Origin of the sequence: Allosphingosinicella sp. (genome assembly GCF_036387615.1) — a bacterium.
GTDB lineage: Bacteria > Pseudomonadota > Alphaproteobacteria > Sphingomonadales > Sphingomonadaceae > Allosphingosinicella.
Genome location: NZ_DASVTH010000036.1, coordinates 1 through 111,936, shown reverse-complemented (window position 1 = coordinate 111,936; position 111,936 = coordinate 1). Strand labels below are relative to the sequence as shown.

Annotated in this window: 99 protein-coding genes, 1 tRNA gene and 2 pseudogenes; 44 read left to right on the top strand and 58 right to left on the bottom strand. The window is 63.9% G+C overall.

Annotated features, from left to right (window positions below; translation table 11 throughout):
• From VF631_RS07830 to VF631_RS07815, 4 genes and pseudogenes are all read right to left on the bottom strand, one after another.
• Positions 1 to 369: pseudogene (locus tag VF631_RS07830) on the bottom strand (hypothetical protein); the annotation flags it as partial.
• A 2-nt stretch (positions 370 to 371) separates the two neighbouring features.
• Entirely contained in the window at positions 372 to 1,532 is a 1,161-nt protein-coding gene (locus VF631_RS07825; RefSeq protein WP_431849729.1) for a toll/interleukin-1 receptor domain-containing protein, read from the bottom strand.
• A 7-nt stretch (positions 1,533 to 1,539) separates the two neighbouring features.
• Positions 1,540 to 2,028 carry a TIR domain-containing protein gene (locus VF631_RS07820; RefSeq protein ID WP_431849727.1) on the bottom strand — a complete coding sequence of 163 codons (489 nt, stop codon included), beginning with the start codon at positions 2,026 to 2,028 and terminating at the stop codon, positions 1,540 to 1,542.
• Between the two features lie 66 nt (positions 2,029 to 2,094).
• Positions 2,095 to 3,567, bottom strand: a complete 1,473-nt coding sequence (locus VF631_RS07815) for a hypothetical protein (RefSeq protein WP_431849726.1) — start codon at positions 3,565 to 3,567, stop codon at positions 2,095 to 2,097.
• A 461-nt stretch (positions 3,568 to 4,028) separates the two neighbouring features.
• Between VF631_RS07815 and VF631_RS07810 the strand changes: the two genes are divergently transcribed.
• The gene (locus VF631_RS07810) at positions 4,029 to 4,715 is read left to right on the top strand and encodes a hypothetical protein (protein ID WP_431849725.1); all 687 of its coding nucleotides are present in this window, start codon (positions 4,029 to 4,031) and stop codon (positions 4,713 to 4,715) included.
• 400 nt (positions 4,716 to 5,115) lie between these two features.
• Here VF631_RS07810 and VF631_RS07805 read toward each other — a convergent pair whose 3' ends face one another.
• From VF631_RS07805 to VF631_RS07790, 4 genes are all read right to left on the bottom strand, one after another.
• Positions 5,116 to 6,780, bottom strand: coding sequence for a hypothetical protein (locus VF631_RS07805; protein WP_431849724.1), 1,665 nt, complete (start codon positions 6,778 to 6,780; stop codon positions 5,116 to 5,118).
• Positions 6,781 to 8,233: 1,453 nt separating this feature from the next.
• Positions 8,234 to 8,941 (bottom strand): hypothetical protein, encoded by a 708-nt coding sequence (locus VF631_RS07800; protein WP_431849723.1) that lies wholly within the window; start codon positions 8,939 to 8,941, stop codon positions 8,234 to 8,236.
• A gap of 470 nt (positions 8,942 to 9,411) precedes the next feature.
• Positions 9,412 to 10,020 carry a hypothetical protein gene (locus VF631_RS07795; protein ID WP_431849722.1) on the bottom strand — a complete coding sequence of 203 codons (609 nt, stop codon included), beginning with the start codon at positions 10,018 to 10,020 and terminating at the stop codon, positions 9,412 to 9,414.
• 533 nt (positions 10,021 to 10,553) lie between these two features.
• Complete coding sequence (locus VF631_RS07790) at positions 10,554 to 11,714, bottom strand: YncE family protein (protein ID WP_431849721.1); 1,161 nt, start codon at positions 11,712 to 11,714, stop codon at positions 10,554 to 10,556.
• 496 nt (positions 11,715 to 12,210) lie between these two features.
• Between VF631_RS07790 and VF631_RS07785 the strand changes: the two genes are divergently transcribed.
• The 4 genes from VF631_RS07785 (at position 12,211) to VF631_RS07770 (ending at position 14,504) form a co-directional block, all read left to right on the top strand.
• A complete protein-coding gene (locus VF631_RS07785; RefSeq protein ID WP_431849720.1) occupies positions 12,211 to 12,624 on the top strand; it encodes a VOC family protein in 414 nt (137 codons plus the stop codon).
• Positions 12,621 to 13,223 carry a glutathione S-transferase family protein gene (locus VF631_RS07780; protein WP_431849719.1) on the top strand — a complete coding sequence of 201 codons (603 nt, stop codon included), beginning with the start codon at positions 12,621 to 12,623 and terminating at the stop codon, positions 13,221 to 13,223. Before VF631_RS07785 ends, VF631_RS07780 begins: the two co-directional genes overlap by 4 nt.
• Positions 13,223 to 13,780, top strand: coding sequence for a TetR/AcrR family transcriptional regulator (locus VF631_RS07775; RefSeq protein WP_431849718.1), 558 nt, complete (start codon positions 13,223 to 13,225; stop codon positions 13,778 to 13,780). The genes VF631_RS07780 and VF631_RS07775 overlap by 1 nt, the downstream gene beginning before the upstream one ends.
• Before the next feature lie 532 nt (positions 13,781 to 14,312).
• Positions 14,313 to 14,504, top strand: a complete 192-nt coding sequence (locus VF631_RS07770; RefSeq protein WP_431849717.1) for a hypothetical protein — start codon at positions 14,313 to 14,315, stop codon at positions 14,502 to 14,504.
• Between the two features lie 57 nt (positions 14,505 to 14,561).
• On the opposite strand, the gene VF631_RS07765 is transcribed toward VF631_RS07770, so the two are convergent.
• On the bottom strand, positions 14,562 to 15,692 hold the full coding sequence (locus VF631_RS07765) for a YaaC family protein (RefSeq protein ID WP_431849716.1): 1,131 nt from the start codon (positions 15,690 to 15,692) through the stop codon (positions 14,562 to 14,564).
• A gap of 221 nt (positions 15,693 to 15,913) precedes the next feature.
• On the opposite strand from VF631_RS07765, the gene VF631_RS07760 reads away from it, so the two are divergent.
• The 7 genes from VF631_RS07760 to VF631_RS07730 all read left to right on the top strand — a co-directional run bounded on the left by VF631_RS07760 (position 15,914) and on the right by VF631_RS07730 (position 24,474).
• The gene (locus tag VF631_RS07760) at positions 15,914 to 16,933 is read left to right on the top strand and encodes a ParB N-terminal domain-containing protein (protein WP_431849715.1); all 1,020 of its coding nucleotides are present in this window, start codon (positions 15,914 to 15,916) and stop codon (positions 16,931 to 16,933) included.
• Positions 16,934 to 16,937: 4 nt separating this feature from the next.
• The gene (locus VF631_RS07755; RefSeq protein WP_431849714.1) at positions 16,938 to 17,339 is read left to right on the top strand and encodes a hypothetical protein; all 402 of its coding nucleotides are present in this window, start codon (positions 16,938 to 16,940) and stop codon (positions 17,337 to 17,339) included.
• Positions 17,332 to 18,828 (top strand): DEAD/DEAH box helicase, encoded by a 1,497-nt coding sequence (locus tag VF631_RS07750; RefSeq protein ID WP_431849713.1) that lies wholly within the window; start codon positions 17,332 to 17,334, stop codon positions 18,826 to 18,828. The genes VF631_RS07755 and VF631_RS07750 overlap by 8 nt, the downstream gene beginning before the upstream one ends.
• The gene (locus VF631_RS07745) at positions 18,821 to 19,837 is read left to right on the top strand and encodes a ParB N-terminal domain-containing protein (protein ID WP_431849712.1); all 1,017 of its coding nucleotides are present in this window, start codon (positions 18,821 to 18,823) and stop codon (positions 19,835 to 19,837) included. The genes VF631_RS07750 and VF631_RS07745 overlap by 8 nt, the downstream gene beginning before the upstream one ends.
• Positions 19,838 to 20,262: 425 nt before the next feature.
• Positions 20,263 to 21,291, top strand: a complete 1,029-nt coding sequence (locus tag VF631_RS07740; RefSeq protein ID WP_431849711.1) for a DGQHR domain-containing protein — start codon at positions 20,263 to 20,265, stop codon at positions 21,289 to 21,291.
• Positions 21,284 to 22,897, top strand: coding sequence for a radical SAM protein (locus tag VF631_RS07735; RefSeq protein ID WP_431849710.1), 1,614 nt, complete (start codon positions 21,284 to 21,286; stop codon positions 22,895 to 22,897). The genes VF631_RS07740 and VF631_RS07735 overlap by 8 nt, the downstream gene beginning before the upstream one ends.
• Complete coding sequence (locus tag VF631_RS07730) at positions 22,894 to 24,474, top strand: ATP-binding protein (RefSeq protein ID WP_431849709.1); 1,581 nt, start codon at positions 22,894 to 22,896, stop codon at positions 24,472 to 24,474. Before VF631_RS07735 ends, VF631_RS07730 begins: the two co-directional genes overlap by 4 nt.
• 329 nt (positions 24,475 to 24,803) lie before the next feature.
• Here VF631_RS07730 and VF631_RS07725 read toward each other — a convergent pair whose 3' ends face one another.
• Genes VF631_RS07725 through VF631_RS07715 form a run of 3 tightly spaced genes read right to left on the bottom strand, consistent with a single transcriptional unit; the run spans position 24,804 to position 26,713 of the window.
• Entirely contained in the window at positions 24,804 to 25,460 is a 657-nt protein-coding gene (locus VF631_RS07725) for a hypothetical protein (protein WP_431849708.1), read from the bottom strand.
• Positions 25,461 to 25,496: 36 nt separating this feature from the next.
• Positions 25,497 to 26,381: an ImmA/IrrE family metallo-endopeptidase gene (locus tag VF631_RS07720; protein WP_431849707.1), complete on the bottom strand. Its 885-nt coding sequence runs from the start codon at positions 26,379 to 26,381 to the stop codon at positions 25,497 to 25,499.
• Positions 26,378 to 26,713 carry a helix-turn-helix domain-containing protein gene (locus VF631_RS07715; RefSeq protein ID WP_431849706.1) on the bottom strand — a complete coding sequence of 112 codons (336 nt, stop codon included), beginning with the start codon at positions 26,711 to 26,713 and terminating at the stop codon, positions 26,378 to 26,380. The genes VF631_RS07720 and VF631_RS07715 overlap by 4 nt, the downstream gene beginning before the upstream one ends.
• A 152-nt stretch (positions 26,714 to 26,865) precedes the next feature.
• Between VF631_RS07715 and VF631_RS07710 the strand changes: the two genes are divergently transcribed.
• Together VF631_RS07710 and VF631_RS07705 are read left to right on the top strand one after the other, a co-directional pair.
• Positions 26,866 to 27,009: a hypothetical protein gene (locus tag VF631_RS07710; RefSeq protein ID WP_431849705.1), complete on the top strand. Its 144-nt coding sequence runs from the start codon at positions 26,866 to 26,868 to the stop codon at positions 27,007 to 27,009.
• A 58-nt stretch (positions 27,010 to 27,067) separates the two neighbouring features.
• On the top strand, positions 27,068 to 27,331 hold the full coding sequence (locus tag VF631_RS07705) for a DUF3892 domain-containing protein (protein WP_431849704.1): 264 nt from the start codon (positions 27,068 to 27,070) through the stop codon (positions 27,329 to 27,331).
• A 293-nt stretch (positions 27,332 to 27,624) separates the two neighbouring features.
• Here VF631_RS07705 and VF631_RS07700 read toward each other — a convergent pair whose 3' ends face one another.
• The 3 genes from VF631_RS07700 to VF631_RS07690 form a co-directional block, all read right to left on the bottom strand.
• Positions 27,625 to 28,047 carry a hypothetical protein gene (locus tag VF631_RS07700; protein ID WP_431849703.1) on the bottom strand — a complete coding sequence of 141 codons (423 nt, stop codon included), beginning with the start codon at positions 28,045 to 28,047 and terminating at the stop codon, positions 27,625 to 27,627.
• A 94-nt stretch (positions 28,048 to 28,141) separates the two neighbouring features.
• On the bottom strand, positions 28,142 to 30,178 hold the full coding sequence (locus VF631_RS07695; RefSeq protein ID WP_431849702.1) for a DUF3363 domain-containing protein: 2,037 nt from the start codon (positions 30,176 to 30,178) through the stop codon (positions 28,142 to 28,144).
• A gap of 305 nt (positions 30,179 to 30,483) precedes the next feature.
• On the bottom strand, positions 30,484 to 30,834 hold the full coding sequence (locus VF631_RS07690; RefSeq protein ID WP_431849701.1) for a hypothetical protein: 351 nt from the start codon (positions 30,832 to 30,834) through the stop codon (positions 30,484 to 30,486).
• 334 nt (positions 30,835 to 31,168) lie between these two features.
• On the opposite strand from VF631_RS07690, the gene VF631_RS07685 reads away from it, so the two are divergent.
• Positions 31,169 to 31,495 (top strand): hypothetical protein, encoded by a 327-nt coding sequence (locus VF631_RS07685; protein WP_431849700.1) that lies wholly within the window; start codon positions 31,169 to 31,171, stop codon positions 31,493 to 31,495.
• A gap of 377 nt (positions 31,496 to 31,872) precedes the next feature.
• On the opposite strand, the gene VF631_RS07680 is transcribed toward VF631_RS07685, so the two are convergent.
• The 8 genes from VF631_RS07680 to VF631_RS07645 form a co-directional block, all read right to left on the bottom strand.
• The gene (locus tag VF631_RS07680; RefSeq protein WP_431849699.1) at positions 31,873 to 32,283 is read right to left on the bottom strand and encodes a single-stranded DNA-binding protein; all 411 of its coding nucleotides are present in this window, start codon (positions 32,281 to 32,283) and stop codon (positions 31,873 to 31,875) included.
• 412 nt (positions 32,284 to 32,695) lie between these two features.
• Complete coding sequence (locus tag VF631_RS07675; protein WP_431849698.1) at positions 32,696 to 33,634, bottom strand: DUF4238 domain-containing protein; 939 nt, start codon at positions 33,632 to 33,634, stop codon at positions 32,696 to 32,698.
• Positions 33,631 to 34,560, bottom strand: a complete 930-nt coding sequence (locus tag VF631_RS07670) for a HEPN domain-containing protein (protein ID WP_431849697.1) — start codon at positions 34,558 to 34,560, stop codon at positions 33,631 to 33,633. The genes VF631_RS07675 and VF631_RS07670 overlap by 4 nt, the downstream gene beginning before the upstream one ends.
• Before the next feature lie 226 nt (positions 34,561 to 34,786).
• Positions 34,787 to 35,752 (bottom strand): DUF2493 domain-containing protein, encoded by a 966-nt coding sequence (locus tag VF631_RS07665; RefSeq protein ID WP_431849696.1) that lies wholly within the window; start codon positions 35,750 to 35,752, stop codon positions 34,787 to 34,789.
• Positions 35,753 to 36,022: 270 nt separating this feature from the next.
• On the bottom strand, positions 36,023 to 36,952 hold the full coding sequence (locus VF631_RS07660; RefSeq protein ID WP_431849695.1) for an ArdC family protein: 930 nt from the start codon (positions 36,950 to 36,952) through the stop codon (positions 36,023 to 36,025).
• Between the two features lie 74 nt (positions 36,953 to 37,026).
• Positions 37,027 to 37,263: an RNA polymerase sigma factor gene (locus VF631_RS07655; RefSeq protein ID WP_431849694.1), complete on the bottom strand. Its 237-nt coding sequence runs from the start codon at positions 37,261 to 37,263 to the stop codon at positions 37,027 to 37,029.
• A gap of 331 nt (positions 37,264 to 37,594) precedes the next feature.
• Positions 37,595 to 39,622 carry a ParB/RepB/Spo0J family partition protein gene (locus VF631_RS07650; RefSeq protein WP_431849693.1) on the bottom strand — a complete coding sequence of 676 codons (2,028 nt, stop codon included), beginning with the start codon at positions 39,620 to 39,622 and terminating at the stop codon, positions 37,595 to 37,597.
• Positions 39,623 to 39,826: 204 nt separating this feature from the next.
• Positions 39,827 to 41,284 carry a PLP-dependent lyase/thiolase gene (locus VF631_RS07645; RefSeq protein WP_431849692.1) on the bottom strand — a complete coding sequence of 486 codons (1,458 nt, stop codon included), beginning with the start codon at positions 41,282 to 41,284 and terminating at the stop codon, positions 39,827 to 39,829.
• A 181-nt stretch (positions 41,285 to 41,465) separates the two neighbouring features.
• On the opposite strand from VF631_RS07645, the pseudogene VF631_RS07640 reads away from it, so the two are divergent.
• Both VF631_RS07640 and VF631_RS07635 read left to right on the top strand, forming a co-directional pair.
• Positions 41,466 to 42,314, top strand: a pseudogene (locus VF631_RS07640) (cysteine peptidase family C39 domain-containing protein); the annotation flags it as partial.
• 459 nt (positions 42,315 to 42,773) lie between these two features.
• Entirely contained in the window at positions 42,774 to 43,202 is a 429-nt protein-coding gene (locus tag VF631_RS07635) for a hypothetical protein (RefSeq protein WP_431849730.1), read from the top strand.
• Between the two features lie 65 nt (positions 43,203 to 43,267).
• On the opposite strand, the gene VF631_RS07630 is transcribed toward VF631_RS07635, so the two are convergent.
• The 11 genes from VF631_RS07630 to VF631_RS07580 all read right to left on the bottom strand — a co-directional run bounded on the left by VF631_RS07630 (position 43,268) and on the right by VF631_RS07580 (position 53,616).
• Complete coding sequence (locus tag VF631_RS07630; protein WP_431849691.1) at positions 43,268 to 47,518, bottom strand: strawberry notch-like NTP hydrolase domain-containing protein; 4,251 nt, start codon at positions 47,516 to 47,518, stop codon at positions 43,268 to 43,270.
• A 66-nt stretch (positions 47,519 to 47,584) separates the two neighbouring features.
• Positions 47,585 to 48,511 (bottom strand): DUF7146 domain-containing protein, encoded by a 927-nt coding sequence (locus tag VF631_RS07625; RefSeq protein ID WP_431849690.1) that lies wholly within the window; start codon positions 48,509 to 48,511, stop codon positions 47,585 to 47,587.
• A 22-nt stretch (positions 48,512 to 48,533) separates the two neighbouring features.
• Complete coding sequence (locus tag VF631_RS07620; protein WP_431849689.1) at positions 48,534 to 49,160, bottom strand: lytic transglycosylase domain-containing protein; 627 nt, start codon at positions 49,158 to 49,160, stop codon at positions 48,534 to 48,536.
• The gene (locus VF631_RS07615; RefSeq protein ID WP_431849688.1) at positions 49,148 to 49,723 is read right to left on the bottom strand and encodes a S26 family signal peptidase; all 576 of its coding nucleotides are present in this window, start codon (positions 49,721 to 49,723) and stop codon (positions 49,148 to 49,150) included. The genes VF631_RS07620 and VF631_RS07615 overlap by 13 nt, the downstream gene beginning before the upstream one ends.
• On the bottom strand, positions 49,716 to 49,937 hold the full coding sequence (locus VF631_RS07610) for a helix-turn-helix domain-containing protein (protein ID WP_431849687.1): 222 nt from the start codon (positions 49,935 to 49,937) through the stop codon (positions 49,716 to 49,718). The genes VF631_RS07615 and VF631_RS07610 overlap by 8 nt, the downstream gene beginning before the upstream one ends.
• Positions 49,938 to 50,067: 130 nt before the next feature.
• Positions 50,068 to 50,718 (bottom strand): hypothetical protein, encoded by a 651-nt coding sequence (locus VF631_RS07605; RefSeq protein WP_431849686.1) that lies wholly within the window; start codon positions 50,716 to 50,718, stop codon positions 50,068 to 50,070.
• On the bottom strand, positions 50,715 to 51,245 hold the full coding sequence (locus VF631_RS07600; RefSeq protein ID WP_431849685.1) for a hypothetical protein: 531 nt from the start codon (positions 51,243 to 51,245) through the stop codon (positions 50,715 to 50,717). The genes VF631_RS07605 and VF631_RS07600 overlap by 4 nt, the downstream gene beginning before the upstream one ends.
• Before the next feature lie 55 nt (positions 51,246 to 51,300).
• Positions 51,301 to 51,477 carry a hypothetical protein gene (locus tag VF631_RS07595; protein WP_431849684.1) on the bottom strand — a complete coding sequence of 59 codons (177 nt, stop codon included), beginning with the start codon at positions 51,475 to 51,477 and terminating at the stop codon, positions 51,301 to 51,303.
• 54 nt (positions 51,478 to 51,531) lie between these two features.
• Positions 51,532 to 52,335 (bottom strand): hypothetical protein, encoded by an 804-nt coding sequence (locus VF631_RS07590; RefSeq protein ID WP_431849683.1) that lies wholly within the window; start codon positions 52,333 to 52,335, stop codon positions 51,532 to 51,534.
• Positions 52,336 to 52,461: 126 nt separating this feature from the next.
• Positions 52,462 to 52,785 (bottom strand): hypothetical protein, encoded by a 324-nt coding sequence (locus VF631_RS07585; protein WP_431849682.1) that lies wholly within the window; start codon positions 52,783 to 52,785, stop codon positions 52,462 to 52,464.
• Positions 52,786 to 52,836: 51 nt separating this feature from the next.
• Entirely contained in the window at positions 52,837 to 53,616 is a 780-nt protein-coding gene (locus VF631_RS07580; RefSeq protein WP_431849681.1) for a transcriptional regulator domain-containing protein, read from the bottom strand.
• A 165-nt stretch (positions 53,617 to 53,781) separates the two neighbouring features.
• Between VF631_RS07580 and VF631_RS07575 the strand changes: the two genes are divergently transcribed.
• The 3 genes from VF631_RS07575 to VF631_RS07565 all read left to right on the top strand — a co-directional run bounded on the left by VF631_RS07575 (position 53,782) and on the right by VF631_RS07565 (position 56,941).
• Positions 53,782 to 54,978, top strand: coding sequence for a hypothetical protein (locus tag VF631_RS07575; RefSeq protein ID WP_431849680.1), 1,197 nt, complete (start codon positions 53,782 to 53,784; stop codon positions 54,976 to 54,978).
• Positions 54,979 to 55,179: 201 nt separating this feature from the next.
• The gene (locus VF631_RS07570; RefSeq protein ID WP_431849679.1) at positions 55,180 to 56,436 is read left to right on the top strand and encodes a hypothetical protein; all 1,257 of its coding nucleotides are present in this window, start codon (positions 55,180 to 55,182) and stop codon (positions 56,434 to 56,436) included.
• A gap of 187 nt (positions 56,437 to 56,623) precedes the next feature.
• Positions 56,624 to 56,941 (top strand): hypothetical protein, encoded by a 318-nt coding sequence (locus tag VF631_RS07565; protein WP_431849678.1) that lies wholly within the window; start codon positions 56,624 to 56,626, stop codon positions 56,939 to 56,941.
• Between the two features lie 104 nt (positions 56,942 to 57,045).
• On the opposite strand, the gene VF631_RS07560 is transcribed toward VF631_RS07565, so the two are convergent.
• Complete coding sequence (locus tag VF631_RS07560; protein WP_431849677.1) at positions 57,046 to 57,795, bottom strand: LuxR family transcriptional regulator; 750 nt, start codon at positions 57,793 to 57,795, stop codon at positions 57,046 to 57,048.
• Positions 57,796 to 58,044: 249 nt separating this feature from the next.
• On the opposite strand from VF631_RS07560, the gene VF631_RS07555 reads away from it, so the two are divergent.
• The 8 genes from VF631_RS07555 (at position 58,045) to VF631_RS07520 (ending at position 64,032) form a co-directional block, all read left to right on the top strand.
• On the top strand, positions 58,045 to 58,794 hold the full coding sequence (locus VF631_RS07555; protein ID WP_431849676.1) for a LuxR family transcriptional regulator: 750 nt from the start codon (positions 58,045 to 58,047) through the stop codon (positions 58,792 to 58,794).
• 76 nt (positions 58,795 to 58,870) lie between these two features.
• The gene (locus VF631_RS07550) at positions 58,871 to 59,491 is read left to right on the top strand and encodes an acyl-homoserine-lactone synthase (RefSeq protein WP_431849675.1); all 621 of its coding nucleotides are present in this window, start codon (positions 58,871 to 58,873) and stop codon (positions 59,489 to 59,491) included.
• Between the two features lie 17 nt (positions 59,492 to 59,508).
• Positions 59,509 to 60,396 (top strand): phytanoyl-CoA dioxygenase family protein, encoded by an 888-nt coding sequence (locus tag VF631_RS07545; RefSeq protein ID WP_431849674.1) that lies wholly within the window; start codon positions 59,509 to 59,511, stop codon positions 60,394 to 60,396.
• A gap of 28 nt (positions 60,397 to 60,424) precedes the next feature.
• A complete protein-coding gene (locus VF631_RS07540; RefSeq protein ID WP_431849673.1) occupies positions 60,425 to 61,033 on the top strand; it encodes a GntR family transcriptional regulator in 609 nt (202 codons plus the stop codon).
• 97 nt (positions 61,034 to 61,130) lie between these two features.
• Positions 61,131 to 61,265, top strand: a complete 135-nt coding sequence (locus VF631_RS07535; protein WP_431849672.1) for a hypothetical protein — start codon at positions 61,131 to 61,133, stop codon at positions 61,263 to 61,265.
• A 172-nt stretch (positions 61,266 to 61,437) separates the two neighbouring features.
• A complete protein-coding gene (locus VF631_RS07530; protein WP_431849671.1) occupies positions 61,438 to 61,569 on the top strand; it encodes a benenodin family lasso peptide in 132 nt (43 codons plus the stop codon).
• A gap of 37 nt (positions 61,570 to 61,606) precedes the next feature.
• Positions 61,607 to 62,287: a lasso peptide biosynthesis B2 protein gene (locus VF631_RS07525; protein WP_431849670.1), complete on the top strand. Its 681-nt coding sequence runs from the start codon at positions 61,607 to 61,609 to the stop codon at positions 62,285 to 62,287.
• Positions 62,284 to 64,032, top strand: coding sequence for an asparagine synthase-related protein (locus tag VF631_RS07520; protein WP_431849669.1), 1,749 nt, complete (start codon positions 62,284 to 62,286; stop codon positions 64,030 to 64,032). The genes VF631_RS07525 and VF631_RS07520 overlap by 4 nt, the downstream gene beginning before the upstream one ends.
• Here VF631_RS07520 and VF631_RS07515 read toward each other — a convergent pair.
• The 10 genes from VF631_RS07515 to VF631_RS07470 all read right to left on the bottom strand — a co-directional run bounded on the left by VF631_RS07515 (position 63,972) and on the right by VF631_RS07470 (position 80,700).
• Positions 63,972 to 66,071 carry an Atxe2 family lasso peptide isopeptidase gene (locus VF631_RS07515; protein WP_431849668.1) on the bottom strand — a complete coding sequence of 700 codons (2,100 nt, stop codon included), beginning with the start codon at positions 66,069 to 66,071 and terminating at the stop codon, positions 63,972 to 63,974. The two genes, VF631_RS07520 and VF631_RS07515, sit on opposite strands and share 61 nt — an antisense overlap.
• Before the next feature lie 31 nt (positions 66,072 to 66,102).
• Complete coding sequence (locus tag VF631_RS07510; protein ID WP_431849667.1) at positions 66,103 to 68,694, bottom strand: TonB-dependent receptor domain-containing protein; 2,592 nt, start codon at positions 68,692 to 68,694, stop codon at positions 66,103 to 66,105.
• A gap of 93 nt (positions 68,695 to 68,787) precedes the next feature.
• The gene (locus VF631_RS07505; RefSeq protein ID WP_431849666.1) at positions 68,788 to 69,819 is read right to left on the bottom strand and encodes a FecR family protein; all 1,032 of its coding nucleotides are present in this window, start codon (positions 69,817 to 69,819) and stop codon (positions 68,788 to 68,790) included.
• Between the two features lie 4 nt (positions 69,820 to 69,823).
• Positions 69,824 to 70,411: an RNA polymerase sigma factor gene (locus VF631_RS07500; RefSeq protein ID WP_431849665.1), complete on the bottom strand. Its 588-nt coding sequence runs from the start codon at positions 70,409 to 70,411 to the stop codon at positions 69,824 to 69,826.
• Positions 70,412 to 71,065: 654 nt separating this feature from the next.
• Complete coding sequence (locus tag VF631_RS07495; RefSeq protein WP_431849664.1) at positions 71,066 to 72,121, bottom strand: hypothetical protein; 1,056 nt, start codon at positions 72,119 to 72,121, stop codon at positions 71,066 to 71,068.
• Between the two features lie 37 nt (positions 72,122 to 72,158).
• Positions 72,159 to 73,343: a DUF2235 domain-containing protein gene (locus tag VF631_RS07490; RefSeq protein WP_431849663.1), complete on the bottom strand. Its 1,185-nt coding sequence runs from the start codon at positions 73,341 to 73,343 to the stop codon at positions 72,159 to 72,161.
• Positions 73,343 to 74,626 carry an MBL fold metallo-hydrolase gene (locus VF631_RS07485; protein ID WP_431849662.1) on the bottom strand — a complete coding sequence of 428 codons (1,284 nt, stop codon included), beginning with the start codon at positions 74,624 to 74,626 and terminating at the stop codon, positions 73,343 to 73,345. Before VF631_RS07485 ends, VF631_RS07490 begins: the two co-directional genes overlap by 1 nt.
• Before the next feature lie 154 nt (positions 74,627 to 74,780).
• Positions 74,781 to 76,718 carry a hypothetical protein gene (locus VF631_RS07480; protein ID WP_431849661.1) on the bottom strand — a complete coding sequence of 646 codons (1,938 nt, stop codon included), beginning with the start codon at positions 76,716 to 76,718 and terminating at the stop codon, positions 74,781 to 74,783.
• A gap of 10 nt (positions 76,719 to 76,728) precedes the next feature.
• A complete protein-coding gene (locus VF631_RS07475; protein WP_431849660.1) occupies positions 76,729 to 79,446 on the bottom strand; it encodes a caspase family protein in 2,718 nt (905 codons plus the stop codon).
• 54 nt (positions 79,447 to 79,500) lie between these two features.
• Positions 79,501 to 80,700 (bottom strand): patatin-like phospholipase family protein, encoded by a 1,200-nt coding sequence (locus tag VF631_RS07470; protein WP_431849659.1) that lies wholly within the window; start codon positions 80,698 to 80,700, stop codon positions 79,501 to 79,503.
• Positions 80,701 to 81,138: 438 nt separating this feature from the next.
• Between VF631_RS07470 and VF631_RS07465 the strand changes: the two genes are divergently transcribed.
• The 3 genes from VF631_RS07465 to VF631_RS07455 are packed head-to-tail and all read left to right on the top strand — an operon-like array spanning position 81,139 to position 84,901.
• Positions 81,139 to 82,761 carry a toll/interleukin-1 receptor domain-containing protein gene (locus tag VF631_RS07465; RefSeq protein ID WP_431849658.1) on the top strand — a complete coding sequence of 541 codons (1,623 nt, stop codon included), beginning with the start codon at positions 81,139 to 81,141 and terminating at the stop codon, positions 82,759 to 82,761.
• Entirely contained in the window at positions 82,730 to 83,386 is a 657-nt protein-coding gene (locus VF631_RS07460) for a hypothetical protein (protein WP_431849657.1), read from the top strand. Before VF631_RS07465 ends, VF631_RS07460 begins: the two co-directional genes overlap by 32 nt.
• Before the next feature lie 18 nt (positions 83,387 to 83,404).
• Positions 83,405 to 84,901, top strand: a complete 1,497-nt coding sequence (locus VF631_RS07455) for a DUF4071 domain-containing protein (RefSeq protein ID WP_431849656.1) — start codon at positions 83,405 to 83,407, stop codon at positions 84,899 to 84,901.
• On the opposite strand, the gene VF631_RS07450 is transcribed toward VF631_RS07455, so the two are convergent.
• Entirely contained in the window at positions 84,898 to 85,452 is a 555-nt protein-coding gene (locus VF631_RS07450; RefSeq protein ID WP_431849655.1) for a Crp/Fnr family transcriptional regulator, read from the bottom strand. The genes VF631_RS07455 and VF631_RS07450 overlap by 4 nt on opposite strands.
• Before the next feature lie 806 nt (positions 85,453 to 86,258).
• Between VF631_RS07450 and VF631_RS07445 the strand changes: the two genes are divergently transcribed.
• The 4 genes from VF631_RS07445 (at position 86,259) to VF631_RS07430 (ending at position 89,052) form a co-directional block, all read left to right on the top strand.
• Positions 86,259 to 86,504 (top strand): hypothetical protein, encoded by a 246-nt coding sequence (locus VF631_RS07445; RefSeq protein WP_431849654.1) that lies wholly within the window; start codon positions 86,259 to 86,261, stop codon positions 86,502 to 86,504.
• Positions 86,505 to 86,647: 143 nt separating this feature from the next.
• On the top strand, positions 86,648 to 87,106 hold the full coding sequence (locus tag VF631_RS07440; RefSeq protein WP_431849653.1) for a hypothetical protein: 459 nt from the start codon (positions 86,648 to 86,650) through the stop codon (positions 87,104 to 87,106).
• Between the two features lie 21 nt (positions 87,107 to 87,127).
• Positions 87,128 to 88,678, top strand: coding sequence for a hypothetical protein (locus tag VF631_RS07435; protein ID WP_431849652.1), 1,551 nt, complete (start codon positions 87,128 to 87,130; stop codon positions 88,676 to 88,678).
• A gap of 2 nt (positions 88,679 to 88,680) precedes the next feature.
• Positions 88,681 to 89,052: a hypothetical protein gene (locus VF631_RS07430; protein ID WP_431849651.1), complete on the top strand. Its 372-nt coding sequence runs from the start codon at positions 88,681 to 88,683 to the stop codon at positions 89,050 to 89,052.
• 244 nt (positions 89,053 to 89,296) lie between these two features.
• Here the strand turns inward: VF631_RS07430 and VF631_RS07425 are convergent, their stop codons facing one another.
• The 11 genes from VF631_RS07425 to dxs form a co-directional block, all read right to left on the bottom strand.
• Complete coding sequence (locus VF631_RS07425) at positions 89,297 to 90,574, bottom strand: tyrosine-type recombinase/integrase (protein ID WP_431849650.1); 1,278 nt, start codon at positions 90,572 to 90,574, stop codon at positions 89,297 to 89,299.
• 154 nt (positions 90,575 to 90,728) lie between these two features.
• A tRNA-Gln gene (locus tag VF631_RS07420) sits at positions 90,729 to 90,803 on the bottom strand.
• 72 nt (positions 90,804 to 90,875) lie between these two features.
• A complete protein-coding gene (locus tag VF631_RS07415) occupies positions 90,876 to 91,967 on the bottom strand; it encodes a branched-chain amino acid aminotransferase (RefSeq protein WP_431849649.1) in 1,092 nt (363 codons plus the stop codon).
• Positions 91,968 to 91,999: 32 nt separating this feature from the next.
• Positions 92,000 to 92,809 (bottom strand): pyrroline-5-carboxylate reductase, encoded by an 810-nt coding sequence (proC, locus tag VF631_RS07410; RefSeq protein WP_431849648.1) that lies wholly within the window; start codon positions 92,807 to 92,809, stop codon positions 92,000 to 92,002.
• A gap of 166 nt (positions 92,810 to 92,975) precedes the next feature.
• Positions 92,976 to 93,485, bottom strand: coding sequence for a YbjN domain-containing protein (locus tag VF631_RS07405; RefSeq protein ID WP_431849647.1), 510 nt, complete (start codon positions 93,483 to 93,485; stop codon positions 92,976 to 92,978).
• A gap of 117 nt (positions 93,486 to 93,602) precedes the next feature.
• Positions 93,603 to 93,857: an accessory factor UbiK family protein gene (locus VF631_RS07400; RefSeq protein ID WP_431849646.1), complete on the bottom strand. Its 255-nt coding sequence runs from the start codon at positions 93,855 to 93,857 to the stop codon at positions 93,603 to 93,605.
• A 19-nt stretch (positions 93,858 to 93,876) separates the two neighbouring features.
• The gene (locus VF631_RS07395) at positions 93,877 to 94,431 is read right to left on the bottom strand and encodes a TspO/MBR family protein (RefSeq protein ID WP_431849645.1); all 555 of its coding nucleotides are present in this window, start codon (positions 94,429 to 94,431) and stop codon (positions 93,877 to 93,879) included.
• A gap of 8 nt (positions 94,432 to 94,439) precedes the next feature.
• Positions 94,440 to 97,574 carry an efflux RND transporter permease subunit gene (locus VF631_RS07390; protein WP_431849644.1) on the bottom strand — a complete coding sequence of 1,045 codons (3,135 nt, stop codon included), beginning with the start codon at positions 97,572 to 97,574 and terminating at the stop codon, positions 94,440 to 94,442.
• Positions 97,575 to 97,767: 193 nt separating this feature from the next.
• The gene (locus VF631_RS07385; protein WP_431849643.1) at positions 97,768 to 98,850 is read right to left on the bottom strand and encodes an efflux RND transporter periplasmic adaptor subunit; all 1,083 of its coding nucleotides are present in this window, start codon (positions 98,848 to 98,850) and stop codon (positions 97,768 to 97,770) included.
• 24 nt (positions 98,851 to 98,874) lie between these two features.
• Positions 98,875 to 99,660, bottom strand: a complete 786-nt coding sequence (locus tag VF631_RS07380; protein WP_431849642.1) for a TlyA family RNA methyltransferase — start codon at positions 99,658 to 99,660, stop codon at positions 98,875 to 98,877.
• A gap of 320 nt (positions 99,661 to 99,980) precedes the next feature.
• On the bottom strand, positions 99,981 to 101,906 hold the full coding sequence (dxs, locus tag VF631_RS07375; RefSeq protein ID WP_431849641.1) for a 1-deoxy-D-xylulose-5-phosphate synthase: 1,926 nt from the start codon (positions 101,904 to 101,906) through the stop codon (positions 99,981 to 99,983).
• Between the two features lie 111 nt (positions 101,907 to 102,017).
• On the opposite strand from dxs, the gene VF631_RS07370 reads away from it, so the two are divergent.
• Positions 102,018 to 102,797 (top strand): enoyl-CoA hydratase-related protein, encoded by a 780-nt coding sequence (locus VF631_RS07370; RefSeq protein ID WP_431849640.1) that lies wholly within the window; start codon positions 102,018 to 102,020, stop codon positions 102,795 to 102,797.
• On the opposite strand, the gene VF631_RS07365 is transcribed toward VF631_RS07370, so the two are convergent.
• The gene (locus VF631_RS07365; protein WP_431849639.1) at positions 102,794 to 103,351 is read right to left on the bottom strand and encodes a Uma2 family endonuclease; all 558 of its coding nucleotides are present in this window, start codon (positions 103,349 to 103,351) and stop codon (positions 102,794 to 102,796) included. The two genes, VF631_RS07370 and VF631_RS07365, sit on opposite strands and share 4 nt — an antisense overlap.
• Before the next feature lie 92 nt (positions 103,352 to 103,443).
• On the opposite strand from VF631_RS07365, the gene VF631_RS07360 reads away from it, so the two are divergent.
• The 8 genes from VF631_RS07360 (at position 103,444) to VF631_RS07325 (ending at position 111,695) form a co-directional block, all read left to right on the top strand.
• The gene (locus VF631_RS07360) at positions 103,444 to 104,976 is read left to right on the top strand and encodes an acyl-CoA carboxylase subunit beta (protein ID WP_431849638.1); all 1,533 of its coding nucleotides are present in this window, start codon (positions 103,444 to 103,446) and stop codon (positions 104,974 to 104,976) included.
• The gene (locus tag VF631_RS07355) at positions 104,973 to 105,329 is read left to right on the top strand and encodes a contact-dependent growth inhibition system immunity protein (RefSeq protein WP_431849637.1); all 357 of its coding nucleotides are present in this window, start codon (positions 104,973 to 104,975) and stop codon (positions 105,327 to 105,329) included. The genes VF631_RS07360 and VF631_RS07355 overlap by 4 nt, the downstream gene beginning before the upstream one ends.
• Entirely contained in the window at positions 105,326 to 105,739 is a 414-nt protein-coding gene (gene mce / locus VF631_RS07350; RefSeq protein WP_431849636.1) for a methylmalonyl-CoA epimerase, read from the top strand. Before VF631_RS07355 ends, mce begins: the two co-directional genes overlap by 4 nt.
• A gap of 332 nt (positions 105,740 to 106,071) precedes the next feature.
• Entirely contained in the window at positions 106,072 to 107,943 is a 1,872-nt protein-coding gene (locus VF631_RS07345) for a ribonucleoside-diphosphate reductase subunit alpha (protein WP_431849635.1), read from the top strand.
• Between the two features lie 65 nt (positions 107,944 to 108,008).
• The gene (locus tag VF631_RS07340; protein ID WP_431849634.1) at positions 108,009 to 108,422 is read left to right on the top strand and encodes an endonuclease domain-containing protein; all 414 of its coding nucleotides are present in this window, start codon (positions 108,009 to 108,011) and stop codon (positions 108,420 to 108,422) included.
• A gap of 4 nt (positions 108,423 to 108,426) precedes the next feature.
• A complete protein-coding gene (locus VF631_RS07335) occupies positions 108,427 to 109,479 on the top strand; it encodes a ribonucleotide-diphosphate reductase subunit beta (RefSeq protein ID WP_431849633.1) in 1,053 nt (350 codons plus the stop codon).
• 3 nt (positions 109,480 to 109,482) lie between these two features.
• Positions 109,483 to 110,847 carry an AAA family ATPase gene (locus VF631_RS07330; protein WP_431849632.1) on the top strand — a complete coding sequence of 455 codons (1,365 nt, stop codon included), beginning with the start codon at positions 109,483 to 109,485 and terminating at the stop codon, positions 110,845 to 110,847.
• 2 nt (positions 110,848 to 110,849) lie between these two features.
• Positions 110,850 to 111,695 (top strand): DUF4435 domain-containing protein, encoded by an 846-nt coding sequence (locus tag VF631_RS07325; RefSeq protein ID WP_431849631.1) that lies wholly within the window; start codon positions 110,850 to 110,852, stop codon positions 111,693 to 111,695.
• Positions 111,696 to 111,936: the final 241 nt, after the last annotated feature.

Below are 111,936 nucleotides of genomic sequence, written 5' to 3'. Positions count from 1 at the left end.
CGCGAAGCGATGTTCTGAAAACATCCGCTGCCTCATCAACTTCAGACTCCCCTCGCGGTCCCCCTCAACGCTGGGGGTGAAAGTGACATTCTGGAAGCGTGCGTTGTCGTCTGGGAACTTATCCTCGAAATATTCGGACTGATACAAGCGCACCCAACGTCCGTAATCGACGTCGACATCTTGGGCGACTACCCACACCATTGGTGTGATGGCCGGATGCCCCCCCCAGATCAAAGGCCGCCGCCCTAAGATTACATACACCAAGGCGGATACCGCCGCGGTGATCGCCACTATGTCGGCCGTTGCCGCATATTGCGGTGCCCGCTTCGGATCGGGGGCGCTCGCCGAAAGGAATATCGCCTCGCCCATCGCTAGCCTGCAAGCCCGACGAGCTCCCAGCCGGCCTCCGAAACTTTGATCGCACGCACCGATTTAATCTGATCGTCGAGCCACTTGAGGTGCGCTGACCAAGTGTCTCGAATGCCGATATGGTCATATACGAGAATAGGCGCCTCGCCCTGGTCCGCTCGCTTGGCTTTGTCGGCCACATCGTTCAGCGTTTCAGCCGAGGGTATGCCGACGATCGGATAGGCCCAGACTGTTCGATCATCGAACAGTCTCACCGCAATCGCCCGATGCCTCCCGATGCCCTCTATCCTCCCGCCGATCTTCGCGACGTCGGCACGCAGCTTGCCGGTGATCGACATGTAGCGGGCTGCGATGCTCCGGCTCCGCAGCCGCTCAACCCGTGAGGCGATCGTCTCCGCGGTAGCGGCGACGATCGGGCCCGTCGGTCCCTGGAGCTCAGCGGCGTCGAGGTAGACGGTCTCTGCGAGATCGGTGAGCTTGGTCGGCTCGTGCTCCGGCCAGATAACCCGGAGCACCTGGATTTCCTTAGCTCGGGCCCGTCCGATCTCCTGGCGCGTCCAGCGGCTCTCAAAATAGCCGGGAGTGTCGAGCATCACCATAACGTCGCAATCGACGAGTCGGTGCCAGAGAACATCCTGGAATGGATCGCCAGGCCGAATGTCGTGCGTATCGAGAAAGACGTCGAACCCGCGGGAAATTAAGAGATCATGCAGCTGCAGGGCCGCCGCCGTGGATTCGACGCGCCGATAGCTGACGAAAACTCTTCGCTGTCGGCGCAGGAGACCGACAACCTCCAGGATCGCCGAGGCGAGCTCGTTCATCTCAGGATCATCATTGCGGCGGATAAGGCCGTTCGCTTCCCGAAGGATCTTCGGAATCTCAGCGCCAAAATTGGCGCCCGCCGCGATCGTGGGAATGATGGGCGCACTGGATATCACCAGGTCCAGCGCCACATCGGCGTCGACGATCGGGACCCCGCCAAAATAGACGGCCGCGAAGGCCGCACTTTTGTCACGCTCGGCCACGGTCACTGAATCGTGGATGAGAACGTCGTCCCCAAGGGCGAGTTCGAAATCCCCGACCATCCGGCGGATCGTCTCCGTCAGTATGGTCCGGTTCTGAGCGGACACAGCCCCGAGGATCGCAATCTCATAGAGGCTCATCGATGCCTCAGCGCCCCGCAGATTTCGCCGCCGCCTCGATCCATGCGGACAAGTTATTGTAGCCGTCGTTCAAAACCCAGTCGTAAGTGGGATAGATGCTGCTGAAGGGGACCTTCCTTCCACCCTGGGTCACGGACCAATAGTCCAACGGGTTCTCTCCCTGGATGTCCGCGCCATGCTGCGGGTCCTTTACCCGATGAATGTCGATCGCGAGCATGCCTTTCCCCAGTTCGTAACTCCGCTTGATTTCGTGCCGTACCCACGGCCGATCGTAGGTTTCGGTACCGAACAGGACTACCGTCACGGACGTCCCCGTCATCTGGTCCTCGATCCACTTTTCGATACCGCCGGCGCGACGTTTGGCTTCTTCGAACTCGGCCTTGTCATAGAACGGAGGCGCCTCACCCTTCGTACGCACCACCCACGAATTGCGGACCTGAACCACCCGTCTCACGTCGCGGTCGTAGTGGAAGCTGAAGAACACCTTGCGCGCCATGAAGCCCCCGAGAGTCGTTCGGTCCATTAACAGGGTGATGCAATTATGTCAGCGGCGACAGCCAGATCAGTCGAGCGGTAAGCCATGAGTCCGCGCTAAGGCTGTAAGCTCAGTCCGCTGGACCTCCGCTTCGTCCAGCTTTCCAGCCGCAGCCAGCGCATTCGCCAGCTTCAGCTTAGCCCTCTTGACGAAACCCGGCCTCAGATGGGGTCGGTCTGCCTCCATCAAAGCCACGCCCTCCCGAAGTTTGGCAAGACTCTGATTACGCAGCCACGGCAGGTGCCGTCCGACCATGAACTCGGCGTAAGCTAACTCAACAAGAGCCTCGCCGATCTCAGAGTCGGAAGCGTGAAGCTTCCGCCGAGTGCGCCACATGGCGCGATAATCGAGAAGCGCCTGCGGAACGAGCCATGGGCGTCCCAGCTGAGCCAGCTGCATGGTGGCGCTGGCACGAATGCCGAAGGCGCCTGAGGGATCCGCTGACTGCAGCTCGATCTGCTTCGTCGCCAAACGACGAGAGGCCTGAAAGCGCCGCCGTTGCCAGGAAGGTTGTTCAGAGTATTTCGCTATGGAGTAGGCCTCACTCGCGTAGGCACCATAGGGGAAATCGGACTCCACGATGAATCCGCGGTTCCTAAGGTCCACGCGAGTGTGGAAGGTCGCGAGCACCCCCAGCTCGAGCGGACCATGCAGCCTCAACCAGGCTGCCGAACTCGTCCACAGCTCGCACAGGCGTATCCACCTGACGGCTGTCGTCTGATCAACATCTTCCGCCGGCAATTGGGCAAGTTCCCGAAGCGCCAGCCACAGGCGCGAGAGCCGATCAACGAAAGTGCTCTCGCCTCCTTTGCCCGTTAGGTTGGCCTCTCGAAGAAGCAGATCGACGCGTGGAAGGGACAGAGGACCCTGCGCACCCGGCCTGTAGCCCGAAAGGAAGCTCAACCGGCTTGAGGCGACTTCCTCCTTCCAACGAAGGAACGAGCGATCATCCGACAGCCCGTCACGAAAGCCTCTCAAGTCGGGCGGTAGCTGCCCTTCCTTCGCTATATGCCGAAGCACCTCGATCACCCGACGTTCGACGTTTCTCTCGGACTCCGTGACCCATTGCCGGGGATCCGTAACTCGTTCGAGGAGGCGGAGCATCGCGCCAAGCTGATCGCTCGGGACGAAGTCGTCGGCTCGGAAGAAAATTACTGGAATGCGCCGCAAGCTGGCGTGGAAAAGCTCGATCTCGAGATATGTAACCGGGGAGGGACCGAGATCGTCGATCTCCACTTGCGAGCCAAGACGGCGAAAAAGGAGCACGATCATGAGGTCGGATTCGTGCAGCTCGCGAATGCACCGATCAATGATCGTGCGCCAGCCTTGAGAATCGAGACCGGGGCTCTTATACTCGGCGATCCACCGATCCAAATCATCCTCAAGCTGCAAAGCATTTATCTTTGCTCGAAGCTCAAGATAGCGTTCGTCACCCTCAGTGCGGCCTTCCTGGTTCACTGAAGCGATAAAGACCCGCTTGATCGGCTTATCGGTTCGCATCACCGTTCATCCCCAGTGGATAAGCACTTTACCGAGCTAGTCGCGGCGATAGCAAATCTTCCGGTAACCTTCGTCTGTTTGACAGGGCACTTCCGACGAGTCTTCTAAGCTTGGGGTCGCAGGTTCGAGTCCTGCCGGGCGCGCCAGATTTCCGCCATTTTCCTGTTACCTTTTTTGTCGCCAGGTAACGTATAGGTAACAAGGGAGCGGGATAAGGTGACATCTCCCGGCACCCCTCCGAACGAAAACGAAGCCTTGGCGGCGGGACGAATGGTCGGGAGCGGGTGCGCTCGAGCGCGCGAATGGGCTACTTTACGCCACCAGCTGGCACTCATGCAGCCCGAGGAAACTTCAGCGGCGGGAACCGGTCGCCGCTTGCAGCCGGCTGTGCGCATTGCCAAATCCCGCAAGCCGTCCCCTAAAGCTTCGTTCGAAAAGATTCTTACCAGCCGAGAACGCCGATGCATCTGCCCGTGGATTCGGGGTCACCCAATGAGCGCTGGCGCATCTCCTACGAGGATGAGGAGTCGCCGGACACCTACACATTCCGTGCGTTCGCTACGATTGGCTATCATCTGTGGCCGGCGATCGTAGCGACCGGGCTTGGCGGCAACACCTATTCACGGTGCATCCTGGCATCCAAGGCAATACTGACCTTCCTCCACTCGAAGGGGTATGAGGCGGAAATTTTGAAGGTGGTGTGTGATGTCTCGCGCCGTCGAGACGGTCGATTTGTCATCCCGAATACCGTTGCGCTTGGTCTGCCCGACGCCGATGCCGGCACTAACGGCCTGCACGTTGTCGTTCGCATGGCCGATCGGAACGGTAGGAAGTGGATCATAGACGGGAGCATCCGCCAAGCAGATCGACCCGCCTACTGGGAGAAGCCGCCGGAGATCATCATTGCGAGGGTCATCGACAGCCCGCCGGTGATGCACCCTGATGATTTTTACTTCCAGCAGGGCTATCATCCACTCGCCGCTGCGAGCACTGAGCAGACCGACGGCTCAATTCTCCTGTTCCAATGGGTCACGAAGGATGACGAAGCGGATAGCTGGACCGGCACGCCCGACGCTGCGGAGGACCGCGCGGAGAAACTGTCGAAGCGCCTGAATAGCGCTTGGCGCCGAACCCCACCCCCGCGCTGATGAAATGGCGGCAAAGCTTGTCGCCCTTGCCGCGCTTCACCATTAGCGGGTGCCGCGTCAGCGTGGCGCCGCCACCATTGGACCAAATTGGCTCCGCGGGAGGTCGCCACATTTTCCCGCTAAGTAGTTGCTATAAATGCAAGTTCCCGCTCGCTCCAGATGGCACTCCCCACACTTTACCCCACACGATCTGCAGCTCGCGCGTAACCTTCGTGAATAGGCGTGACGAGGCTATATGGCGCCGTCTCAGATTGTGGAGTTTACGAACGTGACGAGCACCTCCGCGGCATCTGGAGAGGGGGAGAGCGGGCTCAAGCTTCTGGACGTGCTTCGCGGGCCGGATAGGTCTGCAATGCTCTGTCCTCGATCCTGAGCCAGAGGTGCTCGTGACATAGCTGGCTCACAGTAACATTAGATCGTGATGCAGGTTGTACAAGTGATCGTTTATCCAGCGTGCTGCACCTGCCTGTTGAAAGGACGCCTCCGGGCTTGAGGCGGTCTGATACCACTCATCGCGTTGCGGTGCGATCGACGCCGAAGTGGGCTGCGCGCTCGATGCATAGTCGCTCAGCTGGAACAAGTCGACAATGCTATATCGAGATCCATCTGCAAATTGGAATAGGTCGAAGTGGTAGTAGATGTCCCTAGTTGATGCGTCCCCGTGCGTTCCCTTGTAGACGACATTGCTACTGTCGTACTCCTCCGCTGCGCCACCATCGTAAAATACTAACACCTCTGAGGCCGCCATGTCTCCAGGAACATGAATGTAGTAGAATATCTCCGCGTATAGTTCTCCAAAGGAGATCGTGTCGCCCGTCGCGTTGACCTTAATCGAAAATGCACCCGTTCGATACGCCCAGTTACCAATACCGGACTCCGTGTAGGTCCAGATCAGCGACACATCGGCAGGCATTAGATCAACGAACTTTATGGTGTCGTTCTGACGCGCTGCAATCCAAGCCTTGCCGGATGATTGCGGAATAAAGAGGCCATCCACGAAATCTTGGCCAAACCCGGATCTGAACTCAAGGGTAATTGCAGCGGTTCCGCTCAGAGTGAACCGGTCGTTCCCCGCAGCTCCGTCTACGATATACGCACCACCCGATATCGTAATGAGGTCGTCGCCCTCCGTGCCGTAAACACGCTCAATAAGTCTGAGCCCCAAGCTGCTCGGGTTGAATGTAGCACCGAGAGGCTTGCCGGTAGTCGCATCAACTCCGGCGGTTAGAACCGCCGTATCGAATCCCGCGCCGCCGTCCACCTTGGTATCGGACGTGTCGAAGACGAGGTAGTCGTTACCGCCATTGCCAAAAAGCTGATCCGCTCCTTTTCCTCCATACAGAAAGTCGACGCCGCCGCTGCCCTTAAGTACATCGTTGCCGGAGAGGCCGAACATCAATGAGGTTTTGAGGTCAGTACGACTACTGAGGTCCATGGTGTCCACAGCACCATTTTGGTCGCCTAGCCGTACGATGTCCACGTCCCGCTTATAGCTATAGCTATAGTTCTGCTTGAACTCGGAAAAGCCCGGATCCACACCGGAGATTAGTGTGGCGGCATAAGAAACCTGAAGGTTGCTAGTTGCTCCAATTTCCCTCGCGACTTGGTTCTGTATGCCGACTATGGGCCCATCGAAGTCGTACGATGCTCCATTCATCGCTGCCTGACCGCCGGCCGGATCAGCGAACGTAGGGTTCGACATGTGAGCCAGTTCATGCGCAATGGTCAGCTCAGCCTTTTCCGGAACCATCTCCCCCTTTTTATTGAAATAGTGAAACCTTGAAATCGCGTCATAGTTGAAGCCCATTTGCGGCAGCACGGTCGCGACGGCATAGCCCGGATTATTGGGGGCAGATTGAGATATTCTAATCAATCCTGACGCTGACAGCTGGTCCAGCATGCCTCGTGCTGTAGCTGATGTGGTGTAAAGCGACTCAAGATAGGTTTGGGTCTTGTCCTTGTCAGGCACCGAGAATGTAGGACTTGTCGCCTCTCCTGCGGGAAGGGTCCAAGTGTCTGGATAGCCATAGAAGCGAAGCTTTTGCGAGACATCCACCCACGCCATTATCTAATCCCCCCAATTTCGATTGGAACCAATATATTGGGCTGAGCATCCTCCACGAGAAAGAAGCGCTCCGCGCGAGCCGTAAGAATATGCGCGCATCTTGTACCTGCGTACGGCTCCATTAAGCAGAGCCTGTTCCCGCGTAGCTCGAAGGTGCCGCTCACTTGCCGGCGGTGCGCTGACAGCTGGTAATGTCCATTTGCCTCGAACGTCGTAGTGCTCTCAACATCGGCAAGGGTGCGCATGCGGATTTGCCTACCCTTGAACATTCGGCTGAGCTCGTCGGCAGATAAGTACGTGAGATCGGCCACGGCCGAGCGAGCTTCAGGACGGGCAAATGGGGAGACACGGAGTTCTGATACCGGTAGAGGAACTGATCCCGGCGCTGCCGCGGAGATCATCGGGCCGTCAGCAGGCGGGTACGAACACCCCAGGATCGCGATCGCTAGCAACGCAGTAGATCGCACACCCACCCCCCCCCTGACCGCGAGGATAGACGCCCTAAGCCGTTTCCCAAGCGTTACGATTGATGGAGCCCAGCCGGTAAACTGTCAACGAACGAGTTCTGCGGTCTTTACGTACACGCGACCCGGCCGGGGTAGCCGCTCAAGTTCTCCAGCCTCGCAAGATGCGCCCCGGAAGCGCGCCAAGCCCCTTCGTTGCGCCGGAAGTACCGACAATGGCGGGACAGCCGACCCGAGAGAAGTAGAGCACCGCTCCGAAGCGAAAGAGGCTCGCCCACCGGCAATCGAACGGACTTGCCTCATACGCAGCGCGGGAACGATCAGGATGTCACCCCCTATCAGCCCCCATCCCGAACCGCTCTCCGGCATTGAACGAGCCGTGCCAGCTCACAAGCTTGTGGATCGGAATAGCCGCCTGGACATGGGTCCGGGTGGTGTCCAGGCTCGAGATGACGATCAGGACGCGCCCCCTTCGGGTTCCCTCTCGATAAGCGCCCGGAGACACTTGATGAGCAGCGGTAAATAGACATGTGCGCGGGCAGGATCTGGACGACGCGCTCCAGCTCGCGCTGCTTGGCGGGCGGCAGATGGTCGAATCCGTACGCATCGGGTCCGATCCTAAGCATTAGCCGCTGCTCTGGCGAGAGTGGCCCGTGGGCGGCTTGCCCGCCCGCCGGCAGTGAACTTGGCTGGTTCAGAACCAACGTTCCCACCAGCGCAGCTTCCGGCCATTTATTTGGCGGCCGATTTTGTAGAGCGCCTCGGCGATGTGTCGCTCAAGTTGACGAGGGGTCAGGCGGATGCGCTCGGCGATCTCCGATAGGACAAGCCGTTAACTCGGCAGGCGAGGGATATCGAGCGCTGGCGCCTCGGCAGGCTCAGAATGGCTAGATCAAGTCGCCGCAGCAGCTCGGGTTCGTAAATGTCGGTCATGGCGACGATCCTCTCGGGAGCCGGCAACGCTCCCCCGCCGCCGGTGCTCTTCGGGGTCAGGCGGCTTGGGCCAGGTCGGCGGGAAGCGCGGCCGTGTCCGGCGCTGCGGCCGTCATCAGGCCCGCAATCTGCTCGGCGGCTGACCGTGCCGACGCCGCCGCGCAGGGTGTACGCGGCTGGCGGGAACGCCATCCATCTCGGCACCTATCCGTCCACCTTGGCCCTGTCATTCTCTCCGCTGAGGCAGTCGCGGATGATGCGCCGCTTCCCCCTGCCATTCGCCGCCGCATTGGCCTGCGCCGCCGTCTCCCCCGCAACTTCGGCAGGATGCGGTCCAGCACCTCGCGGTCCTTGATCAGGGCCAGCAACGCCTCGTCAGGTTGCCAGACGTTCGCCATGTCGATGCTGAGCTGCCCGAGCGCCTCGACGATGACGCTGCCGGCCTCCAGCGCCTCGGCCATGACAACGGCCAAGATGTCGAGCGACGCCTGGTCGGACAGGGTCAGCAGGCGCGTGAACAGGCCAGCTAGGCCGTGCTCACCTTCATAGCCGCCGATCACGGTCGGCACCTCGGGGCGGAGGCCGATCAGGTTGAGCGCGGCCCGGCACCGGACATCAAACACCGCCTCGCTCGGGCAGGTCTCGACGCTCTCCCCGATTGCATCGCTGTGCGCCCGCTGCGGCTCCGGGCTGACCCGGAAGAGAGTTGAGCCGACGATCGCATGCGCCACCATCAAGCGCAGCGCCACTGCTGGACGCGCCACCACCTCGGACCGCACTGCCGCATGCCGGTGGAAACATTTTCAGGGACCGGTACGATGGCAGAGGCGATCATCTTAGCTTTGGGATTGGTGCTCAGCCGAGCCGTACCCCACCTTCCTGCGATCATCTGGACCCTGCGGTGTCCCGCCGACAGCCCTCACTACAGGCACCCGCCGCCGCGCCTCTTCAGGCGCTGAGCAGGCCGCGCGCCCTCCCGACACCATCAGAAGGGGTGAGCAGCCGCATCCCGATTGAACCGCTCGCGTAGGGAGCGGACGGTGTCGCATATTCGCAACCAGCGCGCGAGCCCGTTGCGCCAGCCGGGCGGTCGCTCAGCTACGAAGGCGGCTAAATTCGCCTCCTTCGACGAGGAGGATACGAGCTAACCGCCCCTGGCGGCCAATTGGTGCACTGCGCTATGCAGGAGCTGACCCTGAAGCTGGGTTATCGGCCAGAGGAAAATCCCGTTAACTCAGCCCCCACCGCTTAGCCTCCGGGCGATCTCCGACGCCTTGTCGGAATTCGCTCGCCGCCGCTTGATCGCCACCCTCGCCGTGCCAGGGACTGCCGCGTTATGCTGCGCGAGAGCTTCAGCCTGCCAGCCGATATATTTCTGAATGTCCGCCACCTGTTCATTGATGTAACCCTCGGCATCCGCCGTGGCGCTCCCCCGCACTTCCATGCCGACGATCACCCGGTTGCCTCGCACTTCACCGCGCGGCGGGCTCATATCGAACTGGTTCGGCTGCAACTCGAACAGCACGGCGTCGCCCTCGAAGGGAATCGCCTTTGTGATGCGGAACCCATCCACCGTGGCGCGATCGCCGAACACGTCTTGGACATCAAGACGGGTCGGCTGAGCATCGCCCTTGGCGGCATCAAGATTCAGCTCCAGCGGCGTCGCCTTGCAGCGCTCCACGATCATGGCGACCAGCTCTTCGTCGGATTTCGACGCGAATTCGGAGTCGCGAAGCTTGTCGACCTCAGCCGAGACATTCGTCTCGAGATTATGCCGGAGCGCGTCCGACAGCGTTGCGCGGCGAAAGCCGGAATAGAACAGCAACTCACCCAAAACGGCCACTCGCCCCTCCCTCGATTAGGGCCGATCACATGGGGATCGGCACCACCCATTTCGAGCACCTCGGCAGGTGAAATTTACAGCAGTAGCCCTCACCGGGAGCGTGACGGGGCGCGCCACGGGGAACTGCAGGGAGCAGGCCGGAGCATCTCCTCTCGAATCTTCCCGATCATCAATGGCTGATTGCTGGCCCCCGGCACGGCGCCGATCAACCCGGCTCGCTTCCGTGTGGCGCGTGTGCAACTCCGCCCTATCGGGTGCCAGCTGGGTGACGGCCGCCCCATTGACCCTCGCCATGCTCTCCTCACTAGCCACAGAAGCCCTACTCCATCGACGGAGAGGGAAGCCGAAAATCAGGTATTCACAAATCTCATTGAACGCTGTCGCGCCCTCCTCGGACTAGGCGCGGGCCTGGGTGCCGCTCGTGGCTTCCGGCGGGCCGTCTGTTTGGGGGCCGTCAATACCGAAGATGCGGAACCTGGCATTTCGCTCCGTCGATAGACAGGTATTCGCGCAATAAGCGTCAAGCGAGATCGTCAGTCACGCCAAACGAAGTCGCCCTGGATCGGGTATCCACCGACGTCTATGTAGTCCGCGTCACTGATGTCCAGCCGATCGAGGTCGATCCGTAGCACGCGACCGTCGATGCTGGCGGTGTGGTAATAATAGCGTTCCTGCGGGTCCACGCCAGACGTGTGCCCCTGCTGCTTCTTCTGAGGCTTCGTAGTTCCCGACGTGATTTGGATGGTTTTCACTACCTTGCGGGCTGCAATGTCAAAAACGGTAAGAAAACTGTCGTCATGATTCGTGATAATCCCCAGGCCGCGGCCCCGTGCCACGCGCGTATGGCCGCACCCCTTGCCGGCATCGAGCCGATCGACGACCTCCATCCGGTGTCGGTTGATCACGTACAGGCTACCCTCGGCTGAACCGAAATAGACGTGTGCGTCATCGGGCGCCCGATCCGAGTGGTGGCCGCCGGCATTCGGCAGCGCCTGGAGGGGGACGGGCAGGAAGAGCTGGCTCGTCACGGCGAAGCGGCCCGCTTGTTCCTCAAGTCGGAGGAGCGAGGGGGGAGTGCGCGAGAACTGATTGCCCTCGCAGACGGCGTACCAGCGCCCATTTTCGCCCGGATATCGAAGAATGTGGTGGATCGAAGTTGGCACGTTCACCGACCACAAGGGCTGGCTCGCGCCGACGTCGTAGACCTGTAGACGACGGGTGATTCGATTTAGCTGAAAGAAGCGCGTTCCTTCGTCGAGCCAGGCCGGGTGACCGGTGGCAAGTTGCCCGCCAAAGTCGATGCTCGGATTCTCTGCAGGCGATAGTGCCTCGCCGCTGCCGACCACTTCGAGCACTTTTGGTGGGCCCGAAACGTCGATGACCGAAGTAAGTGCTCTGTTGCCGCCACTTACCAGAGCTAGGGGACGGCTCGGGTGGGGTGTGGTGGAGCGGGGCGTATGGCGAAGCTCCAGTGTATGCTCCACGGTGAGGCTCGCCAGCTTGATGACGCTCATCGCTTCGTCACGCCGGGTGCTCGCGAAGAGAAGATCGGGTCCAACCCTGTCGACGGGATAAGGGCCACTGCCCGTCCCGATATCGTGAAGTTGCTTCCATGACGTCAGGTCGACGACGACAACGCGACCGCCGTCGTTATCGCCAAAAAAGGCGAGCGAGGGTTCAGAAGGCGCATTCATGAGCGGTATCCTCGAAGAGTAACTCCAGCAGCGGAGCGAGAAGGACGGCTGCTTGCTCTGAGCAGCATCCTTGGTTTGGCTCGCCGATGCGAGTCGTAATTATGTGCTCACTTGGCCCGTTCCGGTCCTGCACAGGCCCGCCGGAGAAGCCCGTTCAGGCGGCAAGTGGAAGCGGCAGCCGCGTCTCGATGCAGGGTCGGCTCAGAGACGTAGCGAGATCGCCGGAAACGACAGACTTAGCGCAAGCGGCCACTGTGCAGCAGCGTGCGCGGCTCGTCACCGGCCCTGACGGGCCTGAACTTGGCTACGGGGCTGGTCCGCTTCTGAAACCCGGACCTCTAGAACGGCCGCTGGTGGAGCGTTTCAATTATGTCGACTTCGTCGCCGGCCTCTGCACGAGGAGCAACAGCGCGGCACCTGATTCCGCCACAGACGCTGACCTTTATCTTGACTCTTTACCGAACGTTCGTTCTAGTGACTGCGAAGGGAAGCGGCCATGTTCCACATACGAAGTTACGACCATATCGGGGTGCGCGTCACCGATCGTGAGCGCGCCGCAGCTTTCTACGCGAGGCTAGGCTTCCGGCCTGAGCCGAACGAGGACTCGCCTCACTACAGCGCGCTGGGTCTCATCAACGATGCGGGCGTACGCATCAACCTAGTCTATAACGGCACGCCGCATCCTGAACGCAACGTGCTCATGGACACGTCCGCAAAATGGCCAGGCTACACGCATTACGCCGTTCTCGTAGACAGCCTGGAAGCCGTCTTGGACTGGGCTGAGCGCGAAGGAATCGCCATCACCGAAGGTCCGGTGGTCATTGGTGATCGCAGAACCGTCGCATTCATCCGCGACCCGGACGGCAACGTTATCGAGTTCGATGAACTTCTACCGGAGGCTGGGGCATGACGCGGACGTTGCACGGTCATCCACTTTCGGGGAACACGCACAAGGTCCGGCTGCTCCTCGGCTTCCTGAACCTTGGCTATGATGAGGTCGCGATCGACATACCCCGGGGTGAGCAGCGGCAGCCCGAGTTTCTCGCCATCAATCCGATGGGACAGGTGCCTGTGCTCACCGATGAGGACGGCACGCGTATTCACGACAGCCAAGCCATTCTGCTCTACCTCGGTTCCCGTTACGCGTCAGGGAATTGGTGGCCTCAGGCCGCTGTCGAGCAGGGAAAGGTGGCGCAGTGGCTCTCCTTCGCTGCGAACGAGGTTCAAAACGGGCTCAATATGGCGCGCCTTCACTTCCTTCTTGGTGCGCCCGTCGATCTCGAAGCTGCTCAGGCTATCGGGCGTCGATCACTCGCCTTGCTGGACCACCAACTTTCGGGGCGAGAGTGGCTGGAGACCCCACACCCTACCGTGGCGGACTGCGCACTTTTCCCCTATGTCGCGCTCGCACCCGAAGGAAAGGTCATGGTGGACGACTATCCTGCCGTTTCCCGCTGGATGCGGCGTATCCGAGAGCTGCCTGGCTTCTCGACCATGCCTGGTATCTGATGCCGGCCACGCTCCAGCCGAAGTCGCAGATCTTGAACAGCCTCGTCAGGGCCTTCCGCAGGAATGGCTATGATGGTGCGAGCTTGTCTCGCCTCTCGGACGAGACGGGGCTCAAGCGGGCGAGTCTCTACCATCACTTTCCCGGAGGCAAGGAAGAGATGGCCCGCGCGGTGCTGATTTCCGCCAACACCAATTTCCAAGAAGCCGTGTTGGGAGCATTGGACCAGCCGGGAACACCGAAACAGCGGCTAGTCGCCATGGCGGCAGCGCTCTCGAATTTCTACGACGGCGGTAAGGAAACCTGCCTACTCGCGCTGATGACGACCGGAGAGGGGCGCGAGGTGCTCGCTCCCCAGGTGCGGGAGGGGTTGACAGGATGGATCAACACTTTGGCATCGGTGCTCGAGCAAGCGGGGCAGCCCCAAGCATCGGCTCGTGAGCGAGCGCAGGACGCTGTCGCCCGTGTCCAGGGAGCTCTCGTTCTTTCGCGCGGGCTTGGAGATACCAAGGCGTTCGAGCGCCTCGTCGCGCGCCTTCCGCACGATCTTCTGGCGTGAGGTGGTCGGAAATCCGGCAAGAAGTGCCTCGAAGCGAGTGTCCGCCCCTAGTGCCCTGGACAGCCTCCTCCAACGGCCGCTACTGGCGAGAAGCGGAGCCGGCGGCTGTCTCGACTGCTTAGTTGCGAGGTACGTCCCTGAACTTCCATTCCTGATTTCCTCAGACATACCCTCGAGGGTGACGGAGGCAGCGCCCGCAAGCGATGCGGAGCGAAAGGTTCGTGATGCAGCCCTCGCCGGCACCTTGGGACCGGGATGGACCCCTTGGGCCCACAATGCGATGCCCAGGGACGGAATCGAAGCACTCAGCTAAACCGCTTTCTAGGCCGGAAGTTTCGGAAGCGGCATAAGTCGGTGCCCCCAGAAGTACCCCCAGATCGAAATCTGACAGCGGTTGGATTCCTGATTGCGATGAAGCGAAATCTGGCTGCGGCAGAGCGACGATCACCGCCGACCCTCGTTGCCGGTGAAGTCAGAGCGATGCGAAACAACGATGGCGGTGGAGGACGCCACGATGAGGCCTGCGAGCAGAATGGCCGCTGGCCGAGCTTCAGACCAGAGTATGACGGGCATCGAGATAACCGCCACCCTGCTCGTCAAGTTGGACTATAACATCGACGCCGCTCACCATCTCGACGCCTGGGCGGGCCACGACCTGAAGTACAGCCTGATCGCCGAGGCCATGGGCGGGCTGGTAGCACAGGGATGCCGTCCGCTAGCCTGATCAATCGCTGAATTGCGTGGGCTCGGGAGTTCGAGGTCGTGACGCACCCACCTCGAGTCAGAGGATGCTTGGGCGCGCAACATCGCGTCGGACCATCTCGGATGCCAACTGGTATAGGAACTGCCGCGGCTGGCCGGTGATGAAGTCACGTACGCGGGGTCCGAACGGTCCGCGTAGGAGATCGTCGAATTTATCCGGCCGATACCTGGTGATCGACCCGAAAAAGTAGGTGGCAGCGTACATCGAGAGTAGCTGTGGCAGACTTGGTGCCTCCGCAGGCGGGCAAAGGTACAGGTAATATCTCCGATACGGAGGTATCAGCATGACTGTCATCCAGAGATGGTGGCGGACACGCTGAACGAGCAGGTCGAGTTCGGCGAGCGGCGCGGGGGCGATATAGTGCAGCGGTGTACGCTCGCGCAGGATCACGCGAGCTGGATCGCCGCCGGTCAGCAGTTCGAAGTCCACCAGCCCAGAATGGTCCAGCACGTCCTGTGCCGAGATCCCGAAGCGCGCGATATCGTCGGCCAACATCTCGATTTCCAGCCACATCGTCTTGGACGCCGGGTCGTGCCGGAAGTTTGCGGACCGCAGCTCGAAGAAGCGCTCCTCCTCGCCGCTTGCCTCGACCCACAGGCGGTGCCCAGACAGGATCTGGGGCGCGATGGCCGACATCGGGTAGGTGGTGCCTGTGCTGACCGGGGATCCTGTGAGGACGGCGGTCATCTCGTCGAAGATCTGTGGTTTGAAGGCGCCGGCCGAGCTGGTGTGACTGGACTTGGTCTCTAGGAACGCGTCGGCGAAGTCATAAACGTTGTTGGGGCTGTGAGCCACTAGGCCGTGGCTGCCGCCGGCTAGCGTTTCGTGGGGTCCGCGGGTGAGGCAGTAGGTCTTCGCCGCGTTGAGGCAGCTGTAGTAGAGCGCGACCGGCCGCGCCGCCTCGTTCCCTGATCCTGTGCCGACCTCGAAGAACGCCTGCGCCTGGGTCAGGCAGGCCAGCGCCTCGGTTCGGCGGGTGGCCGGGCACTCGTTCTCCACCACCTGCCGGATAATGCCCCAGGGATCGATGGCGAACAGACGCGTCTGCGGGACCACGCCATGCGCCGACGAGCGCGATGGCCAGAAGGAGAAGTCCACGGCCCGGCCGTTGAAGGTGACGGGGTGGCCACGCGGATCTGGGGACGACATCGATGATCCTCGGTTGCTCGGGTGACCTTCGAGACAAGTGCCACGAGGCGCTCGGCTGCCAGCGAGATTCATGCTTGTTTAGCGAGCGATGAAGATGTGGTGACGTCGTAGGCCTTCTGCGTCCATCCTGAAAGTGGACCGTTTCCGGAAGAGCGCGGTCACCTCGACGCGGTTGCGCGGCGGGCGTCAGATCGTAGAACGTGTTCAAAGAGGGGAGCAAGATGGCAGGCAAGCATGAGGACCTTCCGGTCGGCGACGTGGAGTTGGATCGTGAGAATCCGCGGATCCGGCGTTCGCTGGAGGTCTGGGAGGGTGAGGTCTCCGACGACGTCATCGCGCTTGCCCTCGACGTTGCCGGTAGCGGCGACGACGCGATCAACGCGGGGACGACCTCGCCGGAGAAGCTGCGCAACTCGATCCTAGCCAACGGGCGCATCTCCCAGCCGATCATCGTGAACCGGCGGCCGGATGGAAGCCTGGTCTGCATAGAGGGCAACACCCGCCTCTGGATCTACCGCACCTTCCTCGCCGAGAATGTGGAAGGCGACTGGTCGACAATCCCCGCTATCGTCCACGACGCGCTTGAGGGTTTCGCGATCGACGCGATCCGTCTGCAGGCGCATCTGGTCGGGCCGCGGCCATGGGACGCCTACTCGAAGGCCAAGTACCAGTGGGAGCTGCACTACAAACATATGATGCCGATCGACCGTCTGGTGGATCTATGTGGTGGAGACAGACGCGACGTTCAGAAGTCGATCAACGCCTACGCCGACATGGAGAACCACTTTCGGCCGTTGCACGAGCCGGGCGAGGACTACGACGTCCAGCGCTTCAGCGGCTTCGTTGAGCTCCAGAACAACAAGGTGAAGACGTCCGTCCTCAAGGCCGGCTTCACGTTGAGCGACTTCGCGGGTTGGTTGAAGGGCGGCGTCAAGGCCAAGATCCCTAACCTCGCCGGCGTCAGGCAGCTGCCCCGGGTTCTTGACGACAGACGCGCGCGCGACGTCTTCAAAAAGAAGAACATCCGAGCCGCTCTCGACATCCTCGAGAAGCCGGAGATCAATTCGGACCTGCGGGACGCCACCATAGGGCAGCTCGCAAGGACGCTCACGGAGAAAATCGGCAACATCTCACTGAACGAGATACAGCGTCTGCGCGCCGACCCGGATGACGATATGGTGCGCTACGTACTGGATGCACTGGAGGCGCTGGAGAACTTCAGCAAGGAACTGAACGTCTAGCGCGATGTCGGGGGAGTCAGTTCAACACATCCGGCTGGTCGAGGCGCTTGAGCGGCATGTCCGCCGCGTGCACGCGCCGCCGCGCGGCCTCTTCCTGCTGCTCGACCACGACACCTTCGGAAGCGACCGCCCGCATCGATGCGGCGGCTACCACCCGGACCTGTTCGCAAGCGACCTGCCGGCGACCTTCGAGGTGATCGGGGAGGCCAAGACGCCGGCCGACGTGGCGCGGCCGCACTCGCAGCTTCAGCTCAGAGGATTCCTAAACCACCTGGCGCTGCAGTCGGTGGGCCATCTGTACCTGTGCGTCCCGAGGTTCAGTCTTCCGCGGGCACGCTCAGTCATACAGCTCGTGCGCGGTCCCGAGCATGCAGGTGTGCGCGTGGAGGTGATCGCGGGTGACTGACGTGGCGCCTCGGCTCAAGCGGGACGGACGGCTCGACCTCTCGGCTGTCCACCGCGGTTTCGCCTACCAGCTGCAGGCGGTCGAGGCCGTCAGGCGCCTTCCCCACGCCGCCCTGTTCCATGAACAGGGGTTGGGGAAGACTAAGATCGGCATCGATCTCGCTCTCGAATGGCTGCGCGAGGACCTCGTCGACACCGTGCTCTTCGTAACGAAGCGCAGCCTCGTGACCAACTGGGACGAGGAGATGCGCGCCCACTCGCACCTGAAGCCAAGGGTCCTCGATCAGAACCACAGGTCCAATTACTACGCCTTCAACGCGGCCCTGCCTGCGCTCTTGACGCACTACGAGGTGATCCTCAGCGAGAGCCGGCGTCTCGAACTGTTCCTGAAGACCCGTCGCGTCGCCATCGTCCTGGACGAGGCGCAGAAGATCAAGAACCCCGAGACGGAGGTCGCGAAGGCGCTGCACAGGTTGGCGCCCCTTTTCGTCCGTCGCGTCATCATGACCGGGACACCGGTCGCGAACCGCCCCTTCGACATCTGGTCCCAGATCTTCTTCCTCGATCAGGGTGCGGCGCTCGGCTCCGACTTCGACGAGTTCAAGGCGGATCTCGACCTGACCAACGACATGTGGCGCGACGAGGACAAGCGCCGTTCCTTCGAGGCGGCCCTGGGGGGTGTCTTCGATCGCATCCGCTCCTTCACCGTGCGCGAGACCAAGTCCACGGCGGGAATTGACCTGCCGGAGAAGCGGATCGAGAACGTCGCCGTTACGCTCGCCCCCCGTCAGCGCGAACTTTACGACGAGGTCTGCCGCCACCTGAGCGCGGAGGTGGTGAAGGGCGGCGAGCTGGTGGAGGACGACTCCGAGGCCGTCCTGAAGCGCCTCTTGCGCCTCGTGCAGGTCGCATCCAATCCGGGCCTCGTCGACGAGTCCTACGACGAGGTGCCCGCGAAGGCGGTTGTACTGGATGACCTGCTCGACCGCGCGGTCGCCGACGGGTCGAAGGCCATCGTCTGGACCAGCTTCATTGCCAACGCCGATTGGCTGACCAAGCGCCTCGCACGCTTCAACCCGGTCACCGTGCATGGGCGCCTCGACATCGATGTGCGCAACGGTGCGATCGCCGCCTTCAAGAACGATCCGGATTGCAAGGTGCTGGTCGCAACGCCCGGCGCGGCGAAGGAGGGCCTGACCCTCACGGTGGCGAACCACGCCGTGTTCTACGACCGCGTCTTCAGCCTCGACGACTATCTGCAAGCGCAGGACCGGATCCACCGCATTTCGCAGGAGCGCACCTGCTACGTGTGGAACCTGATCGGTGAGAACACGGTCGACGAGTGGGTTGACGCCCTGCTCGGCGCCAAGCGGCTCGCCGCGCAGTTTGTGCAGGCCGACGTCGACGCGGCGGAGTATGCGCGCGTGGCGGACTACGATTTCGGACGCATCGTCCAGGAGATACTCGGGGGAGGTCGCGAGGATGAGTGACGATAAGGGGATCGCGGCATCGATGCTGATCAGGGGCACCACCGTGCCGACGGTGACGCGCCAGGTTCCGATCAAGGAGCTCAAGTTCTATCCGGACAATCCCCGCATCTACTCGATCGTCGTCGTCGATGGCGCTAAGCCGACGCAGGAGGACATCCTCGAGCGGCTGCAGGCGATGGAGCACGTCCGCCAACTCGTGCAGGACATTAAGGCGAATGGCGGCCTGATCGATCCGCTGATCGTGCGCGACGGGGACATGGTCGTGCTGGAGGGCAACAGTCGGCTCGCGGCCTATCGGCACCTCGCCGCCGGCGGCGATGTCCGCTGGGCAGCCGCGACCTGCACGATCCTCCCTGCCGACATCGACGACAAGCTCGTGTTCGCCCTGTTGGCCCAGTACCATGTGAAGGGGAAGAAGGACTGGGCACCTTACGAGAAGGCCGGCTTCATCTACCGTCGCTTCAAGGAGCAGCACGTCGACCTGCAGCAGGCGGCGCCAGAGCTCGGATTAACCAAGGACGAGGCCAGGCACCTCGTCAACGTCTACCAATTCATGATCGACCATGGCGACCGCGACCCCGCGCACTGGAGCTATTACGACGAGTTTTTGAAGTCGCGGAAGATCAAGAAGGCGCGCGACGAGGTCGCTGGCTTTGAGGACTTCATCGTCGCTGAGGTGAAGTCTGGCACGCTGGGCAAGGCGATGGACCTGCGGGACAAGCTACCGGTGATCTGCGCTGGCAATGCCAAGATTCTGAGGCGGTATATGACCGGTGTCTACACCTTCGCCGAGGCCCATGAGGATGCCGTGGTGGCAGGTGGCGAGCACCCCACCCTCAACAGGCTTAAGCGCTTCCGCAAGTGGGTGACCGAGATCACGACCGAGGACGATCTCGTGGATGCGCCGAAGGCGATCCGAGACGTGATGCAGTACGAGCTTAAGCTCATCGAGGCGAAGGCGCGCAAGCTGAAGGATTTACTAGAAAAGAAGAAATCGCAGATCGGTTGATGGCGGTCGTCGGCCCACACCGGCTAGGTCGCCGCAGCCGTCAGCCTCGGCGGATACAATTGTCCCGCCGGTCGGCTGTGGACGGATCATCGATCATGAAGGCGAAGAGCCGGCAGAACTTCGTCTGCTCAAGTAGCGACACTAGATGAGAGAGGTCGCTCACTTTTCCCGTCTGCCGTGCGGTGGCGCCCAACGCTAGCGGCCGGGGGGAGCGCCGGCACCTGTGCCATCGGCTGCTGATCAACAATTCGCAGCGTAGCGATGCAGCTTACTTGATTGGCGGCGGCCGGGGCGCGCGAAGCGACGATCCTCGGCGATGCGATCAACCGTGTTGCGTATCCGACGGAATGTGTGAAGGGGACTGCCCATCGCCACCCGACGAGTGCAAAGTGCATCCGTGCAGTGCGGATTTGGGGGGATGCGCCATGGGTGACGGGCTTACTATCGAGTGCATCGACGGCGTGTCGGCCAGCCGCCCCGTACTGCTGGGCTTCGCTCGCGCCTGCGACCTCCACCGGCTGAGCTACGCGGACGTGCTCGATGAGGAGACGGGTCGCGGCTACCAGCGCCGCTTCAACTCCCAGCACAGCCTAGACTTCCGGCGCTACATCCAGCGGCCGACGGGCACCACCATCCCTCTCACCTTCAATCTCCGCCCCGAGGCTGCTGCGTCGTGGACGGTCGTGCGGTCGGATTGCGGCCGTGCGGTCGTCGAGATCGCCGCCGGCGCTTCGCGCGTCATGACGCAGGTCGACTGCCAGCACCGCCTCGGTCATCTCGACGATCTTGATGTCACCCTGCCATTCATGGCGTTCGTTGGCCTCGACGAGCGCGAGGAGATGGAGATCTTCAGCGTCATCAACGGGAAGGCCAAGGGGCTGAGCGCGAGCCTGCTGGACTTCCACGACGGCAGGCTCGCCGCCGATCTCGCCGGCGATCGGCCCGAGCTATTCATAGCCCTGCACCTCAACAACGAGGCGGGGTCGCCCTGGCACCGCCAGCTCGACCTCGGCGGCGCGTCGACGTCGGGCATGTCGCGCAAGGCGTCGCTGCGCACCATCCAGAAGGCCGTGAAGCGCTTCCTGGCGCGCTCCCGGATCCTGCAGTCGGAATCAGTCGAGACCGCGGCGCGAATCGTGCTCGACTACTGGTCGGCGATCGCGGCGGTGCTGCAGCCGGCCTGGACCAAGCCGCGCAAGCATCTCGTGACCAAAGGCATCGGCGTGTATGCACTGATGGACGTCGCGGCCGACTTGTGGCTCGAGCGGCGCGAGGGCGCACCAGTCGACAAGCGCTTTTTCACCCAGAAGCTGAACGACTTCGCCGCCGAGATCGACTGGGGCTCCGGCGGCGACTTCGCCGGCCTCGGGGGGGAGGTCGGCGCCAAGGCCGCTGCCGCACACATCCGCGCCGTTCGCCGGCGCCTGACGTTGAAGGCCGTCGCCAATGGCTAACCGCAACATCCTGCTCATCGAGCCCGGCTACAAGAACAAGTACCCACCGCTCGGGCTGATGAAGATCGCGCAGTACCACGGCGAGCACGGCAAGCGCGACCGCGTGAGGTTCATCAAGGGCGAGGACCGCAGCGTCCTTGGCGAGGCCTGGGACCGCATCTACGTCACGACCCTGTTCTCGTTCGAGTACGTGAAGATCGCGCGGACGATCGACTTCGCGCTCGAGATCGCGAACGGCCATGCCGACAAGGTCTTCGTCGGCGGCATCGCGGCCTCGCTTATGCACGAGCGCTTTCTCGAGGAGCCGAAATGGGCTGGCGTCCGCTTCATCAAGGGCCTGCTGACGGGCCCGCCGGCGACCGCGCTCGAACTCGACGACTTCTCGGAGGAGCTTTACGCCGACGACCTCACCGGCACCCCGATCGAGGACCTCGTCCCCGACTACTCGATCCTCGACCAGATCGACTACGAGTATCCGGTCCGCGACGCCTACTTTGCCTACTGCTCGCGCGGCTGCATCCGGAAGTGCCACTTCTGTGGCGTGCCCAAGCTCGAGGGCGCCATGCGCGACACGGACTCGCTGACAGCGATCGTCCGGGCGATTGAGGAGCGCTACGGTTCGAAGAAGGATCTGATCCTGATGGACAACAACGTGGTGGCTTCGCCGCGCTTCAAGGACATCATGGCCGAGATCCGCGACCTCGGCTTCACGCCGGGTGCGAAGCTGCACCGGCCCGGCCGTCCGCCCGTCCAGCGACGCGTCGACTTCAACCAGGGCGTCGATGCCCGCATCCTCTGCAAGGATCCGATGTACCTGCGCGAGCTGGCGTCGATCTGCCTGCGTCCGCTGCGAATCGCATTCGACCACCTCGGTGTGCGCAAGCCCTACGAGCAGGCGGTCCGCTACGCCGCCGAGCACGGCCTGACCGAGCTGTCGAACTACATGCTCTACAACTTCCACGACGGGCCCGAGGACCTGTTCGAGCGCATGCGCCTGAACGTCACGCTCAACGAGGAGCTGGGCATCCGCGTCTGGTCCTTCCCGATGCGCTACCAGCCAACCGACCGGCCAGACCGGGGGCACGTCGGCGAGAAGTGGACCCGCTACCAGCTGCGCTCGATGCAGATCATCCTCCAGGCGACGCACGGCATCGTCAGCGGCGAACCAACCTTCTTCCGCCGCGCCTACGGCGACACCTTCGCGGACTACGCGGACATCCTCGCCATGCCGCACGACCTCATCTTCAACCGGGACTGGTATGACTTCCATGACGACGCTGGCCTGCTCGGCACGTTCAAGGCCGAGTATGCGCGCCTCGACGGCTACGAACGGCGCGAGCTGATGGAGCTGCTGTCCTCGGTCGATCCGCGGCTGTTCCCGACCCTGCCGGCCCGCGCAACGACCCGCGCCGTCGCGGACATCCTCCGCTTCTACGTGCCGATCGCAAAGGCGGACCTCTTCCAGATCTGGAAGCGTCAGCGCGACCTGACCAAGGTGTCGCCATCCGACATCGGCGTGCCGGACGATGAGCGCGTGGAGGATGCGGGTCTCGACGGCGACGACGCCATTGTCCCGGATAGCGTTCCGGAAAGGGCGGCGGCGTGACCGTCGCCCTCCGCAAGCCGACCAGGCCGCCCGCCGGCGCGGCGCCCGCGATCGACGACATCGTGATCGGCAAGGACGTGCTCGAGCTGGTCTCGAGCTCGATGTACGTCGATCCAATGACCGTGTACCGCGAGTACGTCCAGAACGCGGCAGACGCGATCGACGAGGCGCGGTCGCAGGGCATCCTGTCCAATGACGAGCCGGGCGTCGTTGGGATTTCCTTCGACGGCCCTACCCGCACGGTCCGTATCCAAGACAACGGCGCCGGTGTCCCATGGGACCGGTTCGCCCGCACGTTGACCGGTCTTGGCGGAAGCGCGAAGCGCGGCACGGACGCGCGCGGCTTCCGAGGCGTCGGCCGGCTGGCCGGTCTCGGCTATGCGCAGGAGCTGATTTTCCGTTCGCGGGTTCAGGGTGAGACCGAGGTGTCGGAGCTCCGTTGGGACTGCCGCAAGCTCAAGACCCTGCTGCGCTCGACCGAGTTCTCGGGGGGTGTGGCCGACCTCATCAGTCAAGTGGCGACGGTCGCCCGGGTGCCGGCGGAGGGTACGCCCGAGCGCTTCTTCGAGGTCGAGCTGTGCGGCGTCGTCCGTCTGCGGTCCGACCGGCTGATGACTCCTGCGGCCGTGTCGCAGTACCTGTCGCAGGTCGCGCCGGTTCCCTTCTCCCCCGACTTTTCCTTCGGGGCCGAGATCGCGGCTGCGATGCGGACCGTGATGCGGCCCGCCGACCTGCACATCCACGTGGCGGGCTCGGACACGCCGCTCTACCGGCCTCATCGCGACACCTTCGACGCTGGCAATGGTCGTATGCTTGCGTACGAGAGCGTCGACATTTGGCAGGTACCAGACATGGACGGCGGTCCGGCCGCGCTGGCCTGGGTGCTCCACCACCCCTACGAGGGCGCCATTCCCGTCGCGAACCTGGTCAAGGGTCTGCGCCTGCGGGCGGGCGACGTGCAGGTCGGCGCCGGCACGGGTCTCGAGGAGCTGTTCGCGGAGCAGCGTTTCAATGCGTGGTCGGTCGGCGAGGTGCATGTCCTCGACCGGCGCATCGTGCCGAACGGCCGGCGCGACGACTTCGAGCAGAACGCGCACCTCGGCAACCTGCTGAACCAGCTCACACCGATCGCCCGCGAGATTTCCAGGCGATGCCGCTCGAACTCGATCCGCCGAAACTGGATTCGCCGCTTTGAACTGGCGGGGGGCGCAGTGCGCGAGACGGTGGAGGCGCTACGCCAGGGCTCGATCTCGGTGGCTGACCGGTTGCCCGCCACCGGCGAGGCAGCGCGGTCGCTCGCCGAGATGGATCGGATCGCCGCCATGCCGGTGCTGTCCGATGACGCGGATTTGTTGAAGGAGGCCGCAGCCGACCTCCGCGTCGCGCTCGAGGCGGCCGCGGGCCCGCAACCGTCCGACAGCTCGCCGCTTTCGAGCATGCCTCTGGCGGAGCGCGCGAACTACGAGTGGATGTTCGAGCTGATCTACGAGTGCTCGGTCAACCGCGTGGCCGCCCGTAAGCTGATCGAGCGCATCACGGCGAGGGTCAGCGATGGGGCGCAGGACGCAGGGGATTGACAGAGAGCCCTGGAGAGCGGGTCTCGAATGAGGTCGGATGGCAAGACGTGCAGGACGGAAACGCTTGTCGCTGACCCGACGCCAGCGTCTACAGGAGCTTCGCTATGGCTGAGGGTGGTGGAAGGGAGGCACGCAGTTGCCGACCTAATCCAGCTGAACAAACGTCTGCTCACGCAGCGTAGAGTTCGGGAGCGGCCGTTCCGCTTTCCACCAGGTCCGGAAAAGTGGGCTGTCGACAGCCGACAGCAGAGATGGGCGCTTATTCGCCGTACCGTTTCCCCCGCCAGCCAAACTCGGGCACCCCGCGCTTGTCACGCCTTAGGCGCCGGTCATCTCCAAGATTGGCCCCATGCCGCGAAGCGGACCTTGATCCTTTCGATCGTAGCACGTTGGGCCTTTGTCATGGCCGGCTCGACCCGGCGGTAAGCGGCCTCAGGCATGCTTCGTAGCTGCGCCTTCTCCCGATCGCGCCGGATGGTCAGCCTGAAGTCTGATGGTCGATAAGGAACGGCGCTACCCTGAAGGCGCCAGAAAATCATCGCGAGCTGCTTTGGAGTGAAGGCTCCGCGATCATCAACATATCCCAAGAACGAGCCCGCGTCGAAATCAGGCGTCGCCTGGCCGAGTTTGAGCAAGGCTGTCATGACGCGCTGACGCCTCGCATCCTCCACGAGCCCACGCCTATGACGATCAACCAGCCGCGCGGTGTCGGCGGCGTCAATCTCTCGCCCCTCTTCATCGAGACCGCTTAGATCAAACCGTTTGATGCATTCGGAGCCAACTAGAAGCTCACCACGCGTGCCGCGATCCGCGATCTCAAAGTGGTAGCGCAGGTCTCTCTGGCTGCAGAGTTCGCATGTGCCGTCCGTGTTCTCGAGGTCAAAGAAACGTCCTGTGTAGCGCCACTCGCGCAGCGCAACCCAGAAGGTGGGCGATCTACTGAGCGGTAGCAACGAAGCTGCCGCTCGTTCTTCCCAGCCGCTCATGCAACCGCGCCGGTGGCGTCGAAGCCTGAGTTAGCTTTAACGGCCATAGGCGAACCGCGGCGTATAGCTTTCTCGCAGCGCCTCGTTCTCATCCTCCGCCTCGTCTGGCTCATCGGGCAGTTCCTCGCTGGAGAAAACGGTTAGCGTGTAGCCGTAACTGCCGAGGCCGATTATCTCCTCGTCGAGCTTGATCCCTGGCGCGCCGCCGAACCATTCAGCCAAGTTCGTCTCAGATGTTGCCCGGCGGCCGTGTTCAACGTTCGAGGCGTCAGAGTTGAATTCGCGGGTCGCGGTCTCCGGAAGCAAGTCGCCCTTCCGGGGGAAGGCTCTCGGGCTCAGCTGCTTGAAACCATCTGACAGAAAGCCGTAGCAGACGCGATCCTGCCGGCTAACGACGACCGCCATTGGATAGGGGCTGCATTCCGCGGCGCGGATCGCTGAAGCGGTTAGGGAGCATTCTGATGCCGTGGCCAGATCCTCAATGCCGGCCAGCCCCACACGGCCGCGCTTTAGCGACTGCTGAACCAGGCGCGTGGGCAGAAGCAGGCCGGAGGCGAAGTGATCAGCTTCGAGCTCAATAGAGCTGCTACCCTGGGTAAAGCCCGCCCTCGACACGTGCAGCGGCGCCGTCTTCTGGATCTCCTCTGGATGGCCTTCAAGGAAGTAATGCCCCAGTTCGTGAGCAACAGTGAACCGCTGGAACCCTCTGCTCGCGATGTTCGTGGCATAGAAGATGGAGGTTCCGACGGGCAGGAAGATGATTCCGCCGCTGACCCCCGGTTGATCCGGTGGCTTTGGCATCACCTCAATATCCTCAGCTTCGGCGATCGCAATCGGGTCAACAGGGAATGCGGTAAAGCCGAACTCCTTCGCCTTGCGCTCACCGCACTGCCGGGCCCACGCGAGGCGGAACTTGCTCATCTGTCAGCCTTGGCTCGCCGCTGGTTCATGAGCTCGATCATCATCTGGATGTGTTCCCGGTCGGCGTCGGATAGCTGCTCCTCGCCCCGGAAGGCAGTCGTGGCCCCCTGCATTTCGGCTGTCCGGCCTAAAAGATAATCGGAACTCACATTCAGCGCCTTTGCGAGCGCTCTGACATTCGCGAACGACGGTTTCCGCCTGCTGCGCTCGAAATGGCCGATGGCGGCCGGTTGCAGCCCCGCCTTTTGAGCGAGCTCCGTCTGGCTGAGCTCGCGAGCTTCGCGAGCAGCGACCAGCCGCTCTCCAAACTGATCTTCTGCCCCCGCCATCATTGACCTACGAACATAAACTAACTATGTCTACGAAATCGTAGGTGAGGCGCACTACCCCTGGGTGGTGCTCTTTTTTGCCCACGTGTCCTACGTTTTCGTAGGTGGAAGTAGAACGAATCAGGCTCAGGGTCAATGGGGAGGAGGTGAAAGCGATGGCGGGCAAGAAGAATTCTGAGGTGACGAGCAAGAAGGCGGCTTCTGCAGCGGCGAAGGTCCTGCGGGACCCCAGGTCGAGCAAGGCCGCCAAGTCGGCCGCGGCGTCGGCGCTGACGCAGCGTCCGAACAAGCGGAGGTAAGGGTCGGCGGGGCGGCTCGCGTCCCGCCGATAGCCACGACATCTGAAGGAGCAGGATAATGGCAAAGCGTTACGTGCGGCAGACCGGCAAGAACAGCCAGGGCGACATCACCCGGCTTTGCAACAGCGGTCAGTCCTGGTCGCCCCGGTCGAAGTCAGATGCGATCAACGACATCGAGTCCGGCTCTCACGAGTACTGGGTGAACTGGGCGAACAACCCGGAGACGAAGATTCAGGTCGTGAACGGCACCACCGGCAAGTACCTTCGCACCGACCGCGATGGGACCACGCGCAACAACCTCGATGACTTGCCCGACTGCTAAAGCGGGCGGCCTCCTGGAGGATAGAGGCGATGTTCAAGAAGCTGAGACTGCCCAGGCCACCCCGACCACCAAAGCCGCCTGACCGCCTGCAGAACATGAAAACTCTGCGGCCGCTGGGGAAAACCAAGTGGGTCAAGGGGCACTGGCGGTGGGACTATGACCGCCGTCAGTGGGAATGGGTTCTCGGCCACTGGTCTAAATGAGCATCGCATCTCTTAAGCGGGAGCAGTTTGCCGCGGTGATGACGGCTGCCGTAAAGTTGCAGACACTGCTGCATGCGCCACATCGCGCTTTCAGTGAAAGCTTCTCACCTTCGCTAACGCGGGATCGGTGGTCACCGAAGGATCCTTCCCCGCCAGTCGATCCGCAATCTCGTCGATCACTGCCTCGAAGGACTTCATCGCAGTGGCCTGCATGGCAGCATCGGGCGGCGGTAACGCGGATGCCGTCAGCAGCTGATGCCGCAGCATGCGCGCAAGCACTTCCCATTGAAGTCCCTGCTGCCGCCGCACCGCCTCCAGGTGGCGCTCAAAACGGGTCAGTCTCGCGCCGAGCGCTTCCTCGGCCGCTGCCGGATTCCTGCGATTGAGCCATGCCTCAAGCGCCTCGACGAGCAGCTCCGATCGCGCCCGACCGGTACCGGCAGCGATCCGGTTGATCCTTCCGCTGAGCTCCTTGGACAGGAACAACTGACACCGAACTTTCTCAGCCTTCATCCGGCACCTCCACAGGAGGTTTTCTGTAGCTCGCGGTGCGCCAAGATCGACAGTCGCTTCGACGCAGCAAGCGACTCCTCGCCGCCAGCCCGGCTCACATCCCGATCTCCGGCCCCTCGCGCCCACGGCCGATCGTCCAGCTGATCGAGCCCTTGTCGCGCATGATGCCCGACACTTCCCGGCCGAGCTGGCGCTCCAGCACCGGCCGCCACGGCACGAGCGAGAACTCGCGACCATTCTCGACGACCGCGAAGCTGCCGGACGACAGGTTCACCCGCCGCCTCACCGTTCCTGAGATGCGCTCGCCCGCGATCGGCTCCACAAAGTCCAGCTTCAGTTCGCTGCTGAGCTGAGCGGCGGCGGCCCGCAGCTCCCGCTGACGCAGGCGCTGGTCCATGTCTCCACGAAACTGGACTTGGTCGCCCTGTTGTTCCGCAAAGCCCTGCTCGACCAGCCACTGCAATCGCCTGGCCAGTCCGCGCCTTACGTCGGCTCCGTAGCCATGCTTCGCCGCCTCGACCTCGTCCTCACCGCGCAGCTGCCGGTCCAGCCAGCTCGGCGCCTGCGCGATCGCCTCCTGTTCTAGTGGCTGCGACGCCAGCAGCTGGATGCGCACCGGTGCCGCACGAGCTGCGTTCCGCTCATGCTCCAGCGCCTCGTCCAGATAATTGGTCGGGACAGTCCAGCGGCCATCTTCCCGCCGCTCCACGTTGCGCCCGGCATGGCGCAGCGCCTCCAGCCGTCGCACATGGGCCTGCACGAACTCGTCGCTCGCCGATGGGTCGTGGCGGTGGTGAAGGTCGGCGCTGTACCGCCCCCTATTTGCGCGTGCGACTTCGTCGACCGCACGGTCCGCCGACCTCACCTCCGGACGCGCTGTCTCGATCCGAACGACGTTCCCGACCGGCGCCGGCTGATTGCTCGATCCGAGTTCGACATAGTGGGTGCGCCCGTCGAGCCCGTCCACGATGAGGAAGCGCCGGTCGTGGTAATCGTCGGCCGCGCCGCGATGCACGACCCTCCCGACGATCGGTGCAGCGCCTGCCTCCCCAGGATCGATCGCGTACAGCTCGGGACGGCGATCGAGCTTCGCCTCCGTCAGCGCCCGATGCATGGTGCGAATGATGTCGCCGCGCCTGCCAAGATCGCGAAGCGTCGTCTCGAAGTCAGGCGCAAGCCGCCAGGAAAGCCGCCCCTCCCGCTCGGCAAGGCCCATCCGCTCAAGCTGACGCGCACGGCCGACGAGCAGCTGCTGGTATGAGCCATCGCCATCCCAGCCGGCCGGCTGCCGCAGGTCGACAAGGCCGTCCTCGGCACGCCCGAGAAGGTCACGGTCTAATTTGGTCAGCCGCTCGGCGTTCAGCTCGCGCGAGAGCTGATCACGCACCTCAAGCTCGCTCTGCGGCCCAGTCCAGCGCGTCATGATCTCCGAGGCGCGGCCGCGGATGCCGTGGCCGATATAATTGCCCGCGATGTTGAGCGTCTTGCCGTCTTCGGTGGCGCCGCGGACCAGCACGTGCGTGTGCGGGTGCCCGGTGTCGAAGTGATCCACCGCCACCCAGTCGAGCGTGGTCCCGAGGTCCTGCTCCATCCGCGCCATCAGCTCGCGCGTAAACGGGCGCAACTTATCAAAGGCGGCCCCATCCTCGGGCGAGACGATGAATCTGAACTGGTGGCGATCGCCCGCGCCGCGCTCCAGAAACGCCTTGCCGTCGGCCTCGTCGCTGAAGGTCGAGTAGAAGCGCCCCTGCTCGCCCTCGCGGGTAACGCCGTCGCGCTGGAGGTAACGCAGGTGCGCGGCCGCGCCGCCGGCAGCCTTGGCCCCTGTGAGCTTCACGACGCGGGCCTTCACCATCACGCGCCGCGCCCGGACCCGCTGCCTCGATATCGGATCGACCGACCAGCCCGACGAGTCGCTGAAGCCCGACGCCAGCCTGGCGCCGCGCCCTCGCGCGTTGAAGCGGCCGGATGGCTTGGCAGGAGCGGCCTTGCCGCCGACGCGGCGAACGTCGCCTCCGGCTCGACCGACCCGGGCGATAATCTGCGACTGGAGCGAACGGGTGGAGCTGCGCGCTTTGCTGCTCCGCATGCGGCCGAGCTTCAGCTCGAACTGGTCGTCATCGTGCGCCATGCCGAGGATATGCGCCCCGGTCGCAACCGGCTACAGTGTCTCTCCGACGAACGGCGCGCGTCCGCAGTTTTGTCCGTGTAATTGCCGGGCGAGTCTCTGCGCTCGACTTTCGGAGAGCCTGCCGGTCTCCCGACAAAAAGATGTGCAGACAAATACTTAGCGGCATGTCTGCGACGAGCTGAAATCCGCTTTATCTTGCCATCCCCTGCCCCTTTACGCCCCAGCCCTGCCAAATCGACTTCCCCCACCCCTGATCGAAAAAAGGGAGCGAACGCTTTCGCGCTGCTCCCTTCCTTGATCGCCGTTCAGGCTGCGCGGTTGAACGCCGCCTCCGCTGCCTCGAGTGTATCGAAGCCTTCCTTCCAGAGAAGGTCAGCCACGGCACCTTCTCCGTCGAGCAGGCACGCGCCCACCTGCCAACGAGTGCCGAGGAAGCTCAGAACGGCGATCCGCGCCAACTCTGTCTCGTCCTCATCAAGGTCAAAGCAAACGTCGATATGCTGGCCCAGATAGCGCTCCTTCACGCGTGCTTCCCAGAGAAAGTCGGCCGCTTCGGCCTCCAGGATACGCTCCGCCATCATGGCCCCGAACTCCGCACGCAGCGCCTCTACAGCCGCCTCGCCATGGCCTTTCATCGTCGCAAAAACCGTCGTCATCGCCGTCTCCTCTTCATCGTCTTCCGATCGAAGACGGCGCTTCAGGAGCGGGCGGCGGAGTGGCTGTCAGGGACGCCGAAGGCGCCGCGCAGCGGGGCGTGGGGGAGCCGATTTGCGAAGCAAATTGGGGGAACCGCGCATCCTTGAGAGCCGCTCCGCCGCCCGCCAAACTAGGCAGATTCGAGCAGAGTCCCCCTCCGCCATCGTTGCCCGGGACACATCGCCAGAGAGGAAATTGTGCCGCCGCTGGCGGCATTGGCGAGTATCGCCTGCCTTGCTTCCCGCGGCGCCAGAGCGTCCGCTAAGCTCGAGGTTCGAAGAGGAGGACCGCGGTTTGAGGAATGCGGGCGAAAAGAACTGCGACGGTTCGGCGGTGCAGAACCTTGTCCAGGAGCCGAATCCGGTCGGCGCAGATACCCCCCTTCTCGAAGACCGGGTACTCACCCGCTCGTGGGAGCTGGACCTGTCGGCGGCCGGCAAAGTTCGGCCATCGGCGACAAAGCCGTCCAGGAGAAAACAACAGCAGATCGCACGGTTCGAAAAGCGCGAAGGAACGATCGAACGGTTCTCATTTCGCCAAACCATTCCGCATCCGCAGCACGAGGCATTCTCACCTCCCAGTCAATTGCAATATGGCGCGGTTTCGGATTTTTTCGGGTAGGTATGCGAGACCCGCTCGCAGGCGGCGACGCTGCTCAGCGCGAGAGATTACGCCGAGATCGTCGCGAAAAGCTTCACATTCACCACGCCCCGGAGGAGGTTCATCTGGGTTTGCACGACAGCCTACATCCTGCCCACGAGGGAGTTGAGGTCCCGGGTGCGAGCCTGGGACATCCGCTGCTGGCGCGAAGGCCCGTCGGGGATCTCGGCGGGAATAGCGCGCCACAAACCGTTCAAGCAGGTGAAGAAATATGCCGAAAAGCCGATCGATGACATGCGCGCGCAAGGAGCCGAGATCTTCGGCTGAGGCTTCGCCGCGCAAGCCACGAGAAAACGAATTGAGCCCCGGCGGCTGATGCCGCCGGGGCCGCAAGCCCCTCAGAAGGGCACGTCCTCGTCGAGATCCGCGCCGCCGCCGGCGGCACCGGAACCGCCGCTCTGGCGCGGACGGCTGAGGAACTGGACGTCGTCGGCGATGATCTCGCAGCCGTAGCGCTCAATGCCGTCGCGATCGGTCCAGCGCGTGTAGTGGAGCCGCCCCCGGACCGAGACCAGCATGCCCTTCGAGGCGTGCTGCGCGATGATGCGTCCGAGCCCGTTGAAGCAGGTCACCCGGTGCCACTCGGTATCTTTTGCCGTGAAGCCGCTGGCATCCTTGTAGGTCTTGCCCTCGCTGTCGCGCTTCGGGCGGCTGGTGCCGAGGCTGAAGGTCGCGATATCGGTGTTACCGGTGGAACGGCTTTCCGGATCGGCGCCGAGATTGCCGACGAGAAGGACGGTGTTTGTCATGTTCTGTCTCCTGCTTTGCCGCCGGGACCACCCCGTCGACAGCCCCAGGAAGGCGAGGCCAAGCGGGAGGCGCGCACCGCAGGCGGGCACGCCAAGGGGAACCCCGGAGCAAGGCTGGCGCGGGCAGCCCGGAGGGCAACACGGGCCGCAGCGACGCGGGTTGCGGGCCGAAGCTGCCGAGCCAGAAGGGCTGACGAAGGAGATGGGGAGCGTCCCGGGCGAGCGCCTGGACGAACGTGAGATGCACCCTGTCGAACGTCTGTTCGGAGATCAGAAATTGGTCCGACAGCTCTGCGAACGAGCCTGAAAGTCCCCGGAATTACTGGGCTCCGAAGCAGCACGTCGAGCGGCGACTATCACCGGGGCAGCTCTGGACAACCGAAGTCGGTGCCCGTGCTGCATCTCCGCGGGTTTAAGACGGAATTGCCGGAGGCTCACGTGACGGCAGAGGTTCGCCGTTCACCTGCGACTTGACCACGTCCAGGGCGCTCTTCGCTCCGACCACCCACCGGCGGCTTCTGGCAGCCGATTCATAGTTCATCGCACTCGGCTCATACGGCCGCGCGGCACGCTTGCCGATGCCTGACGACGGCGCGTTTCCTGGCGGCGAAAGGATCAAGGCTGTTGAGCTGTCGAGAGGGGCGCGCAGCCCTCGTCTGAGCTGCCCGGGGTCGAAGAGGATGCCCTGATCACCCAGCACAAAGCTGTACGGGGTTGCGGTTATCAACGTCCATTCGAGCGTAAGGAGAACATCCCGCAGCTTTTCGCGTCCCTCCGGTTCGCGGATAAGATCGGTGAAGGGCAGCTCGGCCATCCAGTTATCAACCTCAAGGCGGAGCTGGATCCTGGCTATCTCCAGCGCCGCCTGCTTCGGGCCGAGACCCATCAAATGGTCATATTCATCCTCTGACACCAGTTCGCCGAAATAGGTCTGGAAGTCCGCGAAATCCGCAGCCGTGAAAGCCTCGACGAAGAGACGTGACAAGAAACGCTGGGCACCGCGGGAATAATCAAACAGCCGCTGCGGATCGCGCATGATCTGGACCGACAGAAACTCAGCGAGCCTCGCCTTCGCAGCATCGGAAAGGTCGCCCGCGAGAAGGGCGGACATCACCTTGGCTCCATCGTCGTCGACCTTTTGCAGGTCGCGCGTCTCGATCGTGGTATCGTCAGCTCCGCCAGGATCCTGCGTGTAGAGGTCCCTGATGTTCATGATCTTCTTCGAGGAGCGAAACTTCACTTCGCCGGAATCGTGATCGTAGGAATAGAGCTGTCCGTCCGCGTCGACGAAGCGTTTGATCCACGATTGCGTGACAAAGTGATGCTCGCGCGGCGGGTTGCCGACGGTCATGCCGAAGCTCCTTCAATGGTACGGCGGAGGCCCTCGATCGTCTCCCGAGAGACCTCCTCGACGAGGTCCCGAAGCCGTCGGGCGCAGTACGTCAGCGCCTCGAGATCATCGCGGCTGACCTCGAAGCTGGCAGAATAACGCGCCTCCACATAGGCCCGCTTCAGCAACTCGAAGCGGCGGCGGTCCAGCTTCGTGGCACGCGGCCAGGCCTCGATCAGCCGCGGCTCGCTGTCCTCGGCCAAGGACCGCAGGAATTTGATGTTGTGGGAACGCGGGAAGTAGAGGGTTCGCACGAGCAGAAAACATGCATAAGCCGCTTCAGTCGCTTGATGCAGATTAAATGCAGCGTGGCGACGGTAGCGATCCGCGTCGTCTTCCTTCCTCGATTGATCGGAGGCAGTCTGAAGCCAGACGTTCACATCGCCCAGCTTCGCGGCGATATATCCCTCGGCCATCTGCAGCGCATCCTTGGGCAGGGCCGGCATGGGGGTCGCAAGCTCGTGCTGCGGCAGGTGGTAGAGCGCGATCCCGTCGCGGGCGATGTCCACCCAGAAATACTCGCCGCGCTTCAGCGCCTGGTTCACCTCGTCGATCGAATGGACGATGATGTTGACGGGCCGGGCGATCTCCGGATCGCGCAGGATTTTGTCCTCTGCGACGTACCAATAGTCCGCGATGTCTGTCAGGTCGCGGTGGCTGACCACGATCAGCAGGTCGAAGTCGGACTGATAGCCGTTCTCCGGCTCGTCGACCCAATCATCGCGCGCATAGCTTCCGAACAGGATGATCTTGTAGATCCTGCCGTTCCGCCGCCAGGGCTGGGTGGCACGCGAGGTGATCTCGTCGAACTCTTCCATGAGAATGCGCACGGCGCGGGCAAGCTCGCGCTGCTGCGCTTGCGGAAGATGATCGACGTTCATGCGCATGAGCGCGTGGTCCCCCTTTCTCGGCAGTGATGCAAGCCGCCGACTGTAACGCGGCGCCCTGGTCGGAGGTGAGAACATGCTTATGTACATGCGCCAGGCCTTACGACGATGGCCTTCCGGGTCCCGGCGCCGCGACCGCGCAATGGCGGCGCGAGCAGAGTAAGCTCCGGTTCCGAGCGAGCGCAAGAGTGGCTGAACCGGGCGAAGCCGGTTCAGCCACGGGCGGCTATGCCGCCGCTGCGATGCGCCGGGCTTCGCCCTTCGGATGCGTCCCGAGGGATCCGCGACGGTCGACAACGGCGACACCCTGCTCCTTCGCTTGAATGACGAGACGCTCCAGGACGCCGTTGCCGGCGAAGGCCACAACATAGCGGGGCTTGAGCGAAAGCATCTGCTCGTTGCGCTTGAATCCGGCCCGCGGGCCGAGGCGGCTGTCGAGCCCGAAGGCAATCTGAGCGACCTTGCGGCGCTCGGCCCAGGAGGCTGCCAGCCGGTCGGCGCCTCTGCCGTCACCGCCGTGGACAAGGACCATGTCGGCGACGTGCTCGCGAACCTTGTCGAGCGTAGCCCAAACGTTCGAAGCGTATGTCGTTGCGTCCTCTCCGCTCGCGAAGGATAGGCGGCCGCCGGCGAAAACGACCGCCGTCCCCTGCGGCATCGCGGCCGTTCGGCGGCTCTCGGAACGCGCTCTCAGGAACTCGCGGCCATCGACAACGGCGGAGGTCAGGTTCGCCGAATGGTTCAGCCGAGATCCGCCAGCGGGCCTCCACGAGGAACCGGTCTCGCTCATATAGAGGGCGGCCGCGGCCTCACGGAAGCTCTCGAGGCCCAGCATCGCGACCTCGGCGGCCCGAGCTCTCGCGATCTGCGTCTCGAGCTCGGTCGTGTGGATTTCCGAACCGTCGGCGGACGCTAGCAGGCAGCGGATTTCATCGGTGGCGCGATCGATCTGGCCGCCGCGTTTGGTCGCCGCGCGATGGAACAGATTGACGATGCCCCAGGCGAGCTCCTCGGCATCGTCCTCAAGAGCCGTGTCGGGAAATAGTGCAAAAAGCTCTGACCAGATCGCGCCGAGCGTTTGGTCCACGGCATCAGGGTCTGGCAGTTCCGAGGCGGCCGCGGACCCAATCCGCTCGATGTGAAGATATCCGAGCTCGAGCTGCGCGAGCTGGGCGGCAAGGCTTGTGTGCATGATGCGTCTCCCGTCATGGCGACGCCGGCGATCCGGCGACGGGAGCCCGTGAGACCCGGCACAGGCGCACGGCCGCACCGCGCGGCGCGCGGGACACCCCCGGACGAGGCTGGCGCGGGCAGCCCCGCAAGGCGGGGCAACACGGGCTGAAGGCCGGCGGGTTGCGGACCGGCGGCGACGGGTCAGGGCCGCTCTCGCGCCGGACCGGGGACGCCGGGGGGAAGCTTATCGTAAGGCAAAGCGCGCCGCTCCCCGATCAGCAGGCCGCGGTCAGGCAGCAAGGCGCTGCGCCTCCTCCCGCCCCTCAGCCGCTTCGTCGGCTCTGCGCCCAAGGCGCAGCAGCAGCTTGCAGGCCTCCTCGGCTCTGGCGGCCGCGGTCAGGATAGCGCGGCTATCCGCCTTCAGCACCTTCAGCCAGGATGCGAGGTAGCTCGCATGATGGTCGAGATGGGCAACCGGAAGCCCGAGCTCCGCACCCAGCATGGCCGCGGCGAGCTCGGCGATCAGCTCCTCGACCGCATAGGCATCGCTGCCGAAGCGTCCGCCGAGGCTCCGCGCGAGCCGGCTGTCGTGCCCGGTCCAATGGGAGAGCTCATGCGCCAGGGTGGCGCGGTAATGGTCGAGATCCTCGAACACTGTCGGATCCGGCATGGTGATCCGGTCCCCCGCAGGCTCGTAATAGGCCTCGCTTCCCTGGTGACGCAGCTGTGCCGGGATGCTCGCGAAGAACATGTCCAGGGCAAGGTCCCGCGCCGCCGGCTCGGGCAAGGGCCGGGGGGCTGGAAAGTAGCGCTCCGGGAGGCCGTCGATCTGACAGGCGTTGAAGACGGTGAAGCTCTTGAGGACGCGCCTTGCCTCGTCCTGGACGAGGCCCGTCTCGCGATCCTCAACCTCTTTCGAATAGGCTTTGTAGAAGATGGCGTTCGTGCCGCGCTCGCCCTTCCTCACCTGCCCGCCCAGAAGCTGGGCCTGGTGGTAGGTGAGCCAAAAGGAGGACGCATGACCCGCGGCCTCGGCGGCCATCCAGAGCCAGAGGGTGTTAATGCCCTGATACGGCGTTCCGCAAGCGCGAAGCGGCCGCGACGAGCCGGCGGCGTTCCAAGGTCGGATCCAGGGGCGGGTCCCCGCCTCGAGACGCTCGATGATTGCCAGCGTGATCGTGTCGGCGGGGCTTCGCGGAGGGGGTGAGGATTTGCGCATTTCTGGTCTCCCGGGTGCGTTCATTCGCGACCACCCAGGGCACCGCCCTCTTTCCTCTCGAAAAGGGCGCGAGCTCACCAGAATCTCCACCAGGGGCGCGCCTCGCGCTCGAGCTCGCGGTCGAGGCGATAGAGCGCGTCGGCGAGGTGGCCTCTCGCCTCCTCGCTGGAGATGCCGAGCCGCTCGGCGATCTCGTCGTAGGACAAGCCCTCTCGCGCACTAAGGAAGAGCACGTCCCGCTCCGTCGGCCGGAGCCTCGAAGCCCCCTTTTCGATCTGGTCGAGCCCCGGCGTTCCGGGAGTTTTCGGCATGGAACGTCTCCTGATGCTCGGCAGGGGTTGAGGGCGGCGGGGAACCCGGGCGGCAATCCGTTCCGACCTGTGCGCCATCTCTGCCAATCTCCTGTGAGGCGTCGCCGCCCTTCCGGATGGGTGATGGTCGACTGGTCAGTGAGGCACCTCAGCTAGGCGCGTCGGTCGGGGTCGAATGCGGCGGATAGTGGGGAGTGCCTGCATTTCCCGTTGGGCAATCCCTGTGGCCACTTTTTGACTAATTCCGGTCGCCGCCCTCAGCGGTTGCCGAGGGTGACCGGGCGGCCCCCCGTTCAGGAGGGACCGCCCGGAAAGAACTGCCCGGGAGACGTCAGGCGGCTTCTTCGATCTCGTGATTGGCGTCTGCGCTCGAGGGCTCGCCCACGGCGCCTTTGGCTCCGGGAGCATTTTCCGCCTCGGGTTCGTCGAACGGCTTGACGGGCTCGGACTGCGCGGGTGCGAAGCGCATCGCCTCCGGAACCCAGGCGAGCGCGGCCTCCTTCACCTCGACCTCCGCGATGAAGTCGCCGGAGAAAATCCGCTCGCACGACTGGGCAAGCTCCGCCTTCTTCGCCTTGGCGTAGCGGCCCGCCAGGGGCTCTCCTCCGATCTCCTCCAACGCTTCAAGCGTGACGCTCTTGGGCACCCGATCGAAGTAATTGGCGCCGGTCGGCCGCCACCAGCCGGCGACGTCGATGCCCAACATGCGGCCGAGATGGTCGTGGAACCCGCAGGCGCGTTCGCCCGCGAGGTTGAGGGTCGGCTCCAGCGTCCTCGCCACGGCATGGCCGAGCCAGGCCGCCCGCGCCTCGTCCGGCAGTGAGCGGAACGCGTCGAAGCGCGCCGCCCGCGTCTCGCCTCCGGTCCAGCTGCGGTCGAGTGCTTCCGTCGCCTGCTCACGGGCGATCGTCGCCGCCGCGCCGGGAGTCTTGAAGTCGAAGAGGCGATTGGAGGGCGGGAGAGCGGTGAGCGAGAAGCCGCTCTTCTCACCCGAATAGCCGGCCTCCCGGTCGATCATCAGGAAGATGGCGAGGTCGAGCGCCAGGCCCGGATCGGCCGCCACGTGGACGGCAAGGATGTCCCGCCGCTGCATCGCAAGCTCGTCCACGAGCCTTTGCGACAAGCCCGCAGTGCGGGGGGGCTTGATTTGCCCGCCCGAGCCGTCGTGATCTCGCCCGCCTCCATCCTCGTTCGGTACGCCGCCGAGTCCCGCTTCGGCGTAGAAGCTTGTGTCGAGCCTTGGGCGCCCTTGCTCGTCGAGTATGAGAAAGGCGCCGACCTGCGGCTTGAGCGCCTCGTCAATCAGCGGAAGCTTGTTGACGATCGCGTTGATCGCGTCGCTGAGTTCCCGAACCTTAGCTTCCGCCTGCTCGCGCTCCGCCCCCGAAGTCTCCTCGTCCTGGAGGATGTCGACGAGATCTTCGACCTCGCCTTCCAACGCATCGACTCGTGCGGTTTCCTCGTGGCTGAGCGGCGGCGTCTCGACCGGCACGCGGCGCAGCCCCTCAACCTGTGAATGACAGACCCAGCTGTCGAGCGTCGGGCGCACGAAGGCCAGGCCGTTCTCGGCGGCCGCCTCGGCAGCGAGCACTTCCATCTTCTCCACCGCGAGCCGCTCAAGCAATGCGACGTCCAGCCAGCGTGAGTTACCCTCGTCGGAAAAGAGATCGCGCTCGATCCGGCCTCCGGCGACGACATAGGCTTCCTCCCCGACGAGGCGCGCACGCCGATCGCTGGCGCTGGCGGTCGCCTGCGTCATCATGCGCCGGATGCTGTCGGGATGGTTGGCGGCGTAGCTGCGTCCGACCTGCTCGAACACCCAGGCCTGCCGCTCCCGGTCAGGGGTCGCCGCATAAGCCTTGGCAACGTCGAGGCTGAGCTCGCCGGCGCCGAGGGCGTCGAACACCACCGGCGCGAGATTCGCCAGCCGCAATCGGCCCTCGACGAAGCGAACGGTGAGGCCGAAACGCCGAGCGATGCCCTCGACGTCGGCTCCCTGCTCGATGAGCTGCTGGAAAGCGAGGCACTCGTCGGCGGGGTTCATCGACAGGCGCTGGAAGTTCTCGGCGAGGCTGGCCTCGCGGCCCGCCGATGCGCCTTCGACCACGAGGCAGCACACCTCGAAGTCTTTCGGGAGCTTACCCTCCTCCGCAAGGCTCTGGAGCGCCCGGCGGCGCCTCTCTCCGGCTTCGACCGCAAAGGGGCCCCTGGGCTTGCCGGCGCTGGTAACCACGAGATTTTGAAGCAGGCCGCGGGCCTCGATGTCGGCCTTGAGCTCGAGATCTGCCCTTTCATCCGTCCGCCGCCGCACATTGCGTGGAGACGACACAAGCTTGTTGAGAGGAATGGTCCTGATCATGGATGGTCTCCGGATGAGAGCCGGCGCGGCCTCTCCGCACCCGTCGCTCACCCCGTCGCCACGCTCCCTTTCCTCTCTTTTCACCTGGGACGAAGGTAGTGGGACTCGACCTGGTGCGCTTTCTGCTGACGCTCTTTGCGTCAGTGCCAGGGTTTGACGGGGAACCTGCGCCACGCGCGCAAGACTTAGCCACGGTGAGCATGCTCAGAGGGACGGAGAGAAGATGCACCCCGTGTTTACAACCAGCGGCTCGTCGGTTCGGATGCTACTTGCTAGCCGAAGAAAAAGGGCTAGCCCGGCGGCCCCTGACGTTCCCGTACGAATGCCCTCTGCTCGCGCTTTTGCCATCGCGCGCTCGGCTTCAACATCCTCAAGATCATTGTAGACCTTCGACCTCGGACCGATACTCCCTGCTTTGATGCACTCAGCAATCAGCGCCTCTACTCCTGGCAGCGTCGGACGGTACTTTGCGTACAGCATATCCAGACGAGTCCGGGGGTTATCCGTAGTTGCCCCATAAACGGTGATGCCCATGAGATCCTTTTGACTCTGCAATCTGGGGTCTCGCTTTCCGTTCACTTCAGCGTGGATGATCGACACTATGTTCGAGAATAAACCACCAGATCCGAATGGTACGAAAATGTGTCGTGGCTCTTTGTTAATTATTTCATACGATAGCCAATCATAGTAGCTATATGCTGATGCAGCTGCAGCGTCACGAGGAGTGACATCAATTCCATCACCGTTATCAGTCGCAGTTAGAACCATTTCATCAGTGTAAAACTTTGTCTCTAAGTCGCCGTGGAAAACGCGGGCACCGATAGATCTGAGCCTGTCCTCTACAGCTGGCTGTCTGCGAGCATCGTTCATAAGCACATGCAGATCAGGAAGCTGCCTAACCCGAAGCATCGATTGCAGCGCAATGGCCGCGCTACCCGTCGAGATCATTGAATAGCGCTGTATGGCCAAAGAATTTGCTTCGTGCATCAGTGCTTGATCAATTCTTTTTTTATATGCTGTAATCATCTCCCAAGCCCATCGATCTTTGTGGCTTGCGCTTGGATTGTAACTTTCGTCTTTGATCAGAATGGTCCGCCCTTCTATCGTTATCTGTACGGTGTGCGTCGCGGGAAACCGGGGGCAACTAGGAGGAAACTCAGGATTTTCCGGATGATCGAAAGGAGGGACGAATATGTGAGCTGAAATGTTTTCCAACACCTGTCGCTCATACCAGACCGGCCGATGACCCACACCCGCTCGTGTCTTTAGTTCTAGACCCTCCACGTTAAATGGGCGTCTAAACTCCTGTGCCAATTCGACTAGCGCGCGTACTTTGTACGGAGTTTCCACAGGGTTTCGCCCGGCTCGCTCAATCATAGCCTCGCAGGTAAGGAGCAGACCAGATAGGTTGCGTTTGCTGTTGAATAGCGTAAGTTTATCTCGGTGTGCGCGGAAGCGGCGCAATGTCATGTCTGAGGCCGGGATGGCTCTTGCGTCTCGTGGGACCAGCCTCTTCATCTCAGAATGAATGAATTGCGGCGTCCAGCCGTAGGCCTTACATATTTCCCGAAACCCTTCCCGGACAGCCCCATACCGCTCCGGTGTCCAAAAACTGCCGGATGCCGCTAACGCGGCTTTGAAGTTTTCGCTTGCATCCTTCATGCCGCTCCTCGAAGTCGGCCACTGTCAGGGCCAGTAGTCAGGTTTTACAGGGGCTAGGGGACGCGGTCAGAACAAACCTGACTATCTGTCCATCAACTGTTCACCCGTTGCAACGGGTTAGCCCAACATACTGCTAATTCTCACCCCTGGGCGGAGGATTGTCCAGCTTCTGGGGAATTGCATGTTCAGGCCTAGCCGCGCGATCCTTGATCTGCATCGCACCAGTCATTCCGTTTCGGACCGACGTGCGGTGCACGGCAGAGGAGCGACACATGAAAACGAGCATCAGGGCACCGGCAATCGCGGTCTTGACGATTGCTATGATCGCTGCGGGTCCGGCGCGCGCGCAGCAACTCGGGGAACTTCAGAACGCCCCTGCGGAAGCACAATCGCCAGCCGAGACAGCGTCGGATGCCGATCTGGAAGGTGCCCGCGGCGGTTGGGTGTGGGTCGTGATCGGCGCTGGGGCAACCGGGAGCTTATTCGTCGTTCGGCAGTGCGCCTCGCGCATCGGTGCCTGCGCCAGCGGGGCTCGAGCAGTGTTCACCAGTTCCCGCCAAGCGCGTCAGTGGGTGTGTCGCAGGACGGGCAGGCTGTGCTGACTGAGGCACCAGTAATCGTTGTGGCAGCTGCTTCGGCAGTTGCCACAACCACCCGACCGATAGTGGAGCGGCAACGACGCGACGACGATTGTGGCGCGGCTGTGCTCGCCATGCTGCTGCAAGCCGCCGGTATTGAGACATCGGTGAGGAAGCTGGAGCACTTCGCAACTCAGCGGTCAAACAACGGTGCCGAGGGTTTAACCATGGGTGACCTAAGGCGGATGGTAGCGGCCACTAAATCCGGCCTCTTCCTAGAAGCCAAATGGCCGACCGAACAGGCTCTGATTGAGCAGGTCCGATCAACCCCCTCGATTGTTCTGGTTTATGAACAGGGCGGACGGCGTGGAGGAGAAACAGCGGCTCTTGGCCACTATCTTCTAGTTGAGGGTTGGTCCTCGACCAGGGGTTTCCTGGTGTCCGACCCGGCCGTTGGGCGGCGAGGGTTCATTCAAGGCCGAGATCTCCTAACATCGGCGCATCAGCGGAGGCGAAACGGCAGTCTCCAAATTCTTGCACTACACCTCAGTCAACGGGGTAGTCCCATTCCAGCAAGCTCCGCGGTCACGGGTCAAGAGGAACGGAGTTTGCGCGACATAACAGAACTTCGACGGCTGCAGTCTGGACTATCGCCTGGGCAGACAGTGGTCACACTAGCGCTCCGCCACGGAAGGATGCGCGAGACTAGCCGAGGTGAGGAACCCGTCTCATTGCGAAGCAGGTCTACGTCGGCTGGAATGACGATTCAGTACGGGCTCGACCACCAACAGACGCTGAGTCTGTCTGCAGGCTGGGCCCAAGCGGGCGGCACAATCCGGATCCCGGGCTCGGGGACTCTGTCATTTCGCGATGCAGCAATAGGGCCGGTACAGGTCGGATATACCCGACAAGTGAATCTCTTCGATCTAGAGAACGCTTCGACATCGTTCTCGGCCGGAGCTGCTTTTTCGCGGCACGCCAAACCCTTAGGCGCTTCACTAGGACTTGGAACGCAGGTTCAACAGGGAATGACCGGCTTTATCGGCGGTCTCGACTTCTCGATCGCACCAGTCGGGCCAGATCTGAACGCAGCGGCGACCCTCTCGGGTGGTGTGGCTCAGGCTCTCGGTCGCCGAACAAATATCGGGCTGGCTCTGTCGTTCACTGTTGCAAGCGATAGACCGGCAGAGAGCAGTCTGCTGCTCTTTGGTTCGGTCCACATCAGTGGCTCCATGGAACTGGGAATGTATGCATCTCAAGGCATCGGGCGACCAGATGGCTCGCGATCACGTGAAGTAGGGCTAACGCTCACACGTGCGCTGCCGAACCTGTTTCGTTGAGGCGTCGCAGTGCCCCCGTCAGAAAAAAGCACAGCGTCTGCAAAGCCTCGTGCCCTGCTTAGATTCTAAGGCTGCACCAAGCCATCCAACACTGCAAGCACGTTGTTGACGGGCACAAAAAGCCGCGTCTTGTAACGGATAATCTCGGTGAAGCAGCCCTGCGCCTTGTACCAGGGCAGTCGCGCCGCGCTGAACCCTGCGATCTCCAGGCGCTGGCTTCCATTCACCAAGGAACGCTTCAGCGTCAGCGGCTCCGGGCCCTGCAGTGGCAGAGGTCGGCCTGTTCGAAGCACCGTTCTTGCAAGCTCTTCGAGGGGAAGCTTAGCGCCAACCTCGATCCCAAGCTTGTTGCCGAGGTCCGCCAGCGCAGCCGTCGGAATTTCTCGCCCGAGCAGCGAACGCCCTTCTGCCGAGGCGATGCGGATCACCTGAACGTGATCCTCCGGCAGCTTGTCCCAGACCGGGAGCAGAAGCCCCGTGGCGAGGTGGATGGTCTCGCGCCGAAGGGTCGCTTCCGCTTCCCGCACCTCAGCCTTCCAGGCGGCCTCGAACGCCGCCCGCGACACTTCGCTCCAACTGGTCTCCTCCAGCAGATCGCAAGCCACATACTCGCGTTTGAGCGGCCGGATCAATTCGTAACGCGGGATCGGCAGGCCCTCCTCGGACATCAAGCTGCGTGCGCGAGTCCGCAGCGCCGCCTTCCCGGAGCGGCTGTTCAGCATCGGCACCGCGTCGCGACGAGTGCCGCGGAGCGCCTGAAGCCGTTCCAGGCGCATCGGGCGCAGCCGCCGCGCGATTTCGATTTTTAGGAGATGGGTCGTCGCGCCAGAGCGCCGATCGGTTCGCACAATGCGGTCCTCGATGATGTCGAAGGTGTCGACCGGGATAGTCTCAACTCCGACGTCGAGCGTCCCTGCTTCGCGCGCCGCCGCGACCCGCGTCTCGATCAGCCCCACAAACTCGTCGAAAATGGCATTCTGAAGATTGATGCGAAGCGCGAGCAGGCGGTTGAGCCAACGCTGGATCGGCGGCAGATCATCTCGCAGACCGCCGCCGTCGCCCTCCAGCTTCAGCCCCGTCAGCTCTTGGAAGCGGTCGAAGGTCGTCGAGCGCAGCTTCCCATCGAACAACAGGCGATACCAGCCGATCAGCGCATCCTTGGCATAGCGGCTTTCGAGATTGTCGGCCGGGTCGAACAGGTTCTGGCCGCCGGTCTGGCGCTGCCCGCGGGTGAGGGCGCCGAGCGCATCAAGTCGGCGCGCGATCGTCGAGATGAACCGCCGCTCGCCGCGAACGTCAGTCGTCACCGGCCGGAACAGCGGCGCCGACGCCTGGCGGGTGCGATGCGTGCGGCCGAGCCCCTGGATCGCGGCGTCGGCGCGCCAGCCCGGCTCGAGCAGATAGTGGATGCGGCGAGCCTGGTTTCTGACGTTGAGGCAGGCATGGTAGGAGCGCCCAGTTCCGCCGGCGTCGGAGAAGACCAGAATCTTCTTCTCGCCGCGCATGAAGGCGTCCGCCTCCACCAGGTTCGAACGCGCAGTCCGCGTCTCCAGCTTCTGCCGGCCGTCCTCACCGACAACGAGCCGCCGCGTGCGTCCTGTTACTTCGGCAACAGCGCTGGTGCCGAACTGATCGAGCAAGGCGTTGAGCGCAGTGCCGATCGGAGGGAGCGCGCAGAGCTGTTCGATGAGGTCGTCGCGCGCCTGCTGCGCCGATTGCGAGTGGACGGGTCGTCCGTCCTCGTCGGACATTGGCTCCGAACGCGTGTTGCCCTCGGCGTCGGTAAACACCCGCATGTGACGTGTGGGAAAGGCGACAGTGAGATAGTCGATCACATATTCGCGCGGGCTGAGGTCGATCTCGAGCGCCTCCCGCTCCTCCGGAGAGAGGTCAGCGAGCCGACGGTCGAGCATGGCCTCGGCGGTCGAGACCAACTGCACCACGACCGCCTGCCCCGCCTCCACATCCGCCTCAATCGCGGGCATAAGGCTCGGCAGCTTCATTGAGAGCAGAAGTTGGCCGAAGAAACGTTGCTTCGTGCCCTCGAACCGCGACAAAGCGGCGGACTTGGCGTTTGCGTTAAGAGTGGTCCCGGTCGCGGCGTCGACGACGCGGGTCGACTCCAAAGCCGCCTCGAGATTAGCATGGATGAATGCCCAGGCGTCGGCATAGGCGTCGTAGACACTGACCTGCTCCGGGGTCAGCGCGTGCTCGAGCAGCTCATATTCGACGCCGGCGAAGGAGAGCGCGCGGGCGGCGTAGAGGCCGAGCGCCTTGAGATCGCGGGCGACGAGCTCCATCGCCGCGATCCCCCCCTCGCGAATTGCGGCGACAAACTGCCCTCGGTCCGCGAACGCTGTCTCGGGGCCCCAGAGGCCGAGCCGCATCGCATAGGCAAGGTTGTTGACGTCCGAAGCGCCGGTCGCCGACGCATACAGGACGCGCGCCCGCGGCAGCAGGTTCTGCAGCCTCACTCCGGCGATGCCTTGCTCGGAACCCTTTACCTTGCCGCGGCTGCCCTCGCCTCCCGCGGCGTTCGCCATCGCGTGCGCTTCGTCGAAAGCGACGATTCCGTCGAACTCGCTAGTCGCCCATTCCAGGATCTGCCGAAGCCGCGTCGCGTCGGCCCGGCCCGACCGCAAGGTCGGATAGGTTACGAACAGGATCCCGTGGTCCATCCCGATCGGCGCGCCGAGTTTCCACTGCGAAAGCGGCTGAATGTCGAGCGGCAGGCCGCCGAGCGCCGTCCAGTCGCGACGCGCATCGTCCAGGAGGACCTCGTTCTTGCTGATCCAGATATGCCGTCGGTTCCCACGCAGCCATTGGTCGAGGATGGTTCCTGCGATCTGCCGGCCCTTGCCGGCGCCAGTGCCGTCGCCGAGGAAATACCCACAACGATATGCGGCGCCCTCGTCGGCCATGTCGGACGGCTTCAAATCGCAGCCCTCGTCGACGGGGGTGAAGCGGCCTGGCAGGTCGCGCTCGAACGCCGAGCCGGCATAGATCAAGGTTTCGAGCTGGGCTTCGGAGAGCAGCCCCTCCCTGACCAGCTTTGCAGGCAGCAAAGGCGCTCGTTCAGGCTTCGGCGCGGCGATCGAGCCCATTGCGAGCGACTCCACAAGCGGCGTCGGATGCGCGCAGGCGCCCGCGATCGAGATCCGGCTGGGCCGATACGGCAAATAGATCCCGACCGGGTCCGCAGCCGGGGCGGGCTGGTCGTGAATTTCGAACGACAGGAGCGCCGGCTCCAACGCCCGCGACGCACTCGGCGGGCGACGTAATGGAGCCGCAGGCGGCTGGGCTCGCCTCGCGAACAAGAAAGGCGGCCGTGGCAATCGGGCCTGGGTGTCCGCTCGGTCATCGATACGGTGCGGAATGGCCTCGATCAGGGGCAGAGCCTCGTCGAGCTGCTCCACCTTGGCGAAAATCGGTGCACCGCCGGTTTTGGCCTTGTCGTAGACGACAAGCCTCACCGCCACGCCGGTGCCGTGTCGCGCGAATGCTCCGGGCGCGATCAGAAGGTCGAGGCGCAACGAGGCGCGGCCCTCGATCCGCGTCCTCAGCTCGTGGCCCGAACCAGCGGAACTGAAGCTTTCCGGCATGATCGCAGTCAGACGCCCGCCGGTCGCGAGGCGGTTTAGCGCTGCGCCAAGGTGCCGGGCCGCCGCGTAGCGGTCAGCGCCCCGACCGGCGCTTCGACCGAACGGAGGGTTCATCAACACGAGCGATGGCCGACAGGCGGGATCGAGGAGGTCGTCGATCAGCTCGCCGTCATAGCCGGAGAGCCAAGCCCCCGGAAACGCCTCGGCAAGACTCGAGCGTCGATCGGCATCGATTTCGTTGAGAAACAGGCGGCACCCGGCACGGGCTGCGGGCCAGGAGAGGAGGCCATTGCCGGCGGAGGGCTCGAGCAGGACCTCGCCCTCGCGCGGCCGCGCCGTCAGTCCGGCGAGCCACGCAAGCGGCAGCGGTGTCGAGAATTGCTGGAGCTCGACCTGTGCCTCGGACCTGTAGCTCTGCACCGGGAAGCGCCCGACGAACGCCTCAAGCGCGGCGAGCGCTTCGGGACCCGAGCCTGCCAGGAGGGGACAGTCCGGCGCGGAGAGGAAAAGCGTTTGGGCAAGCTCCAGAGCATCATAAGCCTGGCGCATCGACCAGGCGCCGGAAGCGTCGGACGCACCGGTTTCCCGTTCGAAAAGGCAACGCAGCAACGAACGGTCGATCGTCTCGCCGGCGCGGAAGCGGGCAAGGAGCTCGCGCGCGACAGCAACATGGGAAAGGGGAGCGTCATCGCGCTTCAGGGGAAGGGTGGCCATGGTGAGTCTCCGGCCTGGAGCCACATAGTCGCTGCTCCGGGGCGTGCCCCGCCCGCCACCTTTCCTCTATCGATCGGGTGAGAATCTCATCGCGCGGATCACATCGTTCCAGTCGGCACCGGCCTGCCTGGGGCAATGCACTTCGATCTCGAGGTGCGCGAAGGCTCCGCGCGCAAGAACTTCGGCCCTGCGCCCGCCTGCATCATTGTCGAGAAACAGGACGAGCTCAGCCACGTCGGGCGGCAAGGCGACCAGTCCGAACCGCTCCGTGCCGAGCGTCGCCCAACAGGGGAGACGGAAGAGCAGCGACGCCGACAGCGCTGTCTCGATGCCTTCGGCAAGGCCGAGCCTGGGAGCGATGCCTCCCAGACGCACGGCGCCAGTGCCGAAGCGTCCAAGGCCGCAGCGAGGCTCGTCGATCGTCGCGAGGCCGCCGGAGCGGGCATCCAGGAATGTCCGGTGCACCGCGACGAGGCCGGTATCGTCGCGAACGGCGGCTATCATTGCCGGGCGGAAGCGGGTGAGCGGGTAAGGTCCGTGCGGCGTACGCCGATAATAGCGAAGCTCCGGCGAGGCAGCGGCGAGGCCCCGACCCTTCAGGTAGCGCTCTGCCAACGTCCCGGCGAGCGGGCTGGAGCCGCTCCAGAGGCGACGAGCTGCCCCGAGGGTGCGATTTCCCTGCCGGTCGGACGCCGACCCAGCCAAGGCTGATCTGTCGACCGCTGCGCTTTGGAGCGGCTGCCCTGCGGCGCGAAGCGCCTTGAGGATATCCGCAGCCGGGCAGCCGCCAAAGCAATGTAGGAGCAGGCTCGTTCGCCCAAGGCGCACACTCAGCGACGGGCGCCGGTCATCATGAGCGGGACAGCGACAAAGGCCGGCAGTTCCCGTCCAGCGCCCGCCGAGGCGCTCGACGATCATGCGACCTTGCTCTTCCAGGGTGTCGAGGGCCCGCCTCGCCATCAGCGTCTCCTCCAGCGCGCTCGCGAAGCGCACCCTCTCCTTCCGGTCACCTGCTTCAGCGGCGCACGGCCGCGGACAGAGGCACAAACAGGGTCGCGCCGTCGCCAGATCGCGGCCTGTTATCGCGCTGGGCCGGCGGGTCCTGCATGGTCGAACGATAGGCGAACAAAGGAGGGGGCTGGGCGGGTTCTGGCGGCGCCGAATCCGCCCGCGCGCTGGTGCCGGCGACAGCGGAGACATAGGAAATCGTCTCCGTCGGAAGCCGCCGGCCCGAGGCGAGATGCTCCGCATAGCGCCGAGGGCCCGCATTGTAGGCCGCGAACAGGCCCGGATAGCCGAAGCGGTCGTACATCGCGCGCAGATAGGCGGTCCCGGCAAGGATGTTATCGCGAGGATCGTGCGGATCGGCGCCGAGGCCGAGCAAGGCTCGCATCTCGCGCCATGTCCCTGGCATGAGCTGCATCAGGCCCATCGCTCCGGCATGGCTAACGATCGGGCGGCCTTTCAAGCTGGTCCGTCCTCCGCTCTCGGCTCGCATCACTCTTCGGATCCACACCTCGGGAACGGCAAACCGCGCCGACGCCTCGGCGATCTGGCCGCCCCAAGCGTCGATCGGGTCGGCAGCAGCGGGCGTTGAAAGCGCGGCGCTCCCGGCCAGCAGAGCGAGCTTCAGCGGGCCCATAGCAGCCTCGCCTCACCCACGAGCTCCCTCCGGTCCGTAAGTCCGAAATAGCGGCCGTCGAAAGATCCGGCGCTGCCTGGCGTGAGGAGGAGGAACTGACCGTCCATCAGATCGACGCAGCCGGTCCATGAAGGCAGCGCGCGGCCGCGCGGATCCGCGATCCGCCGCAGCACTTCCAACCGTCCGTTGACGAACAAGGCGCTGCCCGCTGCACAGACGCGGTCGCCGCCGGCCGCAGCCACCCGCTTCACCAGCGGGACATTGCCCGGAAGGTAGCCGCGCTCAGCCGCCAGGGCTCTGGCCGTCGCCGGTGGCCACGCGATCGCCGTCTCACCGCGCCGAACGCGATCGGCGGCGGACACTGTATAGAGGCCGATTGGAGCGCTTGCGCTTGCATTCCACACGAGCACCGGTCGGGGCGGCCAAAGCAGGGTGCCGAGGGCAGCGGCAGCCGCAGCCGCAGCCGCAGCGAGAATCCGGAGCCGCCGGTTCCGGCGGGCCAGCTTGTCGCGCCGAAGCGCTCCACTCCGGTGCACCAGCGGAAGCTGGGGAAGCTCAGGCACATGCCTGCTCCCGTGTTTCGCGGGACCAGCTGTCCAGGTCGTCGATATGATAGCGTACATAGCGGCTGTGCCGCCTGAAGCGCGGCCCGGTTCCCGCAGCTCGCATCGCCTGAAGCTTGCGGGCGCTAAGCCCGAGGTAAAAGGCGGCCTGATCGGTCGAGAGGAAGGGGCTCCCCTTCTTGGCTCGTGCCGCTCGACCGATATCGTCTTCCACTGGTGGCTCCCTGCATCGGACGCCGCGCAGTTGCGCGTCCGGTGCCGCCATCGGTGCCGCGGTTCGGCGAGCGCGCAGAGGCTCGAAAAAAGCCGGAGGCGAATTCGAGCCCCTGTCTCAGGCGCGGCATTCAGCCCGCGACCCGAGCGCGGACCTCTGCTCCAACTCGCTCGCGAAGCTCGCCGTGGAGCATCACGCCGCTTCGGGTGAAGTCCGGACAAAGAAGCGCCTCGCCCTCCACCGTGCCCGTCCGCAGCCCCCAGCGTGCAGCCGCGCGGAGGCAGATCACGGCCCGATCACCCGCTATGGCCTGGGGAAAAATGACCTCCTGCGCCCAGTCCACCGCTCGCCGGCATGAAGGCAAGGCGCTGAGCAGGTCGCCATCGCTGAAGCTGGCCGAATGATAAGGTGCCAGATCGAGGATCGCTATTCGCGACCGGGCGGCGTCGGCGTCGACCCCGAACTGCCGCACGATGCGGGTCCACCAGCGATGATGGGTCGGATGCTCCGCGACGGAAGGCAGCGGCGCAATCCCGCTACGCTGGTGAGAATACCAAGACTGCCCAGCCGCTGACTTGGCGTGGCCGACATCAAACTTGTCGAAGCCGGGAGCGATGAAAAGAAGGACGACGGGCGCAAGCTTGAGCTGACCGGTATAGGGAGCGGGCAGGCACCTCAGGTCGAAGCCATGCTCGACGCGGGAGAGGACCGCCTCGTCATCGGGATGAACACGAGCGGACGGAGCGCATCGCGACCAGAACTCGAAGAGATCCTCGCTCAACGCCGGGCCGAGCACAAATCGGCAAAGGCGGCTTCCGCCTCCGCCAAATGCCTCCGCCAGAAGTCAATTGCATCCCTCAGTCGGTCGAGCAGCCTCGAGCCGTCGGCCGCAAGAAGTTGGCCGACATCCAGGGCCACCCTCAACGACGCTCCGCTTGGCGCGAAAGGATCGGCGACCGCTCCAGTCGTGATTATGGCGGGATTGCCGCTCTCGATACCGCCCCGAAATTCTTTGAGGAGGCGATTGCGCTCAAGCTCAATGAACTCGCTGAAGATCGGCTCGCTCGTCCAGCGGGGCCAGCTGTCCGCGAGCCATGCCTTCTTCTGCGACGTGTCGGCGTCGACCTTCTGAAGAACGTGGCCGACCGAACGAAGCATGGCCAGGATTGCAAGGTGGTGCGCCTGATAGAAGGCAAGCGGTCGCATCTCGCTTTGGGGCCGACTGAACTCCGCCAGCAGCTCCTCGATCCGGTCGAGTTGAACCCGGGCGATCAGCATCGAGAACGCCCCAGCGGCGGCGGCAGGCAACGTGAAGTCCTCAGCATGGCTGCACCACCTTTTTTTCGGGGCCGCCTCCGGCTCCTCAGGCCTCCACCGCTTCGGGGTAGCTGGGTTTCAGCGTGAACCGCCACAGGGGCAAGGCGTCCGAGACATGTTCGGGCCGGATGAGCGGCGCGAACCAGCCCGGGCGAAGCGGCGCCCGTAGCTGAACAAGTGCCTCGTCCGCCACCGTATGCACGGCGAAATAGCGCGCAAACATCCGGCTGAGGCTGCCGACGAACTCGAACCCCTGATCGGACGGCTCCTCCGGCTCTCACCTGAATTCCACCGCCGTCAGCCGGCCGTCCTCGAGAAGGGCGAACGGTCCGTCGCACTGCCATCCGCCATGCTCCATGAAAATCGAGGCGATTTCCTTCTTGATCGGGTCGGTGATCACGTCATCTCCGCACAGCAATTGCGAACCGTCGAAGGTGATCGTCACCTGCCCGTCCTCGCCGATCGCGCTTGTGCGCTCCGGGTCGGCCGTCAATCGCAGCCGCAGCGGCGCGCGGGTACCGATGCTTCGGTCGCCAAGCCGCCCCAGCTCGTTGGCTATCATCGCCTGGGTCATCTCGAGCACCAGGTCGCCGCCGGCATCGACGAGGCGGTCGGGTGAGATAAGCGTCCAGGTGGACCAGCGCGCCCAGTAAACCGCCAGCTTGAGCTTTGCTCCCGTCGCGCCCGCATAGGCCTCGAGCGCCTCCCGATACGCCCGCTTCATGACCAGCCGCCGCTGGTCGGACGGGTCCTTGGCGTAGACATTCTTGACTTCGATCAGCCAATGCTCGCCGTCCGGCAACACGACCCGGAAGTCGGGAACCTTGAAGCGCTCGGCGCAATGAACCTGCGAGCCGTCTTCCGCTTTGAGAATAGCATACTCGCCCAAAGCGACGACCAATGCCTCGAACATTGCCTCCGCCCGCTGACCGTGGAGCAGGATCGGGTTGGACAGGGCCTCATCTATGTTGGAGTTGATCTCCGAGCCGAAAGCGTCCCTGAGGGCCGGATCCAGCAGCGACAGCCGCCGCTCGATCCCGAATTGAGCAAGCTCGGCAAGGATCTTGAACGGCTCCGGCATTGCTGGTTTCCCGGTTTTCGTGTCACCTGTAGATGGGCGCTGCACCATGCCGGCAAAAGGACCGGAGTTCAGGCAATCGCGCTCCGCTGGGCGCGTCACGTCAGCAAGCAGGGCGCCGCCCCGGGATCATAGCTGGACGGTGATGGAGGCCATGACGCGAGGAATATCCTTCACCACGATGCCGCCGCCTGTCTCGAAGGTCCAGGTATAGACGCCCTTTCCATGATCGGCGTCCAGCTGGTCGCCTCGGGCGCGGGAATAATCGAGCGCAACGGCCAGGCCCTTCGTCGCCAGATAAGCGGCAATCTCCGGATAGCGGCCGATATAGGCTCCAGTCCCGCCTTGTGGGAGATCGATCGCGAATCCTGTCGCATCGTCGATGGCCACCCAGCCATGTCGGTTTGCTCCCGGCATCTGCCGCTGCTCGACCGTAAATGTATGCGCGCTCATGGGGTAGGAGATGGGAGGGTCTCGGCCGCGCGCAATATGCGATCGGGCGGTTCAAGCCAGAAACTCAAGGTGTCCGTTTCTGCTCATCGCGCGCGCCGCTCGCACGAGGCGCTGTGCCTGCGCACGAAGGCTCGGCGTTTGGCTTCGCCATCGTGGCTCGCGGGCTGCCCGGCCCACCAGCGCCGCTGCGATCTCGCGTTGATCGGCGCCGGACGCGAGCGCGTCTCGGGCGCGGAGGACCAATATCCACCTCCTCGCCCGGCTTTCGGGAGCATGAAGCGACCGGCTGAGGCGGCCCGTTCGGTGAAGCGCGAGCAGGCGCCGCAAGGTCATCAGCGGCGCATCCGCCGACGCGAAGCCGCCGAGCAGATATTGCAGCCGCGACGGACCGCTGCCCACCGTCCCGGCGAGGACGTCGAGGCGGAGAGTTCGAAAGCCGTCCGACAGCAGAAGATGCTCGCGGCCGCTGCGGTCCTTCACGATGGTCCTCATCGAGGCGAAGCGATCCGGGTCGAACAAATCGACTGCGCCACCCCCGGGGACCGCAAGGACCGGAAGCACGGCTGCGTGAACGTCGGCGGTCCAGACCGGGCGGGCACCTGGCGCCGACCGAGAGGGATTCTCGAAAGCATGAAGTCCCCATCGCTCCGGCGTCACGGGCGGGCCGGCGCCCCTCCGTGCCTGCCCGCTCATCGCCTGCTCCGCAGCCGAGCGATAGTCGGCGTCCCGCCGGAGCCATTCCCATGCGAAGACGGAGCGGTCCGCCTCGAGCAGCGGGGCATAGGCCGCCGCATCTCTCCAATCTGCATGAAACTGCCGGTCGGAACACACCCGGCGAGGAAAGCGGCTCTCTTGGCGCTAAGCCATTCACCCATATGGGGGAATTGCGGAGCGGCCACCCGGGACGCTGGTCGGATCGACGGCAGGACATTCGCGATTTGCGACACCGCTTTGAAACGGCTCGGGACGGCTTATCTAGCCGAGAGGAGGATCAGGATGGCTCCCGAACGTGCCGGCACGCTAGGCGACCATAACCCGACACTCGCGGCGCTGCGGCAGCACATCCAGCTTGGCGAGCTGATGCCGCCCGGATCCGAGCCGCATCGGCTCGCGCGCGAACTGGGAAATCTGCCCACCCTCCCGGACCGCTTCAACGCCGCCTTCATTCCATCGGGCTGGGTCTTCGTTGAGTTCGCCTGCAGCGTTGAGATTGCCGAGCGGGCGCTGCAGCTGAAGGCTGCCGGCACTTGTGACGACCAGATCGATCGAAACCTCGCCGGCGGCTTCCTCGGCCTTGAACCGATCCGCTGCCAGGCGTTGAAGTTGCTGGGCGGGGGCTTGGTCGAGCCCAGATTCCCGGTTCGGGCAGAGGTCACCGAGAGAGCGTTCAAGGCCTATGAGGCCGGAGATTATCTGGTGGCGGTGCCCTTGATGCTGATGCTGATCGACGGGTTCGGCGTCTCGGCGACGGGGACCAAGAGCATCTTCTCCGATCTTGAGAAGCTCGACGAGATGTTCCAGTCGACCGAGAGCATGGCCGGCCATCCGAGTGCGCTCAAGGCGCTGCTCGCGCAATTAGGGCGTAGCAAGCGCGGCTATTCGGAAGAAGTGCTCACGCTTCCGCTGCGCAACGGCATCCTTCACGGGACCCGCCTCAATTATGCCAATGAGGTCGTCGCGGCCAAGACCCTGAACCTGCTCGCCGCCGTGATCGAATGGGCGCGGGACATCGCTCCCGAGCCCAAGAGCGAAACAGCGCGCCGCGAATGGAACGAGCGGTTCCTGCGCGCCAATCTCGAACGACTGAAGCCAGAATCACCGGAACGCGCCCTCGACCTGCTCGTCGCTGCCTTGGCGGAGCAGCGCGCCTCCGACATCGTCAGCCTCATCGATTATCTGCCTCTGCTCACCAACTTTCCGGAGAAGATGGCGGAGTGGCGCGAACTGCACGACCTCGCGATTGTCATCGAGCCCCTCTCGGCTTGGGAGACATTCGGAGACGGGCGCCCGGGGACGACGGCGCGATGCCAGGTCAGGCTGACGCTCTCCCGGGCTGACGGGAGCCGGATCGTGACCGAGGCTCGGATCTTCGCTGAGCGATCGGTTGCGCTCGCCGAGGCGGGCCTGCCCTCCTCTTGGCAGATCAGCCTCACGCTGCTCGGGCTCATTCGCGCGCTGCTTCGGGATGGCTGACCGCACCAGTCGCCGACGCGGGAGCGCCGGGCGTTGAAGCTTCGCCTCATTCCGCCGAGCTGGCGCGCTCTCGGCGCACGCCTGCGACGCGAGCTTCGCTCGCGAAAGCGTCTCACCGGCCACATCGACCGAGATCCCCGGACTCTAGAGCATTGGCGGCGCCAGTTCGCTGGCGAGGAGCGGACGATCGAATGCAGCTCCATGCAGTTGATCGGGCACGACCATGAGGGCAAGATCTTCACGGGCCCCGGCCGGATCCTCATCGATCAGCGGGGGATCAAATTCTTCCTCTACGGAAGCGCCGAAAACGGCTCTGCTGCCTTCAAGAAGTTTCTCTCCGCGCGCGCCAACCGCTACGAAACGCTGGAGCAGTTCAGACTCATTGCCACTGACTATCGAGGTACGACCTGGAGGGGCGGGTATACCGAGGTCGACTTCTTCACCGACCATGATCGCGGCTGGCCGCTGACCGGCGAACTGCAGGGTCTGTCGACCCGCGTCTCCGACTTCTGGGTGGCGCGCAGCCCCGGCGTCGAGATGCTGCTGATGCCGGCCATTGACCTGCCCATGGACGAGGCGCTGGAAACGAGCGCCACGATCGGCGGCGAGCCGGTCCGATGGAGCCGTGGAGCGGGCCGGCAGCGGCTCACTGCGCTCGGCTCGCAGATCAGCTTCGAGCTCGATCCGTCCGAGAAGGCGCTGTGGATCACCGCAACCATGAGCCCGGACCTGCAGCCAGTCTGTGCCGAGCGCTGGCTGACCGAGCCGCTCCGGATCATGCTCGGCGCGCTCGTCTACCCGAGGCTCATCGCCCGCAATTTCGGCGATGGCAGCGCAGACGTGACGTTTCTTCCAGCCCCCACCGAACGACGGCCTTCCGCGTTCGGCTTGATGCAGCCGTTTAGCGTCGGCAGCTATCCCGGCCGATCTGCGGAATTCTGGAGGCTTTACTCCAGCCTCCTCACGATGATCGGGAATGCGCGGGACGAGCATGGCCATCCCAGCCTCGAAAGCCACGAGGTAACCCGCCTCTACGAGGAGCTGATCCAGACCCAGAATGCCTCCCGCTGGATCATCACCATGACGCTGGCCGGCACGATCGAAGCGCTGGCGGGATCGCTCATGTCGGACGAGGACAGGCGGTCCGAATATGCGCCGGACGCGATCGACTCGCTGCGTGAACACATTCGCGCTTGGGCTGGCGACGCCAACCTGCGCTCGCGCATTCTCGGCAATCTCGCGCGCGCCGACGAGCGCAGCGTCTACGCCTTCATGCGGGGCCTGGCGCGGGCGAACGCGCTCGAGCCCACTCATGTCGAAACCTGGCGGCGAGTGCGAAATTCGGTGATGCATGGCGAGCTGACCGAGCCTTGGTCGACAGAGGAAGGCGACCGCCATCTCGCGGAATTGATCGCCCTTACCCATGCGCTGACCCGTCTACGCGTCGCCAAGGGCTAGGCCTCGCCGGGAATTCAACCGCACCGTCGAAATTGGCACCGCCGCGTCCGCACAAACGTCAGCCGATGCCGTGACCGACGCCACGTGAATAATGCGCTCCGGCCCGGCGCCACGGTAATTTCAACGCGAAACTAATTTGTTTCCGCGCCGCATTCCCGCTGCGCGTCCAAATGAAAGAAAATTGCCCATGGAAAAGTTGAAAATCATCAAGGCCACGAAGGCCTACCAGGTGTCGTATCGCATCAAGGGCGAGACCACGGCCAAGGGCAAGAGCCAGGAGCGCTACGACGATCTCGTCGGGCGGCTGGAGAGGTTCAAGGCCGTGCTGCGGTCCCGCCATTTCGACGACGAGGCGCATACCGCGACCTCGTCCTGGATCATCCGCAGTTCGGAACCGACGGCCGAGGCGCTCGCCCGGAAGCTGGGCCGGAACCTGACGCCGGGCGTCGATCTCCTCGAGGTGATCGAAGTCGTGCCGACGAACTGGTACCAACTGACCAGGTAGGAAGTCGGACAGCGCCTCGCGACGCGTCGACGCTCCGCGCCATGTCCGTATCACGACCGTCAGCCGGTTGCGGTGCGGGCATGGTCCGGCAGTTGCGTGGCTGGTCATCTTGTCGGCGGGATAGCTTCGTCGAAGCTGACCAGCGCGTCGCGCAGCACGCAGGCGACCAGCTGGGCTCGGCTCACCACGTCATAGGCCGCCCGCGCGCGCTTCACATATTGATGGGCGGTTTCGACGCTGATCCCGAGGATGCCGGCGATCTCCCAGTCGGTCTTTCCGGCCGCGAGCAACCTTACGCATTCCCGCTCCCGCCGGCTGAGGTGCGGGGAGCGACCAAGGCCTGTATAATGATGAAGCCGTCTCGCGGCGCGGAAGGCATGGGCGCCGAGCTGCTCAGCGCAGAGCAGCCGCTGGACCGGCAGGTCGCGGCCGGCTCTCATTGCGAACGAGCAGGACCCGGCGGGCTCCCCGGGTATGTTGACCGGTATCGTGAAGCCGTTGCCGATGTCGAAGCGCTTGGCCCGCTCCAGCACCTCCAGTTCGCGCCGGCCCAGCGCGACCAGCTCCGGCAGCTCCGACCAGGCAAAGCCGATGTTCGTGCGAAGGCTGGCGTGATGAACAGGGTCGGCGCCGATCAACGCGCGCGCCGCAAGTTCTTCTTCCCAACCCGGTGGGTAGGTATCGAGCCGGATCAGCCGCTGCGTCGCCGATCCCAGGCTGGCATGATGGAGAAGGGCGAAATAGTCGAACCCGAGCTCGCGCGAAGCATGGTCGAGCAGGACCTTCAGGTCCCGGTCGTTGCAGCAGAGTCCCGCCTTCGCCTCGAAAACATCGATGAGGCGAGCGAAGGGCACCGGCGCATCTCAATCCTGCCGCTCCCGAACCGCGGGGGGCGGGCATATGATCCAGATCAGCAAGTTCCCCGGAAATAATCCTGTTATAACTTGGGGATGTGTTGGAAACTTTCGGAAAACAGCTAAGATTGTCGGATTCGCAAGTGCCGCAGCGCCCGCTTGAGAACGGGGTCGAGGGGGCAGAAGAACGAGATCGGGGACATTGACGGCTTGGCGGCGTCTCTCCGGTTCCGACACGGACGGAGCCGCATGGGGACGTTTGAGCGGGCGGAGGCGTTTCTTCGCGACGTCAGTGCGACCAGCACCGAAGTCGAGCTCGCGGGCGCGCTCAGCACCGTCGCCTGTGAACTCGGCTTCACCTTTTTCGCGCTCACCCATCATGTCGACATCAGGCGAGCGGCGCAGCCGGCGATCCGCCTCCACAATTACCCTGACGAGTGGGTTGCTTATTACGACGACAACAGGCTCGGTGTCTCGGATCCGGTCCACCGCGCCAGTCATGTAACCAGCGTCGGCTTTGCCTGGTCCGACATCCCGCAGATGATCGCTCTTACCGCCCGTGACCATGAGATACTGGCCCACGGGGAGGCGCAAGGGATCGGCGACGGCTTCACCATCCCCGCAAATGTGCCGGGCGAGACGCACGGCTCCTGCTCGTTCGCCAACCCCGCCGGCCGGCGCATGAGAGAAGAGGAATTGCCGATAGCCCAACTCGTCGGCGCTTTCGCCTTTGAAGCCGCGCGGCGCCTCTGGCGGGTGCGAACGCTGGACTCTGCGGAACAGCCGAAAATGACCGAGCGGCAGCGCGAATGTATCCTGTGGGTCGCGCGCGGCAAGTCCGACTGGGAGATCAGCCGGATTCTCGGGGTCCAGCACGAGACGGTCATCCGCCATCTCAAGCTGGCCCGGCAGCGTTATGGAGTAGGGAAAAGGACAATGCTGGCCGTCCATGCTCTGTTCGAGGGGTCGATCAGCTTCACAGACGTGATGAAGCGCTGACAATGCCCATTTCTGGGAATGGCGCCCGGCCTGCCGCCGGCGCCAGTCTGACCATGTCATCCAGCCGGAGAAGGACATGGTCACTGTCGCCGAACAAATTTCCGATCCCGTGCGTCACCCGCCGCTCCGCAGCATGTTCGAGGCGCGCAAGCGAGTGTTCGTCGACCTCCTCCGCTGGGACATCCCGGTCATCGAGAACCGCTACGAGGTCGACCAGTTCGACGACGAGCATGCCGCTTATGTGATCGTCGCCTGCGCCGACGGCGGGCACGCCGGTTCGGCCAGACTGCTGCCGACGCTACGGCCGCACATCCTCGACACCTTGTTCCCGCAACTCTGCGCCGACGCGGCGCCGCGCGGCGTGGGGACAATGGAGATCACCCGCTTCTGCCTCGATCGGGGCAAGGGCGGACGAGAGCGCCTCGAGACGCGCAACCGGCTGGTTTCGGCGCTGGTCCGCTACGCGCTCGATAACGAGGTCACGACCTACACCGGTGTTGCGGAGATGGGCTGGCTTCAGCAGATCCTCGCCTTCGGATGGCGCTGCCGACCGCTCGGCCTCCCCAATCTGGTTGGAGGCAGGATGCTCGGCGCACTACGCATCGACATCGATGCGGATACGCCCGCCCTGCTCGCGGCCAACGGCATCTATCGCCACGCGCCGCTCGAGCCGATCGAAATCCTCCAGGCCGCCTGACGGTGAAAGGAACATCCATGTCCCCCAAGTTCGAGCTTGACGCCGCCATCGACCGCTGGACCGAGCGCCTGCTCGTCGACGGCTTCTGCGTCATCCCGCATCTTCTGCCGGTCGAGGCGGTCGCGGCACTCGACGCCGACCTTGCAGAGGATTTCGTCGAGACACCTTTCTGCGAGGGCCGCTTCTACGGCGAGCGAACCAAGAGGTTCGGGCGCGTTCTCGCCCGCTCGCCGCGCGCGGCCGCCCTCGTCCAGCACGAGCTCGTCCTCGGCGTCGTTGATCGTGTGCTCTCGCCTTGGTGCGAAACGTTTCAGCTCAATCTCACGCAGGCGGTCGCGATCCATCCCGGAGCGCTCCCCCAGATGCCGCACCGCGACCAGGACATGTGGCGCGGCGCGATCGGCGAGGTCGAGTATCTCGTCAACGTGATGTGGCCGTTCACGCCCTATACCCGGGAGAATGGCGCCACCCGCGTCTGGCCGGAAAGCCACGGCCATCACGCGCTCCAGCCTGTTCCGGAAGCCTCGGAGCAGGTCCCGGAATATGGCCCCGGCTCCGCGCTGGTGATGCTCGGTTCGACCCTCCACGCGGCCGGCGAGAATTGCAGCGGCGAGACCCGCAGAGGCATGATCGTCGGCTACAGCCTCGGCTGGCTCAAATCCTACGAGAACCAGTTTCTCGCCTACCCGCCGGACATTGCCCGGAGCTTTTCGCCGGAGCTTGCGGCGCTGGTCGGCTATCGCCAGCACCGGCCCAATCTCGGCAATTTCGAGGGCTGCTGCCCCTCGGTCCTTCTCGGCGGCAAGAGGCACCAGCGCCTCGGCGCCGTCGATGCCCTGCGCCCGGATCAGAAGCAGGCGGTCGACGCTCATGCCGATGAACAGCGGCGCTCGCTGGCGGCATAGCTCGCGAGACCTGATCGGGAGGCAGGCGATGAGCCCAGGCCCAACCTTTGACCGCGTCTACCTTGCGCTGAAGGAACAGGTCGCCAGCGGACGCTTCGTGCCGGGCGATCATCTGGAGCCCGCTTCGCTCGGTGAGGAGCTCAACGCCAGCATCACGCCGGTCCGTGACGCGCTTCACCGCCTGGTGGGAGAGCGGATCATCGAGGCGCCGCGGAACGACGGTTTCCGCGTGCCCGCGCCGCTCGAAGCGGAGGTTCGGGATTTGTACGGATGGAACTGCCAGTTGCTCGAGCTCGCCCTGCGTTCCGGCGGCGCCCGCGCGGCGGCGGCGCCGGGCGGAGCAGAGGAGTTCAGCGGCGGCGACGCGGCCGACCTGTTCCGACGGATTTCAAGAATGGCCGCGAACGGCGAGCATCAGGCGGCGATCGAGAATCTCAACGATCGCCTCGCGCCGCTTCGAACGGCTGAGGGTCGGCTCTTCGACGACATCGAGGAGGAGCTTTCGGGAATGGCGGGCACGCTTGCGGCGCGGGACCTAGCCGGTCTTCGCCGCAAGGTGGTCGCTTATCACCGGCGTCGTCAGCGCTCGGTGCCGGAGCTCCTCGCTCTGGCTCGCCGGTTGCGGGAGCCGCGCTGAAACAACCGCCAAATAGCCCGCATATTCATTTCGTATAAGATCGGGCGAGACCTAGCCTTGCGGCGCCGCGACATACCGCGGCTTGAGGAGCAAGACGATGACATCCAATGACGATGATGATGCGACCGGCCTGGTGGAACTGGGCACGATCAGCGGCGACACCAAGGGGCCGTTCGGGCTCCAATGGGAGAGGGTTGGAATGAGCCTGAACCCCGGTCTCACCGACGAATGAACGGGACGGTGGCGGGCCGTCGGGGCGACCGGCAGCTCGCCGCCTCCAGCCGCGACACATGCGCAGGCAGCACCAAACAACCTCGATATAATCCGAGTATAAAATTCCTATCAGCCAAGGATCGGCACAAACTGCTTTCGCTGCAGCAGGCTGCAGACGAAGGAGAAGTGCCATGCAGAAGAACGACGAACGCAAGCTGGAGCTGATCGAGCTCGGATCCGTCAGCGCGGACACGCAAGGGTCCGGCGGCCCCGCTATCGAGGGCTTCACTTACCAGCCCAAGGTTGGGATCAGCGCCGACTGATCCCGTGCGGGCGCGCGGTGACAGCCGCGCGCCCGTCATGGCAACCAAGATGGTCCACCTTCAGATACCCGAGCATGTCCGCTTCTGCGAAATCGGCGAGCCGCCGGCGCAGCGGATTTTCCTCGACCTCAGGGCCGATCGATATTTCAGCCTGCCGCCTGCCGCCGATGCCGCATTTTCCGCGGTGCAGAAAGGATACGTCGGAGACCTTTCTCCGGAGGCAGGCGTGCTGGTCGAGGCGGGGCTGCTGGTCGCAACTGCGGCGGGACGGCCGATCATTCCAACGCGCCATCCCGAACCCAGGATCAGCCTCATCGAGCAGACCCCGCTCACCCGCGGCGCAAACCTGCGGCATGTGGCCGAGGTCCTTTGGCTCGTCCTTCGCGCCAGAAGGGCCGTGCAGACCAGGCAGCTGCAGTCTCTGCTTTCGCGTAAGCCGGATCGATCGGCGCCGACCGATTCTCCGCCCACCGAGAGCAGGGACTTGGCGGTACTAGGATTCATGCGCGCGAGGCGCATGGCCCCGGTTGCCCCAAATTGTCTGTACGATTCACTCGCGCTGCGCCATTTCCTCCTGCGCCGCTCGGTGTCCGTCGACCTCGTGATCGGCACGAAGCTTCATCCTTTCGCGGCGCATTGCTGGCTCCAGGACGGCACGCTGGTTCTCAACGACACCCTCTCCGCCGCACGCGGATTCACGCCCATCCTGGTCGCATGACCGCAGCCTGCTATCTTGCCCTGGCGGGTGAAGCGCACGTACTCGGCGAGCGGCTCAGCACTCTCGTCCCGCCGCGTGGAACTCAATGGCGCCTTAATCTCATCTTCGAGTCCAGCAACCTCGTCATATTCGCCTCCCCTGAAACCCCCCACTGTCCGCTCCAGGAACAGCGAGGCATGGTGATCGGCAGGCTGTTCCGCGGTGGCGGAGGCCGCTGCGATCCCGTCGACACGCTCAGCCTGTCCGAGAGCCGCCACGCCGGCTGGAGCCGGGGCCAGTCGCTGCTTGAAACCTTGTGGGGTGGTTACGCAGCCTTCCTGCGCGACGACGACGGGATCGCCGTGCTGCGCGACCCGTCGGGCGGCATGCCGGTGCATCACTGTGAAGACGGGCGCATCCAGCTATATTTCTCCGATTTCGGGCTTCTCGAGGATCTGGATCTCGGACCGCCGACGCTCGACGACGAATTCCTGCGGCAATGGCTTACCTATCCATTCCTTCGGACCGCGCGGACGGGAGTCGCGGGGCAATGCGAGCTTCTGCCCGGGATGTGCCGGCGCTCTGGCGAAGCCGGCGCTGCAGTGGAAATGGCATGGACCCCGTGGCGGGCTGCTGCCGACGAGAGCCGCATCGAGGAGTTCGACGAGGCGGCCCGCCGCCTTCGCGAAGTCGCCATGGCGACGGTGCCGAGGCAGCTCGCCGGCGTCGACGCGCCCGTTCTTGAGCTCTCCGGCGGCCTCGATTCCTCGATCGTGGCGGCATGCCTGACGCAAGGCGGAATAGACTTTCGGGCCGTCAATTTCGTCACGGCCGCTCCGGACGGCGACGAGCGGAATTATGCGCGGCTGGTCGCGGAGCATCTCGGCATCGAACTCGCCGAGCTGCGCGAGGACGAGCTCCCGCTCGATCTCTCACCGCCCCCGGCCCGCACACTCCGCCCGCCGCTCAATCCGGTGCTCCAGCCACTTAATCGCGCCTTGTCCACCCATGCCCGTCAGGCAGGCACCGCCGACTTCGTCACCGGCGCTGGCGGCGACAACCTGTTTGGCTACATTACTACGGCGGCGCCCATCCTGGACGCCGCGCGGGACGGAGGGTGGCGGGGTGCCTGGGAGACGCTGCAGGATGTCGCGACGCTCGGCGACTGCACCATCTGGAAAGCAGCGCATTATGCGCTGCGCAAGCATCTTCGCCGAAGCAGCCGTCCGCTCTGGAAGCGCGACGAGAGGTTCCTCGCCCCGGCGGGGCTCGCCGCAGAGCCCGATCCGCATCCTTGGCTCGACGCGCCCGAGGGCAGTCATGCCGGCAAGATCGAGCATGTGCAGTCACTCGTGCTCGTTCACCACTTCGTCGATGCCCGTTACCATTCGGGCGAGGCACTTCATCATCCGCTGCTGAACCAGCCGCTGATCGAGCTTTGCCTGGCCGTCCCGACCTGGCTTTGGCTGCGCGGCGGCCTCAATCGCGCAGTTGCTCGGGCGGCCTTCGCCGATCTGCTTCCTGTCGATATCATCCAGCGGCGAACCAAGGGTCGCCTGGAAAGCATGTGCTCCCGCGCTTTTGCGACGAACCGCGAGCGCATCGCCGATCTGCTGCTCTTCGGGTATTTGGCGCAGCGAGGGTTGATCGACCGAGCAGAAGTCGAGGCCTATCTCCACGCCGCGGGCCCGCCGCCCGACGATGCCTATTTCCGGATGTTCGACCTCGTATCGCTCGAGCTCTGGCTACGCTCATGGCGCAGCTGACCGGCGGCCCTGAATCGCGCCTCAAGGTCCCGCCAGCGACGATATTGCCTGGCCTTGGCAGGATCGGGATCGACATAGCCCTGCAACCAAAACCTGAACCAGTCGAGATTGCGGCTGTAGACCGCCAACCGGTGGCGAGGCTGCACCTTGATGTGCGGTTCATCGGGAAAGACATAGAGTTCGGTCGGCGTCGTCGAGTTGGTGAGACGGGCGTAGAGCTCGATGGCATAGCGGGACTCCTGCTCCGGCAATTGGAGCAGGAGTGGCGCGCGGATCCGATCGACATTGAGCGCGGGCGACAGCAGCCGCCATCGTTCCGGTGTCTCTTCGGGTGAGCCGAGGCCCCACACTTCGCGCAGCAGGCGGTCATGACCACGGCCCCGGACCGCGTTGAACCAGTAATTGGATGGCTCGAACTGAGGTGAGGCGATCGACGCCGCCGAGATGAGATCGGAGTGCATCACGGCCCACATCGTCACCTCGCTGCCAAAGCTGAGGCCACCCATTCCGACACGTCGCCGATCGATCAGGCCGCGTGTCTCGAGCAGATCGACTAGTGTCTCGATCCCCCCGAGCGCCGCGCGATAGGTGTCCAGCGCGTGCTGGGGTCCGCTGATGCGCGTGGCGTTGACGCAAACCGAGGCAATGCCGCTCATGGCGAGCAACGCGAACGGCCACTCGTCGCCCAGTCCGCCACGGATGAAGCCCTCGCAGCGATAATAGTTGATGAATAATGGGAGCGGCCGGCCAGGCATGGCTTTCGGGAGGAAAAGCATGCCGGTGAACTCGCGCCCATCCGCGCTTCGCCAGTTGAGCCGCTCGGTCCAGGGCCACCGACGACCCCGCATTGGCAGGTTGGGATCGAACAGGGGCCGGCTCGCTCCCGTCTCCAGGTTCACCTCCTCGAGGCGGGGCGGCGAATGCGCCTCAGCCAGCACGCAGATTGCCGCGGCAGGGCTGAATGCGCAGGGCGCGTATTCTTGGCGCCCGCCGCTGAGCATTCCGTTCATCCGGGCGATCGTCCGGACCCGGCGGGTCGGCAAATCCCAGAGATGGAGCGTGTAGGCGAAGCCCCGGTCGGACGTCGCGAAGACAATCTGATCGCGGCCGGGACGCCAGGCAAGCCACGCCGTTCTGTCAATTTGGCACTCAGGCGCTGCGCAGGTGATGCGGGCGCCGCCCGCTCCGGCCCGGACAACAGTGAGGGACCCTTCGCTTCCGTCCCACAGCGCGCTTGCGACGTCCCCATTGCCCGAGGTCCCTGTCGCAACTGGCGCCGCGCCAGCAGCGGCGGGCGGCGCGACCTGTTCGCGAGGCGCGGGGGAGGTCGCCAGGGTGTCGAAGTCGAGCCGTCGCTCCACCGGCGGCCGCGACCAGAGCACCCCGCCCCGACTGAACCAGTTGCCGGTCAGACGCTGGGATGCTCTCCGGCCATGAATGAGCGCGCCCCTGAACAGGTTCTGCCCAAGCTCGACATGTTGATCGACGAGGATGCCGGAATCATATTCCGCAAGTTCGGCTCGCTCGATCTCGGCCCGGGGTGGATCGGTACGGTAGATGAGGCTCCGCCCATCCGGTGCGCGCTCGATGGAGATGACGTCGCCCGCGTCCGCGGTTACCGCCTGGGAGCCGCTGCCATCGGCTGCCGAACGCCAGACCTGCACGGCGCCCGAACGCAGAGCCCGATAGTAGAACCACCGGCTGTCGGGCGACCAGACGGGCGGTTCGGAGGCGAGAAGTCCGGGGTCGTTGAGGATCGGCTCGCCGGCCGCGGCTATGATCCGGCGGCGGCCGCTGTCGGTATCGAACAGGTGCCAGGCGAGATCGTAGCTGTTGCGCCCAATAGACGGCCGATCCGTCCTGAAGGCGACCAGGCGACCATCCGGCGATGGCGACAGCGCCGAGAGATCCACGACCTCCACAAGCTGCCGCAGCTGAAGCGGCGGCGACTCGGCCGGAGCGGGCTGAGCCGTGAGGCCGGCGAGCGCGACCGCTAGCCAGCGCTGCGCGGGACGGCCGAAGGCGCGAAGCCTGGGCATGCTGGGCGACCCCCTGCTGATGGCGCACACTTCACCACCTCCTGCGCAGCTGTAGCGACACGAACCGGCCTCGCCCGCTGGCATTCACCGGATCGTAGCCCAGACCCGTGGCCGAGCCGGGATCCGGGAGCAGTCGTGGCGGGTCGACGTCGAAGAGATTGTCGATCGCCAGTGCGATCCGGGTGCCACGAAGCCAGGCCGGCGCGGATGGCGAGGCCGCTTCATAGGCAAGGCCGATGTCCATCGTCGTCCAGGACGAGATCGGTATCGAGCGATCGCCCCGATCGTCGAGATAGCTGTCGGCATAGTTGAGGAAGAGGTTCGCCGACCACCCCCCGCGATTCCAGCCAAGCTGGGTCCGGGCCCGGATGTTGAGCGGGCGGTAGGGCGAATCAAGCGCTTGGATAGGGTCGCTGGAGGGCCGGAGGCGGTCGGTGAACTTGAACACGTAGTTGAGATTGGCGTTGAGGACGAAGCGGCTTCTCCCGGCCGAAAAGCGATAGCCGAAGTTGAAGTCGAGCCCGTCCGTGGTCGTCACGGCGGTGTTGTTGATCCGCCCGTCGACGATCACCGAGACGTCGGCCGGAGTCGCATTGCCGTTGGTGAAGTTCGGCCCCGAGATGTCGAGCGAGACCTGGGCGCCCGCAATGAATTGGCGGATGATCTCGTCGTCCGGGTCGCGAGTGACAATCGACTCGAACGCCGGGTCGCCCACCACGGTTATGATCGGCGACGGCAGCGCGATCCTGTTGGAGAAGCGGATCGAGTAATAGTTGAGGCTGACCGAGAGCCCTGGGTCGCTCGGCGGCACGAACTCGGCACCCACCGTCCAGCTGCGGGAGCGTTCCGGGCTGACCTCCGGGTTGCTACCGCCAAGCGCGAGAGCAACTCCGGTTGCCTGCGCCGGATCGATGAACACGAGGGCGCTGGGCAGATAGATGGCGCTGTAGGCGCCAGCCGTCTCCACGAGCAACGGCGCCCGAAACGAGGTGTCGTACGACGTCCGCAAGGACAGCCCCCGCGCGGGCGACCAGAGCAGGCCGAGCTTTGGATTGAAGGTCGAGCCGAAGTCATCATAGCGCTCCCACCGGCCCGCAGCCGTGAGGATGAGCCGTTCCAGCCCCGGGCGCCGGTTGAGCGCGGAGAAGATCGGAACCTGGGTCTCGGCAAAGGCTGCCACCACCTTGCGCGATTGATCGATAGCGAGGCTGATGGCTGGCGCTTCGAATTCCTCGTCATATGTTTCGTGCCGCCCTTCGACGCCCACCGCCAGCCGGACCGGACCGCCCGGCAGCTGGAACAGGCTTCCGTCAACCGTCAGGCCGAGATCCGAGATCGCATTGCGCGTCGCCCGACTGTTGACGAGCCCGACGCCGGTTTCGAACTGCTCCTCATCCGTTCGGGTTTTCGAAAAGCCGCCGGTGAGACGTGCGACCCAACCGGCGCCCAGCGAATGGCGTAACGTGCCGCCGATGCTGAGCGTGTTCGCCTCCGCGACCATGTCCACCGGGAAGGCAGAGCCCGCGAAGAAATAGGTCCGAGCCGTATCCCGCGCCGCGAAGGAGCCGGTGAGCTCGGCGCGCAGGCTGTCCGACAGATCCTGCCTCAGCGCGCCGAACAGGCTGTGGCGCCGCTCGCGCGGGAGCAGCGCGGTGTCGGGAGAGAAAAGCGTATAGTCCCGGTCCCGCGCCCGGATCTCGTCCTCGGCGCGATACTCGTAGCTGAGCATCGCCCCGCCGGACGTCCAGTTTGTCCCCGCCGTCGCGCCGGCCTGAAGCACGTCGCCGTCGGCCTTTGTCGCAGAACCATATTGGACGAGCGTCTCGAGCCCTTCGAAATCGTCTCTCAGGATGAAGTTGACGACGCCGCCAACCGCGTCCGACCCATAGATGGCGGACGCGCCGTCGGTGAGGATCTCGACCCTCTCGACGGCGGTGAGCGGGATCAGCGACACGTCGACAAAGGACCCGGAGCCGCTTGGAGCGAGGCGCCTCCCGTTGACCAGCACCAGCGTGGCGCGTTGGCCCAGACCCCTGAGGTTCAGCCCCGCTCCGTGCTCGGTCGGATCGGCGCCGGCACCGCTGGCAAGAAAGTTCTCGCGGTTGACGCCGCCCTGCGCATTCTGAGGCACCCTCGCCATTAATTGTTCGACAGACGTGCTGCCGCTGGCCTCGATGTCCTCGCGTCGGAGCACGAGGACCGGCGCCGTGGGCTGGGCACCCCGCAGATTTGTGCCCGTTACGACGATCTCCTCGCCCTCGTCGGCTGCGGGCGCGCCGGTCACCTCGCCGTCAGCATCGCGGGCTGATGCTGGCCGGAAGATGACCAGGGTTTCGCCGACGCGCCGGAGGTCCAGTCCGCTCCCGGTGAGCAGGATGCGGACCGCTCCTTCCGCGGTGAACTGTCCGGAAATGGCCGGAGCCTGCCGGCCGCGCACCAACTCGGACGGCGCGATGATATTGCGCCCGGACTGCAGCGACAGGTCGCGGAGCGAGGCGGATAGATCCTGCGCCGGAAGCGAAACCTGGACCTCGTCCTGGCGCTGCGCGTGCGCGGGCGCGACGCAGACAAGAGCGGCGACGGAATTGGCCCAAAGCAGCGAGCCGAACAGAGTGCGGTGCATCCTTCCCCCTTGCCGGCGCTTGGTTGGAGCGCGCCGTGCTGGGGCTTTGACGACGAGGAGGCGATGTCCCCTCCCCCCTTCCGCGGATTTTTCCTAACGGGGGGAGGAAGGGTGCAAACCGCGCCGGAGCAACAGGCTTGCCTCGGGACCGCGCTCCACCTCGAGATCGAATGCGGCCGCGATGCTTTGGGCAAAGGCGAGCGTATCGCCGGCGTGGAATGCACCCGTGACGCGAAGGTCGGCCAGTGCGCGATCGAGGCGCACCTGCGGTCGTCCGTGGCGGTTCACTCGTTCCACCGCCTCCTCGAGCGGCGTGTTGTCGAACTGCAGCATCATCGGGTGCGCTGCCGGCGTCTCCATTTCCGCCCGCAGAGGCGCGACATGAGGTCGGGCGCGCGGCTCGTCTGCCGTCCGAACCACGAGCTGCTGTCCCCGCTCAAGCCGGGTCACTCGTCTCGCCCCGCGCCTGTCAGGTAGGGAAGCGTAGGTAACATCCACCCGCCCGTCGATCAGTGAGACAGTCGTTTGCCCGGTGGAGATGCGGACCACGAACCGCGTCCCGCGTGCAATCACCTGTGTTGCTTCGGCGACGACGATGAAAGGTCGCGCCTCATGAGCGACCGAGAAGCGGCCCTCGCCCCGAACGAGGCGAAGCCGGCGCTCGCGACGCCCGAGCGCCACTTCCAGGTGGGTGCCGGGCGAAAGCAGTATCTCCGAGCCGTCGAGGAGCAGTATTCGCCGGCTCGCGTCGTCGGTTGCCGAATACGCAGCCATCTGCAGATGACCCTCGGGGGGCGGAGAGGCCGGCCGCGCTGCCAGAAGCACGAAGGCAAGGAGAGCGGCGCAAGCCGCCGCTCCGGCCACAGCGTAGCCATAGGACCGTGGGCGCACCGAGCCACGCGGTGCGGACAAGGGAGCGCTTCGCGCCTGCGGTCGCCGAGCGCCGCTCGCCACGTCGAACAGCAGCGTGAGTCGCTCATAGGCGGCGGCGTGCGCGGGGCTTGCATGGTACCACCGCTCGAACTCTGCCCTGTCGGTCTCATCGATCGGTCCGTTAAGACGCGCGATCCAGTCGGACGCCTCGCGCCGAAGGCGTTCGCGGCGGCTGACGAAGGGCCAGACCATCTCCTCAGTCCCGGTCCAGCAGTCGATCGATCTGGGCGATCGCCTTGCTCATCTGCTTCTCGACGCCCTTGATGGAAAGACCGGTCCGCTCGGCGATCTCGGCGTAGCTGAAGCCATCGATCCGGTGCGCCATGAATATCTCCCGCGTTCTGGGACGCAGCTTTAGCATGGCTGCTTCGACCCGCGTGAGCATATCTCGGGATTCCAGAAGCCGTTGCTGGTCGATCCCGGCCAGGATGTTCTCGTCGGCCGCGACATGGCTAGCGGTCATATGGCGGGACGCCTGCTTGGCCCGATCCCGGAGCAGGTTCGTCGCAATTCGGCTCAGATAAGCCTGCGGCCGTTCGAGGCGCAGCGAGTGGGCGGTGCCGAGGCGCGTCAGGCGGCAGAAAATCTCGTGGACCAGATCTCCCGCGTCCTCGCGACTGGAGGTCCTGCGAGCGAGACTATTCAGGAGTCGCGGCGACTCCTCACGATACAGCCTATCCAGGCACAGCGGCGGTGCGTCCCGGACCTCCGCGCCCCGGGGACGGCAGGTGGGCATCTCCTGCTCCTCCTCGCTCGCGGCGAGGGCGCCTGGGCGGCTTCGCATCGTTCAGCCGTATCGCGCGGGATTTGGCTGCGGTGTCGGGGGCCGCTCGGTGCCTGCGATATTCATTCCGGGCCTCTCCATCCTACGAGGCTCGCCGGCCAAGCCGGGTGTTGAGAACATGCTTGGGCATGCGCCGCCGCCTTTAACCGCAAGCGGTCTGGACATTCGCAACGGCCACCCGGCGGTGAGCCGGCATCCACAAGCGAGGTTCTCACGCCTCGGCATCGCAGATGCGATGCTCCTTCAGGATAGAGTCGGCTCGGGAGAGCGCAAGGGCGCCGGATGTTTCAGGAGCTTCCGAAGGACCTTGTGGAACTCGCGGCGGCTAAGCCGATCTGATCCCTTGCTGGCCCTGGATAGCGTCTGGATCCCGCAGCCCGGACCGGCATGTGCACCCGGAACGAGCATAAACCGCCGGGCCACTCGATACCCATCTGCGCGCGGGGTGGTCAGCTGGACGCTATCTGCAGTCGGACGAACTAGCGGCGCCGATCGCAGTAAGGCGAACCGCGGGATCGTGGCCATGCCCGCGAGTAAGCCATAGCGCATAGCGCTGAGATGAGAGCGCATTCGAAGCACGGCGTCCTGGTCTCAACGACTGGCGCAGTGTCGACTTTCTTGCACGTGCACGGAGCTGTGCGATTTCTAGATCCGCTACGGAGCGGGCTGCGCCTGCGCCGGGTGCGGATCCGCTCCGCTGCGGTCTCTTTGAAAGAAGACGTTTGCCCGGTCGGAAAGCCAGAAAGCGACACGGTCGGAGAACATGCCCGCGAGCACGCCCACCGCGCAGTAGGTCATATAATTGGCTCCGGCTTCGTCGAATGCATCCGCGGCTCCCAGGACCGCGCTGCCGCCCAAGAGGATTATATACACACAAACGGCGATCAGGCCGCCGAGAAGAGTTCTAGTAGCCGGTGTGCCGGAATGAGAGATGTTGATCTGGTTATTCGGATAAACGATGAGCACGAGGGTGACAAGAAGCGCCCCGAATGCACCCGATGTGAACGCCAGCAAGATTTGGAACATCGGCGGCGGGAAAGCAATGAGCACGCCGCCGCCGAGCAGCCAAGTCCCAAGCACCTCCGTTTCACTGAAGCTGCGACGCGCCTTGAGCTCGTCCTCGCTTTGGGCCCGAGCTTGCTTGAGAGCGTTCTGGACCGACGCGAGCTCGCCGTCTGTTCTTGCGCCCGCCCCGCTTAGCTCGCTCAAAAGCCTGTAGCGAGGAGGTAGCGCCCCTTCTCCCTTGGTCAGCGTTTCGAATTGAGAGCTGACGGCTGGCGGCATTCTACCTTCGGAAAAACATTGTTGAACCTCGTTCCAGACCGCGAGCTGCCGTGCGTAATTCGCGAGTTCAGGTTCAGGAGGCAGCTTCAGATCGCACAGTCCGCCGCGCTCAAGGCGCCGGGCGATCGGGACGAAGCTTTCCCAGGAAGCACTAAACTCGTCCTCAGCTGTTCGGAGCTTATACCGCTGATCCGCTTGACGACCCAGCAGTTCGCGCTCTTGCTCGATGAGGCCGGGCAAGGCGCGCCGGCGTTCATCGACATCCTTGAGCATTCCTAAGGCTGAGCTGTAGCCGTCGGTGAGTTGCGCCTTCTCGAGCCTCGCCAGCACACCCTGCTGCGCAACCGCCGTCATCAACATGACAATGAACAGGAACGAGATCCCGAGGGCACCAATGACGCGCAGAGCCGATATACCGTACGACATTAGAACAGCTCCTTCTCTCACTCCATTCAGCCGACCGTCAGCTCTCGACCTCGTATGAGTCTGGCAAATTGACCGGCTTGTAGGTCGTCAGATCTACCAGCCGCTGTGAGACGGACTTGTGCAGGTGCGCGCCCTCGGGAATATATCGAGGCTCCGCGCGCGGCAGATACCAGCCGGTTCGATCCGTCTTTGCAGGCCAGCGACGCCATTTCAGTCGCTTGGGCAGCCACTCCAACGGTCGCCAGCCGAGCGTCAGCGAGTCATGGGCGGACGCCTGATGATCGGGTGAGACATATTCGTGTGGTTTGCCCGAAGAGGAGCTGCCAAGGACCAGCCGTTCCACGATGCTGCGGTCGATCAGCAAACCGGCGTGCTCGGCCTCCCCAATCATCCACTGCAACGGGAACTTCGCTAGCTGGCTCTCCGCTTCTGAATATCCGCCTCCGACATCGGCGTGAACGCCAGCGAACCAGACTTGCTTGGCGTCCCGCGGCTGCAATCCGGCTTCCGGCCATGCATCGGGCGCAAGCTTTTGGTCCAGGCGCCAGTTGTACAGCCGGAACATGCGCCTCCGCTCGTCGATGGCGCACGCTTGGCGGAAGGTACGGACGCTCGGGTTCTGCTTCGTGTAAGGTAGATGCTGCTGCTTTGGCACCCAGGGAAATCTGGCCCGCGGCACGAGCACAGACGCTACCGTATCCCAAACTCCCATGAAGTGGATCGGAACGCGGCGACCATCAACTGTTCGTTGGAATCGCCAGGCGACCTCCAGGTCGTTTTCGGAATCGGCCTGCAAATAAGCGTTAAGGGCATAGTCGCAGAGATTTAGCTGTTCCGGTCGCAACAGGCCGATCATGTGGATGAACCCGGCCAGTGCCCGCACCGTGTAAGCACCTCGGCTGAAACCAAGCAGGAAGATGCGGTCGCCAGGCCGGTGTGCGCGCGCAAGGAAGGTGTAGGCTTCGAGAATGTTCGCGTTTAGGCCGGCACCCGTTGCGAGACCCCAGACGCCCCGAATTTTACGAAGTTGTTGACCCCAGCCGCTGCGAAGGCCGAGCGTACCCACTCCCGGATGGTAGAAGACGACCTGCTGCTCGCTCTTTACCGCCACGCGGTAGAACTTGAGGACGTTGGACAGGTCGGTTTCGACTTCGTTTCCGGTGCCATCACAGCACACGACGAGGTTACGTGGTTGATCAGGGACAGCGGTCTGGAACGCCATCAGTCGCTCACCCTGTGATAGCTCAGCTGCATCTGGCCAGAAGAAGAGATTACCGCGCGAATGTTGTCGCAACCACCGGCCTCTCCATCCGCGTCGGTTCCGATCTTCGCCCTGTCGACCTTGCAGGCCGCATCATTGTAATCGGTCTGCCACAGGGCACCTCGGCGCCGATACTCCTGAACGACAGCCGCGTCGGGGAGCGATGTGCCACTGTACCTATACGGACCTGACGAAATGACGAATGCGCGCGCCCCGACTGCGTCCAGAAAATCGCTGCGCGAAGAGGTCGTGCTGCCATGGTGGCCGGAAACCAGCAGGTCTGCGGCTAGAGCAGCCCTGCAGCAGGCGAGCAGCTTTCCCTCGACCGAGTCCGCCGTGGGCGTCCCAGGCCAAAGGTCGCGCCGGCCGCCCTCGGCGTCGCCCGTGAGGAGAATCCGTCGAGTGCCAAGATCGAGCCGCACGACCAGGCTGTTCTCATTAGGATCATGGTGCGGCTCGGTGTCCACATAGAGGAAGTCCATGCGCGCGCCCTGCCCCAGATTAACGGGTCCACGCTGCAGCTGACTTTCCAGCTGCAGCGTTACGGCATTGGCGCCGCTCCTGCACCGCTCGAACCGGAAGGTGTGGGTGCCCCCTGATCCCCAGCCGCTGTGGTATTGAGCGCCAGTCTCAGCCGCGACCTTTTGAAGGAAATTTCGATAGCCGCAGCGATCGAACAGGCGGCCCGAGTCCCAGACGTGCCGAATTTCATACGAATCGAAAATATCCGGCAGCAGATGGAGATGGTCTTTGTGGGCATGGCTTAGCACCACATGATCAATCGAACGAAGATCTGGACGGACCTTGCGCAGGTAAGCGAGCACTCGATTGGGCGAGCCCGTGTCGGTGTCGTCGTTGCTTCCGGCATCGTACAAGAGCGTAAAATCCGGACCTTCCACAAAGATGGCGAGCCCGGTCCCAACATCGATGACGTGCATGGTATAGGCCGCGTCGAGAACCAGCTCGAGAATGTCAGTCCAGGCTTTGCTGACATAGCCAATCCGGCCGTCGGGCAGCCGCACCTGATGCCAGCCCGGCGCATCACCGACGAGTTCGGCGCTCTCGCCAGGCTCGAGCTGCCCCAGCCGGTCCGCCTCACTGCTCGGAGCCGAGCGAACGATCACGCGAGTCTCCACGCGCTCGCTGGGCTGGACCTGCGGAGCAGCGACTGCAGTGCTGCTGCCAATGGCGACCAGCAACAGCAGGCTACGGAAGAGCCCCATAAGCAAGGTGCTGATCGACATAAGGGACGTTCCACTCTCTTCAAACCATGCGGCGACATCTCACGCCTGGTTTCGGGTCCATGCCTATGCTGGGCATCTATGTTCGGAAATTGCGGAGCACCTCCGCCTCCTAGCTTCGGTGCATTGCACCCACGCCGTCCTGGGGACAGGAAGGTCATCTTGGAACCGGACCCGGAGGGCTCGCGCAGAGCTTGCGCTGAACTTCGGCAGGATCTGCTCTGAAGCGCCCCTGTTCCTCTCGCCAGAAATTCGCTGCTGACGGAGAGTTGACGTAATCCCACTGCTCCTGCTGGCGACGTTCATTGTCCAGCCGCTTGCGGATCACGAACCTGATCGTGCCGGCGGCGTCCAGAATGATGGTTGCGCCTCCGTAGAAGGGAAACGTCTTCTCGCCGCGAGTGACTCTCATGCGCTGCGTGACCTCGGCGATAAGATCGAGGGTCAACTGCCGGCTTGGCCCGACACGTCGCGCGATTCTGATGGACTCAATCACCGGAATGCTGGTCGTGTTCGGATCGAAGTCTCGCGAGAGCGGGCTGATCAGGCCGAACTCACCTGCGAACCGAGGATCGCTCACCATCATGCCGACTGCGGCGGCCAAGCGTCTGATCTCGCGCTGGTCAGCCGGTTCGCTGAGATCGTCGGTCAGCCGCAGAGAGGCGAGCCTGAGCTCCGGATCCGTCGGAAGCGAGGTCTGAGGTTCCGACCAGAGCAGCGCATCCTCGGTCATGCTAGAGGCACCGCGAGGGAAGATACGTCGCTCGCCGAAGGCGCGGATGATCGTCTCACGATATGCGAGCTCATCATCCGGAATCAGATCATGGTCGGCGGTCACCAGCGCCCGCAGGAAATCGCCGAACTGGATATCGACCGGTGGACAATAGTCGATGGCTCGGATGCACATCTCGAGAAAGTGCTGCGCAAGCTTGCGCGCAACCTCGACCAGCAGCTCTTCCAAAGTGTCGGACAAATCGCCCGCCTGCAGGACGCCGGACCCGCCGGTCGCCAGCTTTATGAACTGACGCGCGCGACGCTGATAGATCGTCTCAAAGGCTGAAAAGACCGCATGCGAGAGCGCCTGGCCACGGTCGTGCGGCTCGAGCACGTCCGGATCGAAGGTCTTCCGGGCTTTTCCTGCCCCAAGCTCCGCAAAGGTCCTCAAGGCATCGCCTTCCGCCCCGATGCCGCGACCGAATTCCTGCGCAAGACTGACCAGGCCGGTTGCTTCGCTGAGCCGGCCCTGTGTCTGGCCCAGGGCTGCCCGAACAACGTCAGGATAAGCAAAGTGCTGGAAAAAGGCGATCAGGTCCGCAAAGGCTTCGTGAAAGGCCAGCACGTCGGGATGGGTCGGCTCGAAGAAGTGAGCGCGCAGGCCATCGAGCAACGCGTGACTGACCTCGTGCACGATGATGTCGTGGGACAGCCCAGTATAGACTTTGCCCACGCCCTCCTGAGCCACCGGAGTGGAGCGCTCGGCGGTGAAATAGCCGAACACGATTTCGTTTCGGCTCCGGTCATACCAGGCGTTCTTCTGCAGGGCTCCGAACGGCCGCAGCTTCAGCCGGTTGCTGCCGTCTACAATCGCGCCGGACGCCCAATTGACGTCTCGTCCCAGCGCCATTCTGAAATTGGCGTAGGTCAGCATCGCGACCGAGTAGACCATCTGCTGGTGAAACTGCGGCTGCGACACCGAAGGCGGATATCCGTTCATCAGGAGGACCATCGGCTCGTCGAGATCGGCCTTGGGATAGGCGATCCCCTCCGCGTCGATATTGTCGACTTCGAATATAGCCCCACGAGGCCCCGGCTGCAGAGGCTCGTACGGAAGCTTGATTTCAGCAATGGCCCCCCCGAGCCTGGAAAGGCTCGGATCCAGCGCGTAGATCGATAATGGCCGGTACAGCGGGTCGTTGGCCTCCCGCTGATAAGAGCGCGACGTGCTGCCGCGCGTCAGTCTCTGGCCGAGATCATATCGGACACCCTCGCCGGGCGAAGGCGATCCCGCTGCAATGACGCCCGGATCGGGCGGAGTGCGGCTCTGCGCCGCGCTCTGGACCGACTCCTGCGGCGCTGGTCCTGTGCCTTCGGTCACCCGCCGCTCCCTAGAACAGATCGAGCGGTTGATCGAAAGCGTCGGGTTCGCAGTAGAGATTCGGTGTCTGTCGGCGCCCGGATCCGAACTCGGCAATCAGCCGGTCGTGGAAAGCCCGGTGGGTGAGCCCTTTGCCCTGCGGAAGCAGCCTGGTTGCGATCGACGTGAAATGGCCGGCGCCGTTGAACTCCCAGGCGACCTCGGAATCCTGGCACGCACTGAACTGAACGCCGATCAGTCCCGTCTCCCCGGTGAGCGTTCGTGCTCCGCTCCCGCGGCTCTCCTGCTTCAGCCGATGATAGGCTTCCATCATCTCGGCCGTGGGGCGGACAAACCGCGCCTTTGCATTGACCGGGTTGTCGCCCAGCGGGGGCGCGCCGAGTGCGCGCGTGATCGTACCTGAGTGGCAGCAGTCGATGAACGCGGTCAGCTTCGCACCCGCAGGAAGGAGCTTGAGCGCCTCGAAGATGTCGTCGTCCAGGACGAGGCCACTCCGGCCGCCAGTGGCGCCGCAATCGACTGCGCACAAGGCGGAGTCCTTTCGGTCGGTTTCGTCGCCACCCACGTCGTCGAACTGCGTTCCGTGACCGGCAAACTGGAGGACGAGCCTGTCACCGGACTTGGCCGAACTCACGAAGTCGCGCAGCCGCTCGAGAAGGGCGTCCGCAGTCGCCTCATCTTCCTTCATCGTCGCCACTTCGAAGCCGAGCCTGGTCAGAGTGCGGCTCCAGCTTCCCATATCGTTCACGCAGCCGGCGAGCGGCGAGATGTGGCGGTAACTGTCGATCCCGATGCACAGCGCTTTGCGACGGCCTTCAGGCCGTACGTTGCTGGCGGGAGCAGCAGCCTGCGCTGGCTTAGTGATCGGGCCGGTTGCTGAAGCTTCGATCGTCTCGGCCCCAAGATAGGGTCGCAGGTGCTCAGGCCATTGGACCTCCTCGTCCCACACCGAGGCTGCGAGAGAACGCGACGCCTGATACGGGCTGATCGGCTCTCCGTTTACTTTGCCGAGAATGCGGCGACACATGCTCTCAAGTGTAGCTGCGTCATTGTCGAAGCCGCCGTGAGAGGTCGAATTGCTTGCCGACCCGGACGCAGCGTCACTGCTTGGAGACCAGATGATCGTCGCTTTGCCCGAGCCGCTCCCGCTAAGTCCGAACAGCTTGCGTAAGTCGGGGTCGCGCCGGAGCGACATTTCCAGCCCGAGTATGTCCGTCTCCCGCCTGGCTTCCAGCACGTGGTAGATCAGATACAAAAGCGACTTGCCGTAAAGAGGCGTCACAGTGTCGGCGAGTTCCCTCGCCTTGATCATCGTATAGAGCGTCAGATCCTCGACCTTGCTTCCGAGGGCTGGCGCGAAACCTTCCTTGAAACGGGCGGTGTTGATCGCCGGCGCGAGGAAGTGCGCGCTCCGGATCTTGGGAGCATCCGGCAGGACAGAGGCCATCCAGGTCATGAAGATGCTTCCGGCGCTGTGTCCGGCCATGTGGATCTGGAGGTCGTCCCCGTGCTTCTCAGCCAGCGCCGGCAGCTTGGCCGCAACATAGGCGCTGCCCCCTTTCGGCTGGCTCGCGCGCTCGGCGCTGCGCTTCATTCCCGACCAGATCTTGTCCGCGCCGAGCGTCCTGACCGCGTCTTCGACGCGATCGTCCATCCACTCGCGCACCGGTCCGCGCGGTGCGGCCGCGAGGCCGCGCGCACTGAAGATCAACTGCTTCAGCGTCTCCGCAAGACCGGTCTCCCATATAAAGAACAGCGGATAGACGTTGTTGGCTCGCCAGAACTTCAGCTGGTCGAAGGCACCCAACAGAGCCGAGTTTTCGCTCACCAGGCCCCCATGCGCATAGAGCAGGAGGTGCGCTTTCTCGCCGCGCTTGCGGGCGCGCTCCACGTCCTGCGCCACGCGCTCATCGAGGATCCGGTCTACGTCACTCGCATCGGTCTGGACGGTCCCGCCGGTGGAGAAGCGTCCTTGCGTCAGATTGACAATATGGTCGGCGAGAACCTCCAGGATTTCCGGGTCGATGCAGCGGGCTTGGGCATCGCGAGACTCCGCCTGACCGTTGCCAGTGCTGACGCCTTCCAAGCCAACTGCGTGCTCGGCATTTCCCATGTCGTCAGTCTGCTCCGCTGCCGGATTCATCGCAGCGATGATGGACAGGGTTCGCGGTGCTGAACCCGGGAATGCGGCGCGACTGCCTCCCCCTGGCGCGGGCAATTGAAACGCGGCGATCTCGGAGATCCAGTCGGCCTTGTCCTGGGTCTCGCCGGGGCAGCTCTTCTTCGACATCTCATTGTGGAAGCGCAGATGCTGGGGCGTAAGCTTGAACCTGTCCTGGACCGCCTTGATAACCGCGAGCGTGGCTTCCTTCTGCTTCGCGGTAGGCTGTTCACGCCCGATATCGAAATCGCCGATCATCTCGATCATGAACGGGCCGGCGCTGCTGTTGCCGTTGAAACCGGCTGCCGAGGCAGGCGCCCAGTTGAAGTTACGGCCGATCCAGATCGTGCCGTCCGGCGCTGTGCTGACATGCTGAGCGATGTCGCTCCAGCCATTGGTCTGGGTGTGATGACGCCACATGCCCTCGATAGTGCGGCGCCCGGAATAGTCGCGCTGGGTTGGTCGCCAGGTATGATGGAGATGGACCTCGCCGACCCTCCGCTTCCACGGGAAGTCCCTGACCAATGCTGCAAACTCGATGGGAGTAACCGATTGGAAATTGCGCATCTGCTATCCCCTATGACCGTTTCGATGAGCTCTCGTTCAGCTGTCGCGATCTGCTCAACCTGAGTTCAAGCTGGTCGTGAGTGCCGGACGGGCGTCCCAGGGACGCGTGCGACGTCGCTCACGACCGAAGTCGATCAGGCACTTCATCATCCGCGGATAGAATTGCAGCGGCTTGGCCTCGGCTTTGTCCAGCTTCTGCCAATCGCGACAGGACTGCCCCTGCCAGCGATGATCACCCCAACCGCGCGCGTAGCTGAAGTAGAAGTTGGCGCGATCGCGGCTCCAATCCGCAACACGGTCGGTCGAGAACAGGTAGATCTGATCCGTGACGAGGGTCATGCTGCGCTTGGCCACGGTAAGCGCCGACCATCTCGGCCTGGGAGACTCCTCGGCTGCGATGCTCATGTCGCCATTGACGATCATGTAGACATTCGGCCGCTCGGCTGGCGGGGTCACAGCTGCGCCGGCGCCCGGCGGTCGCACGGCCGCTGCGACCTCCTCCAGGAAAACGCCGAAGCGGACGCCCGCGTCCAGATACATTTGGTCGTCGATGAATACCGGCAGCGCGCCCACGGGTTCGGAGGATGCCGCGAGCAGTGTATCGATATAGCAGGATCGAACCGCCTCGGCATCACCGGTCCGGGCACGGCTGGCGAGCGCGGTCATGTCGACGGCTTCAGCAAACCCGGTGTCGGCGTTCAGGAGGCCGACATAGAAGCGGCGGTCCTCGTCTCCAGCGGCTGCTACGTCGCGCAGTGTTCCGGGCGTGATCAGCCGCTCGATCCGGGTGCGAAGAGGTGCAAGATCGCCGAATGAGCCCTTCCGAAGGACCCCAAGCTCCCCGCCATGACTCGCGAGCAGCGTTTTCTCCCGGCTGATCGTGTAGCCTGCCACGAGATCGTCCAGATTGCTCCGGTCTGCCGGCAAGGCCGGGAAGTCGTCCCCGGGCTGCAGAATCCGGTCGTCAGGGGGAAGCGTCCGTCCAAGCAGCGCGAAGGTGCCCTGCAGCGCGCCCGTGCTGACACCCGTCACGGTTTTGAAACGAGGCACGCCTTTCCAGGCTTGCAGGAAGCCGGCGCCATAGGAGCCCCATTTGCCGCCGCCGCTCAAGACCAGCATGTCCTCGGGCTTGGCTGCCTGCTCCCCGCGGCTGCGTCCCGGGGTCAGCCTCGATCGGAGCGTGTCGGAAAAGCTCAACGCACGGGTGCCGTCAGGGCGCTCCACGCGCAACGGGAGCGAGGGCAGGTGGCACATGGCCTGCCTTGCGGGCCGCGGATGTGAGCACCCGATCAAAAAGAGCGGGAAGAGGATCAATGCTCCAGCGATGCATCTGAGCTTCAACCCGCCCATCTCCAAACTCCTTGAGCAGCGGACATACGCGCCTCTGCCGGCGCACATCGCAGCTCACATCTAAGGGTCTCCTGACGAGAAGCCCGTGACGCAGATCACGGGCAATGAAATTTCCGCCGGCACCACACCCGCAAAGACCGACAGATAACGTCTCCGCCGATCGCGACCGGGCCAATGTTCGGCCCGCTGCACCCGATCGCGCGACTGCGCCTCCTTGATGTTGCACCCGGCCGAGCCGGATCGGACCCTGCCACTGACCCATGCCTGAGCGGCAGACTGGACTCAGCTGGTCCAGACCGGTCATCTAGCGCTTGAACCTGACGTCCGGCGCGGACTTTCCCCATGCAATTGAGGCGAGCAGAGAAGGAGGAGATCAAGGGGGCGGCCGCCCCGATCCGCTTCCGCGCCTTCGTCAGCTACAGTCATGCCGATGCTGGATTTGCAAGCAAGCTGCAGAAGCAGCTGGAGACTTATCGGATACCGGACCGACTTAGAAGCAGGGTCGCGCCTCTCAGTGGAGCAGAGGGGCGGGTTGGACCCGTGTTCCGGGATCGGGATGACTTTCCGGCGAGCGCCGATCTCAGCCAGGCAGTCAGACAGGCCATCGCTCAATCTCAAGCGCTGCTGGTTCTCTGCTCGCCGGGCGCCGCCCGCTCTTGCTGGGTTGCACGCGAAATAGAATTGTTCCGACAGCTGCATCCCGATGGCCCGATCCTAGCCGCGATCATCGCGGGAGACCCTGACGAGGCGATCCCCGCACCACTGCGTGCAAACGGGGTCGAGCCCCTTGCAGCCGATTTCCGCCCGATCGGTGACGGGTATCGTCTTGCCTTCCTGAAAATGGTTGCGGGTATATTGGGTGTCCCGCTGGATGAGCTGATCCAGCGGGACGCACAGCGGCGTCAACGGCGCGTGATGGGGATCACGGTCGCAGCGCTGGCCGCAATGTTAGTGCTGGCGACGATGACGTTGTTCGCCATCTCAGCGCGCCGGGAGGCCGAGCGCCAGCGGGCCGAAGCCGAAGGCTTGGTGGAATATATGCTGACCGACCTGCGGCAGCGCCTGAAAGCTGTCGGAAGCCTCGATGTCATGACTGATGTGAACAGACGGGCAATGACCTATTACGAGGAGCAGGGTGCTCCCGACGCGCTGCCGGATGACAGTCTGGAAAGGCGAGCCCGTGTGATCGGGGCGATGGGGGAGGATGCGGAGAATGGCGGCCACCTCGACTTGGCCCAATCGCGTTACGCCGCGCTGCATAGGACCACAGAAGCGCTCCTTGCGAAAAGGAAAAACGACCCGACTCGGATATTCGCCCATGCACAAAGCGAGAACCGGCTCGCGCTGCTGGCCCTGACGCGCGAGCGTTCGCAGGAAGCCACCGCTCGGTTCGCGCGAACTCAGCGCCTGCTCGAATCCATTGCATCCTGGGGCCATAGCCGGCCCGACTGGCTCCGGCTGGTCGGCTATGCGTACGGCAATATGTGCGCGACGATGGTGAAGAACGGTGGAGGCGGGGCCCGCGTCCTCAGTAACTGTGAGCGAGCCGTGCAGGCGAGCGAGCGGCTGCTGGCGAGGCGACCAGACGATGCCAGTCTCCTTTACGACCTGATCTTCCACTGCCTCTGGCTTGCTGAAGCGCAGCTCTCGTCAGGCGAGCGAGCCCAGTCTCGCCGTATGCAGGGTCGCTACCTCCACCTTTCGCAGGCACTCGTCCAACGTGACCCCGGCAACATGCTATGGCTCGAGCAGCAGATGGAAGTGTACGTACGACATGCGGATCTGCTGTGGCGGCAAGGCGAACATGACCTGGCCGGGCAATTTCTGGCGGACGCGCGGCGGATAAACGACAGGCTAATCGCGCGCGATCCGAGCAATGCATTCTGGTCCGCGTACAAGGAGCGCATTTCGCGCGAACTCAGGGAGAAGGGCTATGGGCGACGTCTCGACTATAAGGTTTCTTGAGATCAGCGCCGACCAGAACCAGGCAGCCATCTATAGCCGGATGCTTGAGGTCGATGTTGGAGATCGTGATTACCGGGAGATGGTTGAGGAGGCGGTCCGGCAGGATGACTTCGCCGCGCTTGGAAGCGTGGCCGAGCCATCGCTGGATGCGGCGGTTCCACCCGAACGCTTTCTGGATATAGACATGGGCCACGCTGCTGGCGTGCATGCGATCGTCTTCAGGATAGAACCGGCTCGGGCTGGATTGGCGCAGCTGGAGTTCATTGAGACATCCCCATTCATGCTGTTGCCGACGAATGACCCTGATGGCGAGAGCTTCCTGTCGCGGCTCCGGACTTATCCGGACGGGAACCGGCGCTGGGCCTCGTTTATGTGCGACTTGGATCATGCCCGCTCTTCCCAGCTCGCCGACCGGGTCAGGGCCGTACCAGCCCAAGCACATGCGGCGACCCGTCACGGACGTGCAATGCGCATTCCCTTCATCCTCAACGTCGTGGACCAGGAGCTGCAATTCTCGCCTTGGGTACTGCCCTATGACACAGAAGGGGGCTTCCGCTCCGCCTCGTTCTTCACCCATGGTGGGGTTCACCCGCCTTCGTCCATTTATCTGAAAGTGGACGTGTAGCGGCGCAGGCTCATACGGATGGCGTTGACTGGACACTACCTGACGCGAGCTCAGATTCTGCTGCTGTCACGGCAAGGCGCCGAAGAGCAGGCCTGGGCGAGTTTCCGCGCCGGCGGCTGGGAGGCGCGCGAGGATCCGGAGGCGCTGCTTCTCAAAGCTCGGCTTCTCAAGGATGCCGCCGTCAGGGCAGTGGGCAAGGAACGGCAGCGCCTCTTCGTTTCGGCCGCAGCAGCCTATGCGGCCGCCGCGCGCGGACGATCAACTTACGCGCTGATCAATGCAGCCTCATTGTCCGCCCTCGGAAACGACCGGGACCTTGCGTCTCAACGGGCACGCGAGGTGCTCGCGATGCTCCAGCGCGCAGATCACGAGCCTGACACGCCATATTGGCTCGGCGCGACGCGCGCCGAAGCTCTGCTGCTGCTCGGCCAGGTAGCTGCCGCCGAGCGTGCATTGGCAGAGGCAATCGCAGGCGCGCCTCACGCCTGGGAAGATCACGCGATCACGCTTCGTCAGTTCACCTTGCTGCTCCAGCACATCGAGGCGGATTGCTCCTGGCTTGACGCCTATCGTCCCGGCCCCGTCATGCACTTCAGCGGCGTGATGGGCATCGACCCCGACGATCCAATCGCGGCGCGGCACATCTCTTCTTCCGTCCAGGCGGTGAGGCCCAGCAGTGGGTTCGGCGCTCTTGCCGCCGGGGCCGACATCCTGGTCGCCGAAGCGCTGCTGAGCTGTGGAGGTGATCTGCACGTTGTCCTGCCAACCGACCCCGAGACTTTCCGCGCCGAGTCGGTGACCGCCTTCGGCGCAGCCTGGGGCTCACGTTTTGAGGACCTTCTCGGTCGCGCTGCGTCGGTAGAGGTGACGAGTCCCGCTCGCCACTTGTCACAGCCTTCGGTAGAGTATGCGGATCAGATTGCGATGGGGATGGCGATCGGCCGTGCCAGTGCGCTGGCCACCAGGCCGGTCGCCATTCGCATCCTTGGCAAGGACGGTGCCAAGCGTCGGCCCGAAGCCGACCTTCTATGGACCAGTGCCGCATTCGACATCTCGGTGGTTGAAGTTTCGCGCTCGTCGGCTGGCACAACAAGACTCGCCACCGCGGGCGACGACCAGCTTATCTGTCTGCTTGCCGTCTGTGGGCACGGCCGGGTCATGGCCGAAGCGGCGGGCGGACGACGCATCAACCTGCCTCAAGAGGGCTGCGATCTGTTTGCATACGAACGGATGTGTGACGCGATAGGCGCGGCGCGCAACCTCCTGACCAATAGTGGGTCCAGAGCCGGCCTTGATTTCCGGATCGTGTCTGAATTGCCAGGACCCGCAGATCTCGCGCCCGCCGTTGCGGCCGCCCAATCCACCGATGCCGGGTCGATCGCCGCGACCCGCCGCGCGGCCATCGTGGCTCGACTGCACTGCCCTGATGCGTCTGCGGATCTCGCGGGCGAGGTGCGAACCGCGTTCGGTGTCGAGGAGATCTGGCGCCTCCTCGCTACCGGTCGCGGGTTCTAGACAATCAGCGCTTCAAGCCGGGGCCGGGAAATGATGAGCAATCCGCCTTGCACCCGGCTCACGAGGCCCCGCCGCTCGGCTGCGGCGACCGCACGAGATGCCGTTTCTCTCGTCGTGTTCACGCGAAGCGCGATGGCGGCCAAGACGGGCGCAGGCTTGATCGCGCCGTTCTCATCTGCGAGCGCGAGCAGCTCGGAATAGACCCGCCCCGAGGCGGAAAGCGTGATCCGATTGGCCATGCGGGCTAGCAGCGCTTCATTCTGCCGCGCGAGCAGAGCGGCAAGTCCAAGAGCGATGCCAGGTGTCGTGGCGGCGAGCCGCGCGAGTGGAACGGTCTGAGCCTCTAACGCCTCGGTATGAGCATCGCAGATCAGCTCAGCTTCCTGTTTTCTTGGACTTGGGAAGACTCCAGCGAGTTCGCCTGGCCCATAGCTCGTGATCTGGAGAAGCTGGCCATCATACCCAACGCTCTGCAGAACTGCAGCTCCCTCCACGATCAACCAGCAGCGCTGGCAAAGATGACTTTGGCGAAATAGCGCTTCGCCCTTCAAGGCCTTGCGCCGTTCGAACAGCTGCGCCGCCCTGCCAGCTTCGGATGGTGAACAACCCAATGCGCTTGCCAGGAGAAGCGCATCGTCGCTCATCTCGAGATGCTGTCGAGATCAGAAGGTGCCTCCATCGTGTCCACCCGTTGCAAGACTGAGCCATGGAAAGCACTCGCCCTCAGCATTGAACCGGAGGGACCAATTTGAGACTGGGCAGGATCTACGGTCCCGTCAATCATCCGATGTGTGGCAAGTTGATAAGGGCCGTGTTTCACACGGCGCGGAGCAAACATCGTCCCACCCGGTCGCCGCTGGCGTGACGGCAGTCACGCGCGCGGCACTTATGAAGCGCTATTCTTTCCTGCGAGTCGGCAAGGAGAGGTGCTCGTGACCGCCATTCAGCTGTCGCCATGCAAGCAGCTTGGTTGGTGTACAGATGCACAAATTCGCCAGCGGCGCGATCTTCGGAGTGGGCGCTCATGCCTGCAAGACGACCGCCTTCCGCTAAGCTGTGAGCATCCACGATGAGCATCAGGGCCGAACGCCGCGTGCCCCTGCCCGCCGTGCGGCGAGCGCGCACCCTTGCCGCTCCCGGAGCAGTGATGCTCTCGTTCCCCTACGTGCCGCAATCGGAGAACAACTGGTGCTGGGCAGCCTGTGCAGAGATGCTGCTGAGGAACAGTCAATCCCAGTGCTCGGTTGCTTCCAGCCAGTTTCAACTCACCTGCTGCCCGAGTCCGCGCGCGCCTGCGAGTTGTGACCGCGGCGCGTGGCCGCACCTTGCTTACCCGCCCCTCGGATTGCCGACGCAAATGGTGACAGGTCAGCTTTCTTTGCGACGGGTGCAGACAGAGCTTGCCTCCGGCAAAGCCGTTCAGGTTTGCTACCAGTGGACGGGGGGAAATCAGACGCATGTTGCCTTGATTGTAGGCGAGCACGCGAACGGCGATTTTGAAGTGCTGGACCCATCCAGTGCATATGGTCGCGGCGCACGAACCTTCGGCCAGATCCAGACTGCCTACGGCCTTGGCGCCTGGGTGCGGAGTTTCACCTTCTGAAAGGCACGCAAGTGGCAACCCCCAGGAATCTCGATCTCTTGATTCGGCAAAGTGTAGCCGAGCAAATCGCGGAACGGCTGCCAGTCGGACCCCGAGCGCTAACCGGGGAGGACGGCAGTTCGCTGGGTGAAAGCCTCCGGATCATGATGCTTCCGTACGACGCGCTCGGATCGGCTGAGAAAGCGCTCGAGGAACGCGTGATCGACACTGGGCAGTGGCATCATCAGATTTACGTCGGGGACGATCCGGTGAGCTTCGCTCGCTCCGTCGAGAAGTCGAATGCGGGTGAGCCAAGGCATGAGGTCGTGGAAGTTTCTCAATCCCCTCTGCCGACAGCTCTGCGAAAGACGATCGACTGGGTCGACGCAAACCTTCCGAAGGAGGGTACGGCCGATGTTCTTCTCATCCCGGCATATGCCCTCGCGGCTCTTTGGATCCACGGCGACGGACAAGACTTTGTGGTGATTGCCGCAAGGGCGCCGAAGCTGCGGATGCTCCCGCTCAATCGGGCCATACCAGCGGCGGACTTCGTGCGGCGCCTGGCAGAGAATAAGCCGATTGAGGGGATGGGCCCTGTGCCGGGCGCGGACGATGCCAGGTAGTTGGAGCAAGGGAGAGGTACGATGACACGGGCGAAAACACTGCTCTTCGCTTCCACCCTGATGGCGCTGCCGGGTTGCACAAGAACCCTCGATGTGACTGGAATCACCCCTTCCGGTTCCCGAACCGGCATCGGCTATGTGCTTCCGTTCACACAATATGAGGTCACCGCCACGTGGCGGCTGGACCAGTGCTACACCGAGACGGAAGTTCCCGGGCAGCCGGGCAAGCTGACCAAAGCGAACATACCTCCCAAGATCGCGATGAAGGTAGAGGCGGCGCAGGGCAGCGCGGATGACGGGCGGCTGGCGTTCATGGTCAACCCCCAGGATCTGCAATCCCCGACGAGCATCACGACGTTCAGCGCGAAATGGCATGACGGGCGCAACCTTTTCTCCACGATCGGTGCGTCCGTTGAGGATCGGTCCGCTCAGATCGTCGGAAATGTGGTGAAGACAGCTGTCAAGGTCCTTCCTCTCGCCATGGGGATGCCACCTGGTCTGCTCCCGCCGGGATCGTCAGCCCCGACATGCACGGAGAAGGCAGCCGCGGATCTGGAAGCCGCGAAGGCCGCCAAGGGGCTTCTTGAGGCGCGAACACAGGATCTCGAGCGCGCGACGGCAGCATACAAGGCGACCAGCGAGCGCATCACGGCGCTGGGCGCGTCAGTCGGCGAGAGCGCCAAAACGGAGCTTGACGAGGCTCTGAAAGCGTTGGGCGTGGCGAAGCGGCGTCAGGATGCCGCGACGGAAGCCCTGACGGAGGCAGTCAAGTCGATCACCTATACGCGTAAGTTCCGCTGGCCGCAGAATGGCGACACCTTCAGCCGAGAGCCCGAACCGCTGCCAAAAGAGGTCTGGCAGAGGTGGGTGTCGGGCGCGGACGACAAATATATTACTCGTCCTGTCTACCTTCAGATCGAGCGCATCGGGACGTTTGGGCGTCGCCCGCCACGGACTAACCTCACCAGGCCGCGAAACCTTGCCGGCAGCGATGAAAGGATCAGCCCGCTCCCGGAAAGCGCGGGCGACCAGAGCTACCGGCTCCCGCCGGCGGAGGCGCGCGGTCTCCGATACAGAATGCCGGCCGCGGGTCGGCTCGTCGCGTGCTGGCGGTCACCGTGCGGATCGGAAGACCCGGAAGGAGTGATCGCCAGCTTCGATGGTCCGGTGGTGCAGTTGGGCTACGTCAACGTGCTTCCCTTCCGCAGTCGCGCCTTCGGAAGCAACAGTTTTGCGGCTGAATTCGCGCTTGACGGTAGCTTGAAGTCGGTGGGGTACGAGCAGAAGGCCGCCCCGGGCGAGGCAATCAGCGGGGCCATGGCCGATGCGGCAGGCCAGCTTGCGCCGTTGTTTGATCCCACAGCCCGTCTCCAGACTGGGACTGCCTATCTGAAGGCGCTGAAGGAGCAACGCGACGCTCTTGAGGCCCTGAAACCGAAAGCCGAAGATCCGCTTGCCGCACAGACCGCAAGTCTCAATGCCGACACCGCCTTCATCAATGCGCAGCGTGCGAATGTGGAGGCTTACATTCTCCTGGAGGAACAGCGGGCGAAGCGCCAGCAAGGAGGCTGACAATGTCAACACCAACTCATCGGCTCCCGTGGTATACGGTCGTGGGCGCAGCGGCCGTGATCGTTTGCTTCGGCTATTTATGTCAATTCATGCTATCAAAAAGCCTGACGCTTAGAGCCGACGAGCAATTCCGCTGGGACCGAATACTGATGATCTTCAACGCCGTCCAGACGATGGCGGCAGCGGCATTGGGCGTAGTTCTCGGGACCACTGTGCAGCAGGCGCGCGTCGAGCGCGCCGAAGCGAAGGCGGATGTCAACGCAACCAAAGCAGCCAAGGCCGACGCGGCGCTGCAGCTGATTGACGGACTTCAACCGCCGGGTGCTCAGGTCTCGAACGCTGACGTGGCAAGTCTTGCCGCGATATTGAGATGAGCCCAATCCGGTTCCGTTGATCCGGGTCGTTTTTTGTGTCGCGTCTTCTCTGGTATGGGCATGGCCTGTTGATGGTCAGGCGTGGAAAGGTCGGCTGGACTCGAAGGATGACGGGCTGAGGCCTGAGTTCGTCTCAAGGCGCCGAATGGCCAGTCTGTTGCTCGACCTGGTCAGGCGGCGATTCTTCAACTTCCCTGCGGGTCGCCAGCGGCAGACAAGCCCGAGGTCGTGCAGTAGGAGCATATCACTGCGGCTTCCTCGCTGAACCGGGCGAGACCGGACCGGGCCCTGAAATGGAAAAGCCAAGCAGCTCGCCTGCGCCAGCGGCCGTGGCAATCTCGGAGATTTCTTGTTCCCACCTGAGGAACCAATCCCGCTTCTCCTCTTCCAGTTCGTAAGTGTCGTACGTCCGCTCAAGGCCCTTCTTCACGTGATTGAGGACAGCCTCGGCGGTTTCGAAATCAACCTTGAGGCGCTTCGTGTTTGAGCGGCATGTGCGACGGAAGTCGTGCGGAGTGAATCGCTCGATCGGCCGCCCGGCAAGCTGCTCCATACGGGCTTTCACTCGGTTGCGGGCAACGTACCAGCAGTTACGCGACCGCGGCCCGTTCAGCTTCGGCGCCGGGAACACCCACTCGCTCCCGCTCTGCATGAGCGACCAGCCCCACGGCCCGAGTGCGATGCAATGCTCGACCGAGTTCTTGGTCCGCGAGGGCGGAATGATCCAGAGCCCCTCGACCAGCTCATCTGAGCGTGCCTCAGACACCTCGCTCAGGCGAGCGGCGGTGAGCAACCAGAGGAGCATGCCTCGTCGGTAGTCATGTTCCTCGTCCACAAGACTAAGCAGAAACCACTCGATCTCCTGCCGCACCAGCTTGCGCGACCGCGGCGTCTCGGGGAAGCGCAGGTCGCCAAGCCGGCTTGAGGGGTCTGGTTCCAGGCCGACCTCCAGACCGCGAAGCGAGGCTGCCCAGCCAAAGAAGACCTTGACCTCGGCGGCGAGCCGGTTCGCTCGCACTTTGGCGGTCCGGCCCTTCTTCTCGACGAGCTTGATCAGGTCCCGCTCCGTCACGTCGTAGATGATCGTGCGGGCAAGCGCCGGAGCGATATCTTTCTCGTATATCGTGAGCTTGTCCGCGATGGTTCGAGGCTTGTTGGGGCGTTTGGCGCGAGACGCGCGACCTTCGCGCACTGCGCGCATGTAGAGACCGTGCGCCCGGGCCACGGTCATTGACGCACGGAGCTCCTCCCTGCGAAGCGTCTCGCGAGGATCAATCCCCGCCTCCACCTGCTCGTTCAGCTTTCCTGCCCATTCTCTCGCCGCCGCGATCGAATAAGCAGGAAACTGACCGAAGCTTAGCCGGACCAGAGGCCCGGCGCCGGCCACGCGCCGGGCGTACTTCCATACCTTCTTTCCACTCGAGATCACCTCGACCGAAAGACCCGGGCAGAAGCGGTCCTTGAGGTTCCCACGCGCCAGCCTTTCGATCGCCGAGGGGGTGAGCGCTTGCATCTTTGTCATTACCGACTCCACGTCGGTCCAGACAAAAATCATGATACAAATCGTGATACAACAGGGGTCTAAACCGGTCGTTTTGAGGCGAACCGGGTCTAGCTGCGCCAGCCGTTGATTTGCATGCAAGTCATTGTTCTGGGCCGAATCTTAAGGATTCGATTGGCTGGGGCGGCAGGATTCGAACCTGCGAATGCCGGTACCAAAAACCGGTGCCTTACCGCTTGGCGACGCCCCAGCATGCGCGCGGGGCCGCCTTATAGCGGCGCGGGCGCGGGTGGGAAGGGTGTGTCGGGCGCCGACCCCTTGCTCAGCAGACCTGCTCGATCCAGCCGTGCGGATCGGGCGCGTCGCCGCGCTGGATCTCTACCAGGGCGGTGCGAAGCCGGCTCGTCAGCGGCCCGGCCGCCTGCCCGCCGATCGTGAAGCCGCCGTCCGCGCTCTTCACCGCGCCGATCGGCGTCACCACCGCGGCGGTGCCGCAGGCGAAGGCCTCGGAAAGCCGGCCGCTCTGCGCATCCGCGCGCCACTGATCGATCGAGTAGGGCTCCTCCACCACATTCAGGCCACGATCGCGGGCGAGCTGCAGGAGGGAATCGCGGGTGATGCCGGGCAGGATGGTGCCGCCCAGCGGCGGCGTCAGAATGGTGCCGTCGTCGAACACGAAGAAGATGTTCATGCCGCCCAGTTCCTCGACCCAGCGCCGTTCGATCGCATCGAGGAAGACCACCTGGTCGCAGCCGTTCCGGATCGCTTCGGCCTGGGCGACGAGGCTGGCGGCGTAATTGCCGCCGCACTTCGCGGCGCCGGTGCCGCCGGGGGCGGCGCGGACATAATCGCGGGTGACCCACAGCGTCACGGCCGGCGCGTCGCCCTTGAAATAGGCGCCGACCGCCGAGGCCACGACCGCATAGAGATATTCGCCGGCGGGGCGCACGCCGAGGAAGGACTCGCTCGCGAACATGAACGGGCGAAGATAGAGCGCGCCTTCCGGCCCGTCCGGGATCCAGTCCCGCTCGGTGCGCACCAGCGCCCGCACTGAATCCAGGAACAGCTCCTCTGGCAGCTCCGGCATCGCCATCCGCCGCGCCGAGGATTGCAGGCGCCGGGCATTGTCGCGGGGGCGGAACAGGGCGGCGCCGCCGCCTGGCCGGCGATAGGCCTTGAGCCCCTCAAAAATCTCCTGCGCATAATGGAGCACCGACGAGGTGGTCTGCATCGCGATCGGCCGACGCGCCGTGATCGCGGCGCCGTGCCAGCCCTGCCCCTCCGAATAGCGCAGGGTGGCCATGTGGTCGGTGAAGACGCGCCCGAAGCCGGGATCCTCCAGCATACGGCCCCGTTCCTCCGCGGAAACCGGGCTGGAGCTCGGTTCGACAGCGAAGGACCCGGCGAAGTTCATGGCGATGGGCTTAGGTCCGACCGCCCGGTCGGTCAACGTGACCGGGCCGCCTGCGCCATTTCGAGACCGCGGCGGCGCGACGCGTCGAGCGTGCGCAGGACGAGGCCGTTGAGCGCGCCATCCTGGTCGAGCACGTCGAGGCCAGCGCGGGTGGTGCCGCCGGGGCTGGCGACGCGCTCGGCGAGCCCGGCGGGGGTCTCGCCCGGTTTGGCGGCGAGCGCGGCGGCGCCTTCGACCATCGCAGTCGCGATGCGGGCGGATTGGTCCGACGGCAGGCCGAGCCCAGCGCCCGCGGCGGCGAGCGCGTCGATATAGCGGAACAGGAAAGCGGGGCCGGCGCCGGAGAGGTGGCCGGCCATCGCGAACAGCGCCTCGTCCTCGTGCCATTCGACGAGGCCGAGCGAGCGCATGAGCGGGTCGACGTTCGGCTTAGCGTCCGCCCCGGCCGGGTCGGTGAGGAGCTGCGTCACGCCCTTGCGAAGCCGCACCGGTGTGTTCGGCATCGCGCGCACGACGCGGCGCTGGCCGGGAAAGCGGGCGCGCAGGGAGGCGAGTTCGACGCCGGCGAGGATGGAGACGAGGATCGTGTCCCCGCCCAGCGCCGGCTCCAAGACGGGCGCGACTTCGTCGAGCTTTTGCGGCTTGACCCCGAGCAGGACAATAGCCGGCGTCTCGTCGGGCGGCGGCGCGGTCAGGACGCGGACGCCGGGCGCGGCATCACGGCCGCTCGGGCGGATGACGGTGAAGCGGGCCGGATCGGCGCCGGCCGCGAGCCAGCCTTCCAGCATCGCGCCGGCCATGTTGCCGCAGCCGATCAGCCAGAGGGGACCGAGGATGTTCAAGGGAGCGGCCCTTCCTGGTCGCCGCGGCCTTCCGCCGCAAAGGCAGCCACTGACTTTCGCGCCAAAAGAAAGCCCTGGCCCGGGTCGAGCCCGGGTCGAGGTGTAGGGGAGTAAGCAGGCAATTCGCGCTCCGCGCAGCCGGCTGAAAGTGCCACTTTCAGCCGATCTAAGCCTCGCCCTGCGTCTCGATCAGCGCGGCGGCGATTGCTTCCTGGGGGGTCTTGTCGGCCCACAGGACGAACTGGAAGACCGGGTAGAAGCGCTCGCATTCCTCGATCGCGGCTTCGACGAGGGTCTCGGCCTGCTGGAGGGTCAGCGTGCCGCCTTCATCGCCTTCGAGCAGAGCGGCGTGGCGGAACAGGACCAAGCCGGAGCTCGCCCACAATTCGAAATGGCCGAGCCAGAGCTGCTCGTTGATGAGGCCGATCGTCTCGTAAGTCGCGGCGCGCTTGTCGCTGGCGACGCGGATGTCCGGAAGCGCCAGGAACTGGAGCACGTTGTCATCGTCCCGCCAGATCGCGCGCAATTCGTGCTGGGCCCAGCTGCCCTGGAAGTTGGCGACGATCTCCTCGTCGCCCGACCGCTCATAGGTCCAGCCGTGCGCGCTGAAATAATATTCGAGCATGTCGATCGGGGCGCTCGTCTCGCGCTCAAGCTCATACTCGTCGGTATTCATCACGAAGGTCCTGCAACGACTTGGCTCGTCCAAAAGGTGCACTGCACCATCAGGCGGCGCAATAGCATAGGTGCTACAAATATGTGGATAGCTGAGTTTACCCACAGCTTGTTGTGGTCAAGCGGGCGGTACCGCCTTGGCCTCGAGCGCGTCGAGGCGAGCCTTGAGCAGCTGATTCTCCTCGCGTGCCGCGACCGCGATCGCCTTGACCGCCTCAAACTCGTCGCGGCCGATCATGTCGAGACCGCCGACCCACTCGCGGGCGCGTTCGCGGGCGGCGGCCTGCGCCTCGCGCGTCATGCCGGCGAAAGTGCCAGCGGCGCCGTTCAGCACCTTCGCTATGTCGTCGAAAATCCGGTTCTCGGACTGCATGAAGCTCATCCTCTATGGGTCAGAGGATGATATCGGTTCCCCCGCCGCTCGGGACAAGGTTTTCGGCATCCGGGTTCAACTGGCCGATCTGGTAGTTGAGGACGGTCGCGAAGGTCAGCCAGGCCAGATAGGGCAGCATCAGCAAGGCGGCGTTCTTGCGGATGCGCCAGAACCGGAAGGCGGTGGCGGCCGCAGTCAGCAGCATCGCGACCAGGATGAGGAGCGCGGTGTTCACCTTGTGCATGCCGAAGAAAACCGGCGACCAGCTGAAGTTCAGCAGCATCTGCGCCACGAACAGCCCGACCGCCAGGCCCCTGCCCCTCGCGCCGCGCGCGTTGAGAATGATCGCGATGGCAAGCCCGAGCAGGATGTAGAGGATCGTCCATGCGACGCCGAACATCCAGGCCGGCGGCATCAGCGCAGGCTTCACCAGCGCGGCGAACCAGGCATTGTCATATCCGGAATTCGCCATGCGGCCCGACACGGTGCCGAGCAGCAGGATCAGGGGCACGGTGAACAGGGCGTAGCGCAGGTAGGACATGCGCAACTGCGACTTGGACGCGATCCCGGACATGCTTTCTCCTACTCGGCCGGCAGCGGACTTGGCCCCGGGCGCGGCCCGCTCTGCACTGCCGCGAGCTCCTGTTCGAGCTTGCGGGCCACTGCTTCGGGCGAGCTCGTATAGCGGGCGAGGCGCGCATAGAGAATCGGGATCAGCACAAGCGTGATCACTGTCGACAGCGACACGCCCCAGACCACGACCACGCCGATCGCCTGCCGCGCCGCCGCCCCTGCCCCGCTCGCGATCATCAACGGCACGGCGCCTGCGGCTGTCGCGATCGAAGTCATCAGGATTGGGCGGAGACGGCGGCGAGAGGCTTCGACGATCGCCTCGCCTACGCTTCGCCCGGCATCGCGCAGCTGGTTGGCGAACTCGACGATCAGGATGCCGTTCTTGGCGGCGAGGCCGACCAGCATGACGATCCCGACCTGGCTGTAGAGGTTGAGCGTCTGGCCCATCAGCGCCAGCCCGATCACGCCGCCGCCGACCGCCAGCGGCACGGTGGTGATGATCACGGCCGGATGGACGAAGCTTTCAAATTGCGCGGCGAGCAGCAGGTAGACGACCAGAATGGTGAGCGCGAACACGATCAGGATCGAGCTACCCGCCTCGCGGAACGCCTGGCTCTCGCCGCGATAGCCGACGGCCGTCACTTCGGGCGCCTTTGCGGCCTCCGCTTCAAGGAAGGTCAGCGCCTCGCCGAGCGTGTAGCCCGGCGCGAGGCCGCCCTGCAGCGTGATCGCGCGCAGCTTATTGTAGCGGCCGAGATCGCGCGCGCCGGCGGTCTCGCGCAACTGGACAAGGCTGGAGAGCGGGATCAGCGCGCCGGTGCGGCTGCGCACGTTGATCTGCGAGAGATTGGCTTCGGTCGCGCGCTCGGTCGCCTCGGCCTGGACGACGACGCGATATTCCTCGCCGCGATCGACAAAGGTGGAGACGCGGCGGGAGCCGAGCAGCGACTGCAGCGCCCCGCTGACCTCCGCGACCGAAACGCCGAGATCGCCGGCGCGGTTAGTGTCGACCTCGATCCGGATCTGCGGCTTGGTTTCCTTATAGTCGCTGTCGAGGTTAACGATACCGGGATTGGCCGCGGCGGCGGCGAGGATACGGTCGCGAGCGCGGGCAAGCGCCTCGTAGCTGCCGCCGGCGATCACGAACTGGACCGGCTGGCCGCGGCCGCGCCCGCCGATCGACGAGCGCACCTGGGCGTTGCCGCGCACGGCGGGCAGCTGCCCGAGCATCTTGTTGATCTCCTGGACCACCTCCTGGGTGGTCTGCTCGCGCTCCTCCCACGGCTTCAGGAAGACGATGAAGGTGCCGGAGTTGAAATCCTCGCTCGGGCCGAAGCCGCCAGGCGTGCGCTGGATCACCGCGCGGACCGCGCCTCCTTCGGTCAGCTGGAGGAGCCGCCCTTGCGCGTCCAGCATGTAGCGGTCCATCTCCGCAAAGCCGGTGCCCTCGGGCGCTGTGACGTTGGCCTGGAGGATGCCGATATCCTCGGCGGGCACCAATTCGGACTGAAGCGTCGTGAAGAGGAAGCCCGCGGTGGCGAGGAACAGCGCGACCGAAACCGCGGGAATGAGCGGGCGGCGCAGCACGCGCTCGAGCAGGCGAGCGTAGCGCTCCTCGACCCGCTTGAACCGCACGTCGATCCACGCCGTCAGGCCGCGCCTCTTCTCCTTTTTGAGGAGCTTGGAGCAGAGCATCGGCGTCAGGCTCAGCGCCAGGAACCCGGAGAAAGCGACCGCGCCGATCATCGCCACGGCGAGTTCGCGGAAGAGAAGGCCGGTCTGGCCGGAGATGAAAATGACCGGCACGAACACCGCGCAGATGACGAGCGTGGTGGAAATGATCGCGAACCCGACCTGGCGGGTGCCCTCGAAAGCGCCAGCGAGCGGCGGCTCGCCTTCCTCGATGCGGTGGTAGACGTTTTCGAGCACCACGATCGCGTCGTCGACGACGATGCCGATCGCCAGCACCATTGCCAGCAGGGTGAGGAGGTTAATCGAGAAGCCGAACATCCACAGCACGAAGAAGCTGCCGAGCAGGCAGAGCGGCACGGTGACGGCAGGGATCAGGGTCGCGCGCCACGAGCCCAGGAACAGGAAGATCACTGCGACGACCAGGGCGGCCGCCTCGGCAAGCGTCACCCACACCTTGTCGATCGCGCGGCTGATGAACAGGCTGTCGTCGGAGCCGACCACCAGGCTCATCCCCTGCGGCAGTTCTGGCCGGATCCGGTCGGCCATCTGCTTGGCGCTCTCGGCCACGGCGAGCGTGTTGGCGCCGGATTGGCGAACCACGCCGAGCCCGATTGCCGGCTCGCCATTGAGGCGAAAGGCAGTGTACGGGTTCTCCGCCCCCTGCTCGACTCGCGCGACATCGCCGAGGCGGACCAGATAGCCGCCCTCGCCGCGGCCGACGACCAGACTGGCGAATTCCTGCGCGGTGCCGAACGGGCGATCGACGCGCAGGGTGACGTTCTGCTGGGCGGATTCGAGCCGGCCGGCGGGGAGCTCGACATTCTGGCTGCGCAGCGCCGTCTCGACATCCGCCGGAGTGAGGCGAAAGCCCGCGAGCCGCTCCGGCTGTAACCAGATCCGCATCGCCGGCCGCGCCTCGCCGCCGATGAACACGCGCGCGACGCCGTCGAGCGAGGAGAAGCGGTCGACGATGTTGCGATCAATATAGTCGCTGAGCTGAAGCCGGGTCCAATCAGGCTTGGAGAAGACCAGGAAGATGATCGGCGAGGCATCGGCATCGACCTTGCGGACCTGCGGCGCGAGCGCTTCTTCCGGCAGATCGGCGACGGCGCCGCCGACCCGGTCGCGCACGTCATTGGCGGCGGTATCGATGTCGCGGCCTGCGTAGAATTCGATGGTGATGTTGGACTGGCCGTCCTGGCTGCGCGACGTGATCGTCTGCAGCCCTTCGACGCCCGCGAGCCGCTCTTCCAGCACCTGGGTGATTCGGGTCTCGACGACGTTTGCCGCGGCGCCGGTGTAAGTGGTCTCGACCGACACGACCGGGGGATCGACGTCCGGATATTCGCGCACGGAAAGGCTGAAGAATCCGACCAGACCGACAACGCCGAGCAGGATCGCGAGCACCGCCGCGAACACCGGCCGCCGGACCGAGACGTCGGACAGCTGCATTCAAGCCGGTCCCTCGGAGAGCCCCTCTCCCCTTGTGCGAGAGGGGCTGGGGAGAGGGGTGCGACCGAAGCGGCTCGATGCCGCGGAGGACGCGCTGGGCGAGGCCGCTGGTGAGTCGTCTGCGCCGCAGACGCGGCGCTGCCCCTCTCCCCAACCCCTCCCCCACGAGGGGGGAGGGACTAAGGCGCGGGACTTAGTCAGCACCTTTCGCCTCCTTGGGCCCGCCTGCATTCGGCCCCATCACGCGCACCTTCATCCCATCGGCGAGCTTGACGACGCCTTCCGTGACGATCCGCTGGCCGGGCTGGAGCCCTTCGACGATCTCGATGCGGCCGTCCTGACGCAGGCCGGTCTTGACCTGTATCCGCTTGGCGACGCCGTCCGGGCCGACCGCGTAGACGAAGCGGCTGTCGCCTTCGCCGACGACCGCCAGTTCGGGCACGGCAAGGCCGAGGCGCGGCGCGGTCTCGATGTTGACGGTGAGCAGCATGCCGGGCTTGAGCTTCAGATCCGGGTTGGGCAGCCGCGCCCGCACCGTCACCGCGCGCGTGTTCGGGTCGATGACCGGGTCCACCGTTGCAATCTGGCCGCGGAACGGCTGGTCCGGATAGGCCGCCGAGCGCGCCTCGATCGTCAGGCCCGGCTTCAAAACCGGCAGCAGTGTTTCTGGCACGGGGAAGTCGAGCTTGATCGAGCTCAGGTCGCTGATCGTCGCGATCTCCGCTCCGGCATTGACCACCGCGCCGGCCGAGATGTTGCGAAGGCTGACCCAGCCGGAGAAGGGTGCACGCAGATTGCGGTCGCTGATCGTGGCGCGGGCCTGGGCGGCCTGGGCGCGGGCCTGGGCGGACGCGGCGACCTGTTGGTCGAGGTTGCTCTTGGTCGCGAAGCCGCGCTTGCGCAGCGTCTCGATGCGGGCGAGCTGCTGGCCGGCCTCGCGCGCACGCGCTTGTGCTTCGCTGAGCTCCGCTTGTTCCTCGCCCTGCGCCATGACGGCGACGACCTGGCCGGCGCGGACGAAGCCGCCATCGTCGAAATAGAGTCGCTCGATCCGCTCAGTGACACCAGCGGAAAGCGTCACCTGCTCATTGGCGTTGGCCGTGCCGACAGCTTCGACCCGTTCGACGAAGCGCATGGTGGTGGCGGGCTCCGCCTTGACCAGCGGCGGCGGGCGGCCGCCTTCCTTGCCTTTGGCCTGGTCGCCCCCGCCCGCGCCGCCGCAGCCGGCGAGCAGAAGAAGGACGGCGCAGGTTATGATGTTACGAGCGCGGCGCACTGCCCGAGCCGCTAGGCCCGATGGTCACCGTGTCAAGCGATCTGCGTTCGGTGTAAGAGGATGATGTTGATTGCTCATGCGATTTTCCGCGCCGAGCAGGAACTCTCGATTGCCTTCCGGGCCCGCGATCGGGCTTTCGATCAGGTGCAGGACGGACCAGCCGCGGCTTTCCACCCATGCCCGGGCGGCAGCGCAGACCCGGTCGTGCACCACCGGATCGCGCACCACCCCGCCCTTGCCGATCTCGGCCCGCTCCGCCTCGAACTGCGGCTTGACCAGCGCGACCAGCCGCCCGCCCGGCTTTGCGAAGCCGAGCGCCGCGTCCAGCACCTTGGCGAGGCTGATGAAGCTGGCGTCGCACACGACGATGTCGACCGGCTCGGTCACGATCTCGTCGGTCAGGTAACGCGCATTGGTCTTCTCGTGCACGATCACGCGCGGATCCTGCCGCAGCTTCCAGGCGAGCTGGTTGGTGCCGACATCGACGGCGAAGACCCGGGTGGCTCCGCGCTGCAGCAGCACGTCGGTGAAGCCGCCGGTCGAGGAGCCCACGTCCAGCGCCACCGCCCCGTCGAGATCCCAGCCGAACTGATCGAGGCCGTGCGCCAGCTTTATTCCGCCCCGCGACACCCACGGATGTTCGCGCCCGCGCACCTCCAGCGCAGCATCGGGGGCAAGCGTCTGCCCGGCCTTGTCGATCCGGCGCTCGCCCGAGAAAACCAGTCCGGCCAAGATCAAAGCCTGCGCCTTGGCCCTGCTCTCCGCGAGCTCCCTCTCCACGAGCAGCTGATCGACGCGCGATTTTGGCATTGGCTGGCGTTAGCCTCGCTCCGTGCGGCGCGGAAGCAGTTGCAATTCCTGCAACTGCAAAGTCTACTTGCGCAGTTGAGAATTCTGAACTGCGCGCTACCTCTGTCCAGGAGCAGAACGGCTCCAACAACCTAAAGGGAAATACCCATGCGTATCATCGAAACCGCCGCGGCAGGCATCATCGCCATTGCCGCGCAGGTTCTCGTCGTCGCCACCGTCCTGATCTAAGCGCAGGCCGCAGACGAGAATTGCAAAGCCGCCGGACCTCCGGCGGCTTTTTGCGTTTCAGCCAAGCCCCGCGGAGGCGGGCAGCCGTGGCGCTAGGCCCAAGCCCCTTCGACGACCTCCGCGCTGTTGTGCCGCAGTGCCTTCAACACCGTGGCGACGATATGCTCGGCGTCGAGCCCGGCCTCGGCATATTGCTTCTCCGGCTTATCCTGGTCCTGGAAGCGGTCGGGTAGGCGCATGGTGCGCAGCTTCAGGCCGGCGTCGATCAGGCCCTGGTCGCTGGCCATGGTCAGGACATGCGCGCCGAAGCCTCCGACGGCGGCTTCCTCGACCGTGACGCAGACGTCATGGGTCGTTAGCAGGCGGCGAATCAGTTCCTCGTCGAGCGGCTTGGCGAAGCGAAGATCGCCGACGCTGGTGGAAAGGCCGCGCGCTTCGAGCTCGTCGGCCGCCTTGAGCGCCTCCGCGAGCCGCGTACCGAGCGACAGGATCGCGACCGTCTTGCCCTCACGGACCATCCGGCCCTTGCCGATCTCGAGGCGCTCGGGAACCGCCGGGAGCGGCAGGCCGATGCCGTTGCCGCGGGGATAACGCACCGCGCTCGGGCCGCTGTCGTGAAGCGCCATGGTGTGGACCATGTGCACGAGCTCGACCTCGTCCGCCGGCGCCATCACGACGAAGCCGGGCAAGGTGCACAGATAAGCGAGATCGAAGCTGCCGGCGTGAGTCGCGCCGTCTGCGCCGACAAGTCCCGCCCTGTCCATCGCGAAGCGCACCGGCAGGCCCTGGATCGCGACGTCGTGCACGACCTGGTCGTAGGCGCGCTGCAGGAATGTCGAATAGATCGCGCAGAACGGGCGATAGCCTTGCGCGGCGAGCCCCGCGGCGAAGGTCACCGCATGCTGCTCGGCGATGCCGACGTCGAACGTCCGCTCGGGATGCGCCTTGGCGAACTTGTCGACACCGGTGCCGGACGGCATCGCGGCGGTGATCGCAACGATCTTGGGATCACTTTGCGCGAGCTTGGCGAGCGTCTCGCCGAATATGTTCTGATAAGCCGGCGGGCCGGGCTCGGCCTTGGCCTGAACGCCGGAGACGACGTCGAATTTCTGGACGCCGTGATACTTGTCCGCCGCCGCTTCCGCGGGCCCGTAGCCCTTGCCCTTCTTGGTCACGACATGGACCAGCATCGGCCCCTGGTCGGCATCGCGGACATTCTCCAGAATCTGGACGAGGCTGTCCACGTCGTGCCCGTCGATCGGGCCGACATAGTAGAAGCCGAGCTCCTCGAAGAAGGTGCCGCCGGTCGCCATGCCGCGCGCATATTCCTCCGCCTTGCGCGCCGCGTCGTGAAGCGGCTTGGGCAATTTGCGGGCGAAACGCTGGGCGAGGTGGCGGACCGACAGATATTTGTCGGAGGAGACGAGGCGCGCGAGATAGTGGGAGAGCCCGCCGACCGGAGGGGCGATCGACATGTCGTTGTCGTTGAGGATGACGACCAGCCGGTTGCCCGCAACTTCGGCGTTGTTCATCGCCTCATAGGCCATTCCGGCCGACATCGCGCCGTCGCCGATTACCGCGATCGCCTTGCCCGGCGAGCCACTCAGTTTGTTGGCCGTCGCGAAACCCAGCGCGGCCGAGATCGACGTGGAGCTGTGCGCCGCGCCGAACGGGTCGTATTCGCTCTCGCTGCGCTTGGTGAAGCCGCTAAGGCCGCTGCCCATGCGCAGGGTCCGGATGCGGTCCCGCCGGCCGGTGATGATCTTGTGCGGATAGCATTGGTGGCCGACGTCCCAGATCAGCCGATCCTCGGGGGTGTTGAACACGTAGTGGAGCGCGACGGTGAGCTCGACGACTCCGAGCCCCGCGCCGAGATGCCCGCCGGTTACCGAAACGGCCGAGATCGTCTCTGCGCGCAGCTCGTCGGCGAACTGCCGCAATTGCTCAGGCTTGAGCGCGCGCAGGTCTTGGGGCACGTGAACCTGATCGAGGAGTGGCGTGTTCGGTCGCTCGGACATCGGGGCTTCCCTTCCAACCCGCTCCCTTAACGCCCGGCCGTTTGACTGTCGAATGTTGAAGCCGTGCACGCGCCGTGCAATCGGCCCCAAACGGCGGTCGGGAGGCAGGCGATGGGTTACGAGCATATCAGGCTGGAGCTGAGCCCGGCTTCGGTCGCCACGATCACGATCGCACGGCCGGAAAAGCTGAACGCGCTCTCCGCGCAGACCGTCGACGAGCTGCGGGCCGCGGTCGAGGAGATCGGCGCGGGCGAAGCGCGTTGCCTGCTGCTCACGGGGGAGGGGCGCGGCTTTTCGAGTGGCGCCGACCTGGTCAGCGGCGGCGGGCTACCGGAGGATGCCGGCATGGCGCTCGAGAAGCATTTCAACCCGCTCGTGGAGGCACTCTTCGCGCTGCCGATCCCGGTGGTCGCCGCGGTCAATGGCGCTGCCGCGGGCGCGGGCTGCAGCCTGGCCCTCGCCGCCGACATCGTGATCGCCGCCCGCTCGGCTTACTTCCTGCAGGCGTTCGTCAACATCGGCTTGATCCCGGACGCCGGCGCGACCTGGCTGCTCCCCCGCGTCGCCGGCCGAGCACGCGCGATGGAGATGATGATGCTGGGCGAGCGCATTCCCGCCGAACGCGCGGTCGAATGGGGCATGATCTCTCGTGTGGTCGACGATGAATTCCTGGCCGAAGAAGCCGTCGCGCTCGCCACCAACCTCGCCCGCGGCCCGACCAGGGCGCTCGGCCTCATCCGCCGTCTGGCCCGCGATGCCGAGCAGCTGCCCCTGAGCGAGGCGCTCGCGGCGGAGCGGGTTGCGCAACGCAAAGCGGGAGAGACAGAGGATTTCAAGGCAGCCGTGTTGGCGTTCGTGCAGAAGCACCAGCCGCGCTTCGAGGGGCGCTAATCGCGGGCGAAAATCTCCTCTTTGGGAATGGTCACTCCGAGTGAAGGCAGAAACACGTCCGTGGCTTGAGGAAACAATTCGTTGCGCCAAGAGGTCGGCCCAAGCCGCTGGACAATTCGGACCGTCTCCGCATCCGGATCGACAAACACGATCGTTTCAACGCTTTCGATCTCCGCATACAGCTGAAGCTTAGTGGTCTGATCCCGATCCTTCGTGCTCGGGGAGAGAACCTCGAACAACACCGCAGGCCGTTGTAGCACCAGATCGTCATCGTGCTCGAGATCATCGGGGCGCCCACATTCTACTGCAACATCGGGATAACGCACCGTTGCGTCGCTCAAACGCAGTCCAAACTCGGCATACACGCCGCAGCCGGACCTTCTGAGTGCTTGCCCAAGGTACCTGACCAGATTTCGCTGAATGCGAAAGTGCGCGCGCTTGCCGCCCGTCATCGCCCGGATCACGCCGTCGACAAGTTCGACCTTCTTGTCGCCGAAGTCCATCAGCAGGAATTCGTCGGCGGTGATCTTGGTCTCGAACGGATCGGTCGCCATGCCTAGCCTCCATCTCCGATATACGGCGCATCGGGGATTCGGGAAACCCGTCCCGCTTGACCTTTGCCGCCCGGTGCGGCTCAAGCGGCGCTATGGCGACCACCATTGAAGAACTCGACAAGCGGCGGGCTCATGCCAAGCTCGGCGGCGGGCAGGCGCGGATCGATGCGCAGCACAAGAAGGGGCGGCTGACCGCGCGCGAGCGGCTGCAGGTGCTGCTCGATCCCGGCAGCTTCGAAGAATATGACATGTTCGTCGAGCACAATTGCGCCGAGTTCGGCATGGAGCAGCAGAAAGTGCCCGGCGACGGCGTGGTCACCGGCTCAGGCACGATCAACGGTCGCCTGGTCTATGTTTTCGCGCAGGATTTCACCGTGTTCGGCGGATCGCTGTCCGAGCGCCACGCGCAGAAGATCTGCAAGATCATGGACATGGCGCTGAAGGTCGGCGCGCCTGTGATCGGGCTCAATGACTCGGGCGGAGCGCGCATTCAGGAAGGCGTCGCGTCATTGGCCGGCTATGCCGAGGTGTTCCAGCGCAACGTCCTGGCGTCCGGCGTCATCCCGCAGATCAGCCTGATCATGGGGCCTTGCGCAGGCGGCGCGGTCTACTCGCCGGCGATGACGGACTTCATCTTCATGGTGAAGGATTCGTCCTACATGTTCGTGACCGGCCCGGACGTGGTGCGGACCGTCACCAACGAAATCGTCACGCAGGAGGAACTGGGCGGCGCCGTCACTCACACCACCAAGTCGGGCATCGCCGACGTCGCGTTCGAGAACGACATCGAGGCGCTGCTCGCCGCCCGCGATTTCTTCGATTTCCTGCCGCTCTCCAACCGCCACGACGTGCCGACCCGCCCGACCGCCGACCCGTTCGACCGGCAAGAGGACAGCCTCGATACCTTGATCCCGGATTCGGCGAACAAGCCGTATGACATGCACGAGTTGATCCGGAAGGTCGTCGATGAGGGCGATTTCTTCGAAATTCAGCCGAACCACGCGGCCAACATCATCTGCGGCTTCGGGCGCGTGGAAGGCCGCACGATCGGCATCGTCGCCAACCAGCCGATGGTGCTGGCCGGCGTGCTCGACATCGCCAGCTCGAAGAAGGCCGCCCGCTTTGTACGCTTTTGCGATGCGTTCGAAATCCCGATCATCACCTTCGTCGACGTGCCCGGCTTCCTCCCCGGCGTCGCGCAGGAGCATAACGGCATCATCAAGAACGGCGCCAAATTGCTCTTCGCCTTCGCTGAGGCGACGGTGCCGAAGATCACGCTCATCACCCGCAAGGCCTATGGCGGCGCCTATGACGTGATGAGCTCCAAGCATCTGCGCGGCGACCTGAATTATGCCTGGCCCTCGGCCGAGATCGCGGTGATGGGCGCCAAGGGCGCGGTCGAGATCATCTTCCGGAAGGATATCGGCGATCCCGAGAAGATCGCCGCGCGCACCCAGGAATATGAGCAACGCTTCGCCAATCCCTTCGTGGCGGCGAGCATGGGCTTCATCGACGAGGTGATCATGCCGCACTCCACGCGGCGGCGGATCGCGCTTGGGCTACGCAAGCTGCGCGACAAGCAGCTCGAGAATCCGTGGAAGAAGCACGACAACATTCCGCTGTGAGCAGGAACGAACGCACGCGCGCCCAAACAAAGGAATTGTATCCTGCGCTCTGCCAGTTTTTCGGATGCTACCTGCACGAGGATTGGCCGCTCGATAGCGGCACCCCCGAGAAGGCAGTCGATCAGGCCATTGCCGACTATCCTCTAAACTATCGTCAGCAGGTTCGACGCGAGTTGAACAGCTTCTTGGAGCGTCATGAAGACGACACGCGTTTTCGAGCTATTCTGAACGAGGGGCTTGGCGTGAATGTGCTTTTCAAGAAGGCGGCCGAAGCCCGTCTATTTGCCCAGGAGGTCGAGCGTAGGCTGCTCGACTCCATCAAAGCTGAGACAAGTGGAAAGTGGAGCACATGACCTTGGGCCGCCTCAACCATGTCGGCGTCGCCACGCCCTCCATCGAGCGGAGCATCGCCATGTATCGCGACCTGCTCGGCGCGACGGATATCGGGGAGGCGTTCGACCTGCCGGCGCAGAAGGTGCGGGTGTGCTTCGTCGATCTGCCGAACAGCCAGATCGAACTGCTGGAGCCGCTGGGCGCGGACTCGCCGATCGCCAAGTTCCTGGAGAAGAACCCGGCGGGCGGACAGCATCATCTCTGCTTCGAAGTGCCGGACATCCACGCCGCCGCCGCTGAAATGACCGCGCGCGGCGCGACCGTGCTCGGCGAGCCGCGGATCGGCGCGCATGGCACGCCGGTGCTGTTCCTGCATCCCAAGGGCACCGGCGGCGTTCTCGTCGAGCTGATGGAGAGCCCGGCGCACTGATTGCGCCGGTCTGAGGCCCACTCCCGACCGCCCGTCTTGCCCACCCTACCGCGACGGGCGTACGGGAACATATGATGAACACCGAATCACAATCCGAGTCGCTCGACATGCCGCCCAGCTATGGTGAAAAGATTTTTTACCGTGTTGACAGAGGCGCAAACGAACCATTTCCGGCGCGTCGCGAGCGCCTGCCGCAGGTGCTGGCGCAGCCCGCCGGCCAACCCCATATTGCCAACATGGAAACAGCCGGTTTAGCCATGGTGGGCACAACAAATAGCAGCGAGGCAGATGCTGCCTCACTAGATGTTGTGGGTAACAGAGGGGAGAAGGCTGTGGATTTCTCAGGCGTAGAAGGCGTTCCCAGCGACGATACCAAGGCGGGCGAGGATGGCGGCAGCAGCCGCGTCGCGCCGATCCGCTTCAGGGTCGAGACCGATCGCGGGCGCGACGCTCTGCTCACCGAATTCGGCAAGGAGACGCTCAAGGATCGCTACCTGCTCCCCGGCGAATCGTACCAGGATCTCTTCGCCCGCGTCGCCTCGGCCTATGCCGACGACCAGGCCCACGCCCAGCGCGTCTACGATTATATCTCGAAGCTCTGGTTCATGCCGGCGACGCCCGTCCTCTCCAATGGCGGCACCGGGCGCGGCCTGCCGATCTCCTGCTACCTGAACAGCGTATCGGACAGCCTCAACGGCATCGTCGACACCTGGAACGAGAATGTCTGGCTCGCCGCGCGCGGCGGCGGCATCGGCACTTACTGGGGCGCGGTGCGCGGTATCGGCGAGCCGGTCGGCCTCAACGGCAAGACCAGCGGCATTATCCCGTTCGTGCGCGTGATGGATTCGCTCACACTGGCGATCAGCCAGGGTTCGCTCCGCCGCGGTTCGGCCGCCGTCTATCTCGACATCAACCATCCGGAGATCGAGGAATTCCTCGAGATCCGGAAGCCCAGCGGGGACTTCAACCGCAAGGCGCTCAACCTCCACCACGGCGTGCTGATCACCGATGCCTTCATGGAAGCGGTCCGCGCCGGTGAGGAATGGGTGCTGCGTTCCCCCAAGGACGGCTCCGAGCGCGCCCGCGTCGACGCGCGCAGCCTGTTCCAGAAGCTGGTCGAGACCCGCCTCGCGACCGGCGAGCCTTACATCGTCTTCGCCGACACGGTGAACCGCGCCATGCCGCGCCACCATCGCGAGCTCGGCCTCAAGGTCTCGACCTCGAACCTGTGCTCCGAGATCACCCTGCCGACCGGCAAGGACCATCTCGGCATGGACCGCACCGCCGTCTGCTGCCTGTCCTCGGTCAATCTCGAAACCTGGGACCAGTGGCACGGCGAGAAATTGTTCATCGAGGATATCATGCGCTTCCTCGACAATGTCCTGCAGGATTATATCGACCGCGCGCCTCCAGAGATGGCCCGCGCCAAATATAGCGCGATGCGCGAGCGCTCTGTCGGCCTCGGCGTGATGGGCTTCCACTCCTTCCTCCAGGCGCGCGGCATCGCCTTCGAAGGGGCGATGGCGAAGAGCTGGAATCTCAAGATGTTCCGCCAGATCTCCGCCCAAGCGCAGGAAGCGTCGATGCACCTCGCCGTCGAGCGCGGCCCCTGCCCCGACGCGGCCGATCGCGGCGTGATGGAGCGCTTCAGCTGCAAGATGGCGATCGCTCCGACCGCGAGCATCAGCATCATCACGGGCGGCACCTCGGCCTGCATCGAGCCCATTCCGGCCAACATCTACACTCACAAGACGCTGTCCGGCTCCTTCTCGATCAAGAACCCGTATCTCGAGAAGCTGCTGATCCAGAAGGCGAAGAATTCGGACGCGGTCTGGAACTCGATCCTCGAGAAAGGCGGCTCCGTCCAGCATCTCGATTTCCTCACGCCGGAGGAAAAAGACACGTTCAAGACCAGCTTCGAGATCGACCAGCGCTGGCTCCTCGAACTGGCCGGCGATCGCACGCCCTATATCGACCAAGCCCAGTCGCTAAACCTGTTCATCCCCGCCGACGTCGACAAATGGGACCTCCTGATGCTCCACTTCCGCGCCTGGGAGCTGGGCATCAAGAGCCTGTATTATCTGCGCTCCAAGTCCGTGCAGCGCGCCGGCTTCGCGGGCGGGGTCGAGGCGGACAACACGCCCGAGCTCAAGCAGATCGAACTCCAAAGCACGGATTATGACGAGTGCCTGGCGTGTCAGTAAATCCCCTCTCCCTTGATGGGAGAGGGAGGGGCCCACGGGAAGCGTGGGAGGGTGAGGTTGATCGCATGCGCATCAAAGGCCCATCCGGTACCCTCACTCGCGCCCGCCAACTCCGTCGCAATGCAACTGAGGCCGAGAAGCGCCTGTGGAGCGCTCTTCGCGAGGCTTTTCCGCACGCCAAGTTCCGCCGCCAAGTGCCTTATGGTGCTTACTTCGCCGACTTCCTGAGCTTCTCCGCCAAGCTCATCATCGAAGTCGACGGCGGCCAGCATGCCTATCGCGTTGAGCAGGACGCGGTCCGCACCCGCTATCTCGAGGCGCAAGGCTTTCGCGTTCTCCGCTTCTGGAACAACGACGTCCTGGAAAACACATCTGGAGTGCTGGAGACGATCGCCTCCCATCTCCCTCGCCCTCACCCTCCCAAAGCTGGCGCTTTGGGCCCCTCCCTCTCCCATCCGGGAGAGGGGTGTCAGGAGTAACCCCATGTCCCTCACCGAAGCCCGCAAGCAGTACAAGCCGTTCGAATACCCCTGGGCGTTCGATTTCTGGAAGCGCCAGCAGCAGATCCACTGGATGCCGGAGGAGGTCCCGCTCGGCGAGGATTGCCGCGATTGGGCGCAGAAGCTCACCCAGCACGAGCGCAACCTGCTCACCCAGATCTTCCGCTTCTTCACCCAGGCCGATGTCGAGGTGCAGGATTGCTACCACGACAAATATGGCCGCGTGTTCAAGCCGACCGAGATCAAGATGATGCTGACCGCGTTCAGCAACATGGAGACGGTCCACATCGCAGCTTATTCGCACCTGCTCGATACGATCGGCATGCCCGAATCCGAATACGGCATGTTCCTCGAATATAGCGAGATGAAGGACAAGCACGATTACCTGCAGAAGTTCGGCGTCGATACCGACGAGGACATCGCCAAGACGCTCGCCATGTTCGGCGGCTTCACCGAAGGGCTGCAGCTGTTCGCCAGCTTCGCGATGCTGATGAACTTCCCGCGCTTCAACAAGATGAAGGGCATGGGCCAGATCGTCAGCTGGAGCGTCCGCGACGAGTCCCTGCACTGCGAGGGCATCATCAAGCTGTTCCACGCCTTCTGCAAGGAACGCGACTGCCTGACCCGCGCGGTCAAGGAAGACATCATGGACACCTGCCAGACCACCGTGCGGCTGGAGGACGCGTTCATCGATCTCGCCTTCGAAATGGGCCCCGTCCCCGGCATGACGCCCAAGGAGATCAAGAAGTACATCCGCTACATCGCCGATTGGCGGCTCGGCCAGCTTGGCCTCAAGCCGATCTACATGATCGACGAGCACCCCCTCCCCTGGCTCGCGCCGATGCTCAACGGCGTCGAGCACGCCAACTTCTTCGAAACCCGCGCCACCGAATATTCCAAGGCCGCGACCCGCGGGAATTGGAACGAGGTCTGGGACAATTTCGACCGCCGCAAGCAGGCCAAGGCGGCGAATGATGTTCCGGCGGGCGAGGCGGATGCGGATATGTTTGCGCAAGCGGGTGTGGCGGCGGAGTAGGATATGAGGCTCGAAGCATTCCGCGCGACGGCACTAAATCACCTCGCAACGGTCGACGTCGCCTTCGACGAGAGCCTAACCTTCATAACCGGCATAAACGGCACCGGAAAGACGTCAGTGCTTAATGGCATAATGGCGCTACTCACGCCCAGCCTGAGCTTACTGGATGACCTTTCGTTTAGTACGATTGAGGTTAGGTTTAGTGTGGACGGCAAGTCACATACTGTTAAGGCCTTAAAGTCCAGTGGCTCAATCACCCTGTCTGTGGCCGGTGTATCGGATCCTGTTAGCTTCGCGCAATATACGCCCGTCGATGAAGACGACTTCTTTGACGCGCAAGATACGAAGTCTCACTACTATCAGGAGATATCTTCGGAGAACGCTGGCAATCGTACGTTGAGGTTTCTCAATAGTATTCCGACACCCGTTTTCTTGGGGATTGATCGCCGATATAGGGGAGTTTCTCGAAAGAGGCGGACGAGAACTCGTGGCTCTGCCCGAGGGAGGCTGGCATTTGGTACAGCGCTCATCAATAGTCTCAATCAAGCGATAGAACTGGCCGAAGGAGAGTTTGCCGAAACTCAAGCGTCTCGCGGGAGGCTCAGCAGAGACTTTGTTCGCGACCTGCTCTTGGAGTTAATAGACGTCCCGCTACCTTCTCCCAGTTTCGGTGGTTTCGACGCGCCCAGCCCAGGCGATCGCAAGCAACTGAGTGAAGCCTTCAACTCGATACGTCGCTTTCCAAAGGTCGAGGGGATTACGGCCAACGACGTAACGACCCGTGTTCAGCCAACCCTTAGCAAAGTTAATGATGCGGTTAAGCTTATCCCGGAAGATTTCGATATTTCGAAGATTGCCAGTAATACACCTGAAGACCATAGGGTTATAGAAGCTTTGCTCATCTGGAATAGCTTTAAGCCCAATTTAGGACGCATCGCTGGCTTGTCTCGCCTTGTAGCCGACTACAACAAACGCGTGGCTGGAGTAGAGACTTCTATATCGTCTTATGTCAATCTTTTAGACAAATTTCTAACCGATAGCGGCAAGAGTATCGGATTTAATGATCGCGGCATCCTAGAGATCAGGATAAGTGATCGTGCGCTTGTGCCTGAGGAACTCTCATCGGGAGAGGCACAAATATTTGTACTTCTCACGCACCTGTCATTCAACGAAGCGGCTCAAGCGGCGGGCGTATTCATAATCGACGAGCCCGAACTCTCTCTTCATGTACAGTGGCAAGAGATACTTGTTAGCAGCCTTTTGAAGGCAAATCCATCGATACAATACATCTTAGCAACTCACTCCCCCAGCATTATTCTTGACAACATTGAGAATGCGAAAGATTTAACGAAGTTCGCGCGGGCATAGTCGTGGTCAGGTATCCCGCAAAGGCTGCTCGCGCGTTAGCCTTTCTCAAGGCACCCCTCAATGACATCTCTGTTTTCGTTGAGGACACATCGAGGGCTGAGGTGTGGGTAGCGATCATTCGAAAACACCTTCCGCCCGGTCGTGAGATTCGTAGCGTTACCCCCCTTGGCGGGCGCAAAGCAGTTTTGGACGCGTGCCGGAATGACCAAGGGCAGGGTCCGCCTCGTATTTACATCATCGACGGCGATTTTGATCATGTATTGCAACGCCGGCCGCCCCCTCTGAAACATCTTCACAGATTGGGCGTCTACTCTCAGGAAAACCTGTACATTCGACGTGACAGCATCGAAGGGATAGCAGCGGTATTCCGGCCCGACGAGGACCCGACTGAAGTTGGGGAGCGTTTCGAAGAATACTTATCAGGAGTTTGGAGTCCTGTCCTTCGCCGACTGTTCGCTCTTTACGCCTGCAATGAGAAACTCGGTGGCGGGAATGTGACTAGCTCATTCCATATCGAGAGATTACGAGAGCCGGGGCGGGTTCCTCCTCAACCATCTCCCAACAAGCTTAGAGAACAAGCCTTAAACGTATTCCGAGACCTAAAAAGACGTCATGGCACACGAGCCGTTCTTAATTGCCTGTCGACGACTAGACCCGTGGCAAAGTCGCTTCCGGACGCTAGCGTTATATCCGGAAAGACGTATTTATTACCGGTTACACGACATTGGATACAGTCGGAAATGGGCGTGTCCCTGCCTGAAGCACAAACCAGCTTATTGCTGATTGGGCAGTGCCGCGGAGCTCTCGACGAGAGGCTCAAGCGCAAGATCGAGCGAGCACTTTCCTGAAGAAGTCACCGTCCCATCGCGCGACTGCGGCAACTCGCGACTGAGCGTCTGGTGCGGCGTATCCCCGGCCGATGCAGTATCGGCAACGATTGCCGCAAGCTCAACTTGCGATCAGCGCCTGACGCGTGAAAACAGGGTTGCCGGTCCGTGTCACGTGCCGGCGCACAGCATATGCCACCGCTTCGGACCAAGTTGTCCCTTCCAATGCTTGCCCCTCACGCTCAGGCCGGACAGAGTACAG

Coding starts and splice junctions, on each gene's coding strand:
- VF631_RS07680 (WP_431849699.1), bottom strand. CDS start 32,283: ATGACAAACACCGTCCTTCTCGTCGGCAATCTCGGCGCCGATCCGGAA.
- VF631_RS07755 (WP_431849714.1), top strand. CDS start 16,938: ATGTCGGGGGAGTCAGTTCAACACATCCGGCTGGTCGAGGCGCTTGAG.
- VF631_RS07745 (WP_431849712.1), top strand. CDS start 18,821: ATGAGTGACGATAAGGGGATCGCGGCATCGATGCTGATCAGGGGCACC.
- VF631_RS07465 (WP_431849658.1), top strand. CDS start 81,139: ATGCAATTGAGGCGAGCAGAGAAGGAGGAGATCAAGGGGGCGGCCGCC.
- VF631_RS07785 (WP_431849720.1), top strand. CDS start 12,211: ATGTTCCACATACGAAGTTACGACCATATCGGGGTGCGCGTCACCGAT.
- VF631_RS07370 (WP_431849640.1), top strand. CDS start 102,018: ATGGGTTACGAGCATATCAGGCTGGAGCTGAGCCCGGCTTCGGTCGCC.
- VF631_RS07825 (WP_431849729.1), bottom strand. CDS start 1,532: ATGAGCCTCTATGAGATTGCGATCCTCGGGGCTGTGTCCGCTCAGAAC.
- VF631_RS07425 (WP_431849650.1), bottom strand. CDS start 90,574: ATGACAAAGATGCAAGCGCTCACCCCCTCGGCGATCGAAAGGCTGGCG.
- VF631_RS07700 (WP_431849703.1), bottom strand. CDS start 28,047: ATGAAGGCTGAGAAAGTTCGGTGTCAGTTGTTCCTGTCCAAGGAGCTC.
- VF631_RS07585 (WP_431849682.1), bottom strand. CDS start 52,785: ATGAGCGCGCATACATTTACGGTCGAGCAGCGGCAGATGCCGGGAGCA.
- VF631_RS07805 (WP_431849724.1), bottom strand. CDS start 6,780: ATGGCGTGGGTGGATGTCTCGCAAAAGCTTCGCTTCTATGGCTATCCA.
- VF631_RS07690 (WP_431849701.1), bottom strand. CDS start 30,834: ATGACGACGGTTTTTGCGACGATGAAAGGCCATGGCGAGGCGGCTGTA.
- VF631_RS07770 (WP_431849717.1), top strand. CDS start 14,313: ATGGCCGCTGGCCGAGCTTCAGACCAGAGTATGACGGGCATCGAGATA.
- VF631_RS07520 (WP_431849669.1), top strand. CDS start 62,284: ATGACCGCAGCCTGCTATCTTGCCCTGGCGGGTGAAGCGCACGTACTC.
- VF631_RS07820 (WP_431849727.1), bottom strand. CDS start 2,028: ATGGCGCGCAAGGTGTTCTTCAGCTTCCACTACGACCGCGACGTGAGA.
- VF631_RS07460 (WP_431849657.1), top strand. CDS start 82,730: ATGGGCGACGTCTCGACTATAAGGTTTCTTGAGATCAGCGCCGACCAG.
- VF631_RS07760 (WP_431849715.1), top strand. CDS start 15,914: ATGGCAGGCAAGCATGAGGACCTTCCGGTCGGCGACGTGGAGTTGGAT.
- VF631_RS07380 (WP_431849642.1), bottom strand. CDS start 99,660: ATGCCAAAATCGCGCGTCGATCAGCTGCTCGTGGAGAGGGAGCTCGCG.
- VF631_RS07445 (WP_431849654.1), top strand. CDS start 86,259: ATGGTGACAGGTCAGCTTTCTTTGCGACGGGTGCAGACAGAGCTTGCC.
- VF631_RS07565 (WP_431849678.1), top strand. CDS start 56,624: ATGGAAAAGTTGAAAATCATCAAGGCCACGAAGGCCTACCAGGTGTCG.
- VF631_RS07645 (WP_431849692.1), bottom strand. CDS start 41,284: ATGAAGGATGCAAGCGAAAACTTCAAAGCCGCGTTAGCGGCATCCGGC.
- VF631_RS07575 (WP_431849680.1), top strand. CDS start 53,782: ATGGCTCCCGAACGTGCCGGCACGCTAGGCGACCATAACCCGACACTC.
- VF631_RS07815 (WP_431849726.1), bottom strand. CDS start 3,567: ATGCGAACCGATAAGCCGATCAAGCGGGTCTTTATCGCTTCAGTGAAC.
- VF631_RS07530 (WP_431849671.1), top strand. CDS start 61,438: ATGCAGAAGAACGACGAACGCAAGCTGGAGCTGATCGAGCTCGGATCC.
- VF631_RS07510 (WP_431849667.1), bottom strand. CDS start 68,694: ATGCACCGCACTCTGTTCGGCTCGCTGCTTTGGGCCAATTCCGTCGCC.
- VF631_RS07400 (WP_431849646.1), bottom strand. CDS start 93,857: ATGCAGTCCGAGAACCGGATTTTCGACGACATAGCGAAGGTGCTGAAC.
- VF631_RS07810 (WP_431849725.1), top strand. CDS start 4,029: ATGCATCTGCCCGTGGATTCGGGGTCACCCAATGAGCGCTGGCGCATC.
- VF631_RS07495 (WP_431849664.1), bottom strand. CDS start 72,121: ATGTCGTACGGTATATCGGCTCTGCGCGTCATTGGTGCCCTCGGGATC.
- VF631_RS07740 (WP_431849711.1), top strand. CDS start 20,263: ATGGGTGACGGGCTTACTATCGAGTGCATCGACGGCGTGTCGGCCAGC.
- VF631_RS07490 (WP_431849663.1), bottom strand. CDS start 73,343: ATGGCGTTCCAGACCGCTGTCCCTGATCAACCACGTAACCTCGTCGTG.
- VF631_RS07775 (WP_431849718.1), top strand. CDS start 13,223: ATGCCGGCCACGCTCCAGCCGAAGTCGCAGATCTTGAACAGCCTCGTC.
- VF631_RS07725 (WP_431849708.1), bottom strand. CDS start 25,460: ATGAGCGGCTGGGAAGAACGAGCGGCAGCTTCGTTGCTACCGCTCAGT.
- VF631_RS07340 (WP_431849634.1), top strand. CDS start 108,009: ATGCGCATCAAAGGCCCATCCGGTACCCTCACTCGCGCCCGCCAACTC.
- VF631_RS07330 (WP_431849632.1), top strand. CDS start 109,483: ATGAGGCTCGAAGCATTCCGCGCGACGGCACTAAATCACCTCGCAACG.
- VF631_RS07595 (WP_431849684.1), bottom strand. CDS start 51,477: ATGTTTGCGCGCTATTTCGCCGTGCATACGGTGGCGGACGAGGCACTT.
- VF631_RS07550 (WP_431849675.1), top strand. CDS start 58,871: ATGGTCACTGTCGCCGAACAAATTTCCGATCCCGTGCGTCACCCGCCG.
- VF631_RS07440 (WP_431849653.1), top strand. CDS start 86,648: ATGATGCTTCCGTACGACGCGCTCGGATCGGCTGAGAAAGCGCTCGAG.
- VF631_RS07675 (WP_431849698.1), bottom strand. CDS start 33,634: ATGACCGTCGGCAACCCGCCGCGCGAGCATCACTTTGTCACGCAATCG.
- VF631_RS07735 (WP_431849710.1), top strand. CDS start 21,284: ATGGCTAACCGCAACATCCTGCTCATCGAGCCCGGCTACAAGAACAAG.
- VF631_RS07360 (WP_431849638.1), top strand. CDS start 103,444: ATGGCGACCACCATTGAAGAACTCGACAAGCGGCGGGCTCATGCCAAG.
- VF631_RS07620 (WP_431849689.1), bottom strand. CDS start 49,160: ATGGGCCCGCTGAAGCTCGCTCTGCTGGCCGGGAGCGCCGCGCTTTCA.
- VF631_RS07780 (WP_431849719.1), top strand. CDS start 12,621: ATGACGCGGACGTTGCACGGTCATCCACTTTCGGGGAACACGCACAAG.
- VF631_RS07630 (WP_431849691.1), bottom strand. CDS start 47,518: ATGGCCACCCTTCCCCTGAAGCGCGATGACGCTCCCCTTTCCCATGTT.
- VF631_RS07570 (WP_431849679.1), top strand. CDS start 55,180: ATGCAGTTGATCGGGCACGACCATGAGGGCAAGATCTTCACGGGCCCC.
- dxs (WP_431849641.1), bottom strand. CDS start 101,906: ATGTCCGAGCGACCGAACACGCCACTCCTCGATCAGGTTCACGTGCCC.
- VF631_RS07590 (WP_431849683.1), bottom strand. CDS start 52,335: ATGCCGGAGCCGTTCAAGATCCTTGCCGAGCTTGCTCAATTCGGGATC.
- VF631_RS07705 (WP_431849704.1), top strand. CDS start 27,068: ATGGCAAAGCGTTACGTGCGGCAGACCGGCAAGAACAGCCAGGGCGAC.
- VF631_RS07695 (WP_431849702.1), bottom strand. CDS start 30,178: ATGGCGCACGATGACGACCAGTTCGAGCTGAAGCTCGGCCGCATGCGG.
- VF631_RS07660 (WP_431849695.1), bottom strand. CDS start 36,952: ATGCGCAAATCCTCACCCCCTCCGCGAAGCCCCGCCGACACGATCACG.
- VF631_RS07555 (WP_431849676.1), top strand. CDS start 58,045: ATGGGGACGTTTGAGCGGGCGGAGGCGTTTCTTCGCGACGTCAGTGCG.
- VF631_RS07390 (WP_431849644.1), bottom strand. CDS start 97,574: ATGCAGCTGTCCGACGTCTCGGTCCGGCGGCCGGTGTTCGCGGCGGTG.
- VF631_RS07720 (WP_431849707.1), bottom strand. CDS start 26,381: ATGAGCAAGTTCCGCCTCGCGTGGGCCCGGCAGTGCGGTGAGCGCAAG.
- VF631_RS07515 (WP_431849668.1), bottom strand. CDS start 66,071: ATGCCCAGGCTTCGCGCCTTCGGCCGTCCCGCGCAGCGCTGGCTAGCG.
- VF631_RS07395 (WP_431849645.1), bottom strand. CDS start 94,431: ATGTCCGGGATCGCGTCCAAGTCGCAGTTGCGCATGTCCTACCTGCGC.
- VF631_RS07500 (WP_431849665.1), bottom strand. CDS start 70,411: ATGCGAAGCCGCCCAGGCGCCCTCGCCGCGAGCGAGGAGGAGCAGGAG.
- VF631_RS07790 (WP_431849721.1), bottom strand. CDS start 11,714: ATGAATGCGCCTTCTGAACCCTCGCTCGCCTTTTTTGGCGATAACGAC.
- VF631_RS07715 (WP_431849706.1), bottom strand. CDS start 26,713: ATGATGGCGGGGGCAGAAGATCAGTTTGGAGAGCGGCTGGTCGCTGCT.
- VF631_RS07365 (WP_431849639.1), bottom strand. CDS start 103,351: ATGGCGACCGATCCGTTCGAGACCAAGATCACCGCCGACGAATTCCTG.
- VF631_RS07505 (WP_431849666.1), bottom strand. CDS start 69,819: ATGGTCTGGCCCTTCGTCAGCCGCCGCGAACGCCTTCGGCGCGAGGCG.
- VF631_RS07415 (WP_431849649.1), bottom strand. CDS start 91,967: ATGAACTTCGCCGGGTCCTTCGCTGTCGAACCGAGCTCCAGCCCGGTT.
- VF631_RS07535 (WP_431849672.1), top strand. CDS start 61,131: ATGACATCCAATGACGATGATGATGCGACCGGCCTGGTGGAACTGGGC.
- VF631_RS07665 (WP_431849696.1), bottom strand. CDS start 35,752: ATGCACACAAGCCTTGCCGCCCAGCTCGCGCAGCTCGAGCTCGGATAT.
- VF631_RS07455 (WP_431849656.1), top strand. CDS start 83,405: ATGGCGTTGACTGGACACTACCTGACGCGAGCTCAGATTCTGCTGCTG.
- VF631_RS07525 (WP_431849670.1), top strand. CDS start 61,607: ATGGCAACCAAGATGGTCCACCTTCAGATACCCGAGCATGTCCGCTTC.
- VF631_RS07650 (WP_431849693.1), bottom strand. CDS start 39,622: ATGATCAGGACCATTCCTCTCAACAAGCTTGTGTCGTCTCCACGCAAT.
- VF631_RS07765 (WP_431849716.1), bottom strand. CDS start 15,692: ATGTCGTCCCCAGATCCGCGTGGCCACCCCGTCACCTTCAACGGCCGG.
- VF631_RS07335 (WP_431849633.1), top strand. CDS start 108,427: ATGTCCCTCACCGAAGCCCGCAAGCAGTACAAGCCGTTCGAATACCCC.
- mce (WP_431849636.1), top strand. CDS start 105,326: ATGACCTTGGGCCGCCTCAACCATGTCGGCGTCGCCACGCCCTCCATC.
- VF631_RS07655 (WP_431849694.1), bottom strand. CDS start 37,263: ATGCCGAAAACTCCCGGAACGCCGGGGCTCGACCAGATCGAAAAGGGG.
- VF631_RS07710 (WP_431849705.1), top strand. CDS start 26,866: ATGGCGGGCAAGAAGAATTCTGAGGTGACGAGCAAGAAGGCGGCTTCT.
- VF631_RS07540 (WP_431849673.1), top strand. CDS start 60,425: ATGAGCCCAGGCCCAACCTTTGACCGCGTCTACCTTGCGCTGAAGGAA.
- VF631_RS07405 (WP_431849647.1), bottom strand. CDS start 93,485: ATGAATACCGACGAGTATGAGCTTGAGCGCGAGACGAGCGCCCCGATC.
- VF631_RS07545 (WP_431849674.1), top strand. CDS start 59,509: ATGTCCCCCAAGTTCGAGCTTGACGCCGCCATCGACCGCTGGACCGAG.
- VF631_RS07670 (WP_431849697.1), bottom strand. CDS start 34,560: ATGCGCATGAACGTCGATCATCTTCCGCAAGCGCAGCAGCGCGAGCTT.
- VF631_RS07430 (WP_431849651.1), top strand. CDS start 88,681: ATGTCAACACCAACTCATCGGCTCCCGTGGTATACGGTCGTGGGCGCA.
- VF631_RS07485 (WP_431849662.1), bottom strand. CDS start 74,626: ATGTCGATCAGCACCTTGCTTATGGGGCTCTTCCGTAGCCTGCTGTTG.
- VF631_RS07475 (WP_431849660.1), bottom strand. CDS start 79,446: ATGCGCAATTTCCAATCGGTTACTCCCATCGAGTTTGCAGCATTGGTC.
- VF631_RS07470 (WP_431849659.1), bottom strand. CDS start 80,700: ATGTGCCACCTGCCCTCGCTCCCGTTGCGCGTGGAGCGCCCTGACGGC.
- VF631_RS07435 (WP_431849652.1), top strand. CDS start 87,128: ATGACACGGGCGAAAACACTGCTCTTCGCTTCCACCCTGATGGCGCTG.